We start from the raw sequence: 113616 nt of genomic DNA, 5'->3' as shown, positions 1-113616 counted from the left end.
TCTTAGACGGCCAGAAGAGCTTTTCACCGAGCGTCACCATAAATAAAGGCAGCAGAGTGAAGAGGATGATCATTAAAATGCCAACCCCGACAGCAACTCCCACAGCTGATTGGAAAATGGCAAACTTTGCAAAACCAAGGGCAGAAAACCCGATCAATACCGCAAACCCGCTGATAAACAATGTTTTTCCGCCTGTACGGTAAGCAATAAGGGTTGCCTCTTTTTTGTCATGCCCGTTTGCCAGTTCTTCACGGAAACGAGTCAGAAGAAGAATACAGTAATCTGTTCCAATCCCAAACAGGATGGCAACTAAAAAGGTTTGGGTAAATGTCGAAATAGGAAGATCAACATGATAAACTAAAATGCCCAGTATAGATTGACTGATTACATACGAGAAACCGACAATCACAATCGGGATAAAAGGCGTCACAACAGAGCGGAACACGATCAGCAGCAAGCCGATAATCAAACAGACTGTGATCACTTCCGTTTTCTTAAGCCCATCCTCTGAGCTGTGCGCAAAATCCTGATTGATAAGAGACGCTCCCGTAATATATGCCGTCAAATCATCGGGAACGATTTGATAAATATCATCAGCAATATTTTCCGCTTTCTTATCAGATCCGGTGATCGTTACGGGAATAAGAATGGTTTTCTTATCCTTTGAAATCAATTGATCTTTGATTTCTTTTTCACCTGTCAGCGGAGATGTTACCTCTTCAACACCATCAATCTTTTTGACGTTATCGATTATGCTGCGGAGCTGATCCTCTGTATCTTTATTTAGCGCACGATCTAATGTGAAGACAATGCTTATCGAATTATTGTTTTCTCCGGCTTTTTTCAGAATAGCATTTGCTTTTTCTGAAACGGAATCAGCCGGCAGCTGTGACTGCCCCTTTTGATTGGCCAGCTCCGTTAAGTTGGGAGAAAATAAACTCAATATAACAGTCAGCGCTAAGATAACCGCCGCAATGGCCCATTTGAATCTGACAATCGATTTCATTCCGAAAGATCCCCTCCTTTAAATTTGCTTTTTAGAATGGTAAATATGTCAATGAATGATTGTAAGTGCTCCTCATCTATATCGTGCATCAGCTCTTTGAGCGCGTGAAAGATAGCTGAATCCAATTCTTCGATAATGCTTTCACCATTTTCTGAAATTTTGATTCGTTTCGTGCGTTTATCACTTTTTACCGGACAGTCATCCCACTCAACCAATCCCTTTTCCAGCAGCTTCTTCAATCGGTTAGAAATCGCGCTCTTATGCACGTTTTGATACATGGCCAGGCTGCCGGGAGAAGATGGGCCCTTGACTTTTAAAATTTTTAACAGGTCGGCCTGTTCTCTGGAGATGTGTTTGAATACATCCTGATCGACTTCATGATGTACAAACTCTGTACCTTCAAGTAAAACTTCTACGAAAAGATTGATCGCTTGGCATAGCTTCTGTTCATTCAACGTCTTTCCTCCTGCACTTTAGTTTACACCCCTAAACTTTCGATTGATGCTACATAGTTTATTCCCCTAAACTATGTTCTGTCAATACATTTTATTCACAGAAAACTCCCTAAAGAATGTTTGTTCGTATACAATAGAAACGATAAACGCGAAAGGGGAAAATTCACATGTCTGATCTAGCATTACAATTGTATGAATATAACGTATGGGCTCATCAGCAAATATTTAATCGATTAAAAGAGCTTCCACAGGAGGTTTATCGTCAGGAGATCCAAAGTGTGTTCCCGTCAATATCCCATGTCTTGTCCCATGTTTATCTTTCTGATCTCGGCTGGGCGGAAGTGTTTTCCGGAAAAAGTATGAACCATGCTTTGGCATTAGCTGAACAGCTTACAGACCAGACAGCGGCGAAGGAACTAGCGGAAATGGAAGCCCTGTTTCTAAAGTTGTCCGAGCGATATACAGCTTTTTTCGAGCAAAAGGAACAGATCCATAAACCCCTTCAGATTGAAAATCCAGCCGGCGGAATCATGAAAACGACCGCTTCTGAACTGGTGCCGCATGTTGTAAATCACGGGACATATCACCGCGGCAACATAACAGCGATGCTGCATCAGATAGGGTACGCATCTGCTCCGACTGATTATGGGCTTTATCTGTATATGAAAAAATCATAAAATGGCGTAAACAAAAGCGGCTCCCACGATTGAGCCGCTTTTTTCGTATCTTGTGATGAATTGATAAACCTTAAAATTTCCTTCCATATTTCCTGTATAGTAAAAAAGATAGAAATTTTAGTGTTATAATAGTATCTAAAAACATGTTTAAACAATTTTCAATGGAGGAACACACAAAGTGACAGACGACATGACGCAAGATCCTAATATAAATCAGCAGAAACTGTCGAGAGGCCTGAAAAACAGGCACATCCAGCTTATTGCGATCGGCGGAGCCATTGGGACAGGCCTGTTTCTCGGCTCGGGAAAATCGATACACTTTGCAGGGCCGTCAATTTTATTTGCTTACATGATCACAGGGATCATTTGCTTTTTAATTATGAGATCGCTTGGAGAACTGCTGTTGTCTAATCTGAACTATCACTCTTTTGTTGATTTTGTTCAGGATTATTTAGGCGATATGGCCGCATTTATCACAGGCTGGACATACTGGTTCTGCTGGATTTCAATCGCGATGGCCGATTTAACTGCGGTCGGGCTATATACCCAGTATTGGCTTCCCGGTGTGCCGCAATGGGTTCCGGGCTTAATCGCTCTTATTATTTTACTGATTATGAACCTGGCTACCGTCAAGCTGTTTGGAGAATTGGAATTCTGGTTTGCATTAATTAAAGTCATTGCCATCTTGGCGCTGATTGTGATCGGTCTTTTTATGATTTTCAAAGGCTTTTCCACAAGTTCAGGTGTTTCCAGTTTCTCAAATCTCTGGAGCCACGGAGGTATGTTCCCGAATGGAATACACGGGTTTATCCTCTCGTTCCAGATGGTTGTGTTTGCCTTTGTCGGCATTGAACTCGTCGGACTTACTGCTGGTGAAACAGAAAACCCTGAAAAAGTCATCCCTAAGGCGATCAACAATATCCCTGTAAGGGTGCTGCTTTTCTATATTGGGGCGCTTCTTGTGATTATGAGCATCTATCCATGGGACGTCATCAATCCTAGCGAAAGCCCATTCGTACAGGTATTTGTTGCAGTCGGCATCGTCGGTGCTGCAAGCATTATCAACTTTGTTGTATTAACGTCAGCTGCCTCAGCCTGCAACAGCGCTGTATTCAGTACAAGCCGCATGGTCTATTCACTGGCGAAAGACAAAAATGCGCCGGAATCAATGGCGAAACTGACACCGCGCAAGGTACCGAGAAATGCATTGTTCTTTTCAGCTATCGTGATTTTAATCGGTGTCACATTGAACTACATCATGCCGGAAGGCGTATTCACCTTGATCACAAGTATTTCCACCGTATGTTTTATCTATATTTGGGGAATTACTGTTATCTGCCATATGAAATACCGTAAAACAAGACCTGAATTGGCGAAAGCAAACAAATTTAAGCTGCCGCTTTATCCATTTACGAATTACTTAATTTTGACGTTCCTGGCGTTTGTCCTTGTTGTACTGGCATTAGCACAGGATACTCGGGTTTCCTTATTTGTTACACCGGTTTGGTTTATTTTGCTGATTGTGATTTATAAAGTAAGAAAAGCGAAGCATCAATAAGATTCGCGGCTCCTGCCTCAGAAATGAGAGCAGGAGCTTTTTTGATGAAAATGACCTTTGCTTTCTAATTGAAAAATATGCTATATTGTTTGTAATAAATTGAGAAGGGATGATGGGTGGACAATGATTAACTAATCTTATTTTTAACGATTGAAATCGCATATTTCAAATCATAAAAAATAGGATTAGTCTGCCCATTTTCTATATACGTACGCGCTATTTCTGAAGAATAGCTTATTTAATCATGGCAAAGGCACGGCTAATCCTTCCAAAACATTTGGGAGGATTTTTTTGTTCTCCCTTAAAGCGAGGGATATAGATGAAAGAACAATTAAAACTAATAAACGTCAGCTATGAAGTGAAGGATCTTACCGTTTTTAAAAACGTAAATGCCAGTGTTCAGCAAGGCGATATCATTGGGATTATCGGCAAAAACGGGGCTGGAAAATCGACGCTGCTTCACCTGATCAACAAGGACTTAATTCCGTCACAGGGACAAATCCAATGGATGCATCACGGCTTAAAAACGGTGCTGGTTGAACAGGAAACTGAATCGTATTCCTTTGAGAATCAGACACCTGCCGAAGTGAAACTGCTGGAGAAATGGCACGTGCCAGCCCGTGATTTCAGCCAGTTAAGCGGCGGAGAAAAACTGAAAGCACGGCTGGCAAAAGGGCTATCAGAGGATGCAGACCTTTTCCTGCTGGATGAACCGACAAACCATCTTGATGACATAAGCCTGCAATTTCTCATTCAGCAGCTGAAAAATGTTAGCGGCTCTGTCATTCTCGTTTCGCACGATCGGTATTTCTTAGATGAAGCTGCCACGAAAATATGGTCAATCGAGGACCACACGCTGACTGAATACAAAGGGAATTACTCTGGTTACATGAAGTTCCGGAAAGAAAAAAGACTGACACAGCAGCGCGAATATGAAAAACAGCAGAAAATGATTGAACGGATTGAAGCACAAATGACAGAACTCACTTCATGGTCGGAAAAAGCCCACGCACAATCGACGAAAAAGGAAGGGTTTAAAGAATATCATCGTGTAAAAGCAAAGCGCACAGATGCCCAGATCAAATCGAAACAAAAGCGGCTTGAAAAAGAACTCGAAAAGACAAAGGCTGAGCCTGTCGACCCGGAATATACTGTTCGTTTTTCAATTGATACAACTCATAAAACAGGAAAACGGTTTTTAGAGGTTCAAAACCTGACGAAGTCATTTGGCGAAAAGACACTGTTTCAAAACGCCCGCTTTACGATTCAGCACGGAGAAAAGGTTGCCATTACAGGCCCAAACGGCTGCGGAAAAACAACCTTATTGAAAGTCATTCTTGGACAGGAAACGGCTGAGGGAAAGGTGTGGATATCACCATCAGCAAAAATCGGTTATTTAACACAGGAAGTATTTGATTTGCCTTTAGAACAAACACCGGAGGAGTTATTTTATCAAGACACGTTCGAGGCGAGAGGAAACGTGCAGAATATCATGACGCGATTGGGATTTACCGCTTCTCAATGGACAGAACCAATTCAACATATGAGTATGGGCGAGCGTGTAAAGTGCAAGCTGATGGCTTATATCTTAGAGGAAAAAGACGTGCTGATATTAGATGAACCGACCAATCACCTCGACCTGCCGTCACGCGAACAGCTGGAAGAAACACTGTCACAATACAGCGGCACACTGATTGTGGTTTCACACGACCGTTATTTTCTCGAGAAAACAACGAACAGCAAACTCGTTATTTCAAACAATGGCATCAAAAAGCAATTGAATGACGTTCCTTCAGAAAGAAATGACCGGGAGGAGCTTCGTTTAAAGCTTGAGACAGAAAGACAAGAAGTGCTGGGAAAGCTCAGTTTTATGACGCCAAATGATAAAGGGTACAAGGAGCTGGACCAGGCTTTCAATGAGCTTACGAAACGGATGAAAGAACTGGATCAATAGCGTTTTAGGGATACCAAGGGCTGTTCGCTCTTGGTATTTTTTAAGCTTTCGTCTCCAGCCCTCGCCGCAGGAAATGTCTAAAGAGCGCTCAAATGTTTGTTTATTCTCGTAAACCAGCTGAATGTCAGCCCTTCAAAAAGCGTAATAAAGGCTATCACACACTTCTCGGGCGGACATGTGATGCCCGATTCTTTAAAAACAAGTCCAATCCGGCTTTTCAAAGCATGCAGAAACATCAGGTACTGGGCTGAAATAAAATTGCAGGAGCCATAAACGACATTGCCAGCAAAAAGGCTACATAGGGCATTCCGGGACTCAAAAAACCAATGATAAACGCTGCTTCTTCTTCAACAATCTCGGACTAAACGCGTCCGCTAAGCAGGCCGCATTTTCACCTGCTAGACCAGCTGTCTCCGCATTTTGATATTTGTCATGATATACCCCATTTTCTGATAAAGGTGGACGGCTGTTTCATTGTGCGCAAACACATGGAGAGCAAGCCTTTCCGCTCCCATTTGCCTCGCCTTATCATCTAACGCGTGAAGCGCCAATTGAGCCAGCCCTTTACCGCGGAAAGCTTCATACAGGCCAAATGAATAAATAAACGCCTCTTTTTGCGGATGGTGCGGGTCAGCATACAGCCAGAGCCAGCCAATGTTTTCTCCAAGGTCATTCCTGATGTTCCAAAAATGATGATTGCTGCTGTTTCGTCCATTCGGAATCATGTTCTCATATGCCTGTTCCGATTTCTCAAACGCCTCTTTTTCCGTCCATGTTCCCGATTGTATGTTTTGTTTCGCATAATTTTGCACGGACGTCCCGCGAAATGCTTCGAACTCCTCCACAGTCATGTTTTCCAAAGTTAACGCCATCCTGTATTCCTCCTTTATGAAAAAAGTCCAGCTGGTGCCGGACGAATAACGTACACATGAAGATCTATTTCTATTATTCTATTCGATAAGAGAAGGAGGTCTCCTGCAAATTGGTTTGTTAAGTGAATAGCTTACGTGGACTCCCAAATGATTATAATGATAGAAACAATCAAACAGATCATTGCGGGTATCGTCATGAGAACCGATTGGCGCGCTCGAACAATGTGTGCATGAACCGCTCCCGCCATGAGAACGACAAACAGGACGCCTGCCCCAAATGCTGCATACCGATTCCAAATTCCCGCTGTCATTGCAAATGCCCCCGCTATTTCAAGAATACCAGTAACAGTCAGAAACCATAACGGATATTGATAATGCCGCCAATGCTCCACTTGAAAGGGCACGCGGAACACCTTTATGATGCCTCCCGCGAGCATAAAAGCTGCCAAACTGACTTTCATGATCATAGATATCATCTTGCGTCACTCCCTTTTGGAAGCATCCCGTATATTAAGAGATTGACAACCTGCGCTGCGAGACTTGCCGGATCTTTGATTCCGGTTAACAAATATGAATCGGTCAAATGTTCAATCATGCCTATCAAGCATTCCGCCACGGTTGCCATTTCCAATTCGGAACGAAAATAGCCAAGGCGCTGTTCTGCTTCTAAGTTGTCTTTCAAAACCATCGCCACATCTTGTTTCAATTGTTTCGCTTCTGGGTTGAGAAAAAAACCGATCCTTGTTAAATCCTTATCCTCCGCCAGAAACTGAAAAACAGCTTCCACAGCAGAGAGCACTTTGTTTGTTACATCGTTCGCATGTAATCCGGTTTCCAGGAGAAGTGATTCTGTCAGCTTTCTTAAGCGAGAGTGGAAACCGTTGATTAACTCCTCAAAGATGGCTTCTTTACTTTGAAAGTACAGATAAAAGGAAGGCTGCGTCAGTCCGGCTCTTTTCACAATGGCACTAACCTTCGTTTCATGAAATCCCCGAATCGAAAATTCATGTGCAGCAGCTTTGAGCAATCGTTTCCGGCTCTCCTCCCCTTTACGTCCTTTTCTGCTTTTCACATCGGTTCAGCCTCCACAAAAAGATACTCTTCAGTAACATTACTTATGAATATTATTTCATGCACTTGGATTTTATGTCAATGAATTTCATATTCAGCTGCTTCCTTCATAAAAACATAACGAACATGACTTGATGCCATGTTCGTTTAGCTGCACATTTTATGCCTCATATAATTGATAAACTCTTTTTAATTTCTGTTCCAGCTGTTCAAAATGCACGAAACGCGCTTCTCTCAGAAATTCAGTACCCTCAATAAATAAAAGAAGAACAGGTACGGTGAAGACCGAAAATCTGCCGGCAACCTCCTCCACACTGTCAGCATTTACGTGTCCTAGTTTGATATGCGGAAACTGCTCCAGCAATTCTCTGAGCTGCGGCAAAACTGCGTGGCATACTGTACAGCTTGGTCTTGATATATAGATAAAACTTAACTGGTGACGGTTTATAAAATTCTCTATTGCATTCATTGATAGTAATTCAGTAACCTCTTTCATCTCATTCCTCCTGCTGATTGGTATTTACCTGCCTGAAATATACGGGACCAGCCTTGAGAATGTCCATATATCTGCTTTATTTTTATACAACCTGTCCAAAATTGTAAGACAAATCTTTTCACCTGCTCTACGCCGCTTGAAACGCGAACCGCTGTAAGGCAACTTTATCGCTGTTTATTCTCATGCGGGCAGGGCAGCTTGGCAACATACAAAGTCATTCATCATGCTGAATGAACAATCAGGCTTTCGGATATATTAACGTTCAAATGGTCAAAGACGCTCTGCAGTTAGCCTCCGGCGTTATAATCCTTTACATTACTGGTCAGGTGGTAGGATGAGTTTTACTTGGGAAGCATTTGTCCTCATGGTATCCGGTGTGGTTTTGCTTAGAATTTCAGGAAGAAAATCAATTGCGCAAATGACATCGGCACAAACGGTTGTCATGATTTCGATCGGCACCATCATTGTTCAGCCGATCATCGAAAACGGCCTATTAAAAACACTAGTTGCAGCTATCATTTTTACGCTCTCACTCCTTTTTATGGAATGGATTCAGTTGAAGTCTAATTTGATTGAAAGGCTGTTAACCGGGAAAGCGACAATTATCATTGAAGATGGCCAATTACATGTAGACAATTTAAAGAGAATGAGACTGACGTTAGATCAGCTGGAAATGCGATTGAGGCTGCACGGCGTTTCTACTTTACAGGATGTCAAAAAGGCGACGTTAGAAGCAAACGGCCTATTAGGCTTAGAATTAATTGATGAAGCCAAGCCTTTAACAGTCAGGGATTTAAAAAAGATTATTCACCCCGACTTTATCAAAGAAGATGTTCAGCCCTCCCATTCAAAGAACCGAAATTTATTTGATGAAATCGATCATGAAAATATAAATCCCAGTCCTAAAAAGCTGCATTAAAAAAGACGCCTGTGATTGGACGTCTTTGCGTGCCTTTTTTCATCAATTGTCGGCCATTCAATTGAACAGCTGGTGCAGCGCCTTCCTATTCCAAAGAACACCACAGATCCAGAAGATATACGTAATTTGTTAATCACTAATTGGAATAAGAATGGATTCCAATTACGGATCTCCTTCCGCCTTATAACAAAAACCAAAGGCGAACACGGCAGAGGAGACATTTTAAAACTTGCCGGTCTTGTATGCGGTGTCGTGTTCAAACACCAAAGCGAGAAAACGTTATATGTAGCCGGAGATACGGTTTGGTATGATGCGATCCAAGAAGAGATCGATACACACCAGCCAGAAATCATTGTAGTGAATGGAGGAAACAATCAATTCTTTGAGGGCGGCTCTCTCGTCATGGGGAAAGAAGATATCTATGAGACGCATCAAGCTGCCCCTCATGCAAAAATAATCGTGAGCCATATGGAAGCGGTCAACCATTGGACATTATCCAGAGAAGAATTAAAAAGCTTTATTCATGAAAAAGGCATGTCATCTCATGTTTTAGTGCCGGAAGATGGCGAATCATATTCATTTTAAATGGATAAAAGAGTTCTTGTGGATAAGCATGATATTCTCCGTCAGCTTGGTGCTCAAGAAAAGGCCCTTCCTTAGAAGGGTCTTTATTAACCTGATTTTTTAAAAAAGATGAAGTATTTGGTTGATATCTCAAATCCTAGTTTTTTTGCTGAATGAATAGATGATTTGTTGCTGACATCACAATCCCAACTAGGGCTGACGCCGTTTTCGAGACAATCATTTATAAACTTACTTCCAGCTATATAAGCGAACCCCATCCCTCTATATTCTTCACGTGTATAGATATCCATTTCCGCACGATTGCCGCCTAGAAATATGGAAGTGCACTCACTGACAACAAGATTGTCATACAAAACCGCGAATCCAAATCCGTTTTTTAAAAAATTCGAGACTGAGCCCCAATATTCCTCATAATAAGCTTTTTGAAATGCAGTGCTGCTTGAAATGATATCTTCATTTATTCTTTTTAATGTAAATCCCTTTGGAAGCTGAAAAGCCTTTTTGGCAGAAATTTGTTGAAAAAACGCATATCGTATCATTTGATTCAACTCATCAGGCAGTACAGTTTTTATTACGCTGTCCCATGAGCGATTGGGAGAAAATAGAGTAAATCTTTTTTGGGATTTGGCTCTCTTTTTGTATAATTCAACGATACATTCATTAACATTTTGATTTCTTTCATCTCCTGCAACACAATAAATTCCTGAGCTGGTTCCTATCAGAAACGATTGATCATCTGCATAAACAACTCCCGGAATTGTTTGTTCTAATATTGAATAAACAAATGTCGGGCAACATGTTTCTTTATGATGTATCAATGTTTTGACTTTACTATATTGTTCTTTTTTTATCTCCTGCAAACTGTACCCTCCTATCACTTTCCCTCTTTTATTCTATCCGTAAAAGAATTCCCCTCTTTTTAACGACACTTCTGTAAAGAGCTCTCACCATGATTCAGTATGATACTTCAGCCTGATAAGGTTTGTTCTTAACGTTTCTAAAGGTATTTATTGCATGTTTGTTAAAGTACCGCGACTTTCTCGGAAACGATTTATTTCTGTTATATGTATTTTTAGACCTCTGTAACAAATTATTTATCCCCAATTTCATTTAGAATTTGATGCAAAACGAAAACTGTATTATATTGTAAATATCTCTGTTATAATCAATTACTTTACTTTTCTGCACGTAACAATACATTCTTTTAAAAAGGACGGGAGGAAATTTGCATGTCAAACCATTCACCAATGTTTCCCCAATTAAGTGACAATGGCATTCACTATTTTCAAACTTATGATGAAAGCCTTGGTCTTTGGCCAGTTCCCTACAAAGCATATTATGTATCCACTCGTTTCGGTCAAACGCATGTGATTGCAAGCGGACCAGAGAATGCGCCGCCACTCGTATTGCTTCACGGGGCACTATTTAGCTCCACGATGTGGTATCCCAACATTGCGGATTGGAGCAGCAAATACCGAACTTATGCAATCGATATCATAGGTGATAAGAATAAAAGTATTCCTGCAGATTTATGTGGTACAAGAACGGGTTACGCCGATTGGCTTCTTGATGTGTTTGATTATCTAGGGGTCGAAAAGCCTCACATGATCGGACTCTCACTTGGCGGACTTCATACTATGAATTTTATTTTACATGCGCCAGAGAGAGTAAAAAGTGCAACTCTTCTTAGCCCAGCGGAAACATTTTTACCATTTCATCACGATTTTTATAAATATGCGCTTAGTCTCACAGAACCAAATGGAGTTGAGAGTTTCTTAAAATGGATGATGATAGATCGCAATGTGTTACATCCACTTTTTGTGAAGCAGTTTCATGCAGGAGTTATGTGGCAGGATGGAGCAAGACAGCAAACCCCTAAAGCCGACGGATTTCCGTATGTTTTCACCGACGAAGAATTAAAATCAGTAAAAGTCCCGATTCTATTATTGCTAGGTGAACATGAAGTCATTTATGATCCGCATTCAGCCTTACAGCGCGCATCTTTATTAGTGCCTGGAATTGAAGCAGAAATCATCAAAAATGCGGGCCATGTTTTATCATTGGAACAGTCTGAAACCATAAATGAACGAGTTCTGAGCTTTTTAGAATAGCCAGTAAGATGAGGAGACACCCACCACTCTACATATTCATCTTATAATTTCTAAGAACCTATCTATCAACATTGAATGCATTTTTATTTACTTGCCAGTTCCTTAATGATCAAACTTAATTCATAAATTCCCTTTTGGAGATCTTCAAGGGATGCATAAGCGTATGACAAGCGAATATAATTGCCTTTTTCCTGAGCATAAATACTGCCAAGATTGAGAAGAATCCCTTTTGTTAAGGCTTTTTTATAAAGTAATTTCATAGATATCGAAGGCAATATTTTTAACCAGATAAAGAATCCCCCTTTAGGAATAGTCCAAACAGCTGCATTCTTCATATTGGTTTCTAAAGCGCTCGTAACAAATTGCCTTCTTATCTTTAATTGATGTCTCACCCGTTCTAAATGCCGCTGATATTGGCCAGATGTAAACCATTCCGCCGCTACTCTTTGAGACAACGAACTCGATCCGTAATCTGTCTGCATTTTAATGTCAGATAAACGTTCAATCACTGGCTCTGGCCCGACTATCCATCCAATCCTTAAGCCAGGGCTTAGCGTTTTCGATAAACTTCCTACATATAGCACATGGCCGTTTTTATCTATTGTTTTAATAGGATATGGCGGAATGTCATCTATCCACAGCTCACGATATATGTCATCTTCAATAATGGGAAGCTGCGTTTTTTCGCTTGCGGCAAGGATTTCTTTCCGCCGCTCTTCTGACATTAAGATACCAGTCGGATTTTGAAAACAAGGGTTTGTATATAATATGGCTCTTCCCCGTTCCCCCTTTGTCATATGAATATGGTTTGGCAAAAGCCCCTCTTTATCCATAGGAAGTCCAGTCAGATTCATTCCGGCTGATTGAAATACATGTAATGAATAAAGATAAGATGGCTGATCAAGAAAAACAGTTGAACCTCTTTGCAAAAGCCCCATTGATATAAGCTGTAAGGCTTGCAGTGCTCCTGAAACAATAAGAATGGATGAAGGTGAAGCATGAATCCCGATTGTTTTTAAATAATCACTCAATGCCTCTCTTAAAGGCAAGTATCCTTTTGGTTCCTCATATCCGAACGCCTCTATGTTTTGAGACACCTTGCCCATAATCTCTTTCATAGCAGACAAAGGAAAAATCTCATTTGAAAGTTCTCCTTTGCTTAGCTGTATAAGATCAGAATTTGATTCTGATTGATTGATCTCTTGAACTATTCTTCGGCTTGGCTGCTGGATTCCCGAAGTTACATGTTTCTCCCAATTGGGTGCAGAATTCTTAGCCAACAGTGTCCAAGTATTGTTGATGACAACTGTCCCTTTGCCCATTCTGCCTTCAATCAACCCATCTGCCATCAATTCCTCTAACGCTGTGATAACCGTGCTTCGATTTACATGAAAGTCTTTTGCAAGCGTTCGCTGGCTTGGAATCTTACTTCCAATCGGCCACTCTCCATTTCCTATTTTCTCTTTTATATAATCAATGATTTGTAAGTACTTAGGAAGCTTTCTAACCGTTTTTTCTTCTGTAAAGCTCATCAAAAGCAGTCTCCTTCAACTAAAGTGGTTGGGTCAAAAATTGTGTAACTGGTTGAAGCCATTTTATCAAATCTCTATTAGTATAAAACACACTAAATAACTGGTTGGTTTTTGTAAAGAAGGAGTGAAGATCATGAAAAAGAAAACTGTGCAATTCATCATATCTTACAGTCTTATGATCGGTTTGTGGGCATCAGCTTTTCCGGGAATTCGTGTAGGTCTGGAATATTACACACCCGAACACCTTGCTTTATTTCGTTTGTTAATCGGATCTATGGCATTGTTGCTTTTTGCTGTGCTGACTAAAATGCGCTTACCTGACATGAAAGATATCCCTGTCATCTTATTATTAGGGTTTTTAGGTTTTGCACTCTATCACATTTTGCTTAATATCGGTGAAAAAACAGTTAGTGCCGGGATTGCAAGCTTACTCGTAACCACAGCACCAATCTTTTCTGCGGTGTTGTCTCGCCTGTTTTTTGGTGAACATTTTGGTTTTTCTAAATGGATTGGCTCTATCATTAGTTTATTGGGTGTGTCATTTATTTCATTAGGAACAGGAGACCATGCGCTTTCAATGAAAGGAATTCTGTTCATTCTGCTGGCAGCTTTTGCAGAGAGTATTTATTTTGTTTTTCAAGCCCGTTATATAATAAAGTATGGTTTTATTCCATTTGTAACGTTCACGATTTGGGGTGCAGCCTTACCAATGCTTGTTTTTCTTCCAGGCCTATGTGGGGAGTTTTTAAACGCCTCAATGAACTCCACATTGTCTATCGTTTACTTAGGTTTATTCCCGACGGTCATCCCATACTTTGCGCTTGCATATGTAACTTCAATCGTCGGTGCTTCTGAAGCAACGATTTCACTTTATGTAACACCTGCTTTGACGATGGTGATTTCCTGGATGTGGATAGGGGAAATGCCTTCACTTATTTCACTGCTAGGCGGAATGGTGACTGTCAGCGGGGTATGTTTCACCTACATAAAAGGAAGCAAAATAAAGATGTTAAAGGAGATGAAAAAGTTCTAATTTCCTTTTCTGTCTTGATGTACGGTATCGGTCGGTACCCTGCTTCATGTCATGACATGCATGAATAAAAAAACATACCAATCGTATTTGGTATGTTTTTTTCTAAGATGAGCTCTTAACATTGTAAGTCCAAAAAAAGCATATCTTAATTATACTCTCATCGTTTGATCAATTGGTGATCAAAAACCTTTACTACGACATTATTTATTGCTTAATCAATACCGATAACTCACCTTCGAATACTTTTTCTTCTTTATGATTATAAGTAAATATCAATACAGTAAGTATTCCCGTTCCACTTTTCTTTGGTTTCTTATCTACCACCTCAACAACTGAATGCAATTCATCGTCTGGATACACGGGTTTTATGAATTTAATATGATTCATCTCTGTTCCAGCAATAATATCGTCGCCATAGAACCCCTCTTCAATCCAGAGCTTAAAAGAAATGGCTAACGTTTGTATGCCAGAAGCGATGATTCCATTAAATCTGCCTTTATTCGCTTTTTCCTCGTCTACATGCATATATTGAGGGTCAAATTCTTCCGCAAACCTCATTACATTTTCTTTTGTTACCCTAAAAGACTTTGTATGAAATACTTGTCCAATCGCAAATTCATCCAACTTCATAAATACACCTCTTATCAAAATATTCTTCATCAACTATCACATAAAAAATACTTTATCATATTTCATGTAGATCATCCTTTACATTCTCACCTATAAAACTTGTCAGATCAAATGTTCAGAGTGGGAAAGAACCATTTGAAATAGCGAACGTGACAGCCCAAAGATGATTTTGCACATAAAATAAAAAAACTGGTTTTTAATAGGATAACTTGTTTTTTACAAACAAATCATTCAGAAACACATTTCGTTTTCTTCTCTTTTGGTCCATATAAAATTGAAGCAGCTTTTATAGGTTGTCTTAAGCAACGTGATTGTTGTCTGCAGTTAATCTGCTGGACACATACTCCCAATTGCAGATAAGATTAAAAGATACCATCGAAGGGGTGTCATAGTGAGTGAATATGAAAAAAGATACCAGCTGGTATCTTTTTATATTGAAAAGCCAAAATGAGATCATTTTGGTTTCTCTGTATCGACTTAAAACGTGAAACTGGTCATAAAGTTTTATTTTACAGATTAGATACGATACACTCCGCATCCCCCGCGAGTTTGAATTCCCCAAACCCGTTAGGCAGCAACATATGATCTCCTTTTTTAAAGTCATATGTACGCTCGCCGGAGATTATCCGGCCTTCTCCTTCGATGACGCTGACAAGAAGGAATGATTTTTGCTGTTTTAAACTTGCTGATCCTGTTAACTCCCACTTTTCCACTGAAAAATAAGGGCACTCAATCAATACAGCTATGTGCAAATCATCTGTTTGTTTATATTGAACCGTTTGCTGCTCTGGCGCAAATGGTACGTCTATCACTTCTATGCTTTTTTCCAAATGGAGCTCGCGCAAATTGCCTTCTGTATCTTTCCGGCCATAATCATATAATCTGTAGGTTGTATCGGAATTCTGCTGCGTCTCCAAAATGAGAATGCCTGTCCCAATCGCATGAACGGTGCCGCTTGGCACATAGAAGAAATCCCCCGGTTTTACCTTTACGCGGCGCAGGAGCTTGTCCCATTTTCCATCTTCTATCATCGAGATCAGTTCTTCCTTTGTGTTTGCGTTGTGGCCATAAACGATTTCTGCATCTTCTTGGCAGTCTATGATATACCAGCATTCTGTTTTTCCGAGCTCTCCTTTTTCACGCGTTTTTGCATACTCATCTTTCGGATGCACCTGAACGGATAAGTCTTGATTGGCATCCAAAATTTTCGTGAGAAGAGGGAAGCGGTCCCCCTTCAGATGTCCGAATAAATGCCGATGATGATCCCATAATTCACTGAGCGTAAGCCCCTTGTATAACCCGTTTTGAACAATACTTTGTCCATTTTGATGTGCTGCAAAAGCCCAGCATTCCGCCGTTCGTTCTGATGGGATGTCATAGCCGAAAGCAGCCAAAGCGGTGCCGCCCCAAATCTTTTCTTTGAAAACAGGCTTGAAAAATAACGGTTCAGTCATCATGAAAAATTCCCCCGCTTTATATGATTTCATCCAGGAGTTTGTATGCTTCGTCTTTTGTCTGGACAGAGAGCAGCCTTTCCCTATAGCTGTCATCCATCAGTTTTCGAGATAGCATTTGCAGCAGTTTCAGATGCTGGTTCCCTCCGCTATCTTTCGGTACAGCGATCATAAAGATTAACTTTGCTTCTGATCCATCAAGACTGTTCCAGTCAATGCCTGATCGTTTGATTCCAAACACTACACTAGGCTTCTTGACGGCATCAGACTTCCCGTGCGGGATCGCGATATTCATGCCAATCGCCGTTGTCCCCTCTTGTTCGCGATTCATGATCGCTTGTTTAAAACCGCTCTCTGAATGCAGCATACCTGTGCGGGACAATTTTTGAATCATTTCATCAATAATGTCATCTCTGGTTTCGCCTGATAATGTTGGTTCAATAAGATCTATACTCATAATGTCTGTCAGCTTGTTAATATCCGTCTTCTCCATCTGTCTGCTTTCCGCTTCATTGTTTTGTTGCGGAACGTCATTCGATGCTGCAGCTTCATTCAGCCCGGCGGGTGAAGAAACCGGAATATCTTTTTTTAGTACATTAACTAAAAGAGCGGTGGTAAGAGATCCGGCAATCACTGCAATAAAAAACATCAATACATGATCAACGGCGCCTAGTACTGCCACTATAGGCCCGCCGTGCGCTACTCTGTCTCCGACATTGCCGATCATAGCGATCACAGAACCAATCATAGAACCTGCCATAATCCCCGGAATGACGCGAAGCGGATCTTGTGCCGCGAATGGAATGGCTCCTTCAGTGATGCCGAAGAGACCCATGGTAAATGATGCTTTTCCCATTTCTCTCTCCGACTCCTGAAATTTTCTTTTTCCAAAAAACGTTGCAATCCCAAGGCCAATCGGGGGTATACAAATGGCGACGGCAATCGGTCCCATAATTTCATAGTTTCCTTCTCCGATCATGGCCGATCCAAACAGGAATGCCACCTTGTTTACGGGGCCTCCCATATCAAATGAAATCATTGCGCCTAAAATCAATGCCAGCAGGATGGAGCTTGAACCTTTCATACCCGCCAGCCATACCGTTAAAGATTCGAAAATTTGGGCTACAGGTGCACCGATCAAAAACACAAACGCCAAACCTACAATTAGTGAAGCGAACACTGGAATAATAATAATCGGCATAATCGGCTGAATCGCTTTTGGAACCTTTAATTTTTTGATCCAAAGGGCAGCATACCCCGCCAAAAATCCGGCGATGATGCCGCCGAGAAAACCGGCGCCGCTTGCACTGCCGTAAAAACTTCCCGTCGCTGCAATATATCCGCCGATCATTCCTGGTACAAGCCCGGGCTTATCAGCAATGCTGTACGCGATATATCCGGCCAAAATCGGGATCATGAATGAGAATGAGGCACTTCCGATCAGTTCAATCGTTTTCCAAAAAGATTCATCCGGAATGACTAAGCCTTTCGGTGTTTTCTCACCTCCAAGCGTCAATGCAACCGCTATCAATAACCCGCCGACGACGATAAATGGAACCATAAAAGAAACACCGTTCATTAAATGACGATAAATCGGATTTTGTTTTTTCTCCTGTTGATTGCCGGCTTCCGAATTTGAAGCTGAACGGTAGACCGGCACATCGCCGCTAAGTGCTTTTTGAATTAATTCTTCCGGTTTGCGGATTCCATCCTGAACCCCGACAGACAACAGTTTTTTTCCTACAAACCGGTCTTTGTTTACCGAGCGGTCTGCCGCGATAATGATCGCGTCTGCTTCACGAATCTCCTCTCCGGTCAGCTCATTTTCCACTCCGATTCCGCCTTGGGTCTCGACTTTCATTTGGACGCCTAATCTGTCGGCAGCTTTTTGCAGATTTTCAGCCGCCATATATGTATGGGCAATTCCATTCGGACATGATGTAATCGCTAACAGTTTCATACGATTCCTCCTTTAAAGTATGAATCATAAGGCCTGTAACAACTGTATATTAAAATCATGCTTGTAAAAGCGCTGTTTTTTACCGTTAATTCCGGAAAAACCAGCATTTATCCATACGAAAAAAAGCAGGGCATCAAAGCCCCGCTTTTAATAATTCAAATAAGATAAAAATCTCATCACATTTGTTTCTTCAGTCAGCTTATGAATGAATGCCGGCTGCTCACTCAGGTATGACAGTTCATGGAACAATTGCTTTGTCATGTTTTGATCCTCGTGTTTGACAGCCAGCATAAAGACGAGCGACACTTTTTCAGCCCCCCAATCAAGCGGGTCTTTTAATGTGGCAATCGCAATGGCTGATTGTTTAATAAATTTAGAGTTTGCATGAGGAATCGCAATGCCAGCCCCAATGTTTGTCGCCGACATTTTTTCTCTCATCACAGCATGAATGGCATACTCCTTTTCCACATACCCTTTCTCGTATAAAGCCATTGCCATTTGTTCAATCAGCTTATAGCGATGAACTGACTCTTGCTGCAAAAAAACTAAGAAAGGAGTCGTATTGTTCAGCATCTTAAACGTTTTTTGTGTTTGGCGTTGGGATTCGTCAACCTGATCCATAAATGCACTTAGTTTCTTCTCATCAGAAGGCTCCAACAGCGGTGATACAACAATATGAGGAATCGGCACATGTTCCAGCGCTACCGTGGAAATGACAAGATCTATGTCCCCATTCTTTTTTGTGTAATCTGCTAAATCAGCTTTTGCAATACAGGCCTTCACAGCGATTTGATGAAATTTCCGTTCAATTTTTGTCCGCAGCAATTGTGACATTCCAATGCCCATGTGGCAGACGATGATTGCCTTTTTACGCTTCTCGCTGCTGTGGTGCAAACGTTCGGCCGCAGCTTGAAAATGCAATGTCAGATAAGCGGCCTCTTCCTCAGGAATAGAAAGAGCAAACGTTTGATTGATGTCTTCCAGAACGTCAATGATCATATGAAACAGATAGGGGTACATTTTTTTTATGTCATTTAGCATTGGATTTGATACAGAAAGATCGTAATTCAGCCGGTTTAGCACTGTGTTAAGATGGATGTTCAATCCGTTGATCAAATCCTGATCATTATGAAAATCAAGCATTTTCAGCTCTGACACACGATCGATTAAATGCCGCACAACCATGGGAAGCAAGGGATTTTCCAGAACCTTTTTTTCTTCTTCCCAAGACCGAAAACGAACTTTTCCGCCGAGTATATGGAGCGTTACATACACGGCTTCTTCTTTAGGGAAGCGGATGGCAAAAACCGCTTCCAGCCGTTTTAAACATGTCATTGCCCATTGATATTCTTTCTTCTTTTCTACTGCTGCCATTTCTGTTGGCGAAATCGAGATAGGCTGCTTCATTTTGATCCGGCGTATCATCAGCAATGTATGCAATAATAAATTCTCGAACGTTTCATCTGTGAAATAGATAGAATGGTGCTTTTGCAATGTTTTGAATTCATTCGACACACATTTCACTTCATGAGTTAAGAACTTGCTTTTGATAAACTGACTTGTAAACTCTGGATTATCAATCAAATCAGAGATTCTGGCTAAGGCTTTTCTTTTATTTCTTTCATTTCCCTCAATCTTTAAACCGAGCCGCTGCTTTGACACCAATTTGAGATCAAATCGCTTTAGCCACTCTTCAATTTCATGTAAATCCCTTTTGATGGAAGACTTATTCAGAAAATGCTGAGCGGCAATTTCTTTTGCTGAAACATGTTTTGGGTTCATTAATAATTGATAAGCGATTTGCAGAATTCTTTCTTCATCGGACTGGTGCTTTGAGCCAAAATGTTCAGTACCCAATTGTTGAGTTAACCGGGCCCTTTCATGTTCTTCTATATTTAAATAGACACCTAATCCTGGTTTGCGAATGAGCTGAGCAGGAGAATGTTCATGCAGATAACCTTCGATCGTTTTCAGATCATTCCTGATCGTTTTTTCAGAACACTTTACCCTGTCGGCGAAATCTTGCACGACTAAATAGTCATCAGGTTCAGATAACAACAGATACAAAATGTCTTTTTGTCTAGTATTCATGTATCTCATCTGTTTTTCTATCCTTCCTGTGTTTCACTCAAATGATGTACGATAGTATAAGTATACTACATAGGAAACCGCTTACATTATAAAGTAAAATAAACGCGTTAAAAGTTTCGTTTTTTACCGAAACTTCCGGAAAAATTGGATTTATGCGCAGAAAATTCACCTGTTTATCATGAAAAAGAAGATACTCACCATTAAAGAATGTTTAGGACAAGCTTCAATTGGGATGAATTTCATTAAGTAAACAAGTACTAATTTATGAACGAGCACCTAGTGTATTGCAAGACCTCCCATACAGGTTTACAAAAAAAGAGCAGCTCCTCAGCTGCCGCGACAAAGATATAAAATTATAAGGTTTTTTCTACGAAGAAGTGATGTTAGATGAGCTATCAGTTAAAGGCTATGAAAAGTATTTAATTAAGGTTTTTGTGACAAATTGTAAAGTAAGGGGATTAACTGCAGAACTCATTGTTCCTAAGACTACATGATGTGGATGAAAGCGTAACAATGTTATTGATCTGAAAATCGTCTGTCCTTTTCAGAAAAAGAGAAAAAAGGAGAATGACTATGAGTATTGAGATAAAGGCGGTAACTGAAGAGAATCGTGAATCTATTCTGTCTCTTCATGTTCACAAGAGCCAAATATCATATATAGAATCAACCAAGCAATGTCTAGAGGATGCAACTGAATGTCAGTATTATAAACCTGCTGGACTTTATTACGAAGGGAAGTTAGTCGGTTTTGCTATGTATGGATGGTTTCCTGAGATTGATGAAGAAAATAAAAACGGCAGAGTGTGGCTTGACCGATTTTTCATTGACGAGCGTTTTCAAGGCCAAGGATTAGGCAGCAAGATGCTTGAAGCTCTTATTCATCACCTTGCTGAGCTATATACATGTAACAGAATTTATTTAAGCATTTTTGAGAACAACATTCATGCTTTGCGCCTGTATCAAAAATTCGGCTTTACATTTAATGGTGAGCTCGATTTTAACGGCGAGAAGGTCATGGTAAAAGAGCTATAAGTACTTAAGCTGTTGAAAGGCTACATTGACGAGACTTCAGTTCATGTAACATGATGACGTTTCACGCAAATGAAAAAGCATACTATGTTCTTGGTATGCTTTTTAAATTCTTTCAGCACTTTCTCTTCATTTCAGTAAACGCAGCTTTCCGATCTTATTGCATTCTAATGCGAACCATACACTGCCTTCTTTGTCACAGCCAATTCCGTGAGGTTCGCCATTAGAGGTTTTGATTGTATATTCTTCAAAGGTTCTCTCTTTTGTCAATCTTCCTATTTTATTTGCTCCCCATTCAGTGAACCATAAATCCGATTCGACTCCCGCCGCAATAGCATGAGGCCGGGCATTTGGTGTAGGAATATCAAATTCCGTTATTTCGCCGGACATCGTGATCCTTCCTATTTTATTCCCCATTATTTCTGTAAACCAAAGGGCACCATCGTTTCCGCTTGCAAGACCTACTGGCGCTGCTCCCGGTGTTGGGATTGGGTATTCCGTTATTTCTCCTGATCGGGTTATCTTGCCGATCGCATTGTTTTGGTTTTCAGCGAACCAAAGTGAGTCATCGGGCCCCAACGTAATAAAAGAAGGATATGATTCTTTATTCGGCAGTTCGTATTCATGAATCACATCTTCTGCAGTCAATCTCCCTATGCGGTTTCCATTCATTTCAGTAAACCAAATATCACCGTTAAGACCTTCAGCAATTCCATATGGCGCTGAATTTGGATGAGGTAACGGGTACTCTGTAAATACGCCCGTTTCTGAAAGCCTTCCAATTTTATCAGCCCCATTTTCAGTAAACCAAATATCACCTATTGAAGATATGGTCAAACACAGCACTCGTGCATCAGGAGTTGGAACGATAAATTCCTTGATTGTTCCATTTTGATGAAGACAACTGATTTTATTTGCTTTATGCTGAGTAAACCATACATTTCCTTCACGAGAGACCGCTATCCCATAAGGACCAGAATCCGCTTGTAACATATCTATTTCTTTCAGCTCAATATTCAAATAAATCCCTCCATTTAAGCATACCCTTATACAAAAAAGCCTCCTATTCTCATTATACGAGACAGGAGGCAATGGAATTCCAGTACAGACTGCTGGTTACCTTATTTTCTGGGCATGTAGACAAAACAATTTAATATAAAATTTCTGAGATATCTCACTTTTGGGTTTGAAGTTCTGTTTTTCTCTAATGACTCGTATGTCTTCTAAAATTACTGCCCTTCACTTCAGCTACATCATATACGGTAACAAAGGCATTTTTATCAATTTCATTAATAATTTCCTTTAGTTTTGTTTCTTCAAGGCGGTTGATGACACATGTGATTTCTTTAAATTTCTCGTGGGAAAAACCGCCATAAGCTTCTTTATAGGTAGCACTTCGTCCTAACTGATCACGTATTGTCTCTACCATTAATTCAGGCTGGGTTGAAATAATTTGAAAGGTTTTAGAACCACTTAAGCCTTCCTCAACGATATGTATGACTTTGGACGCAATGTAGTAAGCAATGACTGACAGTAATGCCCCTTGTAAGCCAAATACAATGGATACAAAAATAAACACAAAAAGGTTTAAGAATAAAATGAGATCGCTCGTTCCAAATGGCAATTTTCGAGACAGCAGCACAGCGAGCATATCAATTCCATCCAATGCGCCGCCGTTACGTAACGCTAACCCCATTCCCAATCCAAGGATAATCCCGCCAACAACGGTTATTAACAGGGTATCCCCCTCTATGATGGCTGGAGTGTGGTGGAAAAACATTGTGCCAGCGGCAAGTGTTACGATTCCGATAATGGATAATAATGCAAAGTCTTTCCCGATTTGCTTATATCCTAACCAGACAAACGGGATATTTAAAGCTGCAATAAGGACCCCTAGCGGCAAATCAAACAGCTGTGAACCAACGATACTAAGGCCTGTCACCCCTCCATCAGATACACTGTTTGGAATCAATACGGTTTCCAGTCCATACGCCGCTATCATTCCTCCGATAATAACCATTATGACTTGCAGTACCCTTTTTATTTTAAAATGCTTATGTTTTTTGTTTGTATTCATCTCATTCCTCATTTCGAATATTTAGTCTTAATTTAAATATACCATAATAGGTTTATTTATACTAAAGACCATATTCAGAAGGTATCTATATGTTCCCCAACAGTAACCAAATGAATTCCTCTGATAAGTTCCAGAACTTTCTTCTCCATGTTCATAACTCGGCGGATTTCTTCCCTTGGGGAGAAAAGTATATGCCGAAAAGGAAGGCTTGAAAACACCGATACTATCATGATAGCGCAATGTTTGAATTGAGATGTTATTGAGACGGGCTGTTTCTCCAATTGTAAAATATTCCTTCATCCATTATCTCCTTTCTATCTGTCAGCTCCTTCAGAAAATCTTTCATCTACCTATTCACAAATACGGACTAAACCCTAAACGAACTAACTCGAGAAAATAGAAATCCCTAAAATCTGCTGAAAACAAGTTTTATACCAAACTGTCATGAATGAATACATGTATAACCGAAAGCCAATATTAGACTTTAGAAAAAAAGCCTAATCTCCCAAAAAGATTAAGCTTTTTCCCTTTACTATGCTTATACTCAGCCCTCAACACTGCTTTGTTTTATGAAAGCTTGTTGTCATTGCAACATCACTCTGAGTATTGTTAAAATGTTTGTCATCGTCGATCGTCGAAAGTGTATAAAACTCAGTTGAATGATTTCGCTCATCTCTCTATTGAATTCATTAATTCGTAGAAGTATTCTGGCTGATGTGTCTTATTGAGGTTATACCATGAATGTAATGTATCTGGCGCAAATACATCTAATGTTTTCAATACTTCCATCGCAAATTCCAGAGGAGCTACTCCTGAAGCAGTAATCAAATTCTCACCAGATACCGCAGGCCCCACCTCATAAAACGTTTCTCCTTTATAATGAGGACAGACCATTTTTAGATACTCTAAGTCATTGCTAGTATGCTTTCTGGAATCTAGGTATCCCATATTGGCGAGGCCCTCCGTTGCACCGCAAATTGCAGCAACAATAGTGCCCAGCTCTAAAGCTTCGCCAACTTTTTTCAAGATAGGCTGATGAATATCTTCTCCCCAAGTATTCGCTCCAGGTAAAATGAGAAGATCTTTCCTCTCAAGAGTGCACTCACCAACGGAAATATCTGGTTTTACGCTTAAACCTCCCATTGTAGTAATCATTTCTTGATTAACTCCTACTGTAACTACTTTTAAAGGTGCTGCATCTTTTTTGAAATATCTTCCTGAGTTTAGTTCAGCGATTAAATATCCATATTCCCAATCTGACATTGTATTACATACATAAAGATAAACTTTTTTCGTTTGCATCCCATCACACTCCGATCACAATTGATATAGCCTATTATATATTACTTCCCTGACAGAAGTTATCGTACTTGATGACATTAATTCCGACAGAACATCAATAAGGCTTATTCGCTAAAAACTTAAATAGATTTACCGTATAAGTAATCATCATTTTAGGGATTGTAAACACTGGGATGGGATTTTGGTTATTTTTCTCGGGTATGCAAAAATTAAAAGGACAGAGTATGGCTATGATAAGCTATGTCGATCCATTTGTATCTATATTAATTTCTGCCATTATCCTGCAAGAACAAATGACCATTGTTCAAATGCTAGGTGGCGCACTCCTTTTAGGCTCAACATTTGTTAGCGAGAATAAATCAATCACATTTTCCAAAACGATTACAGAAAATATCAGCTAAGTAACGTACAAAACAGTGGGGAGCATTTGTTACCTACTGTTTTGTTTCTTTTGTTTGCAACTTGACCTACTAACCTGACGATTACTGCTATTACCCTATTGTTCCTTGATTATTATATAGGGCGTATCCTGTCAGCATTTTATTAAGTCCTTCTGAGTAATACGGCATTCGTTCATTTGCCTGTTCAATGTCAACCCATTCAATTTGCAATATCTCGTTTGGCTTTTTAATCGCTTCGGTTCCTCCAACAATTCGTGCTTCAAATGTAAAAAGGATAGCGTGATGATTCCTCTTTACATATTTCGCTTCGTTAACAGCAATTAAATTCCCTATTTCTACTTCAAAACCTGTTTCTTCATGCACTTCACGTATAGCAGCTTCTATTAACGTCTCATCAGGTTCAACTCTTCCACCCGGAAGTGACCAGTGTCCTTCATGATTATCCACCATTAATATCTGATTACATTTACTTTTAATCAACGCATACACAACTTTTACTTCTTCCATGGGAATCTCCTTTATAGAACAAAATTCATTCTCGGTTGATTGTTGTTTTTTTACTATAAATGATAACTGGTGAGTTTTGATGAGCAGCTTTCTCTCATAGCTGTATTTTCTGCATAAAAAATAATACCAAAGGCAGTTAAACCCTCGGTATAATTGGGATGCGGCCGAGGAATTGAACCTTCACAGGTTATTCATTCACTAGACCTCAATAAAGAGAAACTGTGTTTTCTGTTGAAATACCCTTATAAATCAACGTTTGATTTACGTACTCTTGTCTTTATTTAAACTTTTGGAGAGATTCAAACTCGCTGCTGTAAGGAAGACTTATATTTAATCTTTTAATCGCTTTTCCATCAGTTCTGCCATTTGTTTCGAATTTGGATTTCCTTCATGTTGTAATTGATCAATGATATTCATATAATCCTTTTCATTTCGGTTCTGACTTAATTTATATGAAGCCTGAATTTCTCCCACCTTCATCTTAAATCCGACAATACCTTTCAGCTGACTTTCTAAGAGCTGAGGAGAAAGCTTATCCCATAAAACAGGATTCTTACGGTGCTTTTCGTATTTTTGCAGCAGCATTGTCAGGTCATGTTTTAGCTCTTCTTCGTTCAAAATGCTGGCTGTACCGTATACATGTACGGCTTGATAGTTCCATGTTGGGACGTTTTCCTTTTCATACCAAGAGGAAGAGATATAAGCGTGCGGTCCCTGAAACATAACAAGCACATCTTCACAGGTTTCAAATGTTCTCCATTGAGAATTCCCATAAGCAATATGCCCCGTTATATAGTAAGTATCTCCCTCTTTCATGAACTGCAATGGCAAATGAGTTGCAATTGGTTTCCCTTGTGCTGTTGTGACAATTGTGCCAAATGAGTTGTTTTGAACAAAGTCCCAAATGTCATCAGCATTTGTAACCTTATAGTATTTTGGAATATACATATAAACCCGCCTCTCATAAAAAGTTATACGAGTGTTTTGATCATGATAAAGTCTATTTGTTCTTCATCACCCATATAAAAAGAGTGGGCTCCAGTTTGAACAAACCCCATTTTCTCATAAAAAGCAATAGCATTTTCATTTTTTTCCCATACACCTAGCCAGATTTTCTTTTTATTAGATTCCAGCGCAATTTCCACAGCTTTATTGAACAGATATTTGCCAAGGCCATGTTTTTGGAATTTGTTCTTGATATAAATCCTCTCGATTTCTAGTGATTCATCACCCATTTCTTCAGACTGAGCCTCATTGGTATTGACCTTTAAATATCCAGCGACTTCATGATTAAAATAAACAAAAAAGAATTGTGAAGAGACAGTGGATAATTCCTTTTCCAATTGTTTAGAATGAAACGCACTTTCCAAATAAGCTTTCATATTTTCAGGTGAATTCTGGTCTTTGAATGTATCATTGAATGTTTCAATACTTATTATTTGGAGTATTTTTAAATCTTCATGGCTGCATTTTTTTAGTTTTACACTCATGCTCATATATGCTCCTTTTAAAATTAATAATCTCTCTTGTTCCCTTTTTTTACATATTCCCAGTCAACTTCTACATTTTTTCTCATTCTTTGAAGAAGGTGAAAAATGGTTTCCGCTTCTTTTTCAGAAAATCCTGCTAATGCGACACTATTCGAATGATCATTTTCTCTTTTTATAACGGGAAACACATCTTTCCCTTTTTCTGTTGGAAAGAGTTTTTTTATCTTTTTGTTATGTTCATCATCCATCTTTTCAATAAAACCGTTTATTTCGAGTTTTTTTATGGCACGAGCTGCGGTTGTTCGGTCTACTTTAATCATTTCAGCTAACTTTTCTTGAATGATTCCTGGGTTTTCACATATTCGGACAAGGTACAAATACTGCCCTTTTGTGAGGTTATATTCTTTAAATTCTATATTGCTTATCGAATCTAATGCCCTTGCAATCATTCCGATTTCGCGAAGAATTTCCTTCATCATGACCTCCTTAGTACATATCTTTGTTGCAAATACAACAAAAATGACCTATATTGAATATAACGTAGCTTTGTTGTATTTGCAATAAAAATAACGAAGAAGAGGTCGAGTAAAGTGAAATATACTTTTTATGTATTAGGAATTTTCATTTTAACTCTTGGTATTTCCTTCACTATCCAAGCAGACCTTGGAACTTCACCCTTTGATGCAGTTGTGGTAGGACTGTCTAAAAATGTGGGGCTTACAGTGGGAAGCTGGGAAATCATAATAGCGTTCATATTGATATGCTGTAATTCAATTTTAAATAGACAAAGACCGGAAGTTTTGGGAATGTTAACAGCATTTATAACGGGGATTGGGATTGATATGTGGCTTTTTTTATTGCACAATTTGATAACGCCTGACCTATGGTTCAGCAAAATGATTTGTTTTGGAATCGGCTTAGTCGTTATAGGATTAGGAACTGCAACCTATTTGCACACAAATTTTGCACCAATTCCAGTTGACCGATTAACATTCATCATAAAAGACTTAACTAGAACAAATATCTTTTTTTCGAGAACATTCATTTATGTCGTATTCTTGATAGCTGCAATTATTTTAAATGGGCCAATTGGCGTCGGGACTATATTAACCGTTTGTTTAGGAGGAATAATCCTTAATGCCTTTATGCCATTTACAGAACAAATATTAGACCGCATATTCACACACTCTAGTACATCACCAAATGATGACAAAGATAAAAAGCATTCAATATAGGCTGCTTAATGTAAAGAGAAAGTGGTTTTTATTTTCGCAGTTTCTAGGTGATTCCTCATGAAATCCATCCGTATACAGTGTGGCCATCATTTCAAAAAGCTGTCGAGATTTACTCGATTGAGCTAACATTCGTTATCTCTCCTTAAACAATTTTTTCGAACTTTCATATCTATTCCATGGTAATATTTAGATATAACTAATTGAAAGGATTGGACAATGATGGTATTTGAAGCTAAGTCTTTGTTTACTGAAGCTGAAAACCGAAAAAAGATTATAAAAAACTGAAAAATCAACTGATTAAGCTAAGAAAAGCATGTAAGGCTGTTGATGATGGTGAGGGATGAAATAATGAAGAAACTGAGAAATATTTTTTATTGTAATGTTGTCCTAATGCTGCTCGTCTTATTGCTCGTTGGATGTATGGGCGGTAAGGAAGAAAAATCAAATAATGATTCTGCATTACAATCTGAAAAAAAGAATAATGAGACTGAAGATAGCAACCAAATAACTAAGGATGAATCAGAGGCAACAACAGGATCAGAAGAATCCGGAACAAAGAATTCAAATGAAAATGCCTCAACAGAATCCTCAACGGATGAATCAAAAGAAACCTCTTTAGAAGGACAAAAAAACGAGGCGAACAGCGAAAAAGACAATGTATTAGCGGAATATTCTTCTGAGAAAATCGAATATGCCAGAGTTTGGTTGCAGCTTGGAGCAAATCAAGAGATAGATGAACTGAATGTTCGACATATTTCGGCTGGCGAACCAATCAATCCGAATGATGACACCAGTGCTGGCTATCCGGAAGATGTTATCCAGTTAGCAGGCTCTCGTTTAGTGGATGGATCTGTAACTTATAGCGGTAATGGCGATGGCACGATTAAAGTATACGATGTTCCTTTACGCTGGGATTCCTCAGATGATTTAAGTAAAGGCGTAATGCGGGAAGTGACTGAGGATATAATAAAAAATGCAAAAACAGTGTACGTTGATACAGGAGACAGTGAAAAAATCAAGCGCCTCATTGACATAATGGCTATTCATTAATCAGTAATCGTTTTATTCTAACGAAAATGCCAAACAAAATAAGGGACGGTTCTTTTATACATTGAACCGCCCCTCTGCATTTTATTCTGACACTAGAAATACCATGGTTGGTATCATGGTTGCCTTCATCCTTCAATGCTTCTTTCATGACAGTTTCATAGAAATCTCACTTAGCAAAATGCCTTCCTGGCGAATATACTAATCCTTTAATCCCTTTCCATCGAGAATTTTCTTCATATATTTTTCAACCCTTGACTCTCGAGTTTTGGATTGTTTGGCTTGAGAAAAATAAAGAATGTATGCTCTTTGCCGTCCCGGGGTCAATGCTTCAAAAGCAGTTTTCAAGGCAGGGATTTCATCGAATTTATGTTGAAGTTCCTCTGGAATGATGTATTCCGTATTCTTTTTAACATTCACTTCCAAACCGGCTTTTTCAACTTCAATGGCTTCATCAATATAGGCTTTCAAGATGGTTTCCAAATCGGCTATTTCCTGAACATTGGTGAACCGAATCTGGCGCGCCGCCTGTACATTCTCCGTTTGTTGGATAAGAATCCCATGAGGATCCTGTAACAAGGCGCCTTTGTGAAACAGAAGCGCACAATATTCTTTAAATCCATGTATTAAAACGACGTTTTTTTTATGAAACGTATAACAAGGATGCATCCACTTAAATTCTTCAGTCAGTTCACAGTCAAGAACGATATTTCTTAACCGCTCATATTCTTCCTTCCACTTTTCAGCTTTACTTAAAAATTCATCAACCTTAGGATTCGTTCTGCTATTTGTCATCAGGACCCCCCTCTTTTCCAAACCGTTTGCTTTTTCATCACGTTAGCTTCACCGGCTTGACCGTACTTTCCTCTAACAATTTTTTAGGCTCTTCACCCATTTAGATATCACGATCTTGATTTTTCTTCATCCCCTTCCCCTTAATTGGTATTTTTGACATCACGGTTTTTGTTTTATTCTCCTATCAGCAATTATATAGGTTCCGTCTTTATATGTATTCATAGATTAAGCTTAAGACGAAGTTTATGCAACAATAAAAAAAGACTCGGACAAGCTATTATAACAACGACAATAGATGTTTATGTTTCCCCAACAAACAAAGAGAAACTGCTGACCGTTTAAATGACTTACAGGTTAGGTGCACAAAAAAATACCAAGGCAGTCACCTTGGTATCATTGATGTTTACTTAGGAACAACCCTCAGTTAAGGTAAAAAATTAAGATGAAACAAGATAAAAGCAAACGCTTATACTTGATTTAATAATATTTTTCTATTCCTAGGAGAGTATTTTAGCTTTACCCTAAACTTAAAATTCTTTTTATTACATTAGGAATAACAAAAGACCGTTTGATTTCTTTATTTACTAGTATAATGTCTTTTTGTGTTTTCCCATTCTCTTCCCAAGTAACTTCTACTGTATAATCATTATTCGTATTTGGTGGATCTCCCATTATCGCTACTGCTACTTCTTTAGCATTCTTAGGTTCATCTGTTGCGTCACCTGATGCCTCAACAACACCATTTTCTTTAAACACAACCTCTTTTATTGAAAACTCAGAATCCCTTTTCCATGTAATATGAACCGCCCATAAGTCTTGTCTTGCAAGATCTATGTCTTTTTCAGGAGAATAGATAACACTCCATTTTCCATCTTTTGAATTCCCCTTCAATATAGGAGGTTGGTGGGTGCCAGCATAAATAAACCATGCTAAAAAAACAAGCAGTACAACAGAAAAAATAATTGCTAAAATAAACCTACTTTTTTTCATTTTAACTCCAATCTTTATAAGTAATAAATAGGATGTAAACTTATTATATTCTAATATGAATAATTAATAGTAAGATTAGGATATAAACTCATTAAAAAGATTGGACAATGAAGGGATTTGAAGCAGAATCTTTGTTTAAATGAAGCTTAAAATCGAGCAAAAGATTATAAAGAAGCTTTTATCACGATCATGTTGGTGTCACTGATCAATGGAAGGCCCCTTTCCTCGACATTAGGGATAAAGCTTTTCAATAAAGGCAACTATTATATTAAGATTTAACCTCTTTATTCCTATCAATGAATAGGGTTACTACAACACTAATTATGCTGACTAAAGTTCCTAAAACAGAAACAAGAATTGTCAAAAAGCCATTGGGAATAAGAAATCCAATTGGAATCATCCCCAGAAAAGTTAAAACGATAAAACATTGATATACTCCAGATATTATTCTTACAGCCATGTTGCCAAAAAAGGACATGGCTAATGGAGGGATGAATAAAAATACAACTATCCCAATGGATATCATTAAGATCTTAGGCTCTCCAAATGAAATGACATTATCTCCAGGGGAATCTTTAGCAGCCACTAGTATAACAACTATAGACATCATCAGTGTAAGTAAAACCAGAAAAAACCTTTTTAACATCGTTATAACTCCTTTTTTTATAAATGTACTTATAAACGGGTATTCGACATTTTTCCATTTCATAACCATTTTATATTATTCAATGAAAAAATAGGCAGTCAAAACGCAGCTATCAATAATATTTATCACTACTTACTATTAAGACATAAATTTACATATTGGTAAATAACCACATGATATTCATATGTGACATTGCAATGCTTTACGTTTTTCTTTGCAGCTTCCAAAGAATTCAAAAATTGTTCCTAGGCTCTTTCATATTCTAAAGAATCGATCAAGTTTCCTGCTACAATAAATTGACAACGTATAATTTGGACAGTTTCTTACACTCCAAAAATGTTGAGTGCACGATTTGCATCATTCATGGAGAAATACGTTTGTTTCATATAATATACATAAGACACTTTGAAAAAAGCCGGAACAGGACTTCTGACAAATGTGTGGGTTATTTGCTTGCAGCCAGTATCATTCGTCATAAATATCAAAGGAGGCAAAAACAGTATGAAAATCATTGTTACCAGTATATTCGTACAAGACCAAGACAAGGCACTCGAGTTTTATACAGAAAAGCTGGGGTTTGTAAAAAAGGAAGACGTTCCTATGGGGAAATTCAGGTGGATAACACTTGTTTCTCAAGATGATCAAGATGGAACCGAACTTTTACTCGAACCAAATGAACATCCTGCCGCTAAGGAGTATCAAAAGAAGATATTCGCCGAGGGCTTCCCAGCAACAATGTTTGGCGTTACAGATATTCAAAAACAGTACACACAATTAATGGAAAAAGGCGTGAAGTTCACTATGGAGCCGACAAAAATGGGAGAAGTCACAATAGCTGTCTTCGACGATACATGCGGCAACCTCATTCAGATTATACAAAAGTAGCTTCATGACGTTCTTATATTAACACCTAATAGTCAAAACGAGTAAAACAGATTTTACTTTGATATATAATGATCTATGAATCATTGACTCATTTATCTATATCATAAATTATAATGGTGGTGGCTTATTATGACTCTGAATGAAATAATGGATTATTGCCTGTCTTATCCAGACACCTATAAAGACTATCCTTTTGGTGAAGGATGGACTGTGATGCGTCACAAAGGTAATAAAAAGTTGTTTGCGCTTATCTTTCATCTAAATGGCCATCTATGCATCAATCTTAAATGCGAACCTGAACGCGCCAATTTTCTGCGCAGCATCTATAAGGAAGTGAAACCCGGTTATCATATGAATAAAGACCACTGGAATACCATTATTTTAGATGGTGCCCTCACGAAAGAAACTCTTGGTGATATGGTGCAACATAGTTTCGAATTGACAAAGCCGAAGAAGTCTCACAGCTAAAATGAAAAACTGATCTATGGTAATTAGTCGAGGTTTCAGGATATACACGGACCAATTGACCTTTCCTTTATTGGAAATCATACACGTTCCCTATTGTTTTTGCTTGATCTGATTTTTTCGAAAAAGTTATTGACAATAAAAATATTATCATGTTATTATTAAATATTTTGATTATCCACCTCCATATATGGTAAGCTTAAGAAGGTTACCATATACGGAGGTGGATGATATGTTTCAAATTGGCGATAACATTGTTTATCCAATGCACGGAGCAGGTATAATTGAAGCCATAGAAGAAAAAGAATTCTTAGAGGAAAAACAACAGTATTATGTCATAAAAATGTCAATCAGTAATATGAAAGTTATGATTCCAACGCGTAAAATATCGAGTTCAGGTATACGACCAGTTACTGATATACTTGCGTTAAAACACATTATACACATTTTTCAGCATGGAGAATCAGATAGGTTACTGCCGTGGAAACAAAGGTATAAAGTAAACACGAACAAAATAAAAACGGGTGAAATACAAGACGGCGCCGAAGTTGTACGTGATTTAATGCGTATGAAGAAAGAAAAAGCACTTAATGCAAGCGAAAAAAAAATGTTGGATCATGCATATGAATTTTTGATCAGTGAACTGGAAGTAATTAAAGGAATCACTGAAAATCAAATAAAAAGTTTCTGTTAAGGTTAATATTACACTCCGAAAACATTCTGAATTTTTCATCAATACCATGATTAAAGGTAAATCATTTCAAAGACATTCAACTTTTTCACCTTATTTTTAGTACATTAACCTCTTTTGTTATTCCTACAATCTAATCCATTTTTATTATTTAAATTTCTTCAACGGACATTTGAAGTTTATCAAATAGTCACTTGATTTTAGTACCTGATTCACACTGGCACGGACAAGGAGCCGTAAGGATGAAAGAGAGGTAGGGCTTTCATTGTTTTAGGTATATCTAAGTCAAGAAAAATCAATCAATCTCCCCTCTATCGTTAAGAATTTCTTATATCCACTGCGCCAGTCAATAGTTAAAGAAGCCTACTTCTAATAAGGATCAGTCTTATGAAAATTTGAAGTTGGTGGAATTCTTGCAGATGAACCAGCAGTTATTATAATTAATCAACAACACATAAAAATTATTAAATGAACGAAGAAAAGGATGATTCTTTACAAAAGGGATGGTCCTTTTTGTTCACCATTGGTAAAAAGAGAATATACATAAACTTCATCTGATGTGATGAATGAAAAAGAAGGAGAGTATCGGAATTATCATGGATGACTCCCGTTTAGTGCGGCGCTTTTAGCGGTTGATACACGACACATGTAGAGTTGGAATTTTAACATTTCGTAAAAGTTTGCTTCCTAATAAGCTGTAGGTGTCTTTGAAAGAAATAAATAACTTATATACATTACCGCATATTGTCAATCCGATATGTTCTACTTGTAAAGAAACCTTTGAAGCGTTAAATCTTTTTCTATTACCTGTACCATCTCCCTACTCGAACGTTGAGTAGGGTTTTTTATTGAGTTTGAGTATTATACAGAGAACGCAAAAAAACAGGCCCTATACTAAGAGCCTGTTTTTATAACGAGTTTAGATTAAGAAGCTTTTTGAACGTTAGCAGCTTGAGCTCCACGAGCACCTTGCTCAACGTCAAACGTTACTTTTTGACCTTCGTCTAATGATTTGAATCCATCACCTTGGATTGCAGAGAAGTGTACGAATACGTCGTCTCCATTTTCACGTTCGATAAATCCAAAACCTTTTTCTGCATTAAACCATTTAACTGTACCTTGTTCCATTTTTGTTGCCTCCTAGTGTGTTACCACACATTTTAATTACTATCCCTGCCCAAAGTATCATCAAGACGAAAAGTCAATCTTCATACTATCCTTTACACGAACAAAAATAATCTTTCTTTATCATAGCACGTAACGGAAATAATTGCAATTATAATATCGTTTTAAATGAATCACGAGTGTGTACATCATTATTGATTGTTAACAAAATTTCTTAAAAAAGCTCAGCTGTTGCTTGTTCAAGTGCAAGATATTTTTTTAAAAGCAGGGCTGTTCACTAGTAAAGCTTTGCCTCTACAGACGTCTTCTGTCACTCATTGTTTAGCCTCGTTTGCTAAGAATACTTGACCACAAATCATCTTCCTTTTCTTCATTACCACTTTCCAAAGCCTTTTAATCATTTTGACACTAACATTAATCCTATTTACGGCAGTATTTTCTTACTTGTAATGTTTTGTTTCTCAATAATGTTCACGGTCGAAATAAACCGATTCTTATATATTGGCAAAAAGAAATAATAGTATGTGATTGTATTCGAAAAGAAAAATAAATAATTTATATACATTCCCGCATATTGTCAATCCAGTATGTTATACTATAAACAAACCTTTGAAGCGTTAAATCTTTTGCTATTACCTTGTAACATCTCCCTACTCGAACGTTGAGTAGGGTTTTTTATTGAGTTCGAGTATTATACAGAGAACGTAAAAAAACAGGCCCTTTATTAAGAGCCTGTTTCTATAAACATTTAAGATTAAGCAGCTTTTTGAACGTTAGCAGCTTGAGCTCCACGAGCACCTTGCTCAACGTCAAACGTTACTTTTTGACCTTCGTCTAACGATTTGAATCCGTCACCTTGGATTGCAGAGAAGTGTACGAATACGTCGTCTCCATTTTCACGTTCGATAAATCCAAAACCTTTTTCTGCATTAAACCATTTAACTGTACCTTGTTCCATTTTTGTTGCCTCCTAGTGCGTTACCACACATTTTAATTACTATCCCTGCCCAAAGTATCATCAAGACGAAAAGTCAATATTCATACTATCCTTTACACGAACAAAAATAATTCTTCTTTATCATAACACGAAACGGAAATAAATGCAAATTAATGTTATTGTTTTATTCGCCATTATTTGTTAAACATACAGAATAAGAGGCCTTCAATAACTATGGTTTGAAAACACCGTGAAAATGAATCGCGAGTGTCTTCAACCCTTGCTTAATCGTACTTCGTTATTGATTGTTAAAGATTTCTTTAAAAAACTCAGCTGATTCTTGTTCAAGTGCTAAAAACAGCGCTGTTCACTGGTAAAGCTTTATTTCTGCAAATGTTTGCAAACGTTACTCATTGTATATCCCATTTGCCAATATGCTCATAAAAAAATAAAACTTGATCTCAAATTATCTTCCTTTTCTTCATTACCACTTTCCAAAGCCTTTTTAATTAAGCAACTAGGAAATTCAAGGTCTTCCAGCTTACTTTATTTTGACACTCAGAATTCAATCCATATTTACACTTGTAAGGTTTGTTCCTCAATCAAGGTTCACGGTCTAAATAAACCGATTCCCATGGGGGAGCAGGGATAGAGTTTGGTCCGATAAAGAGATGGGTATAATCTTTATACAACTTTTGTTTCCAGGCTGTCTCTGTTAATAAAGATTTAATTAAGCTGGAAATCAGTTTCACATTTCCATTCATTTTACAGAGGGATTGGAAAATCGATTCATTTAACAGCTTTTGAGCAGGATCCTTAGCTGACTGGGAATTTATAACAAAACCATGATACTTATCATATATGGTGTATGACAGCTGGGACTTCAAAGAGCAGAAAACGTTTTCTATACTGAGCTTAAGAACATTAGGGAAGGGGAAATTTTAATAAATGAATAAAGAAAACCTAAGGACTTTGAGAAAACTGGTTACCCCTTACGAAAAGTCCGATTTACAAAAAAGTATATGTCAAATCATTAACACATTGGTACCATTTTTCCTGTTATGGTGTTTGGCATATAAGAGCTTGTCGATTTCTTATTTCCTTACATTAGCGATTTCTGTCGTTGCGGCGGGTTTTTTAGTGAGAACCTTCATCATCTTTCATGATTGCTGCCACTATTCCTTTTTTAAGAGCAGAAAGGCGAATCGAATCCTTGGAACAATAACAGGAATTCTGACTCTGCATCCTTTTGATCATTGGGCACACGACCATTCTGTCCATCATGCGACTAGCAGCAACCTGGACAAACGGGGTACAGGCGATATTTGGGTACTGACTGTTGAGGAATATAAGGAAGCCTCAGCTAAGACAAAAATAATGTACCGTTTGTACAGAAATCCGTTTGTTATGTTTGTTATTGGGCCGATTTACGTCTTCGGGATTACCAATCGTTTTAATCGTAAAGGGGCAAAACGCAAAGAGCGGATGAATACATATGTAACAAACCTGGGGATCGTCGTTTTGGCAGCACTTTTATGTTGGGCTATCGGCTGGCAAAACTTCCTGCTGGTTCAAGCGCCAATTTTTATGGTATCGGGATCCCTCGGAATTTGGATGTTTTATATTCAGCATACGTTTGAGGATTCTTATTTTGAAGAAGATAAGCATTGGGAATATGTAAAAGCAGCAGTGGAAGGAAGCTCGTTTTATAAGCTTCCCAAAATCATGCAATGGCTAACAGGCAATATCGGTTTCCATCATGTTCATCATTTAAGCCCGAGAGTCCCAAACTATAAGCTTGAAGAAGTACATAACAGCACTGAACCATTGCAAAACGTTCCGACCATCACACTGGCAACAAGCCTTAAGTCGTTAAAGTTCCGCCTATGGGATGAAGAAGGCAAAAAATTTGTTGGTTTTAGCCACTTAAAAAAAGCTTCTAAAAGCCAAGCATCAGCGCGGCTAAGAACGGATTAAATAAACTCCCCATAATCGATGATAAGGGGCAGTGTATCTTGCAGAATAAAAGTGCAGACTCGCGCAAAGGTTTTGTGCAGGGGTCAGCACTTTTTTAATGCCAGATACTCGTATTTCCCGAAAAAAAATAATACCAAAGATGGTTAAACCCTTGGTATCATTGATGCGGCCGAGAGGATTGAACCTCCACTGGTTATTCACCCACTAGGCCGTCAACATAGTAAATCCATATCATTGATTATGAGCGCTTGTTTTCATTACACTTTCTAACTCCACTTTACATCATTTCTAACGGTTTGTATGAATTGTGGTTAATAATTGGTGAGCAAAAAAATCCCCTTACTTTCCCACTCTCCAAATCTCATTATAAAATGATTTCATATTCGTTAGCTCTCCTAAAACAATTAAAACTACAGAGACACTATCTTTCTCGGTAATTGAATTTACAAAAAATCTTTTTTATATCGAACGGCTAGATAGATTGCTGAAGCGAGGAATGCAATAGAATACTTAAATAAGAAGAAAACTTGCCACATATATTCTTTTGGGAAAAGCAAGTCGCAAAAAATTAGTGCATATAACGTATAGAGGCTACCTTTTAAAGCGATTTGGTTTGTTCTTTCGTCAGCCTTACCCATTTTTTTAAGAAATACGAATGTCAGAATCAATCCGACAACAAGCATTACAAACCCGCTGCCAATAAGAATATTCCAATTTCCCGGAGAATGTTCAGCCCAGGACTTTAAAGGGTGAAAAATTGCGTTAGTGATCGTATCTGAGATCGAAACCATTTTCATTTTTGATCATTTCCTTTCTCATAAGTAAAAATCTCGTTTACATCCACATTAAAAAATTCGGCAATTCGAAAAGCTAACAGCAGAGTCGGAACATAATTTCCTTTTTCCATTACAAAGATGGTTTGTTTGGAAACCCCGACTTTCTTTGCTAATTCTTGCTGAGACAATCTGGCAAGTACACGATATTCATAAACCTTATTTGAGATCGAATCACCAAAATCTTTCTTCATGACTATCACCTCTTGAGCCAAATTATAAACTCATATTATATAAAAGTAAAGTAAACTTATACAAAAATATAATATACCTTTACGTTTACCTAAATTACTTTGATTTAATATGAACCTGATCGCATAAAGAACCTGATGAAATTCATGATTTCGTTAGGTTCGATCTGGTGTAATTTATGTTTTTATAAGAACACGGTTTTGGTGGCGCATACGGAACAATGATTCTTGGTTATGACTCTGAAGGCGCTGAAGTTGTAGAGCAAACAATAGAATACAGAACGTTTTACAATTTTATACTAGGTCTTGTTGTTATTGAGTATATAAATGAATTTTCTTATTGTCTTGATACAAACAGAATGGTAGATGGAGAGTATCCAGTTATTCTTTGGGATAACCATGAAGGATATGGATATACAGCTGCAAGTAATTTTCTAGAATTTCTTCTCCAGCGACTAGAAAAGGGTAAAGAGGACTTAAATGAAGATGAGGATTGAGAAGATTAATCTTTACAATCCCTCAAAATAAAATTTTTTTTCGAAATTGATTGATTACAACATAAAAAAACCATACCAAGATGTTTTGGTATGGTTTCTAAGATAGACCCTCAACCTAGTAAGAACGTATCTTGGGTTACAAAAGCTTTTAATCAAAGCATCTGTTTATTTTATTTACACCTCATCATTTTTTATGAATTATGGGCACAAAGGAGGAACCTATTAGAGACCAACGGAACTCTACATTTCATCAAAGATATGTCACTCATTGCCCTGTCGTAAAAAAATAATTCTAACTTTAATATTGCTCCCATTCTTGCTGTGTATGCAGGTATCTCTCCGCATCAACTTTCTTCAATATCTGAACAATTATCTAGCTTGGTTTCAAGTGTTAGAATCCATCAACATTAGATTTTGAAACTTATTCTTTAATTTTCCGTATATCAATATAAAATGGTATCTAATGCAGGGAGGAATATTAGTTGGCTGAAAAGCAAAAAAGTGTTCCATTTTTGAAAAAATATTGGGTTTCTCAAATTGGTGTATTTTTGTTGTCACAGATAATTTTTATTACATTTGAAACAACAGGATGGTTACCTAATTATAGAGAGATTGATGGAACACTATTTGGGAGAATTACGGAATCCTCAATTTTTATAGACTGGTTTACTTTTTATGAAACACCACAATTAAATTTACTAACTGTCTTTTTTGGCGTCTTCTTTCTTGTGCCTGGAATAATAAGTGCATTAAAAAACGTATTTTCGCGTAATAGCTCTAAATAACCGTGATTTAAAATAAATATGGTTTATTAAAATGAATAAAGTTTGAGAAGAGTTGTACTTAAAGTAACGGGTGCGTTAGTTGAACAAGTCAATGTTATAAGAATGGAACTTCCGTATATTCGGAGTTCTATTTTTTATAAGTAAACCAACATTAAACCAGAACCTTTTAAAAAAGCTTAATCAAAAAGAGTAAGCTTTTTCTAATTATTTTAGTAACCTATGCCCCTACCCTATCTGCAGCCACTTTCACTTCTGTACTATGATCACTTTGCAAATAAGTTATTGAAAATACACTACTTAAAACCACTGCTGCAAATAGTTTTCTTGAATTTCTTCTTCAGCAACTTAAAAAAGGTAAAGAGGATTTTGACGAAGATAAGGGTTGGAAAGATTAATCTTCCCATTCCAAATAAAGTTGTTTTGGGGATTGAATAATTATAATATAAAAATCCATACCAAGATGTTTTGGTATGGTTTCTAATAGACCCTCAACATAGTAAATCCATAACATTGGTTATGAAAGCTTGTTTTCATTACACTCTTTATATTTATTTGCCATCATTTCTATACGTTTACATCAATTATGGTTTAAAAATGGTGAGCCAAAACAATGAATGACCTTGCTTTTTTTCATCTATATTAATTAATAATCCAATTTCTTCCTCACTGATGAAAGTTCACCTTCTTCCTCAATTCTAATGAATTCAAACTCATAAAGGAGATACTTTATCACCAACTTTAAATAATAATGGAATTAGTGCTAATAAAATAATTCCTACAACCAACGTAGATATTATTAACTCCTTCCATACAATCAAATTCTTTACAAACATTTGATAAATAACTAATGAGTTTATTGGAATGTTAAGCAATAAGCCCGTAAGGAGTCCAGGCGCGTACTTTTTCATTAAAACAGTTGCGATAAGATGTGGAAAAATAGCGTTGATAACCATAGAACCTAGAAAGCCAATGAAAATCCATTTTGCAATATCTGATTCTGGCATATATAAAAAACCAAATGCAGATAAATAAGCCAACATAGTTATAACAATGACAGCAAAATGAAATTCATTTGAGGTTACTGGCTTTTGAAACTTTGAAGATTGTTGAGACCATTCAGGTAACCAAATAGCTTCCTCAATATTATGCAGTGTAATAGCCAAACAAAAAAATACTGCGAAATAAACCATCTATCATTTCCTCCTCGGTGCCACGTCTCTTAAAGGAATCACCCAATATGTTTTAACAACATTATATTACATATGAGGGTGAACTATATGGTGTTAAAAGACAGCAGAAACCTGCCTAAGCAGTTGCTTCTTTTTTATATGTGCAATAACGTGTTGTTGGTGGCATGTATATCAAAATAGCCAAATGTAAAAATACTACTACTGAATAAACCATTCCTGTTAGGCACACTTTTAAAAAATTGAACTTAAACCTTGTGTCCTAAAAAATAATCAGTTTAACTGATTATATGTTACACTGATTAATAGGAGGTGCAAACTTAATTGGATAGATGGAATCAATCTTATGGTTTTTTACTCGGAAAAGTTCTTCAACGATTGGAAAGCAAATTTGCTGAAGGGCTTATCCCATATGAGATTAATGCTAGACAATACGGAGTTCTATTGTTTATCGAAGGAAACCCTTACTCATCACAAAAAGATATTTCTGAAAACCTGCAAATAGATCGGACTACTATGGTAGGTCATATCGACCATCTCGAAACTTTAGGATTTGTTGAGAGAACAAAAAACCCTAATGACAGAAGATCCTATAGCCTTAAAATTACGGAAAAGGGTAACGATGTATTGGATTCGCGTTGGGAGTTTTTAATGAAGACGGAATTAGAAGTATTAGCTCCTTTAAATCAACAAGAAAGACAATTATTTAAAGATTTTCTTATTAAAATTTGGAAGTCACTATAAAAAACAGGAGGTTACATAATATGAATGCTCTCGATTATTTTAATGCACGTCTCGAAGCAACGATAAGCCCTATGGATTATGTAAAAGCGAAGCAAATGAGTCCCGAGAAATACTTCTTAATCGATGTCAGAAACGGTCCAACTCATGTAAGGAGCGTCACAATTAAGGATGCTAATGTTATCCCTGAACAAGAACTGCAATCTCGTTTAAATGAAATACCACAGGATAAAGAAATTATTGTTTACTGTTGGGATGTCTGGTGCAATACAGCTGCCAAAGTTGCTAAGTTTTTATTAGAACATGGATATAAAGTCAAAGAATTGACCGGTGGTATTGCAGCATGGAAAGAAATGAACTTTCCTGTCACAAACTCAGATCAAGGCAATAACATACCTGATAATTGTGGGTGTTGACTTAGTGCAAGATAAAAGATACTGGATTGGGGTTGCTTCTAAAGATCATGTAATGAGAGCTGTCCAAGGTGGTTTTGCTCAACTTTGTCATGGCAAAGAGGCACCTTTAAAAAAGATGAATACTGGTGATTGGATTATTTATTACTCCCCCAAGATGAATTTTAAGGAAAGCACACCACATCAAAAATTTACTGCTTTAGGCAAAGTAGTAGATAATCATATTTTTCAGTTTGAAATGGGAAATGACTTCAAACCTTTCCGGAGAAAAATAAGTTTTATTCATTGCACAGAAACACCGATTCGCCCATTAATCCCAAAGCTTTCTTTCATTAAAGACGAACAGCGTTGGGGGTATTCTTTTCGATTTGGACATTTTGAGATAAGTGAAAAAGATTTTATGCTAATTGCAAAAAAAATGGCGATGCTTAAGGAGATTAGAATATTCTAATCTCCTTAAAACTTTCTTATATATCTTTGACTTGTCACTCTTTGCATCCCGATTCAACAAGTTTTAAAATTAACCATTTGTCACATGAAGAAAAGATTCAATCTCTATAGATTGAATTCCTAACATGCAATTGGTGCCATGTCATGAACTCTTAAAGGAGGTTTAATAAATCCAACAACAAAAAAAGATACCAATACGTTTTGGTATCTTCATCTAAATCGAGCCCCTCAACCTAATAAAAACATATCATGAGTTACAAAAGCTTTTATTCAAAGCATCTATTTATTTATACTTATTTTCATCATTTTTCATGAATTCCGGGCAAAAATTGGGCACCTATTAGAGACCAAGGAACTCTACATTTCATCAAGAAATATGTACTCATTGCCCTGCTGTAATAAATTTTAAGCCCTCGCTCTATGCCCCCCTGTATTCAGAATTCGATGTAACTTTGAAAGTTTGATTAAAATCTATCACAAACCCTTATTTTGACAACACATCATTTGTTTCAGCTTCCCTCGCGAATACCGGATCAATGCTCAGCTTTAAGATAGTCAACCAATTTCTCCGCACTGTTCTTAACATCTTCTTTTGAAAGGTGAAGTGTCCCATATTGTGTAAACGCAGGAAGAAAACGCATTCCTATATAGTTAGCAGTGACTTGAAACGGTCTGATAAGCTCGCTGATCGTGATATTATATTCTCCGCCTGCTTGATAATCAGATTCCTGTGCGCCTAAGGAGATAGCTAAGAGTAGTTCTTTCCCTTGCAATTTAGTTCCTCCAGTTCCAAAAGCCCAGCCATGTGTTAACACATCATCTTCCCATTGTTTGAGTAACGCGGGACTGCTGTACCAATACATTGGGAACTGAAAAACGATACGCTCATGATCTAAAAGGAGCTGCTGCTCTTTTTCTACATCAATGATAAAATTAGGGTATTCACCGTACAGGTCATGAACCGTAATGTCATTCTCTTGCTTTAAACGATTCATCCAGGTTTTGTTGACAACAGACGTTTCCAAATTAGGGTGTATAACGATAACTAATGTTTTCATTTGACTGATTATCCTTTCTTCGCCGATTAGGTATTATTGTTTTTACGATCATGAATTGATTCTAATTTTAAATAGCAACTTATTTACATTTATTTTAACATTTTTCATGAATTCACGGCACTGATTGGGCACCGATTACATTAAAGCTTAACCTTTTAAAAAGATTAAGCCTTTTTAATACCCTCATGCGCCTACCCTATCTGCAGCCACTTTGACTTCTTTACTAGGATTACTTTGCAAATAAGTTATTGAAAACACACTACTTAACATGACTGCTGCCAATAGAATCCGGCTGATTTTCATTAATATCTCCCCGTTTTAAATTTTTCGTCTTGCTTCAATACTCATACGATAATATTCATTAGAGAGCATTAAATTTCCTTGTTCATGAAAATAAGCAGCGACTTCAATCGAAAAATTTTCAACATCAGCAAACATTTTTCTCGAAGCCAGATATGAAAATGCATCCTTTATTAACTGAATCTCGCCATCTGAAAAAATAATCCCTCTAATATTTTGAATTTCGCCGAGTATTCCTTATCATCACTTTTATCGGCAATAAATCGCCCTTTCCCAAATTATGTCAAAGCAACATCATAATTTTGTTGTTTTGCTTCAACATATGCTAGAATGAATAAAGTCTTTGTTAGGAAACTATGTTTTGATTTTTCCGAAAATTTCTAACGCTAAGATTAAATGTCGTGAAGCCTTTTTATATTCTTTCAATTCATCATAACAAATTCCAATATTCATGTGTGACATTGCAATTAAATGCTCTATGTTACTTTCCTTGGCAATCTCGATGTATACCAATCACTTAACTTTTTTGTGACTATGTCGTATGGAAATTTATCTTTATCTAAGGAAATTACCCCATCCTTACATAAATTGTGCAAATACTTATATTAATTGCGTTGTGTCAGAACACCCTTTATTTTACAAACATGTAATGCAAAAAAGTACATTATATCTACTCCTTTGCGTATTTTTTGCGGTTATACCAATACTTTTGCGACTTGACACATTAACCTAACCAAACTTATTCACACAAAAAATAGAGAAGTAAACATGTGAGTTACTGCTCTCTACTTAGTTTATTCTCCGTTAATTTGTTTTACAATGTATTCAGCATCATTTCCTACGCCTTGAAGCAATGCTGAACCTCGCCTATACTGCCAAGGCAAACCTATAAAGTATAATCCCTCTACAGGTGAAACACCTCTATAATGTATGATTCGACCTTCTTTATCCAAAACACCTTTTATATTTATCCAATGAAGGGGATTACGAAAACCAGTAGCCCAAATAATATTGTTTACTTCTAATGAAGATGAATCTTTAAAAATGACTTCATTTTGCTTTCCGGCTATGACTCTTGTTTTTAAGATGATCTCCCTCTGTTTTATTGCTTGCTTTAATTCATACCCAAATATTGGATCACCTTTCTTTTGAATGAATTTTCCTAATATTGATGTATGACTTGCATGTAAAACTCCTAATTTATCAAACCACCAAAAGATGCTTCTTTTTCCAATCAATAAAGGAAAATAAACTGGTTTATTACCACACGCTAAATATGTAACTCTTTCTTTGGATAATTCAACAGCTATTTGAGCACCACTATTCCCCCCACCCACTACTAGTACATTTCCATGTACCAATTGTTTTGAATTCTTATATTGTGATGAGTGTAATTGATTAATATTACAGGCTAAATCCTTTGATATTGATGGAATATTAGGGGTATGAAAAGGACCTGTAGCAATTATAAGATTCTTTGTTTGATATTCTTCTCCATTTGTTTTTATTAAGAAATGATTCTTTAATTTCAGGACACTTATTACTTCTGTCCGTAATTGGATTGGAATTTCAAATCTTTCAACATATTTCTTTAGATAAGCAACAATTTCATTTTTTGAAGGAAAGCCATGCTTTTCTCCTTCAAGATGCATTCCAGGCAATGAGCTATACATTCGAGATGTAAATAAAACTAATGAGTCATACCGATCTTTCCAGCTTTCCCCCACCTCATTACTTTTATCCAAAATGATAAACTTTTGATCGGACTGCTTAAGATAATATCCTATTGAAATTCCTGCTTGACCAGCTCCGATTACTATAGTGTCATACATATTAATCCCCCCACCAATTTTACTTATACGAGAGATAGACTAACGCTAGCTAGAATGCCTCTTAATAATTAGTAGAGATAAATCTGACTAACGTTAGTTTATCTCCTCATTGTAAATCAGATGAAAAATTTTAATGGTGATGGTGGTCATGCGGCTGCTCAATTGTGGCCTGACAAATGATCGCATTATCATGATTATGTGCTTCGGTTTCCATTTGAATGGTTACGTGCGTAATGCCTTTATGCTCAAGCTCATGTTCAATTTTACGTAAAATATTTTCACTTTCTGAAATCGTCAGTTGATCGTCAACAACAGCGTGACAAGAAAGAGCGTTTAATCCACTTGTGATAGACCATATGTGTAGATCATGAATGCTTTGAATTCCTTCTGTCTCTTCAATTGTATGAATGATGTCAGTGACATCGATATTTTCTGGAGTTCCTTCCATTAATACGTGAATGGAATCTTTAGTCACATTGTAACCGCTTCTTAGAACAAGAATAGCCACCATGACACTAGCCAATGGGTCTGCCCAGCCCCACCCAAAGAAGATGATAAGTATGGCAGCTAGAATGGCACCTACAGAGCCGAGCATATCGCTTATTACATGTAAATAAGCACCCCTTATGTTCAGATTATTCTCTGTATCTCCGCCTCTCAACATAATCCATGCGACTAATATATTCACAACCAACCCGATAATACCAATCGTAAGCATGCCAGTTGTTGCTACTTCTGGTGGATTAGAGAAACGTTCGATTGCTTCATAAATGATATAAAGAGAAATAAGAATTAATGCAACACCGTTTATCACAGCTGCAAGAATCTCAAATCGCTTATAGCCGAATGTCTTATTATGAGTTGCCTTCTTTTCAGCTAATGTAAAAGCAATCAGGGCAACCATTAATGAGATTGAGTCACTTAGCATATGGCCTGCATCTGATAAAAGCGCCAAACTATTTGTTAAAAATCCACCTATAGCTTCTACAATCATATAACCAGTAATGATTATAAAAGAGATCAATAAAACCTTTTTACTGGATCCTTCAGTATGATTGTGGCTATGATTGTGACCCATAAAAATCTCCTCCTCAACTAAAGTTTCTTCGTACATATGTATTTATTATTTCAAATCCGTTATTGAGCATTCTGATGATACAAAGAACATTTATATATGAGTGTGTGTTCATATATAAATATATCTGTTTTACACTGAAAAGTCAAAATATTTTTTGCGAAATATCAACATAATCTCATTTTTATATATGTGCAAATAAAATCAATTGATGCTATTCGTAAACATACTTTTGCAGCTTGATACGGATCACGACGTTCCTCTTATAACAGAAAAAAAGAGGAGCAAACACATGGTTTACTCCTCTAACTTAGTTTCTTTACCTTTCGCTTCTTCATAGCCTGGTGTTTTCTTTGATAAGCCAAGACGATCATTTTCGCCAGTTCTTGACATACCTTCTAGATTACTTTAGGTAAGCGGGCAGTTCGTGGGCAGTAGACAATTTAAAAATAAGCACAAAAAAATACCAAAGGTCTACAACCCTTGGTATCATTAATGCGGCCGAGAGGACTTGAACCTCCACGGGTTATTCACCCACTAGGCCCTCAACCTAGCGCGTCTGCCATTCCGCCACGACCGCGTGATCATTAAATTGTTTGTGCTGGTTTAACAGGCTCTTAACCTAGTAAAACCAATTTGCGTGCACTTTGTAAATAAAGTGCGGGTGAAGGGACTCGAACCCCCACGTCGTAAGACACTAGATCCTAAGTCTAGCGCGTCTGCCAATTCCGCCACACCCGCAAAAAGACAAATGGTGAGCCATGAAGGACTCGAACCTTCGACCCTCTGATTAAAAGTCAGATGCTCTACCAACTGAGCTAATGGCTCTTACTATTTAATTTCAAAAAATAAAAATGGCTGGGCTAGCTGGATTCGAACCAACGCATGACGGAGTCAAAGTCCGTTGCCTTACCGCTTGGCTATAGCCCAACGAAAATGGAATGACCCGTACGGGATTCGAACCCGTGTTACCGCCGTGAAAGGGCGGTGTCTTAACCGCTTGACCAACGGGCCGATGGTTGAGAACTTATATCGCAATCTTATGGCGGAGAAGGAGGGATTTGAACCCTCGCGCCGCTTACGCGACCTACACCCTTAGCAGGGGCGCCTCTTCAGCCACTTGAGTACTTCTCCAAATATGGCTCCACAGGCAGGATTCGAACCTGCGACCGATCGGTTAACAGCCGATAGCTCTACCACTGAGCTACTGTGGAATAATGAGACAAGATTCATTATATCAGACTTGTCATTAAGAGTCAAGAGGTAAATGTTTTTTATTATCTCTCGTGACGACTTTTATAATGTAACATAGGCTTGCCAGTTTCGTCAACCTTTTTTACGAAAAAATTCTTTTTATTTTCCCGCGGCATTTTCCGCATCTGTATCTGTCAGGATTCATAGCGCGTCTCTTTATATACTGTTGGCCGCAAGCCGTACATATATACCTATATGTTTTTTTGCTTTCTATTTTTTTCTTTAGAGGCGTACAAAAGCGGGGCGCATTGACTTGCTGGAGAAGCGCTCTGAAATCTTTGTCCCTGTGCTTGTATCCTTTTCCTTCAAGGTGAAGATGATAATGGCAGAGCTCGTGCTTAATAATGCCGATCAGTTCCTCCCTCCCATGCTCAATCAAATATTTTCTGTTCAATTCGATGTTATGAGAGGTTAACAGGTATCTTCCGCCGGTCGTTTTGAGTCTGTCGTTGAAAACAGCCTGATGGCGAAACGGCTTTTTGAAATATGTGTTAGAAATATCCTCTGTAAGCTTTTGCAGCTCTTTGTTATCCATGGTGCACCTCACTAAAAAAACATTGAACGGGACAATTCACTGTTCGCATACAATAGGGTAATCACCGCCCCTCTTATATAAAAGCTGAGGAGGAATGAGCCTATGCCAAACTGGCTGAAAAAGCAGATGCAAAAAGCGTTCCTTGAAAAAGATAATTACCAAATTAAACTGCTGAATCAATGCTGGTATTTCTATAGGAAAAAACACTGCTCGTAAGCAGTGCTTTTATTTTACCATAGACAGTGACACTCTGCCTTTTTGTACATCGACACCGTCAACCCAAACCGTCACGATGTCACCGACGGATACGACATCAAGCGGATGCTTGACGAATTGATTGCTGAGTTTTGAAATGTGCACAAGCCCGTCCTGTTTGACTCCGATATCAACAAACGCTCCGAAGTCCACTACATTGCGCACGGTGCCCTGCAGCTCCATTCCTTCTTTCAGATCCTCCAGCTGAAGGACGTCTGTTTTCAGCAGAGGCTTAGGCACCTCATCACGCGGATCACGTTCAGGTCTTGTCAGCTGTTCACAAATGTCTTTCAGCGTAATGTCACCGATTCCCAGTTCCTTTGCTGTTTCAGAAAGCTCAAGTTTGTTGATTTTATCCTTCAATTCCGCCGTACCGATCTGCTCTGTTGAAAGACCGAACTTTTTCAAAAGCGTTTTTGTTTCTTTATAGCTTTCCGGGTGTATTCCTGTTCTGTCCAGAGGCTCTGTCCCTTCCTGCACTCTTAAAAAGCCGATACATTGTTCATAGGTTTTCGCGCCGAGCCTTGGAATATTCTTCAATTCTTTTCGATTCGAAAACTTTCCGAGCTCTTCCCGCTTTTTGACGATGTTGCCCGCTACAGACTTCGATAATCCCGCTACATACTGAAGCAGCGCGGCGGAAGCTGTGTTGACATTTACTCCTACCTGGTTTACGACTGTCTCGACGACAAAGCGCAGGGATTCATTTAATCGTTTTTGGCTGACGTCATGCTGATACTGCCCCACTCCTACAGATTTCGGGTCAATTTTGACGAGTTCCGCAAGCGGATCTTGAAGTCTCCGTGCGATGGATACTGCACTTCGTTCCTCGACCTGAAGCTGAGGAAATTCTTCTCTGGCAAGCTCAGAAGCCGAATAGACGCTTGCCCCCGCTTCATTGACAATCACATAATAAATATCACGCGGCGTGTCCTTCAGCACATCGACAATGAATTGCTCTGTCTCCCTGGAGGCCGTTCCGTTTCCAATCGCCACCATTTCCACTTGATACTCTTCAAGAATCGCTTTCACTTTCTCATGAGCTTCTTTCGTTTTTTTGACAGGTGCATGCGGGTAAATCACATCAATTTTTAAGACTTTCCCGGTTTCATCTGACACTGCCAGCTTACAGCCTGTTCGGAAAGCCGGATCTACACCGAGAACCGTCTTGCCTTTCATCGGCGGCTGAAGGAGAAGCTTTCTGAGGTTCTCAGAGAAAATATGAATCGCCTGTTCATCCGCTTTTTCCGACAGCTCTTTTCTGATTTCACGTTCAATGGCAGGCTGGATCAGTCTTTTGTAGCTGTCTTCAATCGTTTCCTGCAAGATTTCTTTTACAGACGTTGAACGGTTTTTGATGATTTGGTTTTCTAAGTAAGCCTTAATGTGATCTGCTGGCGGTTCGATAGACACCTTTAAAATGTCTTCTTTTTCGCCGCGGTTCATGGCAAGCACTCTGTGCGGAACGACCTTTGCGATTGGCTCTTCATACTCGTAGTACATTTCGTACACGTTTTTTTCATCTGTGTCTGCTGATTTTCCGGCAGCTGACTTGATCGTTCCTTTTTTAAAGGTTTCCTGGCGAATCCATTTTCTGAAATTCGGTTCGTCTGAGATTTGTTCCGCAATAATGTGTTTGGCGCCTTCAATGGCTTCTTCTCTGGTGAACACTTCTTTTTCTTCACTGATATATTGGTCTGCTGTTTCTGCAAGGCGGTCATCTTGCGGAAGGGTCATGATATAGTCAGCAAGCGGCTCAAGACCTTTGCTTTTGGCGACTGTCGCTTTCGTTTTGCGCTTTTGTTTATACGGACGGTAGAGGTCTTCTACTTCCTGAAGTTTTACGGATTGGTCAATTTTGCGTTTTAATTCATCTGTTAGTTTATCCTGCTCGGCGATTAGCCTGATCACTTCTTTTTTTCGCTGATTCAGGTTTTGTATGTATTGCCATCGTTCAGAAATGGTCTGAATCTGAACCTCGTCCATTGAACCCGTCTGCTCTTTTCGATATCTGGCGATGAACGGAACTGTGTTGCCGTCCTCAAGCAGGCGGATGACGCTTTCAACATGTTTTTGTGATAAACCTATTTCTTTCGCAATTTGCTGTTTCAAAAGGGCTGACGTTTCCATGTAACCATAGCCTCCAATTTTGTCGTTCTTACTCTAGTGTATCAAAAACAGAAAAAAACACATAAAAAAAGAAGCCGGCTTTCCCAGCTTCTTTTTTCTGCTCTTCTAGGACAGCTGCCCAAGAATATATGTCAGATCGTCTTTTCTTGATGTCGTATACATTTTCAGTGAATTAGATATCTCTTCTACCGATTGGCCTTTTTTTAAGTGGGAGCGGATATCGGGTACGTTGAGTCCATCTGTATGTATAATGAACTTAGAACCCTTTTCATAGGTAGCGGTGTGCGTTTTGTATTTTTGCGGCTTGCCTGATAAATAGCCTGAAATCGGCAGAGGATAAAAGCTTTCACCAGACGGGGAATGCAGGATAAAACGTACATTTCCGACGGAGCAGTACGTAAACTGCCTTTGTTCAAAGTTGATTTTTAAGATAGAAGCTGTCGCCCCTCTTTTGTTTCTCATCGCCTGATTACAGCGTTCGATAATGCTTTGTACGTCTTCGTTCGCATAGTTTTCCACTAAGTCTTTGATTGCTGAAGAAGATTCGTTGGCAAGCGATCCGCTTCCAAGTCCGTCGGCTACCGCACAAATTAATTCTTTATCATCAGCTTTCATAAAAAAGCTGTCGCCGCAAATGGATTTTCCTTCTTTATTCAATTGGTATACAAGGGTTTGAATATGCTGGTTTTCTTCAACCTGGATCATTACATTAACTCCATGGAGGGATCTTCAATCAAGGCCTCTCTGAGCTTCTTCACAGCTTTGCGCTGCAGACGCGAGACGTGCATTTGAGATATACCGAGAATGTCCCCAGTTTCTTTTTGGCTTTTGTTTTGAATGTACGTTAGGTCTATGATTTGTTTTTCACGGTCTGAAAGGACATGAAGCACGCTTTGCAGCATCATTTGCTGGTTCACCCGTTCATATCCATCCTCCTGTGATCCGACGATATCGAGAATGGTAACAGTGCTTCCGTCCGCATCTGCTTCAATGCTGTGATCGACAGATAAGGCTTGATAGCTTTTGCCCATCTCCATGGTTTCAAGAACCTCTTCCTCTGATACATCGAGGAATTCAGCAATCTCTTCCACTTTCGGCGACCTTTGTGTTTCTGTCGTCAGCTGATCGACAGCCATTTTGATTCTCGGCCCCAGTTCTTTGATTCGTCTCGGAACATGAACGCTCCACGTCTTATCTCTAAGGAAACGTTTAATCTCCCCGATAATTGTCGGGATCGCAAAAGCTTCAAACGATTTGCCCACCACGGGATCGTAGCGTTTTATTGCGCCGAGAAGCCCGATCATGCCGACCTGGCGGAGATCTTCGTGGAAGCTTTTGCCCTTTGAGTATTTCTTCGCAAGCATATCAACCAGATTTGTATACACCTGCACAAGCGTTTCTTGCGCCTGTTCATCTTGTTTTGTTTGGTAATCGCTTATGAGCCGATCGACTTCATCCTTAGTTAGTTTCGTAGTTTTTGATGGTTGTGTCATGATCAACTCGCTCCCCATTTAAATACTTTGTCATCGCTACGGTGACGCCGGAGTTGTTTTGCACTCTGACTTCATCCATGAGCGTTTCCATTAAATATAGACCGAGCCCTCCTTCTGATAATTGATCGACTGTGTGTGAAGGTGTGTACGGCCCAAGATCCTGCTGCTTTTCATCAAAATCAAAGCTGTCGCCTTCATCCGCCACAATGACCTCTAAACGATCCTCGAACACACCGAATCGGATTGACACTTCCCCGTTTTTGTCTTCTTTATATGCGTGCTGAACCGCATTTGTACACGCTTCGCTCACTGCGATTTTCAAATCTTCAATTTCATCATACGTATAGCCCATTCTGCTTGCGACGCCTGACAGAGTCAGCCGTATAATTCCTACGTATTCAGGCTGAGCCGGCACTTTCATTTCGATGTAATCAGCTTTGTTCTTCATTGCACTCCACCTTCTGACTTTGCAGAAATATCAATGATGTCCTTTAGACCTGTAATTTCAAACAGACGAATCAGGCGGTCAGACAGATTTTCAAGCTTGAGCGAACCGCCTTGTTTTTTCACTGTTTTAAATACACCTACAAAGACGCCAAGCCCGGTACTGTCCATGTAGCTGACATCCTTCAGGCAAATCCTTAAATCAGCACCTTGTTCTGCCAGAGGAACGAGTTTTTCTCTGAGAACCGGAGCTGAATACACATCAATTTCTCCTGCAATGTTTACTTGTATATCATTCACATTCTGTCGCACATCAACATTTATATTCATTCATATCACCTCAAAGTATCCTTTAAATCATAGTTGTTGTATACCCTCGGCTGGCAATCGCTAAACCTTTCTTCTTAAAACAATTAACGTAAAATCATCGTGAAGCTGAAAATCCTGCAATTTGAGGAGGCTGTCATATATGTTTTTGACCATTTCCTGCGCAGAGCAACACATATGTTCCTCAATGAGCTTCTGTATATCGAGACGCTCCAAGAAACCGTTTTCCGTCCTGCATTCTGTAACGCCGTCAGAAAATAAAACAATCATATCTCCTTTTTCGAGATATTGGTCAAATTGCCTGTAGTCATAATCCTGCGAGATCCCGAGAACCAGCCCTTTAGCTTCTAAATCGTAAAATGCATTGTCTTTTTGAGAATAGTAGAATCCCGGTTCATGTCCCGCTGAAGCGTATGTAAATCGATGATTGTCCGTATTGTAATTTGCATAAAACATCGTAATAAACATACTGGCATCAACGTTTTGTTCAACAACGCGATTCAAGTTTTTCAGCACCTGTGAAGGGTGAATGCCCGTTTCCGGCAAAGAATCCATCGCGTATTTAATCATAGACATACATAAAGCTGCCGGAATTCCTTTGCCGATGACGTCAGCAATGGCAATATTAATGGACTCTTTGTCTTTAACAAAATGGTAATAATCACCGCTCATCTGTTTGGCGGGCACACTGATCGCGCCAATGTCCAGCGCTTCTTCCTCCGGAATTTTTGTTCCCAGAAGCGTCTGCTGTACATTAGCTGCGATTTCAATTTCTGATTTAATTTCCTGCTGTATCCCCCTGAGGGTTTGATGCTCTTGATAAGCCATTCCATATCCAATCATGACTTCTATTAAAAAATCCAGCGAATGAAAAACATCTTCCGGGAGACTCGGATACAGCTCCTTCAGCACTTTTCGGTGAATACTGATGATTTCTTCCGGAGGAATTTGATGCTCGATTGTTTTTCGGCTGAATTTTTGGGCTTGATATAAAGATGTTTCTGTTAATTCGGCTATATATCGGCTAAGCAGCTGATGGTACCGCTGCTCAATAACCTCCCTAAAATCCACTTTCTAACCTCCTACCGAAGCCATTTTATGGCTTGTATCTCTGTTCCTTCCCCCGTTACGGAATTTAAGCTAAATTCATCCATCAGCCTTTTCACGCCGGGAAGTCCCGCTCCCAGTCCGCCTGACGTTGAAAACCCGTCTTCCATGACTTTTCGGATATCAGGAATCCCCGGCCCTTTGTCTTCCGCTATAATTTTCAGGCCCTTTTTTCCTCTGTCTGCGACCTGTTCAATTCCAATCTGGCCTTTGCCGGCATATAAATAAATGTTCCTGGCTAATTCTGATATAGCCGTTGTGATCCTTGCCTGGTCTACAGTGCCGAAACCCAGCTCTTTTGCAACGTTTCGTCCCAGCTGTCTGGCGGCCACGATATCCCATTCTGTCATGATCTTTACACAGGATTGGTCGTTCATTCGCTATTCCCCCAATTCCCGCTTCAATGTCTCAAGCCCTTGCTCTAAGTCGAGCGCCGTTTCGATTTCCTCAAGCGCGATTCCAAGTTCAATCAGCGTCACCGCAACGGCGGGCTGAATGCCTGTTAAGACAACTTTTGCGCCCATTAACTTAGACATTGTGATGACATCGCCCAGCACTTTGGCGATAAATGAATCAATCATGTCCACAGATGTCAGGTCAATGACGACCCCGTTGGCACCTGTTTCGTATATTTTATTTAATAAATCTTCTTGAAAAGTTAATGCTGTCTGGTCATCAAGTTCCCATTGAATGGACACTAATAAGCAATTATACAGTTTCAAGATCGGGATTTTTGGATGTCTCACAATGTTATTCCCCCAATGAAACGATTTTTCGATCCGTCATTTCCAATGCTGTTTGAATTCCTTTTTGCAGGGTATTCTTAGTAATAACTTGGGATAAATCAATCCCAAGGTTAACGATCGTCTGGGCGATTTCCGGACGGATTCCGGCGAGCAGGCATTTCGCTCCGACAAGCCTTACCGCTTCAGACGCCTGAATAATATGATGGGCAACCATCGTATCGACGACAGGCACACCGGTAATATCGATCAGCACGACTTGGGAACGGTGTTTGACAACGCCGTTAAGCAGATTCTCCATAATTCGTTTTGCGCGTTCCGTATCGATCGTTCCGACCAGCGGCATGACCGTTATATTTTCAAAAACCGGGATCAGCGGCGCAGAAAGCTCCTGCAGTGCGATTTTTTGCAGGGATACTGTTTTTTCCCATGAGATAGAGTACTGATTAAAAATTTCTGTATTAATCGGACTGAAGAAGCGGTCAATCTGCCAGATTAATTCCGTACTCTCTTGATCTGGCAATCTCTTATCGTTCATCTTCGTGTAGAGACGCTTCCAGAATTCAGCAAGCGCCGTAGCCAGAAACTTCATAGAAAGTCCGATTTGGACGGCTCTCAGCGCCAGTTCGCTGATTTGGCTTTCAGCAGCGCTTTCATCATTAACAAATGAAAGCAGAATGTCGATATATTCTTTAGATATATTTTCATAAACTTGGTCAGTCAGCTGATATGATTCTTGTTCACTTAATTCTTTTAGTGTGTCAGTCCACAATTGAAGCAGTTCATTTTGATTCTCGGCTATGAACTGATAGACAGTCTGATTCGACATCAAATTCGCTTACCTCCCGATAAAAAACAACATATTTTTTCTCGTTATTCCACTATTATATCGTTAATGTTTTTTGAAAACAAAAAAAGTTGCTCTATTTGAGCAACTAGGTAAATATTACTAAAAATCAATGAGTGCCAAACTGATCTGTAAGGCTTCATCAACCTTATCCATCATTTCATCATCCAGATGAGTAATCTTATCCGTTAACCTTTGCTTGTCAATCGTCCGAATTTGCTCCAGCAAAATAACGGAATCTCTTTCAAAACCGTAGCGTTTTGCATCAATTTCGACGTGGGTTGGTAATTTCGCTTTCTGTATTTGGGCTGTTATGGCTGCAACAATAGCAGTTGGGCTGAAGCGATTTCCGATGTCATTTTGGATCACTAAAACCGGGCGCACCCCGCCTTGCTCTGAGCCAACAACAGGAGATAAATCAGCAAAATAAACATCGCCGCGTTTCACAATCAAATGATTATCCTCCGCTGACTAAGCGCTCAACTGTCGTTTCAGCCTCGCACTCCGCAAAGTGAGCCTCGGAAGAAATGTTCAGGTTGATTTTCGCCATTTCCATATAGCCGCGTCTCATCAAATCACGGTTGTGACGAGTTGTTCGTTCGCTGACATAGGCTCTCACTGCTTGTGATATCAGTTCGTTTCTGCTTCGTTTCTCCCGCATCGCTACACCATCCAATTCAGCTACTAGGTTTTCGGGCAAGCTGATTTTCATTTCGGTTCTTGCGCTGGATTCAGACAAAAAACATACACCTCCACCAAACTTACGGATACGACTCTTTTATCCATCCAGTGATAATGATACCATTATTCACTCTTCAAGCAAAGCTGTTTTAAAAATTCTATCGTGATATGAGCTATTCGCTTGCATTCCCCTGCAATAAAGGGTTTCTTACTTCCATTATACTCCCATTTTCCAAAAACATACGGGGAACGCGGGAACTTATTGTACAAGCCACCTCGTAGTTAATGGTTTCGAGCCTGCCTGCGACCTCATCCATGGAAATATATTCATCCCCCTGGCAGCCGATCAATGTGACTTTTGAGCCCGGCGGATATTCCTGATCCAGCTCCACCATAAATTGGTCCATGCAGATTCGGCCGGCGATTTTCAGCCGTTTTCCTTTCACGAGTATCTCTGTTCCCTTCAATTGGCGGAGCCAGCCGTCCGCATAGCCAACGGGCACCGTTCCGATCCATGTGTCTTTTTCCGCTGTGTATTCCGCCCCGTAGCTGACACTTTCCCCTTTATGTACCTTTTTGACATGCGACAGGGTCGAATGCAGGGTGAATGCGGGACGCAGTTTAAACGGGATTTCATCGGTAATTTCCGCTGACGGACGCAGGCCGTACATGCCGATGCCAAATCTGACCGCGTTAAAAAAGCCTTTTTTCAGACGCAGGCCGGCGGCGCTGTTGGCGCAGTGAACCATCAGTTTCTTTAAAGGCAGAGGAGCAATCAATTCTTTAAAGCGTTCAAACTGCATCAGAAAGTAGTCTCTTTGTTTTTCATCAGCAGTCGCAAAATGAGTGAAGACCCCTTTGCATTTTAAGCCTGGGTTGCGCTCCAGAATTTTCATCACGTGATGAATCTCTTCTTCTGTTTTCACACCGAGCCTGTTCATTCCCGTATCAACTTTCAGATGAAAATGAAGGGAAGCTTTCTTGAGGTGGCGCGCGGCTTCCTGAAGCCATTCAACAGAATAACCCGTTAACGTCACGTCGTATTCCGCCGCGATTTTCACATACTCCGGAGGAACCGCGCCGAGCACCAATATAGGCGCTTTCAGGCCCCGCTGGCGAAGAGAAATCGCTTCATCCAAGATCGCCACGGCTAAGCATGAAGCACCTGACTCAAGAGCCGCCTTCGCTACTTCTGCATCCCCATGTCCGTAGGCATTTGCTTTCACAACCGCCATCAGGTGGACATGTTCACCGATGTGTTTTTTCATATTACTGACATTTTCTTTAATCGCGGACAGGTCAATTTCCGCCCACGTGTCTCTGTAAAAAGGTTTTGTGCTCATTTATGACACTTCCTAGCGTTTATTCAATATCATTTACATATCATACTAAAATTATAGGGCAAAGTGAAATTCTGCCTGACGAAAAAAAGGCCAAATTTGATTCGGCCTTTAGGAGATTATTTGGATGATTGTCCCTTCATGCTTTTGGCGACTGTCACCATCTCCTCTTGTGAAAGATCTTTTGATGAAAGAAGATAATCCACACCTTCGTAAGTCCATGTTAGCGAAGCATCTGACAAAGCGCCGATTGTGTAGCCAAGATTAACCGGTTCCGCATTCAGCGTGACTGAGGAGGACGCTTTTGCAACCTGGGCTTTTTCCTGAATTAAGGTGAACGATTTTTCTCCGCCGTAAGTCATGATGACACGCTTGCCATCTTCCGTTGAAATATCTTTTTCCTCAAGCAGTTTTACGCCTAGCGGCAGTTCAAGCGGCGTTTTGACGGCAAAAGAGTCGGAAGGTTTCGCGCTAGTGGCGACATCCATTTGAGAAAGGGTCATATTTTTCTTTTCATCAAAGGACTCTTTGTCGAATTGCTTATTGAATTGGAAGCTGCTGAACTCTACTTTCACCATCACTTTTCGGTCGGTATCCATGACTTTGACAGATAGCGGGCTCATGTCCTTCTTGTTAAATGTGATTTCTTGTGTCGGAAGCATTTTGTTATGCTGATAGTTCGTTTTTGTTTCAAATACGTATTCTGATTCTTTTGAAGTGAAGACTGCATCCGAATCGTTTTGAATATCCTTTACAAGCGATTCAAACAAATAGACTTGGCTGCTGTTGTTTGGCCAGTCGCTTTGAAACCTGAAGCTCTTATTTAAAGACGGTGTGAGAACAAATACTCCGTTTTCATTTCGTAAAATGACTTGGTTTTGGTCCTTTTTCGGATTTTCCAGATAGACCCGGTACAGAGACGGTTTTTTGTGCCAGATTTCCACATTGTATACTTGCGGGTCACTCCCTGTCTCAATGGTCATTTTTGCTTTTGCTTTGTACGAGGTATATTCTTTCGCCTTCTCGTCCAGCCCGGTAACGACATCTTCCTGTGATTTTTGTCCGCAGGCAGAAAGAATAAGGACAGCCAGCAGTCCCGTTAAAAGCAAAACAAAGCTTTTTCTCACCTTTTTCAACCCCTTTTTCTCAATTGATGTAAAAGGAAGAAATCGCTTGTTTGACTTTAACGGTACGCTCGGTACACGGTTAAACAGAACAGAGGCGTACCATAAAAGCCTCAAACAACTCGTCTCCCTTAATGCATTATCAAATATATGAGAGGGGTGTCCCTAATATGCAGACTAGCTTGACAACGTTTCAATGACAACCTGTGCAGCCGCATATTCCTTCGTATGAGTGATTGACACATGAACAGCGGCTTGGCTCAGCTTTACGCAAACAATAAAAGGCTTGCCATTCGAATCTTTTGTCACTTCAATGTCTTGAAAACTTAAATTCTTGCCTATTCCTGTGCCGAATGCTTTCGAAAAAGCTTCTTTTGCCGCAAATCTTCCTGCGAGAAATTCAATTTTTCTTTTCTCAGAAAGCTCATGATACTGAGCAAGTTCGCCGCCTGTTAAAATACGCTCGGCAAATCGTTTCTGGCGGTCGGCCATTGCAGCGATCCGCTTAAGCTCCACGATGTCTAATCCTATACCGTAAATCATGTTTTACACCCTCCTTTGCGCTTGTACTATTTGAATGGTTTGTCTCATAAACGTGTTACTATAGAAATACCAAAATGATGAAATGGGGCTCGGCATGTTTATACGGACTGAAAACTTTCAAACCTTTATCAGGCTTTATCCCGTTGTCACCTTTATATTGGCTGCTCAGGCCGTTCTCTGGCTGTTCTTTTCACTTCCTGTTCCTTCAGTCGTGTTGTGGAGAGACGCTGTCACAGGCTATAACCTTGGCGTCGCTAACGGTGAATGGTGGCGGCTGGTCACGCCGATTTTTCTTCACGCAGGGTTTACCCATCTGCTGTTTAATTCCATGTCCATCTTTTTATTTGCGCCGGCTCTGGAACGAATGCTCGGAAAAGCGCGTTTCCTTCTTGTGTATGCAGGTTCCGGAATGATCGGAAACATCGGCACGTATTTTACAGAACCGCTTGATTATGTGCATGTCGGAGCTTCCGGCGCGATCTTCGGGCTGTTCGGCGTTTATCTGTTTATGGTTCTTTATCGTAAAGAGCTGATCGGGCAGGACAACTCCAAAATGATTATCACATTGCTTGCCTTTGCCGTTCTCATGTCGTTTATCAACTCCAATATTAACATGATGGCCCACCTGTTTGGACTTTGCGGCGGGTTTCTCCTGTCTTTTTTATGTGTGCAAAAAAAAGAGCGGCGGTATTAACCGTCCGCTTTTTCATATGAGTACCAGTTTAAAATGATATCTGCATCCTCTTCTCCCACATCTCTCACCGTTAATTCTTCCATATGGCTTGACGATTTTACGGAGGTGGAAATGGTATACAGCTTCCCCTTCTTTTGAAAATAAGATTGGCTCGCTTTGCATACTTGCATTCGCTTTCTCAACACAATTGCAGTCGTTCTGCCGATAAATCTCGATGTCAGCTGGAGACGGTCTCCGCTGATTACCCAGGCCGCATCTTTATAAGCAAGATACCCGAAAAACAATTCAATCGGCAGCAGGACAATCGAGAGATAACCCCATGGCTGAAAGAAAATACACAGCGGAATGATGAAAAAGATGGAGAAAATGGTTGAGCGGAATAAGTACCGCTTCAATGCGCGCCGCGGCAGATGGCGGCGATTTTCTTCCAGCGTGTATTCCGGCGTAAAAGTACGCAGCATGCCGGGAAGCTTTTTTTTGTGAATCATCGGAAACAGAATGGTCGAAGCGCCCTCTGCTTTTTCCGGGTCTCCTCCTCCGCCCGCGCTGACGATTGACACCGTCGCAAAACCGAAAAGCTGGCGGATGATGTTTTCTTTTATTTTGATGGCTTGTATTTTGCGAAGCGGTATGGTGACTTGGTGTTTTTCAATAATACCCCTTGAAATCACCAATTCCTGCTCTTTTTTAACGATTTGAAAGTTAGCATATTTAAACATCATGCCGGCTATGCTGAGAATCCAGGTGATAAACAAACCAATAAATATAAGCACGGCGTATATGCCTATGTTGGCGTGCTGCAGAAAGGAGAATTTTTTGAAGAGCCAATCCATCGGCAGCACCTCATCCAGCTGAGAAATGAGCGCAAATACAGCAGAAATAATCACGCCGATTCCTCCGGAAGTTGAGGCGGCCATAAGTAATTCTTTTGCATTCATGCTGTATTTCACCTGCGGCCCTGCATCCGGGAGCGCCTCTTTATCTCCTGACAGGCCTTCATCGGTATCGATTGGATTTCTTTCTGCTTTTTTCTTAAATACGGCTTCTTTGATTCTCTCAGCTTCTTCAACTGAAATAGCCGACAATACCGCTTCCGCCTCTTTGCCGCCGCCAGCCGTTTCAATTTGCAGTTTGACAAGCTTGAAAATTTGCTGGATCACATCCGCACTCGTATTCATCGTTTGAATCCGGTCAATCGATATATACCTCTTTTTCGTCACAAACAAGCCTTCCTCGATTCTGAATTCATCATCTTCGATTCGATAGGAAAACTTTCTCCATTTGATGATGCTTGCTGCCACGAGCCAGATGAACAAAACGCCGAGCGCGATGGCTCCATAAAAACGGACAGTGTGATTAGAGTTGACGATATACACAAAAAAGAATGGCAGAATAATATTTTTTATCGTTTGAATAATGGTATGGGATAAATTCAAAATGACTGCCGCCGGGTGAAGGCGTTTCGGTTCAGACATCATCGTCAGTCACCCTTGCCAGGCGCGAAATGGAGTCTCTCAGCTGATCCGCTTCCTCCATCTCTAAAGCAGGAATTGAATGCACAGTTGCTGCCGTGGAGATTTTCACTGTTGCCAGATTGTATTTTCTTAATAACGGCCCTTGCGAGGTGTCTACGTGCTGAACCCTGACCATCGGCACGATCACGCGTGTCACAACAAAGATACCTGATTGAATATCTATTTCGTTTTCATGAACTTCATAACGCCACACTTTGTGCCGGATCTTTGGAATCAGATAAATCGTCACAACCGAACCCAGCAGCCAAACTGCGCCGAGCACGCCGCTAATCCAGTACGGCCAATGGAAAAAATAACTTAACACTGCAACTGCTATGACAATAAGCAAGCAGACAGCGGATATGATTATCTCTTGAAGTCGCCAAACCTTTAATCCGTCTGGACTGATTTGGTTTTTGGGCTGCTTTCTCAAAATACCTACCTCCCGTTTTTCTCATCGTTACTTATACGCGCTTATGCAGAAAAAGTTTCATCTTTAAGCATACATAGAAAAAACGGTGCCGTCAGCTGAAAGTTTGCTTAATGGCCATGAATTTTTGAACATAAAAAAAGCCCAAAACAACTCATGTTTTAGGCTCTTAAATTCTTTACAGAATTAGTATGATTTTTTCTGGCGTCTGTCACCTGAAGAACGGCGATCGTTTGAACGCTTTTTATCATAGGAAGAACGGTTGCTGCTTTTCCCTTTACCGCCGCGGTAACCGCCGCCTTGTCCGTCTCTGCGTTTAGAAGTGCGTTGGTTTTTGTAGCGTTTGCCGATCATCGGCGCTTCGTCTGTTAAGCGAACTGGTGTGCTATCCGGCTCTTTTGTAGCCATTTTGATAGCCGCTGCAACCACTGTCACTGCATCATGATCTTCAAGCAGCTCGGCTGCCGCTGTCATGTAGAAGTTCAAGTTGTTTTCGCTGATTGTCGTACGAAGACGATCAACTGTAACCTGCTGCTGGCCTTCTAACGCTTCATCAAGTGTCGGCTCTTTCATGCGGTCCATTTTGCGTTTCGTTGTTTGTTCAATTGCGCGAAGCATGCTTTTCTCACGCGGTGTGATAAACGTCATCGCCATACCTGTTTTACCTGCGCGGCCTGTTCTTCCGATACGGTGAACATAGCTTTCAGGATCTTGAGGCACGTCGAAGTTGTACACGTGTGTAACACCTGAGATATCGAGTCCGCGAGCTGCAACATCAGTTGCAACAAGTACTTCGATTGCACCTTCTTTAAATTTGCGAAGCGCAACCATACGTTTCGCCTGCGTTAAATCACCATGAATTCCTTCAGCTGCATATCCGCGAAGGTTCAGGGCTTCTGCCAGTTCATCAACACGGCGTTTTGTACGTCCGAATACAATCGCAAGCTCAGGAGACTGAATGTCAAGAAGACGAGTCAGTGTGTCGAACTTTTTACGCTCCTGCACTTCCAAATAGAACTGCTGAATGTTAGAAACAGTCATTTCTTTTGCTTTTACTTTTACGTGTTCAGGCTCAGTCATAAAACGCTCTGCAATGCGTTTGATCGGCGCTGGCATTGTAGCTGAGAACAGAAGCGTCTGATGCTCGCTCGGCACATTTGAAAGAATAGATTCGATGTCGTCGATGAACCCCATATTCAGCATTTCATCCGCTTCATCCATTACAACTGTATTTACATTGTTTAAACGAATCGTGCGGCGGTTAATGTGGTCAAGAAGACGTCCCGGTGTTCCGACAATGATATGCGGATTTTTCTTTAACGCCCGGATTTGTCGTCCAATATCCTGCCCACCGTAAATAGGAAGAACTTTCGCACGTTTATCTTGTCCGATTTTATATAATTCTTCAGATACTTGAATGGCTAATTCACGGGTTGGTGCGATTACGATTGCTTGAATATTAGGAGACTCGGGGTTAATTTTCTCAACAAGGGGTATACCAAACGCAGCTGTTTTACCTGTACCTGTTTGCGCTTGTCCAATGACATCTTTATTTGAAAGTCCGAGCGGAATCGTTTGTGCCTGAATCGGCGTTGCTTCTTCAAATCCCATACGGTTAATTGCCTTCATGAGATCAGAACTTAATTGAAAATCTTGAAACGTTATAGTCAAATTATTCAAACTCCTTCTAATTGCTGTTTCAGTAATGTCGTGATTTACCACTTAAAAACTGCCCTCCATGGAAAAAGGACAGGATCCTTACGTATACAAAGCCCGAATTACTTTAAGTTTTATCTTACCATTACACTACTTGTTTTTCAATAACGCGGTAAGCAGATCAGCATTTTGAATGCGCTCGCTGACCTGCTAACCAAATATGCCGGACGATGCCCAATCCCGCTCCTTGTGTCCGCGGAAAACCTAAGGTCAGCGGATGGCGGTCCGTACACATATTTTCGTATCGCGAAATAAACCTGTCATTATTGTACCATAGCCACAGCCGGTCATACATAAATTATTTCGGGCCGGCATACATTAGTGTCTGCACATCATTTTTATTTTATGATTGCAATCTGCTTTTTTTCGCAAGATTTTTTAAGAAAACGGGCTCTCCATTAAATCTTTAACGATTTCTTCAAGCTTCATACCTCTTGACGCTTTGAATAAAACCAAATCTCCTTTTGAGGCTTTATTCTTCAGGGCCTGAGTGAGATCTTTTTTGTCGCTGAAGTGGCTGATGCGTTCTTCTCTAAAATGTTCCATCGCACCTTCGGCGATAAATGCCCCCAGTTTTCCATACGTAAAGACGTGGTCAATTTTGTCCGGGCTGATCACAGCGCCGCATTCTTTATGGAACGTTTCTTCAAGATCTCCGAGTTCAAGCATGTCTCCGAGCACGACTATTTTCTTCCCGTATCCTTCAAGGCTTTCTGTCAGTTGGATTGCAGCCTTCATCGATGTCGGGCTCGCGTTATAAGCGTCATTAATAATAGAAATGCCGCTGTCTGTTTTCATCAATTCAAGTCTCATGCCGGTGACCTTCAGGCCGCTTAATCCTTTTGCCGCATCCTCCGGCGTGATGCCGAAATAAGCCCCTGCGGCGATTGCCGCCATGGCGTTCATCACATTATGTTTGCCCAGAATAGGGATAAAAAACGTTTTTTCTATGCCTTTGATCGTAAAATAGGTTCCCGCTTCACTCTGGCTGACATCCTGCAGCTGATAATCGTTTTGCGCCCCAGTACCATACGTTTTTGTTTGGCAGCTGTAGTCTTTTTGCAAGAGCGGTTCGTCTCCGATATAAATCAGCACACCGTCTTCTTTCAGGCCGTTGATAATTTCCAGTTTCGCTTCCGCAATGCCTTCTCTTGAACCAAGATCCTGCATGTGGGATTCGCCGATATTCGTTATCACTGCCGCATCCGGATTTGCCAGGCGGCTCAGGAGGTCAATTTCTCCTTTTGCGCTCATTCCCATTTCCAGTACGGCAATTTCTGTATCTTCTGGCATCGCTAACACTGTAAGCGGCAGCCCGATATGGTTGTTGAAGTTTCCTCCTGTTTTATGGACGCGGTACCGCGTTTGCAGGACAGTGTGAATCATGTCTTTGGTCGTCGTTTTGCCGTTGCTTCCTGTTACTCCGATGACACGTGTGCCGAGCTCCTGTAAATAAGCTTTTGCAAGCTGCTGGAGCGCAGACAATGTATCTTCCACCAGAATCACAGCTTGATTCTCGGGCGGATTTGGTTCAGAGCGGTTCCACAGAACGGCAGACACGCCAGCTTCAAAAGCCTGCGGCACAAAAGTGTGGCCGTTAAAATGCTCCCCTTTCAGCGGGATGAAAAGCTGATTGCTTTCCAGCTTTCTTGTATCTGTAGCAACTCCATGAATGACTGTATTTTCATATTGCGGGTTTGTCAGTGTGCCTTTGACCATTTCGGCAATTTTCTTTACGGTTCGCTTAATCAAGTAAGGTCCCTCTCTTTCTTTTGGTGATATACGGGAAAAGACACTGCCCTTTTACCGGCAGTGTCCGTCTTCATTTAGAATGTATGTTTAATCAATTGTTTTTCAGCGTGGCGTTCTTTAGCCAGCTCTACAAGCTGTTCAATGAGATCAGCGTATTCAACTCCGGCTTCTTTCCAGAGAAGCGGGAACATGCTGAACGGTGTAAAACCAGGCATCGTGTTTACTTCATTGATCAGCACTTCGCCGTCAGCTGTCAGGAAAAAGTCCGCTCTGACAAGTCCTGAACCGTCAATTGATTTAAACGCTCTGATCGCCATGTCACTGATTTTCGCGTATTCCTCATCTGTTACAGTCGCAGGAATAATCAGGTCAGTGTCTCCATCCTCGTATTTTGCTTTGTAATCGTAGAAATCTGTCTTAGGTGCGATTTCTCCAACTGCAGAGCATTTAGGATCATCATTTCCGAGAACGCCGATTTCAATTTCGCGGCCGTTGATGCCTTCTTCGACTACGACTTTCCGGTCATATTGGAACGCCAGCTCAAACGCTTTTTGCAGTTCTTCACGGTTTCGGCATTTGCTGATTCCGACGCTTGAGCCAAGGTTGGCCGGCTTCACGAAGCAAGGGTAGCCCAGTTCTTGTTCTACTTGCTCGCAGCTTTCTTCCGGAGAACGAGTCCAGTCTTTTTTAAGGAAGGCTGTGTATTTCGCCTGTGCAAGGCCGGCTTGCGCAAACAAATGCTTCATGACAACTTTATCCATGCCAGCTGAGGAAGCGAGCACGCCGTTGCCGACATAAGGAATATTTAAAAGTTCAAGCATTCCCTGGATCGTTCCGTCCTCTCCGTTCGGGCCGTGCAGGAGCGGGAAGACGACATCAATTGCTTCATTTTGCTGTGACACTTCCTGCGGAAACATCTCCTGGTTGAGAGCAGATGGAGAAAAAGCAGTTCCGCCCTGCTCAAGCTGAAGCATTTTTACGTTGGAAACAGGCTCTGTTAAACGTGTGCCTCTTATCCATTCGCCTTTTTCAGTTATATAAATTGGATGTATATCAAACTTCTCAGTATTTAGCGCTTTTGTTACAGCCAGAGCTGTCTGAAGCGAAACATTATGTTCGGCTGACTTACCGCCGTACACTAATCCTAGACTTGTTTTCAATGGATACTCCCCCCACTACAATTCATCTTTACTATCTTATCACTTTCACAAGAAAATGATCTAATTATTTTTGGGCATGCTGAAGCTGAATGCATTTGTATGTAATTCCTTTTTATTTTATATTAAAATGGCATTGAAAAGGAGATGTGACAGATGAAAAAAATCACAACAAAAGAACAATTTAATGAATTGATTCAATCTGATAAAGAAATCATTGTAAAGTTTTATGCTGATTGGTGCCCCGACTGCACACGCATGAATATGTTCATCGGCGATATTTTGGAAACGTACAATCAAAACGATTGGTACGAACTGAATAAGGACGAGCTTCCTGAACTGGCTGAAACATATCAGGTAATGGGTATTCCAAGCCTGCTCATTTTCAAAAATGGAGAAAAAACAGGCCATCTTCACAGCGCCAATGCCAAAACGCCTGAAGAAGTGACTGAATTCTTATCAGAACATATAAGCTAATTCGATAAGCAGCCCTATTTTATGTCGTCGGGCTCTACGTGAACATGAACATGAGTGACATCGTGTTCATGTTTTATTTTGTTTTCTACCTCATCTGCGACTCCATGGCCTTCCTCTACTGTCAGCTTCGGATCCACTGTAATGACCATCTCTATATGTACTGTGCTGCCCAAGTATCGCGCTTTCACGTCCTTAAGACGATGCACATTTTCTATCCGGCCGACAGTCTGTTTATAAGGTTCAAGATCTTTCAAGTGAAACCCGTCCGTTAATGAATGCGAAGCGTCTTTGAAGATATCCCAGGCTGTCTTGCAAATGATGATTCCGATAATAAAAGCCGTAACCGGATCTATCCAGGCCAGCTGCAGCTGGGACGAAAAAACACCGATAAACGCTCCGGCACTGACAAATGCGTCTGACCTGCTGTCCTTCGCCGCCGCCATAAGTGCAGAGCTTTTAATGGATGCTGCGAGCCTTTTGTTATATAAATAGATGCCGTACATGAACACTGCGCTGCCTAAAGCCGTCCACGCCGCGATAAGGCTTGGCGTTTCTGATGTGCCGCCCGCAATCGCTTTTCCTCCGCCAATTAACACTTCAATTCCAACAACCATCATAATAAAAGACGCAATAAGGGACGAAATTGTTTCAGCCCGATAATGGCCATATGGGTGGTCACTGTCAGCCGGCCTTTGGGAAATACGCAGTCCGATCAACACCGCGATCGACGCCACAATATCTGTCCCATTGTTTAACCCGTCTGCTCTCAGCGCTTCAGAATGATACAGTATTCCGATTGTCAGCTTCACAGCAGCAAGAATGATATATGCCAAAATATTGAGGAGTGCTCCTTTTTCTCCCTTTTTAAGATTATCTGTCCTCCCCATTGAATACCAGCCTCCATTCTATTACATAGTATGGTTAAAAACATGAAAAATAGCAGCAGCGGTTCTCAACGGGGAGGGAAATTTCGACAGCAAATTATTGCCCGGGAAACTTTTTGTCGATATGTTGAAGGTTTGCTTACTTACGAAAGAATAGGACTGTTTTCACCTTTACAGGCTGTGGCGGACATTGTATACTGGGGTTAATTGATAATGATTATCAATATCGTTTGATTGGAGGTTGGTGACACAATGACACCTCAGTCTGCAGAAATCAGAAAAAAGCATCTCATTCATCTGTTAATACAGAATGGTATATACAAAAAGTCAAAGCGTCATTTGTATGAATTGTCACTGATGGAGCTGGAAAGTGAATACAAAACATTGTCAGGAGGCGCCAGAGCATGCCAAAGCGTAAAATAAAAACCTACCAACAGCTGATCCAGGAAAACAAAGAGGCGATCATGGGCAATCCAAAGCTGATGAACGTCATTTACGACAGAATTGACCGCAAGCATCAGAAGAATCTTCAGGAACAAAACAATACATAAAAAAGAGCCGGCAAAGGCTCTTTTTTATTTAATGAAAGGCTTCTGCGGCCAGCTTTTGAATGACCGCATCGTCCATCGGCGGGTTATGGAGACCGGCGCGCACATCCCGGTAATAGCGCTGAAGCGGATTGGTGCGTTCGAGGCTTTTGGCCCCTGCAATTCTCATCGCTTTGTCTACAACAGAAAGCGCGGCGTTTGTGACGATATGTTTTGCCGCACCGAGCTCACTCTTCAAGTAAGGGCGGCGCTCCGGATCGTCATACAATTCAGCCGCATGAAAAAGAAAGTGTCTGGCATTCAGCAATTCAAGCTCCATTTCGCCTGTTCTTTGCTGAACGGCCGGAACATCCTTGATCGGCCCCTTCAAACTATTTGGAGAATACTCGGAGGCAAAGCGCACCGCATAGTCTCTAGCAGCTTGAGCCACGCCGAGATATACGGCCGGAATATGGAGCAGCCAGCCATTTTGCTTAGCTCCCCGCGGCCCTTGAAGCAGCTCCACCAGTTTATTGTCCTCGAGCGTTACCTCGTTTAATACAAGATCATGGCTGCCCGTAGCCCGCATCGCCATCATATCCCATGTTTCTTCAATTGATACACCAGGATCATTTTTATGAACCAACACCACACCAGTAGTTTGTTTTTCTTCAATCCATGCCGTCACTAAAAAATAATCAAGCGCTTGCGACATTGTCGTAAACGTTTTCCTTCCATTCACCACCCATTTGCCGTCCTTTTTGACGGCGGCAGTCCCGGGGCGTCCTCCCCTGGTCGGGCTCCCGGTTTTCGCTTCTGTCGCTGCTCTATTAATCACGGCGCCGTTTTGAACTTCCTTTGCGATGAACGCAAACACATCTTCATCCCAGCTGTTTCCTTCTCCGAGCTCTCCCATCACGCTTAAATGCCAGCCGATGCTCAGAGCTGCAGGAGCATCTCCCCGTGCAAGCCGCTCTTGAAAAAGCAGCATGTCGTAAACAGACATTCCTGCTCCCCCATGGGATTTTGGCACGGTTATCGCAGTATATCCCGAATCACGCAGTTTTTGTATTTTTTCGGCAGGAAATCGTCCCTGTTCATCATCCTCAGCGGCTGTTTGCTGAAATTCATCCGCTAGCTGTCCTATTTTCTCTATCCATTGCCGCTGTTTTTCGTTCCGTACAAATAATGACATCCGGCAGCCCCCCATTTTTTCAATTCCGATAAATTTAATATGTATTATAGATTTCCAGCCATGATTCCGCAACTGTTAACAATTTGTCCACGATAGAAAAACACGCCGTTCCCGAGGGAACAGCGTGTTTAAACCGGATTTGTATCCCGGTCTTGTTTCATACCGAGATAAATGAGCATATAAGTCAGGTAACCCATTGTCATGACCAATCCGCCGAAGAAAAAGCTTGAGAAAATCGGCTCTTCAAAGGCAGTAACTGCCGCAAGCACAATCCAGCTTGCATACAGATAAATGATAAAATAACGGATACCCGTCTTCATTTTATATATCATGTACAGCCCCACGAGAGAAAACAATCCCAGCGCGAGCCTGAAATATACAAGATGTTCAAACTGAAACATGAATGACACAAATGAGAATCCAAGCAGCAATACAATCGGTAAAGCGGTAATAAAGTTCCTCAATTCGAGACACCTCCGTCAGTACCTTTAGTATAAACCAAAACATCGAATGATATTGATTTACGTGAGCTTTTTCACAAAAATGTCATTCCTTGCCTTTAGATTCGAACATCCCGTTTGCAGAAACTCCACCAGGCAACGGCAATGAAGAAAACAGCATGAATCACAATAATCCCTACAGAGAACAATGGCGTCATGCCTGAAAACAGAGCCGTTTGTCCGCTTTTGTACTGAGTGAAGTCCGTGTTTGCAAAAAGCAAAAAGCTTCCCCATTTGTTTTCAAACAGCTTCATGATTTGCACAAGTGAACTTGCTCCATATAAAACGACAAAAGAAACAACAACTGAAATGGCACTGTTGCGGAACAGTGATGAACAAAGCAAACCGAATAATCCCATCAGCACCGCTTCTAGCCAGTTTGTGCCAATTAGCTCCAATGTGTTGATGAACAATGTTTTTGATTCAGATGTCACGGACGTGCCAAAAAAGACAAGACCGAATAATAAAGCCAGAATGTAGTATGCCAGATAAAGATAGAAGCTGACCATTACAACTGTCATTAGTTTTGACCAAAAGACCTTTTGCCGCTTGACCGGGCGAATAAGCAGAAATTTGATTGTCTTTTTATCAAATTCATTAGAAATAATCGTCGCTGCAATGACAATGGTTAACGCCTGCAGCAAGATATTCAGGGTCGGTGTATAGGAAAAGTAGCCGATGAAGTTTTCGTCAGTTCCGGCACTGATGACGATCCGTTTAATGATCAGCGCCATGAAAAATTGAAAAACGGCCATCAATATAAGCGAAATAAATGTGACTTTTCGATTAAAGAGTTTCATATGTTCATTCCATATTAATTTAGACAAGCTCTTCTCCCTCCTCTTGATGAGCGGTTGTCGCTTTTATAAATTCGTCTTCCAGTGACTGCGTATAAGGCATAATTGAAAATACGTTCAATCCTTGTCCGACTAGTGAGCGGTTCAGCTCTGGTATATTTTCTTTCGCTATATCCACCACGATGGAGCCGTCTTTACGTTCAGCTGTGTATCCATTGCCCGTCAGCCAATCGAGCGCTTTTTGCGCCGGCTGCACTTCAATAACGGCTTTCTCCGTTTTCTGACCGGCTCCATTCAGGCTCACTTCTGCTTTGATCTCGCCTTTTTGTATGATGATCACACGGTCACACAGGTCTTCAACTTCACGCAATAAATGAGTGGCGAATAAAACCGCTGTTCCTTCCTCTTCGGCGAGCTCCTTAATATGGTCGCGAAAATCCTTCATACCGGCAGGATCAAGACCGTTTGTCGGCTCATCTAAAATGAGAAGCTTCGGCCGGTGAAGAATCGCCTGAGCAATGCCGAGACGCTGGCGCATGCCGAGTGAGTAGGTTTTCACCTTATCATCAATCGCTGACGTCAGCCCGACTCGTTCCACCACTTCGTCCAGTCTTTCATCATCTATTTTTTTGTGCATATTTGCAAAGTGTTTGAGGTTCTCCCAGCCTGACAGATACGGGTAAAACTCAGGGTTTTCCACGATCGCGCCGACAGCTTCCATCGCTTGTTCGAACTCAGTGTCATGCTTAAATCCGTTGATGGCCACGCTTCCGCTGTTTTGTTTTAACAGTCCGACGATGATGCGGATGAGTGTCGTTTTTCCGGAACCGTTCGGACCGAGAAGACCGATAATCTCTCCCTGCCTGACGTCCATGCTGATCTGTTTTAAAATCTGTTTAGACCCTATTTTTTTATCAAGGCCTTCAATATGTAAAATCGGCTCAGCCATAAAGCCTTCCTCCTTTTTCCGACAAAAATAAACAGTGCCTAAAAATAGGCACTGTTTGTATTATAGCATTTGTTGCTTCCAAATGTTTGGTTAAACCGATAGAGTCGGTGCTTGCTCCGGCTGTTTGTTCTTTTCTGTTTCTGTAATGATGACGGCACAGGCCGCGTCTCCTGTTGTGTTGACCACTGTGCGAAGCATATCAAGCAAGCGGTCTATTCCGAGGATCAATCCGATCCCCTCAACAGGCAGGCCGACTGATTGAAGCACCATGGCGAGCATAATCAAACCGACTCCCGGAACACCCGCAGTTCCCACACTTGCTAATACAGCCGTCAATATTACCATCAGCAATTGCGTAAATGTAAGATCATGTCCGAATACCTGTGCAATGAAGATGGTGGCCACCCCTTGCATAATGGCTGTCCCGTCCATGTTAATCGTCGCCCCGAGCGGCTGAACGAAGCTGCTGATCGGCTCAGGCACTTTTAGTTTTTTCTGGGCTACATCCATTGATACCGGAAGCGTTGCATTGCTGCTTGAGGTACTGAACGCAACGACCATAACTTCTGAGAAATCTTTAAAGAACGTAATCGGATTTCTTTTTGCTAAAAGAGCCACTGTTGAACCGTATGTGACGATTGCATGTATGACAAGAGACAGCGTAACAACAATCATGTACAGCCCCATCGCTTTTATTGCACTGAATCCCTGGCTGCCGATAGCTGTCGCAATGAGACCAAACGTGCCGTATGGCGCAAACTTCATGACTAGGTTGACCAGATACATCATCAGTTCATTGCCCTGCTCCACGACTTTCAAAAGCATATCCGCTTTTTTGCCTAGCATCGTAATCCCGAGTCCGACAAAAATGGAAAACACGATAATCTGGAGCATGTTTCCTTCGGTCATCGCTTGAACGGGATTGGCCGGAATCATGTTCAGAAGTGTGTCAGCAATACTCGGCGCTTCTTCTGCCTCAAATTTAGCGGATGAGACATCATAAGTGCCGAACTCACCCGGCTTAATGACAAGCGCCAGTATAAGCCCGATCGTAATCGCCACCGCTGTCGTGATGAGAAAATAAGAAATGGCTTTCACACCGATTCTGCCAAGCTTTTTAGGATCGCCAAGCCCGGCAACTCCTAATGTAAGAGAGAAAAAAACAATCGGCACGACAAGCATTTTAATGAGGTTTAAAAAGATGGTGCCAAGAGGACCGAATACAAACTTATTCAAATTTTCAAATAATTCAGGCGATGTTACGTTAAGAATAATCCCTGTGACGGCACCCAGAACCAATGCAATGATGATCTTTGTTGCCAGTTTCATCCGCATTCCTCCTTTTTTTGAAAAAAAGCCCGCGAGAGACTCCCGCGGGCTTTGGCTGTATCATAAAACCACAGGATTCTCTCTTCACGCTGATGAGGTTAGCTGCCGGGTTCGGACGAAGAGATGTCCGTTTTTCAGATGAAAAATAAACCCCAAACGATCGGGTCCCCCACTCCTTTTAAAAAGGATTAAGCGTGTGGCTTACTATTGTATGTTGTAGTTTTATTTATACAGAAAATATCCAATTTTGTAAACTATTTTTTGTTACTTTTCTCTCGGGGTCTTTTAGGCCCTTTCTCCTTGTTGGTCACATCAAGAATATCAAGGAGAAATACAAAGATCGGAATCCCGATAATTAAGCCCCAAATGCCGAGAAAGTGCTCAGAAAAAATCAGGACTGTAAATGTGAAAAAGATCGGCAGCTCTGTTTTCGCTGACATCAGCTTCGGATTGAGGAAATATGTCTCAATCGCATGAATGGCGAAAATGACAAGCACAATGTAGAGCACATACATTCCGCCGCCTGTGCTGTATGCAATAATGCTAAGCGGGATCAGGGAGATGACAACGCCAGCTACCGGGATCAATCCGAGAAAGAAAACCATGATGGACAGCCCCAACAGCTGAGGGAAGTGCATAATCCAGAGTGCAATAAAAGTCAGTATGCAGTTCACGAGCGCGATGATAAATTGTGCCTCGAGCACCTTGCCGAACGTTCTCGCGAATTTACCTCCGAAAAAAGCAATCTCATTATAAAAAACAGCAAGCTTGCTCGTTTTAAACTGCTCCATAAATTCAGACAGCCGTTTTTTCTCGAATAAGAAGAACATGCTGAGAATGAGCGCCATCACGATCTGCAAGCCGAATGTGCTGATATCGGCCAGATACGTATAAAGTACATTGAAACCCTCTTTGACATACGAACTGATATTAATATCTCCGAAAACACTTGTGATCTCATCAAAGAAAGGAATGCTGCTTGGATGATACGCAATATGTTTAATCTGCTTGATCAGCTGCTGAATCTGTGCGGCAACGACCGGATAAAACACAAACCCTCCGACTGTAAGCAGCACGGCCAGCAAAATGTAGAGAAACGTAATGACAACCCGCTGGCTCACGTGGAAGAACCGGCTTAAAAACTGCCGGACGACAAGCTCCAAACGATCCATAAGAAATGTAAAAATGAAGGTCAGCAATATTAAGTTGATCATGCTCTTAAATAGATATAACACACCAGTTAACACGACAAAGATGGAAAAACGCCTTACTCCCGGGTGCTGAAAAAATTTTACTAAAGCGGCCATTTATACACTCCTGTTAGGACAAACGTCCTTCATTCAATATAGTATCCATTTGTAAATTATATAACAAAAAAATGCTGAGGTCTCTGTCCTCACCTTAATTATTCTTAAACAATTAAAAAAACGGCCCCATGAATGGGCCGTTCTTTTTTTCAGACTGCTGTTTTCATTTTTTTCATGCCTTCCACAGCCTCCACGCTTTTTGCTTCATCGAATTCTTTTTCGCTTTTTGCAACGATGATTGTGGCGATTCCGTTTCCGATCAGGTTCACAATCGCTCTTCCTTCACTCATGAAACGGTCGACACCAAGCAGAAGCGCAAGACCCTCAAGCGGAATGACCTGAAGTGCTGACAGCGTTGACGCAAGAACGATAAATCCGCTTCCTGTCACACCGGCTGCCCCCTTCGAAGTCAGCATCAGAACGAGGATAATCGTAATTTGCTGGCCGATGCTGAGATCCACTCCAAACACTTGAGCCAGAAAGACAGTCGCCATTGATAAATAAATGGATGTTCCGTCAAGGTTAAACGAATAGCCGGTCGGAATAACAAGCCCGACGACTGATTTTGAACAGCCGTAGCGTTCCATTTTATCCATCATTCTCGGAAGAACCGATTCTGAAGAGCTTGTGCCGAGCACGATGAGAAGCTCATCTTTGATGAAGCGCAGATAATTCCACAGGCTGAATCCGTATAGCTTGCAGATGATATTTAGAACAACAAACACGAACAGGAACATTGTGATATACACGGACAGCATTAAGCTGGCAAGCGGTTTGATGGAATCGAGTCCGAAGTGCCCGATCGTATACGCCATCGCTCCGAATGCGCCGATTGGAGCGGCACGCATAACGTAGCCGATAATTTTGAAAAAGACATGTGAAACTTTATCAAAGAAATCAATGACGCTTTTCCCTTTTTCACCTAATGCCGCTAGACCGACTCCGAAAAGAATGGAAAAGAATAAGACCTGCAAAATGTCCCCTTTTGCGAAGGCATCAACCATATTGGACGGTACGATGTGTGTGACAAATTCAACCCAGTCGATCCCCTGACCGCCATTTTGGGTGTATTGTGAGACATCTCCCTTTTCAAGCTTGCTGTAATCGAGGCCCGCACCCGGCTTCATAATATTGACGACAAATAAACCGATAATGAGTGCAAGGGTCGTAACAACCTCGAAATAAATAAATGCTTTTCCCCCTACTTTTCCAACCTTCTTCATATCGCCCATTTTTGCAATCCCGAGAACGATTGTGAAGAAAATGATTGGAGCGATCACCATTTTCACAGCGTTGATAAAGGTATCGCCAAGCGGTTTCATTTCTTTGCCGACATCCGGCCAAACCAATCCGACAATGACCCCGATGATGACCGCGGTTATGACTTGAACTGTTAAATTTTTAAACAGTCTCATATTCTTCCTCCCCCTGTCCTAGTCGCCTTTGTGTCTTTCTTACTAGAATGATAGCGTTTTCATTAGGGGTGGGGAAGTTTATGTTCATAACGGACATTTTGGTCTTTTTGGTCTCGGGTTTACACTTTAAATATGTAGCGGTTGACGGGGCGTCCGACTCCTCCGTACTGAACATCAAGCTGAATCGTTCCGTTCTTTTCGAGATAATCAAGATAGCGTCTCGCTGTCACTCTGGCAATGCCGAGAGCCTTGGCAACCTCTTCAGCAGAAAGAGGCGACGTCTGCTGCTTCAAAAAAGCAATGAGCTCATTCATCGTAAAATGATTCAATCCCTTCGGCAGATCCTGTACGGCCTGCTGCGGGATATTGAGGATGGCATCAAGCTGATCCTGGGAAAGCGTGTCGTTTTCCTCTATTTTTTGTTTATACCGCTTATATTTTTCAAGCGCCTGTCTCATGCGTTCGAGCTTAAACGGTTTTAAAATATAGTCAACTGCCCCATTTTGCAGCATAAGAGCAATTGTTTCCTTGTCTTTTGCAGCGGATACGACGATGGCATCAACCTCAAGCTTTTGCTTTCTGATCTCCTGCAAGGTTTTGATCCCGTCTTTTTTCGGCATGTACACATCCAGAATCACGAGTTCGGGCTGATTTTCTTTGATCAGCTTGATGCCTTCGTCCCCGTTCCCCGCTTGCGCGCAGACGGTAAAGCCATTAACGGTTGTTATGAAATCCTTATTGACTTCCTGAACCATCGGATCGTCTTCAATGAGCAGAACCTTGATTTCTTTACGAGCCATGCTGCGCTTCCTCCCCCTTCATCGGAAAAACGATTGAAAAAGACGTTCCCTGTCCCGGGTGTGAATCAACCTCTATCGCACCCGATCCTTTGTCTGTTATTTGCTTGACTAAATAGAGGCCATAGCCTGTGCCGCCTGTTTTATTCACTGTAAATCCTTTTTCGTAAAGGTACGGCATATGTGTGTGTTGAATCCCGCATCCGTTGTCTTCTATTAATATCGCAAGGATATCCTCCGTTTGTTCAATGCTGATGTCAATTCGTTTGTCATCAGACTGAACGGTTTCAAACGAGCCGAAGGCATTTTCAATCAGGTTGCCGAGAAGCACAACGATATCATGCTGGTCGACATGCTCGGGAAATTGCTGCAGGCTGCTGTTTTCATCAATATGCACAGCAATGCCGAGCTCTTTTCCCCTTCTGATTTTACTTAACAAAAGCCCCGCCGCGGCGTCATTTTGAATGGAGCGATGCAGAAACTCAGTGACGTTTTCCTGCTCGGTTGAAGTCTGAAACGCCAGCTGCAGCGCTTTTTCAGATTTCCCGAGCTGGATCAGGCCTGCGATGGTATGGAGCTTATTCATATGCTCATGATTTTGGACGCGGAGCGCTTCGACAAAGTTTTTGACACCCGTCAATTCCTCTGCCATCTTGGCCGCTTCCGTTCTGTCCTGAAAAATCGCGACGGCGCCGATGACTTTTTTCTTCATGACGATCGGAATCCTGCTGCTCATGATGACCTTTCCGCTCACACGAATTTCTTCATTATAAACCGCCTTGTTCCGTTCCACGATTTCGGGCAGGCGCGAATCCTTGAGTACATCCCAAATCACCTTTCCGACCAGATCGCCCTGCACCTCAAAAATCTGTTTGGCTTTTTCATTAAATATTGTGATGATATGCCGGTTGTCAATGGCGATCACGCCTTCGTTCATAGAGTGAAAGGTAGCGGTTCGCTCTTCATACATTCTGACAATCTCATGAGGCTCGAGCTGAAACATTTGCTTCTTGATATGGCGGGCCAGCAGGAACGAACCCGCCAGGCCGAACCCGAGTGTCAGCACGACGATGAAGGCGATATCCCTTCTTAAATGAAACAATATATCAGCCATCCCCGGCAGTGTTTTTCCAACGAGTACTACTCCGACCTGGTTCAAATCCTGATCCTTTACCGGATAAAAGGCCCGGACAGCCGTCCCGATCTCGCCCGCTGCTTCTGAGAAATAAATGTGCTCCGCAAACGCCGCTTCTTCATCTGCACCCTTTGACTTTTTTCCGATGTTTGTGGTGACAGGATGAGTATAGCGAATGTGATCCATGTCCATGACGACAATGTAGTCTGCTTCATTGATCATCCGGATCTCCTCAACCGCATGCCGGACGGCTTCTGTTTGTTCTTTTCGCGATAACGCCTCTTTCACCTCGGTCATCTCCGACACCGTCCGAGCCGTATTCATCAGCCGTTTTTTCAGCTCCCTTTCCTCTGTATGCTGAATATTGCCTATGAGCACAATGCCGCCGATCAAAAAGGAGAAAATGACGAGTATGTAGGAAAGGATCGTGATTTTCCAGCGGATTGAGAGCTTTTTTTTGTTCATCAGCTTCTCCTTTCAGGTCTTTACGAATCACATCTGCCCCATTATTCTTAACATAAGGGAGGGGGCTTTTCATGAAGAGTTTGCTTGCATGTCTCGGTCTGATGATCGCCGGAATTGCAACCGCTTTATTTATCGGATTCCATGACCGTTCAAACGGCGAAGAGATTGTGTATGATGACGATCAGGAAGGCTTACAGGATCAAATCGTATTCAAATTCAGCCACGTTGTTGCTGAAAACACGCCAAAAGGGCTGGCCGCCAACAAATTCGCCGAGCTCGTAAACGAGAAATCAGGCGGGAAAATGAAAATTGAAGTGTTCCCGAATGGAAGCCTGTATTCGGACATTGAAGAAATCGAAGCATTACAAAATGGCGACGTGCAATTTATCGCCCCCTCCACATCGAAGCTCGGTATGCTCTCTCCTGAATGGGGAGTTCTTGATCTTCCGTATGCATTTACAGACTATGATGCGGTTAAAAAAGGGCTGCACGGAACAATTGGAACACAGCTGTTTGATTCTTTAAAGAAAAACCAATTAAAGGGCCTGGCGTACTGGACAAACGGCTTTAAGCAAATCACCACGAATCAAGGCCCGGTCAAAACCCCGGATGATTTAAAGGGACAAGACCTGCGCATTATGCAAAGTAATGTAATAGAGGACCAGTTCAAGCTGCTTGGAGCAGCACCCCACCAGGAATCTTTCAATTCTACTTTTCAGCTGTTAGAAAACAATATAGTAGACGGCGAGGAAAATACAATCTCAAACATCTATTCTAAAAAATTTTATAATGTTCAAGACTATTTGACAATAAGCAGCCACGGTTACCTCGGCTACGCTGTGATGACAGATGAGCATTTCTGGAACGCGCAAACCCCGGAAACAAGACGCATTTTGACTGAAGCGATGAAGGAAACAACGGAGTGGAATGAAACGTATGCCGAAGAAATGAACAAGGAGCAGCTGGAAGAAATCAAAAAACATTCTTCTATTAAAATCTACGAGCTGTCAGATAAAGAGAAAAAAGAATGGATGAAGCGCCTTGATCCTGTTTACCGGAAGTACGAGCCAATCTTCGGCCGGAAGCTGATTCAGGAGCTTCTGGAGCTGCGCAAGGATTCGTAGCCCCCATCCCAATACGCTGCTTTTCGTTTATCTTTGTTCCCATCGGAAATATAGAAAGAGAGACACGAAAAAAGGAGATGGGAACATGTTTAAACATACGAAAATGCTGCAGCATCCTGCTAAGCCAGATCGTCCAGATCCATTATTCGCTAAAAAAATGCAAGAAATTTTAGGCGGGCAATTCGGAGAAATTTCTGTTGCCATGCAGTACTTATTTCAAGGCTGGAATACAAGAGGAAATGAAAAATACAAGGATTTGCTGATGGATACGGCAACTGAAGAAATTGGGCACGTTGAAATGATCGCTACCATGATCGCCAGACTTCTTGAGGATGCCCCGCTGGATGAACAGGAAAAAGCGGCTGATGATCCAGTCATCGGTTCCATCATGGGAGGCATGAATCCTCACCATGCCATTGTATCAGGACTAGGCGCCATGCCCGAAAGCAGTACAGGCGTACCATGGAGCGGAGGCTACATCGTAGCGAGCGGAAACCTGCTGGCAGACTTCCGCGCCAATCTGAATGCGGAATCACAAGGCCGTCTACAGGTTGCACGCCTGTTTGAAATGACGGATGACAAAGGCGTCAAGGACATGCTCAGCTTCCTGCTGGCGCGTGACACAATGCACCAAAACCAATGGCTGGCCGCCATTAAAGAATTAGAAGCACAGGAAGGTCCGGTTGTGCCGGGTACATTCCCGAAAGCACTTGAGAAACAGGAATTCTCTCATCAGCTTATCAATTTCTCTGAAGGTGAAGAAAGCGCCGAGCAAAACTGGCTGAAGGAGAAAGCCCCGGACGGAGAAGCGTTTGAATATGTGAGCGAAGCAAAAGCTTTTGGAGAAAAGCCGGAATTGAAGCCAGCTCCTCCTTTTGTTCATAATACGCTTCCTGGGCGTGAGTAAGAGGCTATCATAAAAAAGATAGATCACTCCAGCTGTGATCTATCTTTTTTTGTGCGTTTTCTGCCGCTCAAGCATCTCCAGACGATTGCCAAATGGATCTGAAATATAGAATCTGTCCGCTCCCAGAAGTTTATTGTCCTCAACTATTCCAATTCCATTGCATTTCAAATGTTCTTTTAAACCTTCTATATTCATAACCTCAAAGGCAGGGTGTGCTTTTTTAGCGGGAACAAAAGGTTCTTCTATCCCGATATGCAATTGTTTGTTCCCAAAAGTGAACCAGACCCCGCCCCGGGCTTTTAAATCATCAGGTTTTTCAATTTCCCGAAAGCCTAATATACCGCCGTAAAATTGTCTTGCAATAGTTTCACAGCCTTTAGGAGCCGCAAGCTGAATATGATCAATTTCAGTAAAATGAAAAGTCATCCGAATCAATCCCCCTGATTTCACATTTGAATGCCATTTTCTTCATTCTAATTCAATCAAAATAACAGGAGAATATCTTTATTGTTATTTTGATCGATAAAATCAGCTTATCATCTTTTTTAGGACGACTTCCCATAACTACGCTTTTGTCACGGTCCATCCAGGCTCGTATTTAATTTCCCGGTTCTCTAATAAGCAAGCGGCCCCCTCTGCATCAACCTGAGTAAGCGCCACTTCTATTGAAGATAACGTAGCCTTTTGCCCGATTTCTTCATAGATAACGTCATGTTCGTTCTCCATAAAATGATCATAGGCAGCTCTGTTCTCCCAAACGCTGGTGATTTCTGCGGTGAACAGCCCATCCGCTGTTTTCCGCCATCCGCCGGCCTGTTTGATGAAGCCACTTACATGTGATAGTGCTCCCCACTGTGACTGCGCCTTCGAAAATGCTTCAGCGTTTGCCGCGTCCACCCCACATACAATCTTTTTGATCAGCATTTTGATTCCTCTGTTATGACCGTTTCCGCATGAATGTGCTCGACGCAGAGATTCACGGTCCTGACGTAAGAGCGTGTGCGGTGTATGGTGCCTTTTGGGACAAGCAGGCTGTCATTCGTTTTTAACACCGCGGTTTCTTGATCCTCAAAATCAATAAGCAGCTCTCCCTCAAGAACGATAAATAATTCATCTGTGTCAGGGTGATGGTGCCAGTCGTATTCTCCTGTAAACACAGCGAGCCGTACACAATGGTCATTGACCTCTGAAATGGAGAAATTAGCGTGCTTTTCTTTGACTTCATTTGCAATGGCGAGCAGGTTTTGCATCTCAGGCATAAGTGAAAACTCCTTTTTCACCTATTCTACCGCAGCAGCGTCATTGGAAGGTATATTTTTTTCCATTTCATCATAAAAAGCGATCCAGCTGCTGCGCCGGATCGCTTTTTATCTACAGGTTGTCTGCCTTTTATGCTTTACTTAGTTAGTCGTTGTCGCGGGCGTTTCCGCCTTTTGAGCCGATTTCTTGATAGAATTCCTTATCATGATTTTTGCTTGTCGCTTCTCCGCCTTTACGGCCGATTTCTTGATAGAATTCTTTATCATGATTTTCGCTAGTGGCTTCTCCGCCTTTTTCACCGATTTCTTGATAGAACTCTTTGTCATGGTTCTTGCTAGTGGCTTCTCCGCCTTTTTCGCCGATTTCCTGATAGAATTCTTTGTCATGGTTTTTGCTAGTGGCTTCTCCGCCTTTTTGACCAATCTCTTGATAGAATTCTTTATCATGGTTTTTGCTAGTCGTTTCTCCGCCTTTTCTACCTGCTTCTTCTCTGCTCATTTTGTTATCTTGTGCCATTTTGAATTCCTCCTTTAATTGGTGTTGGTTGTTGTATTCCCGCTGTCATTTCTTTTAAACAAACAAAACACATTGAGTGTGTTTTAACTGAAAAAAGCAGACGGAATGCAGTGCCCGTCTGCTTTTCTTCTATTCATGATTCTGTTCTGTTTCTATGAGCCGCTCAAGGACGCGCCGCTTTTTATAGAGCATCATGCCTGTTTCGGTAATGTCATTTAAGGTCGAGCGATTAGCCGCCGCGCCAAAGACCATTCCCGCGACCGGCACCATTTGAAAAAGCTTTTTCCAGCCAAAGGTGTCACGGTAGCCTAAAACCACTTCCCTCCAGCCTTGGATTTGGGAAGCGACATTCTTATATGTACGGTCCTGATCATAATCTTTTAATTCTTTCAGAATGGATTTTTTACCGACAACATCTGCTGAAGTAAGCTGCAAACATTTTACGATAAAGACCCGCTCTTTTTTCTCCTTTGGATCATAGCCATAGGCCACTGCGATATCCTGCAGTGTTTTTAATGATAAACCGAGCACAGCCGGAATGTCTGCCGCCAGTGTAAATACGCCGCCCACACCCGTGGTCGCTCCCTGAACGGTTGCAGCGTTGATTCGGTTTTTGCCCATTGCTTCAGCAACATCATCCATAACAGCCAGAGGCGCTTTCTGTACGTCCTTCAGTGATTCAAAGGTTTGCTCGGGCAGTTTCTTTTGAAACGTTTTGATAATCTGTTTTTCCGATGTCAGGTACTGTCCTCCAGTTTGAACAAAGCTGCCCACCTCATCCAAAAGCTTGCCGATCTTTTTCTGGATGAATTCCGGCGTCAGCTTGTCCAGCAGCTGAAACGGGAGACGGCTGAGCTTTTCCCAAAACCAGACTTTTTGCTGATCTTTTTCCCATTTTTCTATTTCTTTTAATTGCTGATGTAAGTCTTCTTTAAGTTCTGCTGTCACCCAACTCGCACTTCCCTTCCGTTTTTCTACTATATAGTATACCTTCATTTTTCTCTAAAACGTTTTTATTTTTCACCTGCGGGTACCCTTTTTATAAAAGCAGAAGGAGTGATGGAAATGCCTTGGTCTATGAAGGATTACCCCGCTTCACTGAAAAATCTCGAGAAGCCTGTGAAGAAAAAGGCGATTGACATTGCGAATGCCATGATTGATGAAGGCTATGAGGACGGACGCGCCATTCCGATTGCGACGAGCAAAGCAAAGGAATGGGCGGAAAACGCCTCAAAAAAGGAAATTGACGACTTTCTCACACATGATGATGAAACAGAACGCGATAAGGAGGCAAACGATGACGCCAGACCGGAGCTAATGAATAAAGCGGAGCATGTCATCAAGCATAAAAGTGGCTGGGCCGTCAAAGCTGAGGATGCCAAACGTGTATCTGAAATCAAGGAGACGAAAAAGGAAGCGATTGAACGGGCGAAGGAAATTGCGGAACATAAAGGCACAGACGTCATTGTTCATTTGGCTGACGGCAGTGTGCAGAGAAAGATAAAAACAGAATCATAAGCAAATATGCTTTTGTACGTTTCGGGACTGGCTGGAACGGTTATTGATATATAAATCATTAAGGAGAGGTGAATATGATGCTTAGCTTTTTGGTTTCATTAGTTATTGCTATCTTAATTGGACTAATCGGAAGCGCCATCGTCGGCAACCGCATGCCGGGAGGAATCTTCGGTTCGATGATTGCAGGGCTGATCGGCGCATGGATCGGGCATGGCTTACTCGGAACTTGGGGACCAAGCCTTGCAGGATTTGCCATTATTCCGGCAATTATCGGGGCAGCGATCTTCGTATTCTTACTGAGCCTCGTATTCCGCGGACTGCGCAAGGAAGCCTAGATATTAGATGATTCAGGAGGCATCGTTTCATACAGAAACGATGTCTTTTTATGTATGGACCTTATCAGATGCCCTACATATCATGTTACATAACAGGGAAAAATTTGAGTGTCATTTTTGACCATCATTGGTTGACAAGAAATCAGGATGGTCATATGATGTAGATAAAATAATTTGGTTTAAGGAAACTCTTTGTTGTATGGCAAAAACAATTAGAATTCAGGTGAGTACATGATGAATAAGGACATCACAGCACAATCTCCCCGTTCCAAAGCAGTCCAAGATGCGCTTGACGGGAAAAGCAGAGGATTCAGAGGACTGCTGCCTTTTTTAGGCCCGGCGTTTATTGCAGCCATTGCCTATATCGATCCCGGTAACTTCGCAACAAATATATCAGCTGGTTCTAAATATGGATATATGCTGCTATGGGTGATTTTATTTTCTAATATCATGGCGCTCTTGATCCAGTCACTCTCCGCCAAACTCGGTATCGCGACCGGCAAAAACCTGCCTGAGGTCGCTCGTGAGGAATTTCCTAAGCCCGTCTCTATCGGCTTATGGATTCAAGGCGAACTCGTCATTATTGCGACTGATCTGGCGGAATTTATCGGAGCGGCATTGGGACTGTATTTGCTGTTTGGCATCCCGATGCTCGAAGCGTCTATTATTGCGGCGATCGGCTCTTTCGCGATTTTGGAGCTTCAGCGCCGCGGTTATCGATCACTTGAAGCCGGTATTGCCGGCATGCTGTTTGTAGTGGTCATCGCCTTTGCGCTGCAGACCTTTTTTGCAAAGCCGGATGCCGTCTCAGTGATGAAAGGACTTTTCGTTCCGACATTTCATGGCACCGACAGCGTGCTTCTTGCAGCAGGTATTCTCGGCGCAACCGTTATGCCGCATGCCATTTATTTACACTCTGCCCTCACACAGCGGCGGGTGGTCGGCAAAACAGATGCTGAACGGAAGAAAATCTTCAGATTCGAATTTATTGATATTTTAATAGCGATGCTGATTGCAGGGGCTATTAATGCGAGTATGCTGATTGTGGCTGCCGCATTATTCTTCAAAAACGGGCTGTTTGTCGAGGACCTTGATGTCGCGTTTCAGCAGTTCGGTCATCTTGTCAGTCCTGTTTCAGCCGCGTTATTCGGAATCGGCCTGCTGGTAGCGGGCCTGTCCAGCTCGTCTGTCGGAACACTTTCAGGCGATGTGATTATGCAGGGATTTATCAACTACCGCATCCCGCTGTATGTACGGCGGTTCATCACCATCATTCCGCCGATCTTGATCATTGCATCAGGAGTCAATCCGACGTCGGCTCTTGTACTGAGCCAGGTGGTTCTTTCCTTCGGCATTGCCTTTGCTTTAATCCCGCTTATCATGTTCACAAGCAACAAGCGGATTATGGGTTCGCTGATCAATGCCAAATGGGTAACAGTGGTTTCTTGGCTGATCGCTGTGCTGATTGTTGCTTTGAATGTGTTTTTGATCGTCGATACGTTCCGTTAGAAAAAAACCGGCTGAAAGAGCCGGTTTTTTATTTTGGCTTAAAAGCTCATTGATATCATTTTTTACAGAAATTTGTTATGATAGTAGAAAAATCGGAGTTTTGATAATGTCAGTATTTATTCTGTTTTATTTATGGATTGTCCCTATTGTTATCGGAATTTTATGTTCTGTTATCGCTTATAAATCAACAGGTAAAAAAATGCGAATCGCACCCGGCATCGCCATGGTGGTGCTCAGTATCATTTCCTTGATTACCGCTTTTACGGCCGGAGACGCTAATTTTCACGTGTTTATCGGCGGAATGTTTTTATTCGGCACTTTATTAGTTGGATCTGCTTTTCCTTTCTTTTTCGGCCTTTCGAAAAAAGGGAAATAAGCTTATAAAGACATTCATTTTGTAAGATTTGATAAGATTAAACAGATGAAACAGACAAGGACAAATGCGCTGATCTTTCTGCTTTGAAAGAAGATGCATTTGTCCTTGTGTCTGTTTTGGGCACGGCGAAAATCATGACAGGCTGCATAGATCATTCCTGCTGATCCCAACAAATATACGAGTCATTTTAAAGGTTCAAACAACCGATTTTATGACTCAACCCCGTAAAATCAAAAAACAGGAGCCTTCACGGGCCCCTGTTTTTTTAGAATAAACGTTTTAAGCTTTTCTTCAATGACGGCATTTCAATTTTTTGGTTTTCGAAGAAGTTTTTCAGCATATATTTGCTGAAGCCTTTTGCCTGTCCGTAGGTGATTTTGCCGGGCAGCGGCGGTTCGTTTCCGATCATGACGTCGACAACGACCGGCTGATTGGAGTGAAGCGCCTCATGGAAAGCCGGTGCAAGTTCTTCCGCTCTCGTCACCTTGATGCCTTTTGCTCCGCAGCTTTCTGCAAATGCGGCATAGTCGACATTCTGAAGTTTTGTGACATAGTCGATGTTCCCTTTGACCTGCTGTTCATATTCAATCATGCCGAGATTTTCATTGTTTAAAATGACAACAGTAATCGGGAGCTTATATTTGACTGCGGTCGGGAGATCCTGCATGACCATGGAAAAGCCCCCGTCACCGCAGACTGCGATAGCTTGGCGCTCCGGTTCAGATAAGCTCGCCGCTATAGCTCCCGGCAGGCCGCAGCCCATTGTCGCAAGCCAGCTGGAAACGATGAAATCCTGGTTCGCGTTCATTTTGAAATGCCGCGCCATCCAGACGGTGACAGTGCCGACATCTACAGACAGCACCGCGTCTTCCGCGGCTGCCTCCTGAAGACGTGCGATGACCTGCTGAGGTTTAAGCGGTGTTGCCGCCTCAGTTTCATCTTTTTCGATTTCGTTCCACCAATGCTGCATATGTTCAGTGCAGGCATTCAGGAATCTTCGGTCTTCCTTCCGTTCAATATACTCCGTCAATTCGCGCAGACCGAGAGCCGAGTCACAGACAAGCCCCGCTGTTACCGGATAGCGTTTGCCGATTTTCGCCGGGTCTGAATCAAGCTGGATTGCCGGTGTGTCTTCCGGCAAGTAATCACGATACGGGAACGAGGTGCCGAGCATAATTAACAAATCGCATTCTTCCATTGCCTCATAGGCCGGCTTTGTCCCAATCTGTCCAAGGTTGCCGAGAAAGTGCGGGTGCTTATCGGGAACAACGCCTTTTGCGGGGAGCGTGACGACGATCGGCGCCGCTGCTTTATCCGCAAATTCCAGCAGCTCCCGCTTCGCCTTTTTCATTCCCTGTCCCGCCAAAATGATCGGCTTCTTCGCATTGTTAATGTATTGCGCGCATGTCACAAGCTGTTCTTTCTTCGGTTCAAGATTTCCTTCAATATATACCGGTGATGTGTAAACGGGTTCCCGTTTGATTTTCTCCGCAAACAAGTCATCTGACACGCTTAATACCGCAACGCCTTTTTTGCTGTAGGCGGTGCGGATCGCCTGATTCAACAGATCCGGCAGTGATTCCGCACTATGTACCTCCCTGTTGAACACTGCCACGTCTTCAAACATTTGCTCAAGCTTAATCTCCTGAAAGTAGTCCCGTCCGACTTCGCCTGAAGAAACCTGACCTGCAATCGCAAGCACAGGAGCGCCGTCCGCTTTTGCATCGTATAAACCGTTCAATAAGTGCACCGCACCCGGCCCTGCAATTGACAGGCAGACACCGATCTTGCCGGTGAGTTTTGCCTCAGCCGCGGCTGCCAGCGCTGCCACCTCTTCATGGCGGGTTTGGATGAATTCCAATTGATTTCTGTCGTGTCTCAGTTCCTCAATAAATTCGTTAATGCTGTCTCCGGGGATGCCGTAAACATGATCAACTCCCCATTGTTCAAGCAGTTCTGTCATTGCTTGTCCTGCTGTTTTGTGTGCCATGCCGTATCCTCCTTTTTCCTTTTTTCAATACCACAGGGGGAGCCGTTTAAAACCCGGAGGCAACTATCGCTTGCTGTATTTCCTTCTGACCAGGTCTAAGGCCGCCAAAAAGCTATTGTCCTTGACGGTTATCCGGATGCCCGCAGCGCCGTTTAGAAAATCTCTGATTTGCATTTTCCGGTTTGGCACTATCAAAAGCGGCAATCGCTCTGGCGAAAACCACTTCAGCCCGGCCGTTTCCATGCCGTTTTCTATCGCTTGTCCGCCTGTTATGTTCCCTGCATACACATGCTGTTCTTCTTGAAACTTAGGTCTTTGATAGACACCCAATTTCCCGGAAAGCTCTATCAGATATCCCGTTTCTTCCATTACCTCCCGGACCGCCGCTGCCTCCGGGGTCTCTCCTGATTCAACCCGTCCGCCCGGCAAATCCCATAAAGGAACGTCTTTTCGTTTGACCAGCAGAATCTGCCGTTTTGTGTTTGTCACTATGACAAATGCCCCTTCCGTATACATCGCCCATTTCCCCTTTATTAAAAAAGACCAAGGAGATGTCCCTTGGTCTTAGCTGCTTACTTTTTAAAATGATACGGCAATGTGGCAACGATTATGTCCTTCTTCCAGAACAGCCGGACTCTGAGCAGGAAGGCTGACTGGTTGTGCAGAATGGTGTGCCAGCGTTTTTTTGTGATAAATTGCGGGAACAGCACCATGACAGAAAACTGTTTCTTCTTAGCTTTTGCTTCAACAGTTTCCAAAAACTTATCAAACGGATGGACCAGGCTTCTGTACGAAGAGTGAAGCGTGACGAGACGCACTCCATTATTCAGCTCTTCCCAGCGTTTTTCCACTTTCTTTTCCTGTTCTCTGTCAAACGACACGTGAACGGCAATGACCTGATCTGACAGTGATTTCGCATATTGAATGGATTTTTGCACGACGGTTGTGACGCCGGCTACAGGCACAATCACGACCGTACCTTTGATTTCTTCCGGCTGTTTGTTTACGATGCGAAGCTGTTCACCGACAGCCGTATAGTGATTTTTAATCGCAAAAAACAAAAAAACGACGATAGGCATAAAGATTAAAACAGGCCATACGACATTAAACTTCGTGACAAACAGGATGGACAGAACCATAAACGATATCAATGCACCGCAGGCGTTGATCAGCATTTTTCCAATCCAGCCTTTTGGTTTTTGTTTGATCCATTTGATGCACATCCCTGTTTGTGAAAGGGTAAATGGAATAAACACACCGACCGCGTATAGCGGGATTAAGTGCTCCGTCTGCCCTCCAAATAACAGAATCAGCACAATTGAGGCAACGCCTAAAAAGATAATCCCGTTTGAGAAGCCTAAGCGGTCGCCTCTTACTGTAAACATGCGCGGCATGTATTGGTCTCTCGCCAAATTGAAGGCAAGCTGCGGGAAGGCTGAAAAGCCCGTATTCGCCGCAAGGACCAAAATTAACGATGTCACACCCTGAATGACATAGTAGAACACATTTCTGCCGAAGGTATCCGACGCGATTTGTGAAATGACCGTTTCATTTGGTTTCGGAGCCGTCCCGTAACCGTATGCAAGTACCGTAATGCCGGCAAACAGAACCGCGAGCAAGATCCCCATCATAGCCAACGTTCTCGCCGCGTTTCGCGCAGGCGGGTTTTTGAAGGCTGGAATCGCGTTGGAGATCGCTTCAACTCCGGTGAGCGCGGAGCAGCCGGATGAAAAAGCCTTAAGCAGCAAAAACAGCGTAATGCCGGCTACCGGTGTGCCGATCGGTGTATGATGGACAGGCTGATCAATTTGTCCTGTCATAAGCTTAAAAAGACCGACGGCAATCAGGATGAAAAGCGCCGCCACAAACAGATAGACCGGGTAGGCAAGAATCGATGCTGATTCTGACAGCCCCCGCAGATTTAAAATCATAATCACTAAAACAAGTAAAACAGCAATGGGTATATGATAATCATGCAGTGCCGGGAACGCCGACGTGATGGCGTCCGTCCCTGCGGAAATACTTACTGCTACAGTTAATATATAATCGACAAGCAATGAACCGCCTGCAATCAGCCCGGGCTTTTCGCCGAGGTTTTCTTTTGATACAACATACGCCCCGCCGCCCTGCGGATAAGCGTAAATAATTTGCCTGTATGAGAGAATCAGCGCGAGCAGCAAAATGAGTACGCCGACCGCTATCGGAATGGAATACCAAAATGCCGCAGCGCTTACCGCCGCCAATATGATAAGAATTTGTTCCGTTCCGTAAGCGACAGATGATAAAGCATCTGAGGAAAGCATGGCAAGCGCCTTTAATTTCGTCAGTTTTTGTTCTCCTGCTGCTTGTGATTTTAACGGTTTCCCAATCAAAAAACGTTTGATTGAATGATACATCGATGTCTTCCCCTTTTAATTTCATTTTTCATTAAAACCATAAAACATCCGCATCTGCTCTCACATTTTGTAATAATCCTTTCTGCTATGATGATTCTGTGTGCGATTTACATTCTGAAAATTGAACAGCAAAAAACACAGAGGCAAACGGATGCCCCTGTGCCTTAACATCGAACACAGGTTTCATTCATCTCCTCTCATGAACGCTTACGAGGTTAGCTGACGGATTCGGGCATATGAGAGTTTGCCCTACCTAAAAAGGATTCACCCCAAGCGGCAAAATGCCGCCAAAATGGGTCCCCCGCTCTGTTTACAGATTAAGCGATTTGTTTTCTAAAAGAGATCATACTCCCGTTTACGTATGTTGTAAAGAGGCTTATTGGCCGGGAGAAAAAAATAAAATGACAGGTTCCACATATGGAAAACTTAAACCAAAAACAAAAAACAGAGGCTGATATCAGCCTCTGTCTTATTCTCTGTCTGTCTTTCTCTTTCTTCGTCTAACGGTTACCCAAATGAAGGCTGCCGCAATTACCATCATGAGAGCCAGCACGCCGATATACAGCAGTTTTTGCCCATGATCTTGTGCTGTTTTTTCTGTTTCAGAATTGCTTGTTTCCGATTTGAGCTGCTGGTGGTTTGTAAACACCTGCTGGCTGTTTGTTTCATTGATGACGGTCGCCGTGTCATCATTGCTGTTCAAAAAGCTGATGATTTCTTTTGTGACGGCCGCGCCATTTCCTTTCAGCGGCGCAAAAACAGCCATCGTATAATTTGAATCCCATAAAGACGCTTGGGTAAATGCCACTTGTTTCGTCGTCTCGTTCAGCATTTTAAAGCCCGACACGTCAAACGAGCCGTTTTTCGCTTGAGGCACGAGCAGATCAGAAGATTTCTCTTTCAAAAGAGAGAACTGGCTGATGCCGCCGATGAAAATTAAGTTCCGGCCTTTTGCGTCCTCCGCTTTAACTTCAGATGCTTTCCTTACTGTGAAAGATTGCTGGGCTTCGCTTCCAAAGGAATCAGTAACGAGAGAAAGCTCCTTAAGCATGGATTTGCTCACGCTGTCAGGTAGCACAATCAGTGTTGCCTGTTTCTGATTTCCGGCGTATGGAAGCGGCCATTCTTGAAAATCGGCTGACGGAGATGTGCCTTTGATCGTGTAAGACAATGTGCTGCTTTTATCAATGAAGACCCATTTCTCTTCGTCCGTTGTGTTGCAAGGGTTGTTTTCCTTTAAGCCCGTGGTGATAAACTGTATATCAATGTAGCGGTTTTTCTGCAGCAGCTCAGGGTCTACTTTCAGCGTGACATGATAGTATCCGTTTTTATCTTCTTTTCCTAATTCATCAAGGCGGACTGAATGCGGCTGACCGTTGATGAGGACCTTCAGCTCTGCTGCTTGAGAGGCTGAACCGCTTTCTGCCGCGGCTGCTTGAATCGTTTCCGATTTCTTTAGTTTAAGCGACAGCTTGGCTGATTGATTTTGATCTATCACCGCAGAAGCCGGATAAAAATAATGTGCTGAAGATGTTTTGTCAGCTCCGATTGTCATATCTTCTGCCCCGAATTTCTCAAGGGTCAGCTTATTGCTTTCCTGCTTTTCAGCCTTCTGAAGCTTGCCAATTGAAAGTGTTTCCCCGCTTAGCTGGCCGGTGTAAGTCTGATCGGTGATGACGCTGATTTTTTCTGAGAGCACATCATCAGATGCCGCTTGTGCAAACAGAACCGGCTGCTGCTTGCCCTGTGCTTTCAGCACGCGCTCCGCAAGCTGAAGTTTTTCTCCTTTTGCCTGTAAGCCAGCTTGTTTGATCAGCTTCTTCACCTTGCCGTTCCAATGCTTATCCACTCCGATGAAAATGGTCGGCTTGTCGATTTGCTTCACTTCAGATTCCTTCACAAATGAAATGCTGACACTGCTGTCGGCAGTTTTCAGGTAACCTTCTGTTTTGACAGCCGCTTCAATTTCTGCCGAACTCGGGTTATCCGGAATGACAATAGCAGTCTCTTCCGCTGTATTTCCCGATTGGGCAAATGGGTATGGGTAATGTTCAAGTGACATTCCCTTCGCTTCGCTGCTGTCCGCCATTGTCAGGCGGCTGTCCGGATAAATTTTGATCCAGTTGCCGGACGTATCCTGTCTGACGCAGACGCCCTCTTTCAAGACGCCGTAAAATTTCAGTGATACGCTGTGATAGCCTGGGGCGGACTGGCTTTTGTTCAAGTTCAGCTTCAGTGTTTTCCGTTTTGGATCGCCGTTTAGCTTTAACGTTTTTACCGGTTCATTGTCAATTACAGCCGTTAACGATGAAGGAGAAATTAAAAGATCTGATGCCTCATATTCAATCACCAATTGCTGGCTGCCGGAAGAGGCGCCTGCCGGAATCTGATATGTCAGTTCCGCGCTGTCTTTTGATCCGTACAATGTCATAAGATCGTTTGTCAGCACCTGCTGTTTGGCTTGTTCACGGCTGCTTTTGCCCAGAAGCGAGCCATCGACCTGCATCTCTTGGGCGAAGGCCGCTTGTCCGGTCATTGCCAGGAGCAAAAAGCTTGTAAGAAAAATAAGTAGTTGTTTCAAAAAGGTCACCCGCTTTTATGTTGATTGTATCGTTCTGTTTTGTACCATTTGACCTCTTGCTTGAATAAACGGTGCTTGATTTCTACGAATAAAGAATAGATCACGAGCACAATCCATGCCTGCGAGTACGTAAAGTACATAAGAAATACGATAAAGAAGTTTTGCCTGTTCATTTCTGTTTTTTCGATGCTTAACGTAATCATGACCTCCGTCATAAATAAGAAAAACGCCAAAATCCAAAGGATCATAGCCAAAAACCCGACCGACAAATGCAAATCATAAAACAGATTGACCACAAATATCGTGTTTGACATGATGACGCCAAAGAAAAACAGGAAATACGTAAAGAAAAAGTAAAACAAGTCAAAGATAATCCGTTTTCGTTTCAGTTTGAAAAACTGCGCCAAAAACTTCAGGACGACATATTGGTTGCCGCGCGCCCATCTCGTCCGCTGGCGCCACCACACCTTCCACGTTTCCGGCTCCTGCTCCCAAGTAATAGCTGCCGGGAAAAAGCGGATGTGATAGCCGAGGTTATACACCCGGATGGTCAGCTCGGTATCTTCAGCCAGCGCTTTATCATCCCAGCCCCCGAGCTTTTCAATAATGCTTCTGCGGATCGCGAAATTGGTTCCGGGAATGGTAGCGATTTTGAACCACTTCCATCTGCCTCCCTGGGCCATCCACTGAAAACAGATCGTTTCAATATTGATAAACTTCGTCAGCAGCGTTTTTGCCGCATTGATGACGCGGAATTTCCCTACCACTGCGCCTGCCTTCTCGTCATTCATCAGACCGAGAACAAGATAATACACGGCCATTTTTTCAGGCGTGTTGTCGGCGTCATATACACAAATGACATCGCCGTTCGATTCAGCAAAACCGGAGTTGAGCGCCGAGGATTTTCCTTTTCCGGCGTTAGGCGGTTTTGTGATCACCATTTTGATAAAATCGTATTTCTCGGAAAATTCATTGACGATATCACCCGTCCGGTCTGAAGAATTATCGTTTACCACAATAACCTCCAGCCGGTCCTTCGGATAATAAAGATTCACCATTGCCTTCAGCGTCTGCCGAATGACAACTTCTTCATTATGGGCCGGGATGAGCACACTGACCTTCGGCAATTCCTTCATATTTTCTCTCCACTTCGGAATGTTCCGCTCGAAGGTCATGTAGTGGCGGAACCCGCCTTGCATGAGAAACATGTGATAGAGAAGCATCACCCATATTAAACTTAGCGAGATAAAGAACAGCGTATTACCCAAGGCTTCTTCTCTCCTTAAACATTCGTTTTTTCAATGTGGCTCTCAAGTAAAACGTATAGCTGACAAACATCACGACAAACAAGAGCACAACGGCGGAGAGAATCCATAACGCCTTTTCCAGCGGGGTTTGCCGATGGTGGTCGAAAAACTCGCCAATGGCACTTACATTGTTTTTTACGTGAACCGTTCCGTCACCGCTTGTATGGATTTCCACTTTGTCCGTTTTGACGGTTTGCTGCGTTTTCTTCAAATCAAGCCATTCACTGTCCGGAATGCGTTCCATCTGGTCAACGAGCTCCGGCAAATATTTCATCCCAAGATACGGGTGATAAAACCCTCCGGCCACTCCGCCTTCAAAATCAATCATTTGAGAAATGTGTTCCTCCATATCGCCGAGCGGGTTTTGCTTTGATGTATCGACAAAACCGATTGTTTCCGGATACAGCGTCATCCCATGCAGCATAGCTGGTTTGGTCAAAAAAGGGGATGCGCCGGAAGTTTTCCATGTTGTATCGCTGAGCTGCACCTGCCCGAAAATGCTTGAGAAATACTGTGAAGCCATTTGATAGCCGTACTCAGACATCGTATAGTGCGGGGCTTCAAATGCCAGCGGATAAAGCCCTGCCGAGGTTAAATCCTCAATGGCGTGCGTCAGCTTTTGCCTTGTATATGTTTCTTCCTTTTCCTGAAACGGCTTCAAATAGCTCTTGTAGGCCTGTTCGTTCGGAAAAGCCTGTTCCTTTTCCAAAATGGACGGAGTGTCATCGGCATTTTCGGAAGTGATCGGCTGGTCCGCCTTGGCATCCCAAAATTCGAAGCCCTCTCCGGTTTCACTGTGGCGATAGGCGTGTGTGTAGCCGTGAACAATGATACTGCCGCCCATGCTTTGCAGTTTTTTCAATACCTTCACCATCTTCGGTTTATCAGACAAATACACTTTATCGCCTGTTTCCGGATTCAGATACACCGGAATGACTGACATAATAAAAGGCACATGTCTCTTGTACAGATATGTACCAGCTTGAAGCAGCAATGTTTCATCAGACATCGGGCTGATATCCTCCAGCCGCAAATATAAAAGCGCGGTTCCGGCCTCCTCTCCAAATGCTTCTCGAAGCTCTTTCGCCACAATCAGATTGTCATTTAACAGATTGGTTAAGCCGATGTACACATTTGATTTATCCGTTTTCCATATAAACGGACTCGTTTTGCCGTCATCAGATTTAAAGGTATACAGCCCCTTTCCTTTCAGGCCTGATACGCTCAGCACGTTAAGCCCGCTCTCTAAGGAGACATCGTTTTTTTCCGTGCTGCTGTGAATCTGATAGACATGTTCTTTGCGGGTTAAGGAAAGACCGGAAAATTGGCTGATTTGTCCGGCGTTATAGCCGATGGCGACGACAGGTTTTTTTATGCCGCTGATAAGAGACACCAGTTTTTTGCTGAGCTTTCTTTTCGTTTGCCCGTAATAGAGGACATGTTCTTTGCCTTTCACATCAGATGCTGTAACATCCGAATCTTTTCTGACCGTGACATGAGTTGCAAAATGGCCGGCCAATAAATCGAGCATTTTGACTTGAGGCGACTCTTTGCCATCCAAGGTTGAATAGATGATGAGAATGCCGGAATCCTCCCCCTTTGCTTGGGCAGAAATAGGCATAGAAGCAATAGCTGTCAGCATCAGAACGGACACGCAGAGTAGCGTTATTCTTTTAAAGTTCATTCATCATCATCTCGTTTTCCAGTTCTTCCAAAAATTGATCAGCTGTCCTTATATCTCTTCGATAAGGTAAATAACAGACATGGAACGTAAGCGACACATACTTTCCGTTTGTCAGCTGATACGTGTCCAGCTGTTTTTTCAGCTTTGTCAGGACGGCCGGCATATGTTCAGCCGGCGTGTGTGTCAGCACAATGCCGAAGCGCTCGTCAGAGGGGCGGAATTTTTTATCCGTTTCCCGGACGCTTGACCTGATTTGCCGGCTGACGAATTGAAAGAGAAGGTCGGTCTCTTTCTCCCCGTACAGAGACTTAAATTCCTTGAAATAATGCATATGAAGCAGCAAAAAGACAAAGGAATTGCCGTAGCGTTCCGCCCGTTTGATTTCCTCTGACAGTTCCAGTTTCATTCTTTGCTTATTATCAAAGCCCGTCACTCTATCGACAGCCACGAAGCTTTTGATTTCAGATTGAAGACGTTTGACTGAACGGCGCAGCTCTGCTGCGATATCATGGATTCTTCCTGATATAAAGGAAAACAGCAAAAGCGCAATTCCCCACACGATAAGCATGCGCAGCCCGTCTTCAGCCGAAAACATCACAGCCTGTCCAGTCTGAAAAAACATCATGAGCGTGCCGAGAACAAAGAGAACGATTAAGGTGACCGCCAGCGCGTAAATCGGACCGAACCAAATGCCGGCCCCGATCACGACAAATGTGATGCAAATGATCAGAAAGCCCTCCGAGTGCTCGGCGGACACATAAAAAATAAACAGAGACAGGGCTGCGATGAGCCCTGAAAGATAAGCATATAATTTTTGTGATTCATTGAATGATCGTTTCATTAAAAAGCTTCCTTTCGGCTAACAGCGGCAGCAGATTGTCGAACGAGTGCGTGTCGGAGCCGCTCATGTAACCCCCATAATACGGTTTCGCCGGATCAAGAATTTCAAAGTCATTCATTCTATCATAAATCGCTTTGATGACCGAGCTGTCTTCATGCTGTTTTGTTAAAAATAAAGCAGCTAATGCGTATACGGACGGCGACTCATATTGGACGGCAGGCTCCTTCGTATCTGCCGAATATCGTCCGTACAGCTTTCCGTTTGCCTGAAATTCCTTTTTGACCCACTCTGCTATCACAGCGGCTGTTTCATTCCTTTCCGGCAAATGCCATGCGGCGTACAGCTGGTCGATGACGTTTACTTCACTGTCATATTTGTACTGCTTCGACTCTGCGCTGTACGTCTTTGGCAGGAAACCATTCTTTAAAGGGGCTAGATAGAGAACATCGGCATTTCGCTGTTCTGTTTCTTCGTCTATGATTCCATACTTTTTCAAAACAGCTAGTGCATCGGGCATGACATACGAAAGCGTCACGTCCTTTGAAGCTGCATGAGAGGCTGAATCGTAAAAGTCTGTAAACATCCCGTTGTACATGTTGTATGTCTTTAAAGCCGTGCCGATCTCACGGGCTGTTTTTTCATATTGGCTGCTCCCCCAAAGAGCAGCTGCCTGATCGAGAGACACCATGATTCTCATATCATCAATCAGCGCGTTTGTCCCGCTCGCTTGACCGTTTTGTATCTTCCATGTCACCAACTGATGATTCAGTAGAAAAGAATCCGTCAGATGCTGATATTGCTCCTGAAAATGCGAGACGTCTTGTCTGCTGACCAAAAACTCCATCCACAGGCCAATCGATTCTGATAAATAGGAGGGCTGATCTGAGAAATCTGTTTTGATAAGCCCTTGGTCATTCATAAGATTGTGATAGATGAAATACTCCGCCGGCTGAAGCGGGCGGGTATTCATGTCTGCCTCAGACTGATATAGGGTTTTATTCCCAGCTTCAGCACACCCTGCGGAAAGTCCGATAGATAAGCAAAATAAGATAGCAGCGACCAACACATGCCGCACAGGCAAGTCCCCCTTTGTGTCCGAAGCGAATCAGACGCACCAATATATGACGAAATTATTACTGCCATGTTACAAATTATATTAACTATAGAAGAAAAAAACGAAGATTGCTAGCTTTTTTTCCCCTTTTTGAACTTTCAAAAAACAGGACCTAAGTCCAATAAAAAACCTGTGCGAATCGCACAGGTTTCTTTTTATTGATCCAAACCGAGTTTCTTCAGCTGTTCCGCCAGCGCATTGTTAATCGGTTCGTCCTTATTTTGTTTTTTCATATAAGAAGAGACGTCCCGCTTTGTAGCGCGCCCTTTGTCTTTGTTTTTCCGTTTTTCAAATACAGAAAGCTTCTCACGGTGCCCGCAAACGCACGCGAAGGTCTGGCCTTCTCCTTGGCCGCGAAGCTCCATTCTTTTATGGCAGTTCGGGCAGCGCGCGTTTGTTTTTCTGGCGATCGTTTTTCTGCTTCCGCATTCCCGGTCCTGGCACACGAGCATGGTGCCGCGCTTGCCGTTTACCTTCAGCATCATTTTGCCGCACTCCGGACATGCCGTTCCCGTGATGTTATCATGTCTGAAGGTTTGGCTGCTGTTTTTGATTTCTGTTACTGTTTGCTTAGCATAAGCCTTCATGTCTTTAATAAAGACAGCGGATTTTAATTTTCCGGCCGCAATGGCGGACAGCTTTTGTTCCCACTCTGCCGTTAAGGCAGGTGATTTCAAATCCTCTGGAACGAGCTGCAGGAGCTGTTTTCCTTTTGAGGTGATAAAAATGTCTTTGTCTTTTTTCTCAATTAAAAAGCTGTTAAACAGTTTTTCGATAATATCGGCACGCGTTGCAACCGTGCCGAGACCGCCTGTTTCGCCGAGCGTTTTGACAAGGTCTTTTTCTTCTCCCTGCATAAAGGCGCTTGGGTTCTCCATCGCTGACAGCAGCGTCCCTTCATTAAAACGGGCCGGCGGTTTGGTTTGGCCGCTTGTTTCAGTTAATGTGCGGACAGTGAGCGAGACGCCTTTTTGCAGAGCCGGCAGCGTCTGATCTCTGTCGTCCTCCTGCTCGTCATCCTCGTCAGCCATATCATAAACAGCTTTCCAGCCTTGTGACTGTACGGTTTTTCCCTTCGCCGTAAAGGTTTCTCCGCCGATTTCTGCCATGACCTTTGTTTCTTCATATTCGAAAGCCGGCATCAGCACAGCTAAGAAACGTTTGGCAATCAGGTCATACAGCTTGCGTTCTTTATCGCTGAGACTGCTGAGAACGAGCGGCTCTTCAGTCGGGATAATCGCATGGTGGTCTGACACCTTAGCATCATTGACGTAGCCTTTGTGCGATTTGATGCCGCGCTTTTTAATTTGAGTGACATATTGGGCATACGGTTTCACTTCCATGCCCTCCAGCCGGTCTTTTAAGGTTGGGACAATGTCACTGGATAAAAACCGTGAGTCTGTCCGCGGATATGTGACAAGCTTGTGCTGCTCATACAGCTTCTGCAGAACTGAGAGCGTTTCTTTTGCGGAAAACCCGAAGCGTTTGTGGGCGTCCCGCTGGAGTTCCGTCAAGTCGTAAAGCGCAGGAGCAAAGCTTTTTTTCGCTGTTTTTTTCAGTTCAGCGATCACCGCCTGTTTTCCATCAAGTTCTTTTAGCAAACGGCTTGTCACGCCTTGATCGAATGTTCTCGTCTGCTTCGATTTTTTGTCCTGCCACGTCAGCGTCATTCCATCGACTGCTGCGCGAATGCCGTAATACGGAACAGGCTTAAAGGCTTGGATGTCCGCCTCGCGCTTGGCAATCATGGCTAGCGTCGGCGTCTGCACACGTCCGCATGAAAGCTGGGCATTGAATTTTGTGGTGAGCGCACGGGTCGCGTTAATGCCGACAATCCAATCCGCTTCTGCTCTGGCAACGGCTGAGTGGTACAGATTTTCATACTCTTTGCCGCTGCGCAGCTTTTGAAAACCTTCCTTGATCGCTTTATCCGTCACAGATGAAATCCACAGCCGCTTGATCGGTTTGCGGACGTTCGCTTTTTCAATGATCCAGCGTGCGACGAGCTCACCTTCCCGGCCGGCATCAGTGGCGATGACGATCTGATTGACATCTTTGCGGGTAAGCTGCGCTTTCACTGCATTGAACTGCTTTCCGGTTTTTTTGATAACAACAAGCTTTAGCGGTTCGGGGATAATCGGCAGATCCTCAAGCCGCCATGATTGAAATTCTTTTCCGTAGCCTTCCGGATCAGCAAGTGTCACCAAATGGCCTAAAGCCCATGTGACAATATATTGATCTCCTTCGAGATAACCGTTCCCTTTTTTATGGCACTTCAGCACCCGGGCCAAATCGCGGCCGACTGAAGGTTTTTCAGCTAATACAACTGTTTTTGACATGCTTGATCACTTCTCTTTCTTTCACGCTCATCCTTTTATTATAACAGACTTGAACAAGCACTCTCTAACCGCGCCCGTTTTTCGTGTCAATTTCTGAGAAAATGACGTGAGTGACGGTTTGGGCGTAAGGCGTTGTTTTGTTGATGAAAGCTTCTACTGCTTCAAGGCTCTCCGCGTTGATTTTCAGTATATAGCAGGCCGCTCCTGCAATCCGATAGCAAAATTCAATATTCGGCAGCGTTTGAATGTAGCTTTTGAATCGATCGTAATCCCCGTTTTTGACGGTTGCTTCGACAATACAGGAAACTGGAAGGCCAATTTTTTTCTGATCAACCTCCAGCGTATATTGCTTAATGATGCCAAACGATTCCAGCTGTCTCACCCGTTCGGTGACCGATGGCGGGGACAGCTTAATTTTCCTTCCTAACTCTCTCATGGACAAACGGCTGTCTTTTTTCAATTCCGCAATGATATTCAAATCAATTTGGTCAAGTTTCATATCAAAATCCTTCTTTTATTTTTGTTCACATTATCTCGGGAATTTGTGTAAATGACAAGGTAAAGATTTAGATTTCATTGACTTTCGAACAGATGAAAAGTAATATATATTTAACATTATGCAATATATAAATTACATAGAGGTGCAAACATGACGAATCGCGTTAAACTCGCACGGGTGGAAAAGGGGTGGACCCAATCTCAATTGGCACAATATGTTCAAGTGACCAGGCAAACTATCGGATTGATTGAAAAAGGCAGGTATAATCCAACGCTGCAGCTATGCATCGCGATTGCGAAGGCGCTGGATAAGACACTGGATGAATTATTTTGGGAAGGGGACTGCCAATGAAGCATTTATTTTTTGTTTTTAAAGATGAATATGTCGAAAAGAAAATGAAACAGTTTTATGGGGAAGCAGGATTTATGCTTGCTGCCTTAATGCTGATAGATCTCATTATTAGAGGTTTTGTTCTTCAACGAGATCCTATGGAGTACATGGTAAGCGGTGTGGGATTTGCTGTTTTCGCAGGATATATCCTCATTCGCTATTTACTATCAGGTCTTGAGCACCCTGAGATTGCGACTGAAGTGACCTACCGAAAAAAAAGAAAAGAAATATTGGCAGCGAGCCTTACAACAGGTGTAATGTTTTTTATTATTAGTATACTGTTTACAGGCTGTCCACATACTCTTCATGAGTGGCTGGACGCATTGACGTTCGCAATTCTGTTTTTCTTCTTTTATTTTATCATCAACTTTTTAAGTCTCCGAAGATCTTTTCTAAAAAACAAAGAGCTGGATGATGAGTAAGCCAAATATGAATGTTTTCCGAACATTTTCTGAATCTTGTCATATATGCCCGCCGGATTGTTTATAGTATAGATGAAAACGTGTCCACAAGGAGGGCGATTTATGCTGCAAACGCCGATCGGAAGACTTCGCACGATGGGTTTTATTGAAGGAATGTCACTCTTAATCCTGCTTTTCGTCGCCATGCCGCTCAAATATTGGGCAGGCCTTTCGCTTGCGGTAACAATTGTCGGTTCTGTTCACGGCGGATTGTTTATTTTGTATTTGCTTGTGTTGGCCTATGTGACATTCTCTGTGAAATGGTCGCTGAAATGGTCAGCCGCCGGTTTCGTCGCCGCATTCGTCCCATTCGGAAACTTTTTGTACGACCGCGGATTAAGAAACTTTAAATAAACGATAAAGCGGCATGTTGTGCGCCGCACTGTTAAGAAGAACAGCTTGGATCTGCTTCAGGCTGTTTTCTTTTTTAACCCAATCATCATGAAAAAATATACAGTAGTGAAGGGAGATGGAATGATGACGAAGAGGATTCCCTACGACCAAATAGCACCTGATGGGTTACATATCATGATGAATATGGAGGCATACACGAAAACATCCGGTATTAACCGGACAACAAGAGAGCTAATGAAAATAAGAGCATCACAATTAAACGGCTGCGCCTACTGCATTAACATTCATACGAAGGATGCCCGAAAAATGGGAGAAACCGAACAGCGCATTTACGGATTAAACGCTTGGGAAGAGTGCAGTTTTTATACACCTGAAGAAAAAGCAGCATTATTGCTGACGGAGCATGTCACTTTTATTTCTAACAAGCGTGTGCCTGATGATGTTTATCAAGAGGTGCGTGAATTTTATAATGAAAAAGAATATGTTGATTTAATCCTCATCATTAATCAGATTAACAGCTGGAACCGAATTGCCATCTCTATGGGCAACATCGCCGAATAAATAAAAAGCTGACCTTTTACAGGGTCAGCTTTTCGCTATTAAAACCATTTTGTCAGCCACGCGATATAATATGCACCAGGGATAAACATAAGCTGGGCAAGAAGTGTGCCCGCCACCCTTGACGTCACCATTGTCACAGAGGTCCATTTCAAATAAATATAGCTTCGTTTTCCTTTTGCCACATCATCGGCAAGAACAGACACTTTCGGGTCAACAAAAATGGCCAGCAGCATCGTCGCAATCCCGTTGATTAAGCCTGAGGCCATAACCGCCGTCGTGCTTCGCTCGGGTGCTAGCAGCCCTGCGTACAATGCGGAGAGCACGCCAATTGTATAAATGGACGTGATCAGCATGTTGATGACAAACAGCCGTTTTGGAATCAAGCGCATGTGAAATCCCTTCAAATACGAAGCAGACGGCAGACGCAAATAGGAGCAGGCATTTTTAAATCCATTCTTAGAAAATCCTTTACGAAAGACTTGTAAAACGGAGCCGCCCCCGCCCGCCAAGTGGATGATCGCACGTGAAAACAGGGCGACAAACGACGGGAGCAGGATAATGCCCACAATAGTCCCAACCGTCGAGCCAAAGATCAAGAACCGGAACTGCTCGCCCACGAGCGCCAGCGCGTTTTTTCCGGCATCGTCAATTAAGCGCCCCGTGAAGGGCTGCTGCACCATGTTTGACATTCTTGACACGATTACCATGACATTAAACAAGGAAAGCGCGGACGCGATAAACCCTACCCGGGCCCCTGAAAGCCTTGTGGCATAGGCAAGGGTCTCTATTGAGTGAATCAATAACAAAAAACAGAAAATAAAAACGACTTGTGTTGTAATGACATGCACGGTATTCTTTCCTCCAGTTTCATCCTAGTGATAAGACTAAAGGAAACAACCAGAAGTTTCATGTGTGATTTGTTTTTTTCACAATAAAAAACCGCCGGCTTACGCCGAGCGGTTTGTCTTATTCTTTTCTATACGCAAATAAAGATTATATGATCCGCCGATTCGGGCGGGTTCGATTCATGTAGCATTGTTCCGAAGAATCATTCTGGAAAGTAAACACCATGGAAATTTCTTGAACACAAGACAACGAAAGCCCTACCTCTCAATCGTCACTGCGGCTCCGAAGCCGCGCCGGTGTGAATTGTAAAACAAAAAAGTCTTTTTTCCATCTCATCGTTAGGGGCGATTTGTTATGAAGGAAAAGAATAAGGGCAGCTGGTTTGCTGCTTGTGAAGCGGTAAAAGCTTCTCTCTCAAAACAGAAAAAAGAAGTTTACTTTCTTTTTTATTTGCTTATTTTTCTTGCTTAGCTATTCATGATAACATATCGCCCCTGCAAATACAAACTTTTATTATAATTCGAGTGAGACTGGTGTTTTCTCTCCCGCATTCATTAGTCTGATATCTTCCGGTTCGATTTCAAGAATCACCAGGTTCGGGTCATCCTTGCCGTCGAACCAGCGCTCCAATTTAGAACTCCAGATTTTGTCTTTCAATTCTGATGAATTGTTTATTTTTGCTTTTCCTGTGACTTCGACATACGCATCGCCAAAGCCTTCACAATCATAACCTAATAAAATGTGCACATTAGGGTTATTCTCAATTTCTTCAGCTTTATGAGTTTCTTTGCTTGTCGGTGTATAAATCGTCAGCCCGTCATGGAAGAAAGTCATGTAGCGGGAATGCGGTTTGCCCTTTTGAACCGTTGCGAGCGAACCTACTTTATGGTGATCTAGAACATCAAGCACTTTTTGTTTAATATCTTGCTGATTCATCTTGAATCACTCCTTTTTAACGTCTCCGCTGTTACTTTTCCACATCCGGGAACGATTTAAACAAGAAAATGCGCTCTTTATTTTTCTGCTTCCCATTCACGCTTTAACAGGCTGTAATAGACGAGATCGTGGAACTTGCCTTTAATGAATATGCCTTCCCTTGCTGTTCTTTCCTCTTGAAAGCCGAGGCGCTCCGGGATCGCTCTGCTTTTGTGATTTCCTGCAGCCGCGCAGATGGCAACCCGATTCAATTCCAGGTCCTGAAAAGCATATGTGATGAGTGCCCGGCAGGCGGCAGTGATAATGCCTTTTCCTTCGTATTCCCCGTCAATCCAATAGCCAATTTCCGCTTTTTTATTCACTTGGTCAAGGTTATGCAGGCCAATCATGCCGCACAAGCTGCCGTCATACAGAATCCCCGCTTCGATTCCGTTCAGGTCAGCATACTGACGCCGCCAATCGGGAATGAGGGTTTCCCTGTACGTTTCGGCATCACTTGGATTTTCAGCCCAGAATAGCCATTGGCTGATTCTCTGTTGATTCTCATGAATGATCGCTGCCAGCCGATCCGCATCCTTTGGCTCCAATAACCGGATGGTAATGTGCTCGTTTACACTGCAGGTGAACATCTCCCTCGCCTCTTTCCTTTTTTACCCATTATAACGGTGTTTCCGTTTTTTTCAATATAAAAAAAAGGATGGGCTTTTTAAGCCTCATCCTTAAATTCTAGGGTCGGTAAAGATGTCATGTTTGTCTGTGCTAGTCGAAGACATTTCCGTTACGACAGCGCCTTCCTCCCCGGCCTGGAACCAATGCTTCGTGTTCGGCGGAATTGTATATTGCCCGCCGGATTCAAGCTCGATCTCATGCCAGACTGTATAGTATTCTTTATCCTCTTGAGGAGGAAGAACCTTTGGAAGCTGCGTGTTTTCTCCTTCAACATATAGATACACTTTTCCGTAGCGGCAGCGGAAGGTCTCCTGCTTGCCTTCCTGCCCGTCAACCGGCGGATGGCGATGCTCCGGGCAAGTCTGCCCCGGAAACAGCACCAGTTCCTTTGAACAATAACGGTCTGTATTCACATAGACAAAGAGCTGGAGCCCGGCTTTTCGTTCTTTTCCCAAGCCGTAGTCCATGAGCTGAATTTGTTCTACTTCATCATCCGTTAAGACAATACCGGCTTTTTGATAGTAGCTGTTTACTTCTTCTTTCGTGATGCTCATTTCCTCACTCCCTTTTACGTCGTCACAAAGCCTCCGCCGTTTACATGCAGCGTTTGTCCTGTCATATAGGATGATTCATCTGATGCCAGCAGCACATAGCAGCCGACATGCTCAACAGGCTGACCCGGACGGCCCATCGGCGTATTTTGCCCAAATTGAGCGACTGTATCTTCTGAGAATGTAGACGGAATTAACGGCGTCCAGATTGGTCCCGGCGCTACCGCATTTACACGGATGCCGTCTTTGACAAGCGCCTGCGCCATTGTTCTTGTAAAGGCGTTGATCGCCCCTTTTGTCGCTGTATAATCAATCAGTGTCGGGTTCCCTACGTACGGGTTGATGGATGTCGTATTGATGATCGCGCTGCCTGGTTTCATATAATCAATTGCTTTTTTAGTCAAATAAAATTGTGAATAAAAGTTTGTTTTGAATGTGCGATGAAGCTGTTCGCTTGAAATATCTTTGATGCTTTCCTTCGGATGCTGCTCACCGGCATTGTTCACAAGGATATCCAGACGGCCGAGTTCATTGACTGTTTTTTCAACCGCTTCATTACAGAACTCCTCTTCGCCTACATCTCCGGAGATTAAGAGACATTTCACGCCTTCTTGTTCCACACGTTTTTTTGTATCTTCAGCATCTCCCTGCTCATCCTTGTATACAATGGCGATGTCAGCGCCTTCCTTTGCGTAAGCGACAGATACCGCACGTCCGATTCCGCTGTCACCGCCTGTAATGAGTGCGACTTTTCCTTTTAATTTATCCGCACCTTTATAATGTTCGTACTCATATACCGGACTTGGATTCATTTCGCTTTCGATTCCCGGCTGGCGATTTTGGGTTTGTGCCGGCAGTTCTTTCGGATAGTTTGCCATGATGATTCTCCTCCTTTGTTTTTCATGTCTATTTGTTTTGTACCTCGTGCATACTCTGGGTAAACATGGATGAGCACCTTCGGAATGCTTTATCAGAAAAATGTTTCACATGAAACGCAAGGAGGAAAATGATGTGAAAAGGAGGTTGCTGAATGATTAACATGCTTTCTAAAAAATTCAGCAGACCGAAGGGGATGTTCGGCATACTTGCCGGATACATCATGGCTGCTGAAAATAAAACACTGAATCAGTGGACAATAGATCAGCTTGGCTTAACACGCGGAGACCGCATTCTAGAAGTCGGTTTTGGACCGGGATACTGCATAAAGCAGATGCTGAAACGCGAAAAGAGCGTTCATATTCATGGGATTGATGTATCAGAGGCTATGCTGAAGCTAGCTGCACACAGATTAAAAACAGACCGTGTTCGCCTGATACAGGGCAGCATTGAAACGTTCCCCCTCCCCGCCGCGTATTACGATAAAGTCATTTCCGTTAACAACTACACGATTTGGAAAGACCAGCAAGAAGGCATCAAACAGATTTTTCAAGCATTAAAATCCGGCGGCAAAGCAGCTATTACGATGCAGCCCCGGGAAGCAGATGCCGGTCCCGAGAAAACTGAATCGTTCGGTAAACAGATGCTTGCTGACCTGAAAGCGGCAGGCTTCAAAGACATTGATATCCAATATAAAGACATTAAACCTGAGCTTTCAGTCTGTGCAACCGCAAAAAAGCCCGTCACATAAATGACGGGCTTTTTCTGTTATGAATGTACGGCTTGCTTGCGCAAGACGTCTTTTTTCACTTTGCCGAGATTATTTTTCGGAAGTTCCTTTACGAATTCGATTTCAGGAATTTTGTAAGCGGACAAGCGTTCTTTACAAAATGCAATGACATCCGCTTCAGTTATTTCCTGAGTGCCGTTAGTGACGATAAAGGCTTTTGGTTTTTCTCCGTACAGCTGATCCGGTATCCCGACCACTGCTGTTTCAAGGATGCCCGGGATCTGCTGGATGACTTCTTCCACCTGATCAGGATAGACATTGTCGCCTCCGTAAATAATGACATCCTTGTAGCGTCCGGTGATGAAGATAAAGCCGTCCTCATCCAAGTAGCCGGAATCTCCGGTTCTGAACCAGCCGTTTTGCAGCACTTTTGCTGTCGCTTCAGGGTTTTCCTCATAGCCTTTAAATAAGAATGGGCTGTGGACAACAATTTCTCCGATTTCACCTTGCGGCAGCTCTTCTCTCGTCTCAGGATTTTCTACCTTGACTTGAACATCAGCAACAGGTTTACCGGCAGAGGCCGCTTTATCCATTCCCATTTCAGGAACCCATGTGCTGATCCCCCAAGCTTCTGTGCTTCCGTAACCGTGAGCGAGCTGGATTCCGATATCTAGATACCGCTGAATCAGGCTGCTAGGCACTTTTGTTCCGCCTGTCATTAAAATGATGAGCGAGGACAGATCGGTTTGATGTTCTTCCCACGCCTCAAGCAAATAAGTGTAAAACACAGGAAGGGCCATAATCGTTTGAATTTTTTCTTCTTCAATAACCTTCAGCATACGAACGGGATCTTGATCCTTTGTAAAAATAAACGTGGTTCCCGCAAACGTTCCTAGCATGATACAAATAAGCGCACTCGTATGATAAATCGGGTGGCACGCAAGAAAACGCAGATTTTTCATTCGTGCGCTTGAGCTATTTGACTTTGATACGTAATTGTATATACCGCCATGGGTGATCATGCATCTTTTCGGATTTCCTGTTGTCCCTGACGTAAACATCAGAAGCGCTGTATCATCCGGAGAAACCGTTTCTGCTTCCGGCAAATGATCAGGGCCTGCAAAAAGCGCCTCAAACACTGGAGACGTCTCATACGCTGTTCCTGTTTCCATGATCAAACGCACAGAAGACAGCTCAGGCAGCACTTCATCCATTATCTCTTTAAATTCCGTTCCGTAAAACAATGCTTTCGGTTCACTTGCTTTTAAAATGCCTGTCATCTCGTATGGTTTCAGCTGCCAGCTGACGGGCACTACAACGGCCCCGATTTCAAGTGCGGCAAACATAATGGTTGATGCGGGGTGGCCATTTTTGCAAAGCAAAGCCACACGGTCGCCTTTTTGAATTCCTTTTTGAAGCAGAGCATTCGCCAGCTGATTGATCCGTTTGTGATATGCTGCATATGTCAGTGTGTGGGCTCCGCTTTTTACAGCTTCTATATCTTCGCTATCCGGCATGTCATGCAGAATCAGATGCTGTAATGTTTCCATATTGTCATCTCCTATATTCTCTTGAATCTTCAATAATTTGTTAGATTGTCTTCCTTACCTCACCCATTTTAACCCAAAAAAGATAACTTGTAAAACTATTTCATTTTGGAATTATTCCATTACAGAATGATAAAATAGTCCCGCATTTTTTTATTTTGTGCTGCATCCATACAAAAACACACGCCTTTTTTTGGCGTGTGAAATGGGTGATTACGGGATGTTTTTTTCTTTCATCCATGTGAAAAAGATGCGGTTTAATCGCTGATACAGTTCTCGTTCCCCTTCCTCCTGAAAGCCCGCCATGCTTTCTCCGCTTTCAATAATGGCAGAGCTGATCGCACTCAAAATCTCTGATCCTTCAGCTGATAATGCGGCCGGCGCCATCATGACGAGAATTCTTGTCATATCGAGGGTATTTCCGTCCATGCCATTGACTTCAAAAGATGTGCTGAGGTCATACATTTTGAAAAAAGGCAGGACGATATGATCATTTTTGAGATGATACAGCGCCATGTTTGTACCCGGTATGCCCAATCCCCCTTGTTTTTCGCGTTCTGCAAGGCAATCCGCCGCTTTTTTCGGATCTCGGATGAGGCCATCCTTTTTCAGCTGTTGAAAAAGCTCAAACAGCAGCATGCCGTGATCCGGCTTTGTTTTCATTTTAGTGAGTGAAAAGTGGCGCAAGACGTCTTGAATCACCGCCATGTATCGCCCCACGCTCTCCGCCGCTGTCAGCATGTCAGGGATGTCGGCTTGCCGCGTCTCTTCCTTCGGGCTTCTTTTTTTCTCAAGAATGAGCGGGATTTTCCGCTTGATATACTGCTTCACCTGGTTTGCGTCTTCCTCATTTAAAAGCGGGCTGACCATAATATAATCGATGTTTTGATAAGGGATCGGCACAGTGGACACAATCATATCATAGGCATGAGTGTCGCGGTCCTTCAGCTCGATCAGTGATAACATATCAAACGATTCAATTTCAGGCAGCTCTTTCTTCAATCTCGAAGCAAGCATTTTCGAAGAACCGATTCCGCTTGAGCAGACAACAAGCGCTTTCACTTTTGCTTCTTCTTTTTTGATTTCAAGCGCTGAACCGAAGTGAAGAACGATAAAGGCGATTTCATCATCAGAAAAGGACATGTCCGGGAAGAATTTTTCTACGCCCTCTTCTATCGCCATATACAGCAGAAAATAATCGCGCTTGATCTGTTCCTTCATTGGATTATAGATGTCGATGTTTTCTTTCATGCGGCTGATGGCCGGCTCCAAATGGGCAATCAATCCTTCATATAAAGAGTAGTTTTTCGTCAGATCCATTCTGATTTTTTCTGAAATAAAAGCGATCAGCCGTTTTGTTTGCAAGGCTGTTTCAAGCTCTATTTCCTGCGCTCTGTATTCTGTTTTGTATTTGCGGTTGGCGCTTCGCAGGTGGATCGTAATATAGCCTACCTCCGCTTCCGGGATCGTCACGCCGAAAGCACGTTCAAGTTCGCCCGCTATTTCCAGAGCGGAGCTGTATTCTTTTGCACTCTTGAGTTCATCAAGCTCGCTCTCTTCCATGCTGATCGTTTCGCCCAGTTTAATGCGTTCGATCGCAAACGTCAGATGAACGACAAGCGCTATATAGGAGCTGTCAGATAGAGAAAATGCGATTTTTTCTTTCAGCTGGAATAAAATCCGCTCCATTTTTAACAGCTCGCCTTTGCTGACAACCCCGAACATCTTCTCGGAGGAATCGGCTTTTCCTTTAATGTTTAATTCAACCGCTTCCAAAAACATTTGGATGTCGAGGCGGTTCACAATCAGATTGCCGACAATTTTTCGTTTCGCGTTCTCCGGCCCCATCAGCTGGATGCCAAAGCCTCTTTTTCGGATCAGTGTCAACCCGAACGGAGAAATCCATTTCTCCAGCTCATCTAAATCGTAGCTGACCGTAGCATTGGTGACTTGCAGATCATGAGCGAGCGTGTACAGTTTCACTGGTTCTTGGGACTCCAATAGCGAACAGAGTATCAGCAGTTTTCGTTCATCGGCGCTGTATTCATGCTGTTCATGTGACAGCTCGGTGAGCAGCTTTTGTTTATCTTCGGGATTTCCTACCGCCTTCAAACCTTTGCCGGGCTGTTTATCGAGCTTGAGCCCCATAGTCTCCATCAGCGGCTTGATTGATTTCAGCTCCCTGTGAATGGTTCTGGTGCTCACTTCCATCAGCTCAGCCAGCTCCGTTACGGTTACATACCGGTTCAGTAATAATAAATGCTTTAAAAGCTTTTGTTCTCTTGCAGTCATATACATAAAAAGGCCTCCAGACATTCGTGATGTGCGGATGAAGTCGCATGGAGATATAGGAAGAGGAAAAAAAGAGGTTTTCTTTATTAATATAAAACGCTTTCAAACAGGATTCAATCACTTATAAATGGGAATTTGGCACTAAGCGGTGTGACAATATTGAAAAAGCATCAGCCGTTATGCTGATGCTTTTTCTTTATGGTATATCGCGGCCTTGTACGGCTGTATAAATACGGAACCACTGATCCTGATCAAGCTTATACGCCAAGGCGTTTACCGCGGCGGAAATACGCTCTCGTTTTCCGCTTCCGACAATCGGCATGATGCCGGCCGGATGCGTGAACAGCCATGCGTACATCACCTCGTCCAATGAGGCGGCACCGATTTCAGCCTGAACAGTTTCAAGCGCCGTGCGAATGCGCCGATCTTTTTCCGTGTTTCCGGCAAATACTTTACCGCCTGCAAGCGGCGACCAGGCCATCGGAGAAATCCGTTTTTCCTGACACAGGTTCAATGTGCCGTCCTGAATATTTTCTAATTCATATGCGGAAAGCTCAATCTGATTGGTGACAAGCTTTTCAGGCAGATACGATTCCAGCATCCGATATTGATGGCCTTTAAAGTTCGACACACCGAAATATCTGACTTTGCCGGAGCTTTTCAGCGCATGAAACGCCTCAGCCACTCCTTCCGGGTCCATGAGCGGGTCCGGTCTGTGAATCAGCAGCACATCGATATAATCCGTTCTGAGATTCAAAAGCGACTGTTCAACAGACGCGAGAATGTGTGTTTTGCTTGTATTATAATGGTGCGATCTGTGGGCAGGGCGTTCAGGTGATTCAAGAACGATGCCGCATTTTGTGACCAGCTCTATATTTTCCCTTAATCCGGGTGAAAGGGCAAGAGCATTTCCAAACCCTTTTTCGCACGTGTAGCCCCCGTAAATATCCGCATGATCAAAGGTGGTGATGCCTTGATCGACACACCACTCAATGAGACTGAGCAGCTCAGCGTCTGAATAGTTCCATTCATTCAGACGCCAAAGCCCGTGTATCACTCTTGAAAATTGAAGATCCTCCGCCAAATGAATACGCTGCATGCAAAATCCCTCTTTTCTTTATAAACCGGGTTTTTGCCCCTTACTAGATCATTCGGCCTCAGACGCCCTTTTCCCTTTCACTCCCGTTAAAAAGGTTTTATTTCGATTGAAATTGCTTTTTTGCTTTTTCGACTACGTAGTGGCTGCCGCCGTGATCTTGAACATTTTGAATCATCATCGCGACAAGCAGGTCTTTGTTTTTATAGTCATAGCCGACGAACCAGCCATTTTCGGTGCCGTCTTTATCATCCTTTGATTTTTTCAGCTCGGCTGTTCCCGTTTTTCCAGCCACAGTAATTCCTTTTACGACAGGCTGATACGCTGACCCGCGCTCATCTTCGACTACGCCTTTCAATCCTTTTGTAATATCAGCGGCTCCTTCTTTCGTGAGCACTTGTTTGTGCCAGACATCAGCGGTTTGTGAGTCTTTCTTGATAAGCGTCGGTTTCACGAGGTCTCCATTATCGACAAATGGCGTGTAAGCTGCCGCTAAGTGAAGCGGAGACATTTGCATTTGTCCCTGTCCGTAGCCTGTATCCGCAAGCAAAATGTCTGAGTCAAGCTTGTCGTTTGCGATTGACGATTGCTGGACTGGGAATTCAAATGGAATATCCTCTGCAAATCCAAATGTTTTCATGCCTTTTGTAAAGGTGTCCGCTCCCATATCAAGCGCGTTTTGCGCAAAGTAAATATTGTCTGAGGTGATCAGGGCATGTTCTAAATCCACTTGCTCTAAGCTGTCAGACACTCGTGTAACAGAATAGCCGCCCCAGCTTGAAT

At 42.0% G+C, this 113616-nt stretch carries 119 protein-coding genes, 7 tRNA genes, 10 pseudogenes and 2 riboswitches (2 of these 138 running past the window's edge); of the genes and pseudogenes, 37 read left to right on the top strand and 99 right to left on the bottom strand.

Features of this window, described 5'->3' with window-relative positions; genetic code table 11:
• Together P3L57_RS03045 and P3L57_RS03040 are read right to left on the bottom strand one after the other, a co-directional pair.
• Positions 1-1006, bottom strand: partial view of an MMPL family transporter gene (locus P3L57_RS03045; RefSeq protein ID WP_069487556.1) — the start only. The gene continues 1652 nt to the left of window position 1, outside the view; 1006 of the gene's 2658 nt are visible here — the first part of the coding sequence; the start codon lies at positions 1004-1006; the stop codon falls past the left edge of the window.
• The gene (locus P3L57_RS03040; RefSeq protein ID WP_069487555.1) at positions 1003-1461 is read right to left on the bottom strand and encodes a MarR family transcriptional regulator; all 459 of its coding nucleotides are present in this window, start codon (positions 1459-1461) and stop codon (positions 1003-1005) included. The genes P3L57_RS03045 and P3L57_RS03040 overlap by 4 nt, the downstream gene beginning before the upstream one ends.
• Before the next feature lie 167 nt (positions 1462-1628).
• Here P3L57_RS03040 and P3L57_RS03035 point away from each other — a divergent pair, with 167 nt between their 5' ends.
• The 3 genes from P3L57_RS03035 to abc-f all read left to right on the top strand — a co-directional run bounded on the left by P3L57_RS03035 (position 1629) and on the right by abc-f (position 5650).
• Entirely contained in the window at positions 1629-2138 is a 510-nt protein-coding gene (locus P3L57_RS03035; RefSeq protein ID WP_069487554.1) for a DinB family protein, read from the top strand.
• A 178-nt stretch (positions 2139-2316) separates the two neighbouring features.
• Entirely contained in the window at positions 2317-3696 is a 1380-nt protein-coding gene (locus P3L57_RS03030; protein ID WP_059291871.1) for an amino acid permease, read from the top strand.
• Between the two features lie 319 nt (positions 3697-4015).
• The gene (abc-f, locus tag P3L57_RS03025) at positions 4016-5650 is read left to right on the top strand and encodes a ribosomal protection-like ABC-F family protein (RefSeq protein ID WP_069487553.1); all 1635 of its coding nucleotides are present in this window, start codon (positions 4016-4018) and stop codon (positions 5648-5650) included.
• Between the two features lie 51 nt (positions 5651-5701).
• Here abc-f and P3L57_RS20625 read toward each other — a convergent pair.
• The 5 genes and pseudogenes from P3L57_RS20625 to P3L57_RS03005 form a co-directional block, all read right to left on the bottom strand.
• Positions 5702-6008: pseudogene (locus tag P3L57_RS20625) on the bottom strand (TetR/AcrR family transcriptional regulator); the annotation flags it as partial.
• 40 nt (positions 6009-6048) lie between these two features.
• The gene (locus P3L57_RS03020) at positions 6049-6522 is read right to left on the bottom strand and encodes a GNAT family N-acetyltransferase (RefSeq protein WP_069487552.1); all 474 of its coding nucleotides are present in this window, start codon (positions 6520-6522) and stop codon (positions 6049-6051) included.
• 131 nt (positions 6523-6653) lie between these two features.
• A complete protein-coding gene (locus P3L57_RS03015) occupies positions 6654-6998 on the bottom strand; it encodes a DoxX family protein (protein ID WP_024120363.1) in 345 nt (114 codons plus the stop codon).
• Positions 6995-7594 carry a TetR/AcrR family transcriptional regulator gene (locus tag P3L57_RS03010; protein WP_059334581.1) on the bottom strand — a complete coding sequence of 200 codons (600 nt, stop codon included), beginning with the start codon at positions 7592-7594 and terminating at the stop codon, positions 6995-6997. The genes P3L57_RS03015 and P3L57_RS03010 overlap by 4 nt, the downstream gene beginning before the upstream one ends.
• Positions 7595-7753: 159 nt before the next feature.
• Entirely contained in the window at positions 7754-8089 is a 336-nt protein-coding gene (locus tag P3L57_RS03005; RefSeq protein ID WP_069487551.1) for a thioredoxin family protein, read from the bottom strand.
• Between the two features lie 334 nt (positions 8090-8423).
• On the opposite strand from P3L57_RS03005, the gene P3L57_RS03000 reads away from it, so the two are divergent.
• Together P3L57_RS03000 and P3L57_RS02995 are read left to right on the top strand one after the other, a co-directional pair.
• Entirely contained in the window at positions 8424-9008 is a 585-nt protein-coding gene (locus P3L57_RS03000) for a DUF421 domain-containing protein (protein WP_069487550.1), read from the top strand.
• A 183-nt stretch (positions 9009-9191) separates the two neighbouring features.
• A pseudogene (locus P3L57_RS02995) lies at positions 9192-9593 on the top strand (MBL fold metallo-hydrolase); the annotation flags it as partial.
• Between the two features lie 86 nt (positions 9594-9679).
• Here the strand turns inward: P3L57_RS02995 and P3L57_RS02990 are convergent.
• Positions 9680-10453: a GNAT family N-acetyltransferase gene (locus tag P3L57_RS02990; protein ID WP_069487549.1), complete on the bottom strand. Its 774-nt coding sequence runs from the start codon at positions 10451-10453 to the stop codon at positions 9680-9682.
• Between the two features lie 369 nt (positions 10454-10822).
• On the opposite strand from P3L57_RS02990, the gene P3L57_RS02985 reads away from it, so the two are divergent.
• A complete protein-coding gene (locus tag P3L57_RS02985) occupies positions 10823-11704 on the top strand; it encodes a carboxylesterase (protein WP_069487548.1) in 882 nt (293 codons plus the stop codon).
• Positions 11705-11787: 83 nt separating this feature from the next.
• Here the strand turns inward: P3L57_RS02985 and pdxR are convergent, their stop codons facing one another.
• Positions 11788-13236, bottom strand: a complete 1449-nt coding sequence (gene pdxR, locus P3L57_RS02980; RefSeq protein ID WP_069487547.1) for a MocR-like pyridoxine biosynthesis transcription factor PdxR — start codon at positions 13234-13236, stop codon at positions 11788-11790.
• 133 nt (positions 13237-13369) lie between these two features.
• On the opposite strand from pdxR, the gene P3L57_RS02975 reads away from it, so the two are divergent.
• Positions 13370-14269, top strand: a complete 900-nt coding sequence (locus P3L57_RS02975) for a DMT family transporter (RefSeq protein WP_059291881.1) — start codon at positions 13370-13372, stop codon at positions 14267-14269.
• Between the two features lie 204 nt (positions 14270-14473).
• Here P3L57_RS02975 and P3L57_RS02970 read toward each other — a convergent pair whose 3' ends face one another.
• The 4 genes from P3L57_RS02970 to manR form a co-directional block, all read right to left on the bottom strand.
• Complete coding sequence (locus P3L57_RS02970) at positions 14474-14899, bottom strand: MaoC family dehydratase (protein WP_044161648.1); 426 nt, start codon at positions 14897-14899, stop codon at positions 14474-14476.
• Between the two features lie 509 nt (positions 14900-15408).
• Positions 15409-16356, bottom strand: coding sequence for a mannose-6-phosphate isomerase, class I (gene manA / locus P3L57_RS02965; RefSeq protein ID WP_059334565.1), 948 nt, complete (start codon positions 16354-16356; stop codon positions 15409-15411).
• Between the two features lie 16 nt (positions 16357-16372).
• The gene (locus tag P3L57_RS02960; protein ID WP_069487546.1) at positions 16373-18313 is read right to left on the bottom strand and encodes a PTS fructose transporter subunit IIABC; all 1941 of its coding nucleotides are present in this window, start codon (positions 18311-18313) and stop codon (positions 16373-16375) included.
• A gap of 147 nt (positions 18314-18460) precedes the next feature.
• Positions 18461-20413 carry a mannose transport/utilization transcriptional regulator ManR gene (manR, locus tag P3L57_RS02955; RefSeq protein WP_069487545.1) on the bottom strand — a complete coding sequence of 651 codons (1953 nt, stop codon included), beginning with the start codon at positions 20411-20413 and terminating at the stop codon, positions 18461-18463.
• Between the two features lie 564 nt (positions 20414-20977).
• Here manR and P3L57_RS02950 point away from each other — a divergent pair.
• Positions 20978-21436, top strand: a complete 459-nt coding sequence (locus P3L57_RS02950) for a spermine/spermidine acetyltransferase (RefSeq protein WP_044161656.1) — start codon at positions 20978-20980, stop codon at positions 21434-21436.
• Between the two features lie 126 nt (positions 21437-21562).
• On the opposite strand, the gene P3L57_RS02945 is transcribed toward P3L57_RS02950, so the two are convergent.
• The 4 genes and pseudogenes from P3L57_RS02945 to P3L57_RS02930 all read right to left on the bottom strand — a co-directional run bounded on the left by P3L57_RS02945 (position 21563) and on the right by P3L57_RS02930 (position 24812).
• The gene (locus P3L57_RS02945) at positions 21563-22453 is read right to left on the bottom strand and encodes a Vgb family protein (protein WP_069487544.1); all 891 of its coding nucleotides are present in this window, start codon (positions 22451-22453) and stop codon (positions 21563-21565) included.
• A gap of 184 nt (positions 22454-22637) precedes the next feature.
• Complete coding sequence (locus tag P3L57_RS02940; protein ID WP_044161659.1) at positions 22638-23510, bottom strand: YitT family protein; 873 nt, start codon at positions 23508-23510, stop codon at positions 22638-22640.
• A 195-nt stretch (positions 23511-23705) separates the two neighbouring features.
• Positions 23706-23810, bottom strand: a pseudogene (locus P3L57_RS02935) (MerR family transcriptional regulator); the annotation flags it as partial.
• 369 nt (positions 23811-24179) lie between these two features.
• Complete coding sequence (locus P3L57_RS02930; RefSeq protein WP_069487542.1) at positions 24180-24812, bottom strand: type 1 glutamine amidotransferase family protein; 633 nt, start codon at positions 24810-24812, stop codon at positions 24180-24182.
• Between the two features lie 143 nt (positions 24813-24955).
• Here P3L57_RS02930 and P3L57_RS02925 point away from each other — a divergent pair.
• A pseudogene (locus tag P3L57_RS02925) lies at positions 24956-25213 on the top strand (EamA family transporter); the annotation flags it as partial.
• Positions 25214-25303: 90 nt separating this feature from the next.
• Here P3L57_RS02925 and P3L57_RS02920 read toward each other — a convergent pair.
• The 4 genes from P3L57_RS02920 to P3L57_RS02905 all read right to left on the bottom strand — a co-directional run bounded on the left by P3L57_RS02920 (position 25304) and on the right by P3L57_RS02905 (position 27686).
• Entirely contained in the window at positions 25304-25720 is a 417-nt protein-coding gene (locus P3L57_RS02920; protein ID WP_044161664.1) for an NUDIX hydrolase, read from the bottom strand.
• Positions 25721-26050: 330 nt separating this feature from the next.
• Complete coding sequence (locus P3L57_RS02915) at positions 26051-26668, bottom strand: FMN-binding negative transcriptional regulator (RefSeq protein ID WP_059291888.1); 618 nt, start codon at positions 26666-26668, stop codon at positions 26051-26053.
• Positions 26669-26691: 23 nt separating this feature from the next.
• A complete protein-coding gene (gene paiA, locus P3L57_RS02910; protein WP_069487541.1) occupies positions 26692-27210 on the bottom strand; it encodes a spermidine/spermine N(1)-acetyltransferase in 519 nt (172 codons plus the stop codon).
• A 23-nt stretch (positions 27211-27233) separates the two neighbouring features.
• Complete coding sequence (locus tag P3L57_RS02905) at positions 27234-27686, bottom strand: MarR family winged helix-turn-helix transcriptional regulator (protein ID WP_044161669.1); 453 nt, start codon at positions 27684-27686, stop codon at positions 27234-27236.
• Between the two features lie 114 nt (positions 27687-27800).
• Between P3L57_RS02905 and P3L57_RS02900 the strand changes: the two genes are divergently transcribed.
• The 3 genes and pseudogenes from P3L57_RS02900 to P3L57_RS02895 all read left to right on the top strand — a co-directional run bounded on the left by P3L57_RS02900 (position 27801) and on the right by P3L57_RS02895 (position 29495).
• Entirely contained in the window at positions 27801-28445 is a 645-nt protein-coding gene (locus P3L57_RS02900) for a YczE/YyaS/YitT family protein (RefSeq protein WP_069487540.1), read from the top strand.
• A gap of 216 nt (positions 28446-28661) precedes the next feature.
• Positions 28662-28777, top strand: a pseudogene (locus P3L57_RS20695) (hypothetical protein); the annotation flags it as partial.
• A gap of 16 nt (positions 28778-28793) precedes the next feature.
• Entirely contained in the window at positions 28794-29495 is a 702-nt protein-coding gene (locus tag P3L57_RS02895) for a hypothetical protein (RefSeq protein WP_069487539.1), read from the top strand.
• A 198-nt stretch (positions 29496-29693) separates the two neighbouring features.
• Here the strand turns inward: P3L57_RS02895 and P3L57_RS02890 are convergent, their stop codons facing one another.
• The 4 genes and pseudogenes from P3L57_RS02890 to P3L57_RS02875 all read right to left on the bottom strand — a co-directional run.
• Positions 29694-30287: a YdeI/OmpD-associated family protein gene (locus P3L57_RS02890; protein WP_069487538.1), complete on the bottom strand. Its 594-nt coding sequence runs from the start codon at positions 30285-30287 to the stop codon at positions 29694-29696.
• 516 nt (positions 30288-30803) lie between these two features.
• On the bottom strand, positions 30804-31277 hold the full coding sequence (locus P3L57_RS02885; RefSeq protein ID WP_059291891.1) for a hypothetical protein: 474 nt from the start codon (positions 31275-31277) through the stop codon (positions 30804-30806).
• 268 nt (positions 31278-31545) lie between these two features.
• Entirely contained in the window at positions 31546-31923 is a 378-nt protein-coding gene (locus P3L57_RS02880; RefSeq protein WP_069487537.1) for a hypothetical protein, read from the bottom strand.
• Between the two features lie 175 nt (positions 31924-32098).
• A pseudogene (locus tag P3L57_RS02875) lies at positions 32099-32336 on the bottom strand (tetratricopeptide repeat protein); the annotation flags it as partial.
• 88 nt (positions 32337-32424) lie between these two features.
• Between P3L57_RS02875 and P3L57_RS02870 the strand changes: the two are divergent.
• The 3 genes from P3L57_RS02870 (at position 32425) to P3L57_RS02860 (ending at position 33967) form a co-directional block, all read left to right on the top strand.
• Positions 32425-32808: a VOC family protein gene (locus P3L57_RS02870; RefSeq protein WP_044161679.1), complete on the top strand. Its 384-nt coding sequence runs from the start codon at positions 32425-32427 to the stop codon at positions 32806-32808.
• Between the two features lie 129 nt (positions 32809-32937).
• Positions 32938-33276, top strand: a complete 339-nt coding sequence (locus tag P3L57_RS02865; RefSeq protein ID WP_044161681.1) for an MmcQ/YjbR family DNA-binding protein — start codon at positions 32938-32940, stop codon at positions 33274-33276.
• 229 nt (positions 33277-33505) lie between these two features.
• Positions 33506-33967, top strand: coding sequence for a CarD family transcriptional regulator (locus P3L57_RS02860; protein WP_044161682.1), 462 nt, complete (start codon positions 33506-33508; stop codon positions 33965-33967).
• Positions 33968-34888: 921 nt separating this feature from the next.
• On the opposite strand, the gene cspC (P3L57_RS02855) is transcribed toward P3L57_RS02860, so the two are convergent.
• From cspC (P3L57_RS02855) to P3L57_RS20690, 3 genes are all read right to left on the bottom strand, one after another.
• The gene (gene cspC / locus P3L57_RS02855) at positions 34889-35092 is read right to left on the bottom strand and encodes a cold shock protein CspC (protein WP_010333137.1); all 204 of its coding nucleotides are present in this window, start codon (positions 35090-35092) and stop codon (positions 34889-34891) included.
• Positions 35093-35843: 751 nt separating this feature from the next.
• Positions 35844-36047 (bottom strand): cold shock protein CspC, encoded by a 204-nt coding sequence (cspC, locus tag P3L57_RS02850; RefSeq protein ID WP_010333136.1) that lies wholly within the window; start codon positions 36045-36047, stop codon positions 35844-35846.
• Between the two features lie 581 nt (positions 36048-36628).
• Positions 36629-36790, bottom strand: coding sequence for a molecular chaperone TorD family protein (locus P3L57_RS20690; protein ID WP_083244565.1), 162 nt, complete (start codon positions 36788-36790; stop codon positions 36629-36631).
• A 184-nt stretch (positions 36791-36974) separates the two neighbouring features.
• Here P3L57_RS20690 and desA point away from each other — a divergent pair, with 184 nt between their 5' ends.
• The gene (gene desA, locus P3L57_RS02845) at positions 36975-38003 is read left to right on the top strand and encodes a Delta(5) desaturase DesA (protein WP_044161685.1); all 1029 of its coding nucleotides are present in this window, start codon (positions 36975-36977) and stop codon (positions 38001-38003) included.
• A gap of 443 nt (positions 38004-38446) precedes the next feature.
• Here the strand turns inward: desA and P3L57_RS02840 are convergent, their stop codons facing one another.
• Positions 38447-38800 carry a DUF2178 domain-containing protein gene (locus P3L57_RS02840; protein ID WP_069487536.1) on the bottom strand — a complete coding sequence of 118 codons (354 nt, stop codon included), beginning with the start codon at positions 38798-38800 and terminating at the stop codon, positions 38447-38449.
• Entirely contained in the window at positions 38797-39030 is a 234-nt protein-coding gene (locus P3L57_RS02835; RefSeq protein ID WP_003240464.1) for a helix-turn-helix transcriptional regulator, read from the bottom strand. Before P3L57_RS02835 ends, P3L57_RS02840 begins: the two co-directional genes overlap by 4 nt.
• A gap of 188 nt (positions 39031-39218) precedes the next feature.
• Between P3L57_RS02835 and P3L57_RS02830 the strand changes: the two are divergent.
• Together P3L57_RS02830 and P3L57_RS02825 are read left to right on the top strand one after the other, a co-directional pair.
• Positions 39219-39524: pseudogene (locus P3L57_RS02830) on the top strand (SMI1/KNR4 family protein); the annotation flags it as partial.
• Positions 39525-40006: 482 nt separating this feature from the next.
• Positions 40007-40309: a YfzA family protein gene (locus tag P3L57_RS02825; protein ID WP_083244555.1), complete on the top strand. Its 303-nt coding sequence runs from the start codon at positions 40007-40009 to the stop codon at positions 40307-40309.
• A 217-nt stretch (positions 40310-40526) separates the two neighbouring features.
• Here the strand turns inward: P3L57_RS02825 and P3L57_RS02820 are convergent, their stop codons facing one another.
• Together P3L57_RS02820 and P3L57_RS02815 are read right to left on the bottom strand one after the other, a co-directional pair.
• Complete coding sequence (locus P3L57_RS02820) at positions 40527-40616, bottom strand: phosphatase (protein WP_082687808.1); 90 nt, start codon at positions 40614-40616, stop codon at positions 40527-40529.
• Positions 40617-41019: 403 nt separating this feature from the next.
• A complete protein-coding gene (locus tag P3L57_RS02815; RefSeq protein ID WP_069487535.1) occupies positions 41020-41499 on the bottom strand; it encodes an HXXEE domain-containing protein in 480 nt (159 codons plus the stop codon).
• A 321-nt stretch (positions 41500-41820) separates the two neighbouring features.
• On the opposite strand from P3L57_RS02815, the gene P3L57_RS02810 reads away from it, so the two are divergent.
• From P3L57_RS02810 to P3L57_RS02800, 3 genes are read left to right on the top strand one after another with little or no spacing between them, the layout of a single operon-like run.
• The gene (locus P3L57_RS02810) at positions 41821-42240 is read left to right on the top strand and encodes a MarR family winged helix-turn-helix transcriptional regulator (protein ID WP_044161692.1); all 420 of its coding nucleotides are present in this window, start codon (positions 41821-41823) and stop codon (positions 42238-42240) included.
• 20 nt (positions 42241-42260) lie between these two features.
• Positions 42261-42653: a rhodanese-like domain-containing protein gene (locus P3L57_RS02805; protein WP_059291896.1), complete on the top strand. Its 393-nt coding sequence runs from the start codon at positions 42261-42263 to the stop codon at positions 42651-42653.
• A gap of 4 nt (positions 42654-42657) precedes the next feature.
• The gene (locus P3L57_RS02800; protein WP_083244554.1) at positions 42658-43101 is read left to right on the top strand and encodes an EVE domain-containing protein; all 444 of its coding nucleotides are present in this window, start codon (positions 42658-42660) and stop codon (positions 43099-43101) included.
• A 532-nt stretch (positions 43102-43633) separates the two neighbouring features.
• Here P3L57_RS02800 and P3L57_RS02795 read toward each other — a convergent pair.
• The 14 genes and pseudogenes from P3L57_RS02795 to P3L57_RS02730 all read right to left on the bottom strand — a co-directional run bounded on the left by P3L57_RS02795 (position 43634) and on the right by P3L57_RS02730 (position 49154).
• Positions 43634-44158, bottom strand: a complete 525-nt coding sequence (locus P3L57_RS02795; protein ID WP_059334541.1) for an NAD(P)H-dependent oxidoreductase — start codon at positions 44156-44158, stop codon at positions 43634-43636.
• Between the two features lie 183 nt (positions 44159-44341).
• Positions 44342-44461 carry a phosphatase gene (locus tag P3L57_RS02790; protein ID WP_069487534.1) on the bottom strand — a complete coding sequence of 40 codons (120 nt, stop codon included), beginning with the start codon at positions 44459-44461 and terminating at the stop codon, positions 44342-44344.
• Positions 44418-44962: pseudogene (locus P3L57_RS02785) on the bottom strand (tetratricopeptide repeat protein); the annotation flags it as partial. The pseudogene P3L57_RS02785 and the gene P3L57_RS02790, both read right to left, overlap by 44 nt.
• 290 nt (positions 44963-45252) lie before the next feature.
• Positions 45253-46290, bottom strand: coding sequence for a flavin-containing monooxygenase (locus tag P3L57_RS02780; protein ID WP_069487533.1), 1038 nt, complete (start codon positions 46288-46290; stop codon positions 45253-45255).
• A gap of 130 nt (positions 46291-46420) precedes the next feature.
• Positions 46421-47368 (bottom strand): cation diffusion facilitator family transporter, encoded by a 948-nt coding sequence (locus P3L57_RS02775; protein WP_069487532.1) that lies wholly within the window; start codon positions 47366-47368, stop codon positions 46421-46423.
• A gap of 294 nt (positions 47369-47662) precedes the next feature.
• Positions 47663-47758, bottom strand: a pseudogene (locus P3L57_RS02770) (lipoprotein); the annotation flags it as partial.
• A 103-nt stretch (positions 47759-47861) separates the two neighbouring features.
• Positions 47862-47945: transfer RNA gene (locus P3L57_RS02765), tRNA-Leu, on the bottom strand.
• A 79-nt stretch (positions 47946-48024) separates the two neighbouring features.
• Positions 48025-48106, bottom strand: a tRNA-Leu gene (locus P3L57_RS02760).
• A gap of 11 nt (positions 48107-48117) precedes the next feature.
• Positions 48118-48193 (bottom strand) — tRNA-Lys (locus P3L57_RS02755).
• A gap of 27 nt (positions 48194-48220) precedes the next feature.
• Positions 48221-48295, bottom strand: a tRNA-Gln gene (locus tag P3L57_RS02750).
• 12 nt (positions 48296-48307) lie between these two features.
• A tRNA-Glu gene (locus P3L57_RS02745) sits at positions 48308-48379 on the bottom strand.
• A gap of 29 nt (positions 48380-48408) precedes the next feature.
• A tRNA-Ser gene (locus P3L57_RS02740) sits at positions 48409-48499 on the bottom strand.
• Between the two features lie 5 nt (positions 48500-48504).
• Positions 48505-48579: transfer RNA gene (locus tag P3L57_RS02735), tRNA-Asn, on the bottom strand.
• Between the two features lie 122 nt (positions 48580-48701).
• Positions 48702-49154 (bottom strand): SprT family protein, encoded by a 453-nt coding sequence (locus P3L57_RS02730; RefSeq protein ID WP_059334538.1) that lies wholly within the window; start codon positions 49152-49154, stop codon positions 48702-48704.
• Between the two features lie 102 nt (positions 49155-49256).
• Between P3L57_RS02730 and cmpA the strand changes: the two genes are divergently transcribed.
• Entirely contained in the window at positions 49257-49370 is a 114-nt protein-coding gene (gene cmpA / locus P3L57_RS02725) for a cortex morphogenetic protein CmpA (protein WP_003225207.1), read from the top strand.
• A gap of 9 nt (positions 49371-49379) precedes the next feature.
• Here the strand turns inward: cmpA and P3L57_RS02720 are convergent, their stop codons facing one another.
• The 14 genes from P3L57_RS02720 to acpS form a co-directional block, all read right to left on the bottom strand.
• On the bottom strand, positions 49380-51539 hold the full coding sequence (locus tag P3L57_RS02720) for a Tex family protein (RefSeq protein WP_069487531.1): 2160 nt from the start codon (positions 51537-51539) through the stop codon (positions 49380-49382).
• Between the two features lie 105 nt (positions 51540-51644).
• Positions 51645-52244 (bottom strand): phosphoserine phosphatase RsbX, encoded by a 600-nt coding sequence (gene rsbX, locus P3L57_RS02715; protein ID WP_044161719.1) that lies wholly within the window; start codon positions 52242-52244, stop codon positions 51645-51647.
• Complete coding sequence (sigB, locus tag P3L57_RS02710; RefSeq protein ID WP_024120303.1) at positions 52244-53032, bottom strand: RNA polymerase sigma factor SigB; 789 nt, start codon at positions 53030-53032, stop codon at positions 52244-52246. The genes rsbX and sigB overlap by 1 nt, the downstream gene beginning before the upstream one ends.
• Complete coding sequence (gene rsbW, locus P3L57_RS02705) at positions 52998-53480, bottom strand: anti-sigma B factor RsbW (protein WP_024120302.1); 483 nt, start codon at positions 53478-53480, stop codon at positions 52998-53000. The genes sigB and rsbW overlap by 35 nt, the downstream gene beginning before the upstream one ends.
• Positions 53477-53806, bottom strand: a complete 330-nt coding sequence (gene rsbV / locus P3L57_RS02700) for an anti-sigma factor antagonist RsbV (protein WP_024120301.1) — start codon at positions 53804-53806, stop codon at positions 53477-53479. Before rsbV ends, rsbW begins: the two co-directional genes overlap by 4 nt.
• A gap of 60 nt (positions 53807-53866) precedes the next feature.
• Positions 53867-54874 (bottom strand): phosphoserine phosphatase RsbU, encoded by a 1008-nt coding sequence (gene rsbU, locus P3L57_RS02695; protein ID WP_044161721.1) that lies wholly within the window; start codon positions 54872-54874, stop codon positions 53867-53869.
• 11 nt (positions 54875-54885) lie between these two features.
• Positions 54886-55287, bottom strand: coding sequence for a serine/threonine-protein kinase RsbT (gene rsbT / locus P3L57_RS02690; protein WP_024714447.1), 402 nt, complete (start codon positions 55285-55287; stop codon positions 54886-54888).
• A 3-nt stretch (positions 55288-55290) separates the two neighbouring features.
• On the bottom strand, positions 55291-55656 hold the full coding sequence (gene rsbS, locus P3L57_RS02685; RefSeq protein WP_003225190.1) for an RsbT antagonist protein RsbS: 366 nt from the start codon (positions 55654-55656) through the stop codon (positions 55291-55293).
• A gap of 4 nt (positions 55657-55660) precedes the next feature.
• Positions 55661-56485: an RsbT co-antagonist protein RsbRA gene (gene rsbRA, locus P3L57_RS02680; protein ID WP_082687807.1), complete on the bottom strand. Its 825-nt coding sequence runs from the start codon at positions 56483-56485 to the stop codon at positions 55661-55663.
• Between the two features lie 117 nt (positions 56486-56602).
• Positions 56603-56953 (bottom strand): type II toxin-antitoxin system endoribonuclease NdoA, encoded by a 351-nt coding sequence (gene ndoA, locus P3L57_RS02675; protein WP_003156187.1) that lies wholly within the window; start codon positions 56951-56953, stop codon positions 56603-56605.
• A 4-nt stretch (positions 56954-56957) separates the two neighbouring features.
• The gene (endB, locus tag P3L57_RS02670) at positions 56958-57239 is read right to left on the bottom strand and encodes a type II toxin-antitoxin system antitoxin EndoAI (RefSeq protein ID WP_003225183.1); all 282 of its coding nucleotides are present in this window, start codon (positions 57237-57239) and stop codon (positions 56958-56960) included.
• Between the two features lie 115 nt (positions 57240-57354).
• Complete coding sequence (gene alr, locus P3L57_RS02665) at positions 57355-58524, bottom strand: alanine racemase (RefSeq protein WP_044161733.1); 1170 nt, start codon at positions 58522-58524, stop codon at positions 57355-57357.
• A gap of 116 nt (positions 58525-58640) precedes the next feature.
• Complete coding sequence (locus tag P3L57_RS02660; protein WP_082687822.1) at positions 58641-59657, bottom strand: LolA family protein; 1017 nt, start codon at positions 59655-59657, stop codon at positions 58641-58643.
• A gap of 165 nt (positions 59658-59822) precedes the next feature.
• On the bottom strand, positions 59823-60188 hold the full coding sequence (gene acpS, locus P3L57_RS02655) for a holo-ACP synthase (protein ID WP_069487530.1): 366 nt from the start codon (positions 60186-60188) through the stop codon (positions 59823-59825).
• A gap of 94 nt (positions 60189-60282) precedes the next feature.
• Between acpS and P3L57_RS02650 the strand changes: the two genes are divergently transcribed.
• Entirely contained in the window at positions 60283-60882 is a 600-nt protein-coding gene (locus P3L57_RS02650; RefSeq protein WP_024120294.1) for a rhomboid family intramembrane serine protease, read from the top strand.
• On the opposite strand, the gene P3L57_RS02645 is transcribed toward P3L57_RS02650, so the two are convergent.
• The 5 genes from P3L57_RS02645 to P3L57_RS02625 all read right to left on the bottom strand — a co-directional run bounded on the left by P3L57_RS02645 (position 60879) and on the right by P3L57_RS02625 (position 67454).
• The gene (locus P3L57_RS02645) at positions 60879-62360 is read right to left on the bottom strand and encodes a PH domain-containing protein (protein ID WP_069487529.1); all 1482 of its coding nucleotides are present in this window, start codon (positions 62358-62360) and stop codon (positions 60879-60881) included. The genes P3L57_RS02650 and P3L57_RS02645 overlap by 4 nt on opposite strands.
• Positions 62350-62829: a PH domain-containing protein gene (locus tag P3L57_RS02640; protein WP_069487528.1), complete on the bottom strand. Its 480-nt coding sequence runs from the start codon at positions 62827-62829 to the stop codon at positions 62350-62352. The genes P3L57_RS02645 and P3L57_RS02640 overlap by 11 nt, the downstream gene beginning before the upstream one ends.
• Positions 62830-63012: 183 nt before the next feature.
• Positions 63013-64497: a degradosome RNA helicase CshA gene (gene cshA, locus P3L57_RS02635; RefSeq protein WP_024120291.1), complete on the bottom strand. Its 1485-nt coding sequence runs from the start codon at positions 64495-64497 to the stop codon at positions 63013-63015.
• Between the two features lie 423 nt (positions 64498-64920).
• Positions 64921-66294 (bottom strand): UDP-N-acetylmuramoyl-tripeptide--D-alanyl-D-alanine ligase, encoded by a 1374-nt coding sequence (locus tag P3L57_RS02630; RefSeq protein ID WP_044161744.1) that lies wholly within the window; start codon positions 66292-66294, stop codon positions 64921-64923.
• A 74-nt stretch (positions 66295-66368) separates the two neighbouring features.
• A complete protein-coding gene (locus tag P3L57_RS02625) occupies positions 66369-67454 on the bottom strand; it encodes a D-alanine--D-alanine ligase (RefSeq protein ID WP_059334530.1) in 1086 nt (361 codons plus the stop codon).
• A 153-nt stretch (positions 67455-67607) separates the two neighbouring features.
• Between P3L57_RS02625 and P3L57_RS02620 the strand changes: the two genes are divergently transcribed.
• Positions 67608-67928, top strand: a complete 321-nt coding sequence (locus tag P3L57_RS02620; protein ID WP_010333104.1) for a thioredoxin family protein — start codon at positions 67608-67610, stop codon at positions 67926-67928.
• A gap of 14 nt (positions 67929-67942) precedes the next feature.
• Here P3L57_RS02620 and P3L57_RS02615 read toward each other — a convergent pair whose 3' ends face one another.
• Complete coding sequence (locus P3L57_RS02615; protein ID WP_069487527.1) at positions 67943-68815, bottom strand: cation diffusion facilitator family transporter; 873 nt, start codon at positions 68813-68815, stop codon at positions 67943-67945.
• A gap of 249 nt (positions 68816-69064) precedes the next feature.
• Between P3L57_RS02615 and P3L57_RS02610 the strand changes: the two are divergent.
• Together P3L57_RS02610 and fbpB are read left to right on the top strand one after the other, a co-directional pair.
• Positions 69065-69230, top strand: a pseudogene (locus tag P3L57_RS02610) (Fur-regulated basic protein FbpA).
• Positions 69217-69363, top strand: a complete 147-nt coding sequence (gene fbpB / locus P3L57_RS02605) for a Fur-regulated basic protein FbpB (RefSeq protein ID WP_010333101.1) — start codon at positions 69217-69219, stop codon at positions 69361-69363. Before P3L57_RS02610 ends, fbpB begins: the two are co-directional and overlap by 14 nt.
• Before the next feature lie 28 nt (positions 69364-69391).
• Here the strand turns inward: fbpB and P3L57_RS02600 are convergent, their stop codons facing one another.
• From P3L57_RS02600 to dctS, 9 genes are all read right to left on the bottom strand, one after another.
• Positions 69392-70534: an acyl-CoA dehydrogenase family protein gene (locus P3L57_RS02600; protein ID WP_059291913.1), complete on the bottom strand. Its 1143-nt coding sequence runs from the start codon at positions 70532-70534 to the stop codon at positions 69392-69394.
• Between the two features lie 128 nt (positions 70535-70662).
• Complete coding sequence (locus tag P3L57_RS02595; RefSeq protein ID WP_044161748.1) at positions 70663-70998, bottom strand: hypothetical protein; 336 nt, start codon at positions 70996-70998, stop codon at positions 70663-70665.
• Positions 70999-71093: 95 nt separating this feature from the next.
• On the bottom strand, positions 71094-71861 hold the full coding sequence (locus P3L57_RS02590; RefSeq protein ID WP_059334527.1) for an ABC transporter permease: 768 nt from the start codon (positions 71859-71861) through the stop codon (positions 71094-71096).
• On the bottom strand, positions 71854-72780 hold the full coding sequence (locus P3L57_RS02585; RefSeq protein ID WP_069487526.1) for an ABC transporter ATP-binding protein: 927 nt from the start codon (positions 72778-72780) through the stop codon (positions 71854-71856). The genes P3L57_RS02590 and P3L57_RS02585 overlap by 8 nt, the downstream gene beginning before the upstream one ends.
• 90 nt (positions 72781-72870) lie before the next feature.
• Positions 72871-74109 (bottom strand): dicarboxylate/amino acid:cation symporter, encoded by a 1239-nt coding sequence (locus P3L57_RS02580; RefSeq protein WP_059334525.1) that lies wholly within the window; start codon positions 74107-74109, stop codon positions 72871-72873.
• Positions 74110-74182: 73 nt separating this feature from the next.
• A riboswitch (cyclic di-AMP (ydaO/yuaA leader) is annotated at positions 74183-74314 on the bottom strand.
• A gap of 49 nt (positions 74315-74363) precedes the next feature.
• Positions 74364-75416: an AI-2E family transporter gene (locus P3L57_RS02575; RefSeq protein WP_069487525.1), complete on the bottom strand. Its 1053-nt coding sequence runs from the start codon at positions 75414-75416 to the stop codon at positions 74364-74366.
• 149 nt (positions 75417-75565) lie between these two features.
• The gene (gene dctP, locus P3L57_RS02570) at positions 75566-76831 is read right to left on the bottom strand and encodes a C4-dicarboxylate transporter DctP (RefSeq protein WP_059291916.1); all 1266 of its coding nucleotides are present in this window, start codon (positions 76829-76831) and stop codon (positions 75566-75568) included.
• 119 nt (positions 76832-76950) lie between these two features.
• Entirely contained in the window at positions 76951-77631 is a 681-nt protein-coding gene (locus tag P3L57_RS02565) for a two-component system response regulator DctR (protein WP_059291917.1), read from the bottom strand.
• A complete protein-coding gene (gene dctS / locus P3L57_RS02560) occupies positions 77621-79228 on the bottom strand; it encodes a two-component system sensor histidine kinase DctS (RefSeq protein ID WP_059334522.1) in 1608 nt (535 codons plus the stop codon). The genes P3L57_RS02565 and dctS overlap by 11 nt, the downstream gene beginning before the upstream one ends.
• A 71-nt stretch (positions 79229-79299) precedes the next feature.
• Here dctS and P3L57_RS02555 point away from each other — a divergent pair, with 71 nt between their 5' ends.
• Together P3L57_RS02555 and P3L57_RS02550 are read left to right on the top strand one after the other, a co-directional pair.
• Entirely contained in the window at positions 79300-80352 is a 1053-nt protein-coding gene (locus P3L57_RS02555; RefSeq protein ID WP_044161763.1) for a TRAP transporter substrate-binding protein, read from the top strand.
• A gap of 85 nt (positions 80353-80437) precedes the next feature.
• Positions 80438-81259 carry a manganese catalase gene (locus tag P3L57_RS02550; RefSeq protein ID WP_059334521.1) on the top strand — a complete coding sequence of 274 codons (822 nt, stop codon included), beginning with the start codon at positions 80438-80440 and terminating at the stop codon, positions 81257-81259.
• 39 nt (positions 81260-81298) lie between these two features.
• Here the strand turns inward: P3L57_RS02550 and P3L57_RS02545 are convergent, their stop codons facing one another.
• The 5 genes from P3L57_RS02545 to P3L57_RS02525 form a co-directional block, all read right to left on the bottom strand.
• A complete protein-coding gene (locus tag P3L57_RS02545; protein WP_059291921.1) occupies positions 81299-81685 on the bottom strand; it encodes a VOC family protein in 387 nt (128 codons plus the stop codon).
• Between the two features lie 138 nt (positions 81686-81823).
• Complete coding sequence (locus P3L57_RS02540) at positions 81824-82183, bottom strand: YdbC family protein (RefSeq protein WP_069487524.1); 360 nt, start codon at positions 82181-82183, stop codon at positions 81824-81826.
• A complete protein-coding gene (locus P3L57_RS02535; protein ID WP_044161767.1) occupies positions 82177-82518 on the bottom strand; it encodes a cupin domain-containing protein in 342 nt (113 codons plus the stop codon). Before P3L57_RS02535 ends, P3L57_RS02540 begins: the two co-directional genes overlap by 7 nt.
• Positions 82519-82663: 145 nt before the next feature.
• Positions 82664-83035 carry a glucose starvation-inducible protein GsiB gene (gene gsiB, locus P3L57_RS02530; RefSeq protein ID WP_010333086.1) on the bottom strand — a complete coding sequence of 124 codons (372 nt, stop codon included), beginning with the start codon at positions 83033-83035 and terminating at the stop codon, positions 82664-82666.
• Between the two features lie 129 nt (positions 83036-83164).
• The gene (locus tag P3L57_RS02525) at positions 83165-83983 is read right to left on the bottom strand and encodes an EcsC family protein (protein WP_095532970.1); all 819 of its coding nucleotides are present in this window, start codon (positions 83981-83983) and stop codon (positions 83165-83167) included.
• A 117-nt stretch (positions 83984-84100) separates the two neighbouring features.
• Here P3L57_RS02525 and P3L57_RS02520 point away from each other — a divergent pair, with 117 nt between their 5' ends.
• The 4 genes from P3L57_RS02520 to P3L57_RS02505 all read left to right on the top strand — a co-directional run bounded on the left by P3L57_RS02520 (position 84101) and on the right by P3L57_RS02505 (position 86773).
• Positions 84101-84553: a DUF2188 domain-containing protein gene (locus P3L57_RS02520; RefSeq protein WP_044161772.1), complete on the top strand. Its 453-nt coding sequence runs from the start codon at positions 84101-84103 to the stop codon at positions 84551-84553.
• A 77-nt stretch (positions 84554-84630) separates the two neighbouring features.
• Positions 84631-84888 carry a GlsB/YeaQ/YmgE family stress response membrane protein gene (locus tag P3L57_RS02515; RefSeq protein WP_010333083.1) on the top strand — a complete coding sequence of 86 codons (258 nt, stop codon included), beginning with the start codon at positions 84631-84633 and terminating at the stop codon, positions 84886-84888.
• A gap of 231 nt (positions 84889-85119) precedes the next feature.
• Positions 85120-86397 carry an Nramp family divalent metal transporter gene (locus tag P3L57_RS02510; protein WP_049809886.1) on the top strand — a complete coding sequence of 426 codons (1278 nt, stop codon included), beginning with the start codon at positions 85120-85122 and terminating at the stop codon, positions 86395-86397.
• A 106-nt stretch (positions 86398-86503) separates the two neighbouring features.
• The gene (locus tag P3L57_RS02505; protein ID WP_069487522.1) at positions 86504-86773 is read left to right on the top strand and encodes a hypothetical protein; all 270 of its coding nucleotides are present in this window, start codon (positions 86504-86506) and stop codon (positions 86771-86773) included.
• Between the two features lie 265 nt (positions 86774-87038).
• Here P3L57_RS02505 and P3L57_RS02500 read toward each other — a convergent pair whose 3' ends face one another.
• The 10 genes from P3L57_RS02500 to lrpC form a co-directional block, all read right to left on the bottom strand.
• Positions 87039-88763, bottom strand: coding sequence for a pyruvate oxidase (locus tag P3L57_RS02500; RefSeq protein ID WP_069487521.1), 1725 nt, complete (start codon positions 88761-88763; stop codon positions 87039-87041).
• Between the two features lie 63 nt (positions 88764-88826).
• Positions 88827-89279, bottom strand: a complete 453-nt coding sequence (locus tag P3L57_RS02495; protein ID WP_069487520.1) for an NUDIX hydrolase — start codon at positions 89277-89279, stop codon at positions 88827-88829.
• A 56-nt stretch (positions 89280-89335) separates the two neighbouring features.
• Positions 89336-91159: a potassium transporter KimA gene (gene kimA / locus P3L57_RS02490; protein WP_024120267.1), complete on the bottom strand. Its 1824-nt coding sequence runs from the start codon at positions 91157-91159 to the stop codon at positions 89336-89338.
• Between the two features lie 189 nt (positions 91160-91348).
• Positions 91349-91493: riboswitch (cyclic di-AMP (ydaO/yuaA leader) on the bottom strand.
• A 135-nt stretch (positions 91494-91628) separates the two neighbouring features.
• Positions 91629-93740, bottom strand: coding sequence for a cellulose biosynthesis cyclic di-GMP-binding regulatory protein BcsB (locus tag P3L57_RS02485; RefSeq protein WP_069487519.1), 2112 nt, complete (start codon positions 93738-93740; stop codon positions 91629-91631).
• Positions 93741-93745: 5 nt separating this feature from the next.
• A complete protein-coding gene (locus P3L57_RS02480; RefSeq protein ID WP_044161787.1) occupies positions 93746-95008 on the bottom strand; it encodes a glycosyltransferase family 2 protein in 1263 nt (420 codons plus the stop codon).
• The gene (locus P3L57_RS02475; RefSeq protein ID WP_069487518.1) at positions 95001-96731 is read right to left on the bottom strand and encodes a DUF2334 domain-containing protein; all 1731 of its coding nucleotides are present in this window, start codon (positions 96729-96731) and stop codon (positions 95001-95003) included. The genes P3L57_RS02480 and P3L57_RS02475 overlap by 8 nt, the downstream gene beginning before the upstream one ends.
• Positions 96721-97572, bottom strand: a complete 852-nt coding sequence (locus tag P3L57_RS02470) for a diguanylate cyclase domain-containing protein (protein WP_069487517.1) — start codon at positions 97570-97572, stop codon at positions 96721-96723. The genes P3L57_RS02475 and P3L57_RS02470 overlap by 11 nt, the downstream gene beginning before the upstream one ends.
• On the bottom strand, positions 97553-98647 hold the full coding sequence (locus tag P3L57_RS02465) for a lipoprotein YdaJ (RefSeq protein ID WP_069487516.1): 1095 nt from the start codon (positions 98645-98647) through the stop codon (positions 97553-97555). Before P3L57_RS02465 ends, P3L57_RS02470 begins: the two co-directional genes overlap by 20 nt.
• Before the next feature lie 194 nt (positions 98648-98841).
• On the bottom strand, positions 98842-101025 hold the full coding sequence (locus P3L57_RS02460) for a DNA topoisomerase III (RefSeq protein ID WP_069487515.1): 2184 nt from the start codon (positions 101023-101025) through the stop codon (positions 98842-98844).
• Positions 101026-101089: 64 nt separating this feature from the next.
• Complete coding sequence (gene lrpC, locus P3L57_RS02455; protein WP_044161797.1) at positions 101090-101524, bottom strand: transcriptional regulator LrpC; 435 nt, start codon at positions 101522-101524, stop codon at positions 101090-101092.
• Positions 101525-101674: 150 nt separating this feature from the next.
• Between lrpC and P3L57_RS02450 the strand changes: the two genes are divergently transcribed.
• The 4 genes from P3L57_RS02450 (at position 101675) to P3L57_RS02435 (ending at position 103290) form a co-directional block, all read left to right on the top strand.
• A complete protein-coding gene (locus P3L57_RS02450) occupies positions 101675-101875 on the top strand; it encodes a helix-turn-helix transcriptional regulator (protein WP_044161799.1) in 201 nt (66 codons plus the stop codon).
• The gene (locus P3L57_RS02445) at positions 101872-102336 is read left to right on the top strand and encodes a DUF6773 family protein (RefSeq protein ID WP_069487514.1); all 465 of its coding nucleotides are present in this window, start codon (positions 101872-101874) and stop codon (positions 102334-102336) included. The genes P3L57_RS02450 and P3L57_RS02445 overlap by 4 nt, the downstream gene beginning before the upstream one ends.
• A gap of 102 nt (positions 102337-102438) precedes the next feature.
• Positions 102439-102729 carry a DUF3817 domain-containing protein gene (locus P3L57_RS02440; protein WP_010333070.1) on the top strand — a complete coding sequence of 97 codons (291 nt, stop codon included), beginning with the start codon at positions 102439-102441 and terminating at the stop codon, positions 102727-102729.
• Between the two features lie 123 nt (positions 102730-102852).
• Positions 102853-103290: a carboxymuconolactone decarboxylase family protein gene (locus tag P3L57_RS02435; RefSeq protein ID WP_044162200.1), complete on the top strand. Its 438-nt coding sequence runs from the start codon at positions 102853-102855 to the stop codon at positions 103288-103290.
• A gap of 38 nt (positions 103291-103328) precedes the next feature.
• Here P3L57_RS02435 and amj read toward each other — a convergent pair whose 3' ends face one another.
• The 5 genes from amj to P3L57_RS02410 form a co-directional block, all read right to left on the bottom strand.
• Complete coding sequence (amj, locus tag P3L57_RS02430; protein WP_044161803.1) at positions 103329-104138, bottom strand: lipid II flippase Amj; 810 nt, start codon at positions 104136-104138, stop codon at positions 103329-103331.
• Between the two features lie 511 nt (positions 104139-104649).
• Positions 104650-105072 carry a pyridoxamine 5'-phosphate oxidase family protein gene (locus P3L57_RS02425; protein WP_024120258.1) on the bottom strand — a complete coding sequence of 141 codons (423 nt, stop codon included), beginning with the start codon at positions 105070-105072 and terminating at the stop codon, positions 104650-104652.
• Between the two features lie 77 nt (positions 105073-105149).
• On the bottom strand, positions 105150-105701 hold the full coding sequence (locus P3L57_RS02420) for a GNAT family N-acetyltransferase (RefSeq protein ID WP_059334509.1): 552 nt from the start codon (positions 105699-105701) through the stop codon (positions 105150-105152).
• A 90-nt stretch (positions 105702-105791) separates the two neighbouring features.
• Positions 105792-106295 (bottom strand): D-lyxose ketol-isomerase, encoded by a 504-nt coding sequence (gene lyxE / locus P3L57_RS02415; RefSeq protein ID WP_069487513.1) that lies wholly within the window; start codon positions 106293-106295, stop codon positions 105792-105794.
• A 14-nt stretch (positions 106296-106309) separates the two neighbouring features.
• Positions 106310-107170 carry an SDR family oxidoreductase gene (locus tag P3L57_RS02410; RefSeq protein WP_044161809.1) on the bottom strand — a complete coding sequence of 287 codons (861 nt, stop codon included), beginning with the start codon at positions 107168-107170 and terminating at the stop codon, positions 106310-106312.
• A 152-nt stretch (positions 107171-107322) separates the two neighbouring features.
• On the opposite strand from P3L57_RS02410, the gene P3L57_RS02405 reads away from it, so the two are divergent.
• Positions 107323-107919: a class I SAM-dependent methyltransferase gene (locus tag P3L57_RS02405; protein ID WP_059291937.1), complete on the top strand. Its 597-nt coding sequence runs from the start codon at positions 107323-107325 to the stop codon at positions 107917-107919.
• Positions 107920-107936: 17 nt separating this feature from the next.
• On the opposite strand, the gene P3L57_RS02400 is transcribed toward P3L57_RS02405, so the two are convergent.
• From P3L57_RS02400 to P3L57_RS02385, 4 genes are all read right to left on the bottom strand, one after another.
• Positions 107937-109448, bottom strand: coding sequence for a class I adenylate-forming enzyme family protein (locus P3L57_RS02400; RefSeq protein ID WP_044161813.1), 1512 nt, complete (start codon positions 109446-109448; stop codon positions 107937-107939).
• A gap of 210 nt (positions 109449-109658) precedes the next feature.
• Entirely contained in the window at positions 109659-111743 is a 2085-nt protein-coding gene (locus P3L57_RS02395) for a BglG family transcription antiterminator (protein ID WP_069487512.1), read from the bottom strand.
• A gap of 190 nt (positions 111744-111933) precedes the next feature.
• Positions 111934-112836: an aldo/keto reductase gene (locus P3L57_RS02390; protein ID WP_044161818.1), complete on the bottom strand. Its 903-nt coding sequence runs from the start codon at positions 112834-112836 to the stop codon at positions 111934-111936.
• Positions 112837-112933: 97 nt separating this feature from the next.
• A protein-coding gene (locus P3L57_RS02385; protein ID WP_069487511.1) for a penicillin-binding transpeptidase domain-containing protein crosses the window boundary here: on the bottom strand, positions 112934-113616 show its 3' end. 1324 nt of this gene lie beyond the right edge of the window; only the last 683 of its 2007 coding nucleotides appear in the window; its start codon lies off the right edge, out of view; its stop codon occupies positions 112934-112936.

Origin of the sequence: Bacillus sp. B28 (assembly GCF_029536185.1) — a bacterium.
Lineage (GTDB): Bacteria > Bacillota > Bacilli > Bacillales > Bacillaceae > Bacillus > Bacillus halotolerans.
Note: the sequence above shows the minus strand (reverse complement) of the source record. Positions and strands in the feature narration are given on the sequence as shown.

What these genes read in the sequence shown, in the direction of transcription:
- P3L57_RS03035 (WP_069487554.1), top strand. Translation starts at nt 1,629, where the DNA reads ATGTCTGATCTAGCATTACAATTGTATGAATATAACGTATGGGCTCAT.
- abc-f (WP_069487553.1), top strand. Translation starts at nt 4,016, where the DNA reads ATGAAAGAACAATTAAAACTAATAAACGTCAGCTATGAAGTGAAGGAT.
- P3L57_RS03020 (WP_069487552.1), bottom strand. Translation starts at nt 6,522, where the DNA reads ATGGCGTTAACTTTGGAAAACATGACTGTGGAGGAGTTCGAAGCATTT.
- P3L57_RS03015 (WP_024120363.1), bottom strand. Translation starts at nt 6,998, where the DNA reads ATGATATCTATGATCATGAAAGTCAGTTTGGCAGCTTTTATGCTCGCG.
- P3L57_RS03005 (WP_069487551.1), bottom strand. Translation starts at nt 8,089, where the DNA reads ATGAAAGAGGTTACTGAATTACTATCAATGAATGCAATAGAGAATTTT.
- P3L57_RS03000 (WP_069487550.1), top strand. Translation starts at nt 8,424, where the DNA reads ATGAGTTTTACTTGGGAAGCATTTGTCCTCATGGTATCCGGTGTGGTT.
- P3L57_RS02985 (WP_069487548.1), top strand. Translation starts at nt 10,823, where the DNA reads ATGTCAAACCATTCACCAATGTTTCCCCAATTAAGTGACAATGGCATT.
- pdxR (WP_069487547.1), bottom strand. Translation starts at nt 13,236, where the DNA reads ATGAGCTTTACAGAAGAAAAAACGGTTAGAAAGCTTCCTAAGTACTTA.
- P3L57_RS02975 (WP_059291881.1), top strand. Translation starts at nt 13,370, where the DNA reads ATGAAAAAGAAAACTGTGCAATTCATCATATCTTACAGTCTTATGATC.
- P3L57_RS02970 (WP_044161648.1), bottom strand. Translation starts at nt 14,899, where the DNA reads ATGAAGTTGGATGAATTTGCGATTGGACAAGTATTTCATACAAAGTCT.
- manA (WP_059334565.1), bottom strand. Translation starts at nt 16,356, where the DNA reads ATGATGACTGAACCGTTATTTTTCAAGCCTGTTTTCAAAGAAAAGATT.
- P3L57_RS02960 (WP_069487546.1), bottom strand. Translation starts at nt 18,313, where the DNA reads ATGAAACTGTTAGCGATTACATCATGTCCGAATGGAATTGCCCATACA.
- manR (WP_069487545.1), bottom strand. Translation starts at nt 20,413, where the DNA reads ATGAGATACATGAATACTAGACAAAAAGACATTTTGTATCTGTTGTTA.
- P3L57_RS02950 (WP_044161656.1), top strand. Translation starts at nt 20,978, where the DNA reads ATGAGTATTGAGATAAAGGCGGTAACTGAAGAGAATCGTGAATCTATT.
- P3L57_RS02940 (WP_044161659.1), bottom strand. Translation starts at nt 23,510, where the DNA reads ATGAATACAAACAAAAAACATAAGCATTTTAAAATAAAAAGGGTACTG.
- P3L57_RS02930 (WP_069487542.1), bottom strand. Translation starts at nt 24,812, where the DNA reads ATGCAAACGAAAAAAGTTTATCTTTATGTATGTAATACAATGTCAGAT.
- P3L57_RS02920 (WP_044161664.1), bottom strand. Translation starts at nt 25,720, where the DNA reads ATGGAAGAAGTAAAAGTTGTGTATGCGTTGATTAAAAGTAAATGTAAT.
- P3L57_RS02915 (WP_059291888.1), bottom strand. Translation starts at nt 26,668, where the DNA reads ATGTATATTCCAAAATACTATAAGGTTACAAATGCTGATGACATTTGG.
- paiA (WP_069487541.1), bottom strand. Translation starts at nt 27,210, where the DNA reads ATGAGTGTAAAACTAAAAAAATGCAGCCATGAAGATTTAAAAATACTC.
- P3L57_RS02905 (WP_044161669.1), bottom strand. Translation starts at nt 27,686, where the DNA reads ATGAAGGAAATTCTTCGCGAAATCGGAATGATTGCAAGGGCATTAGAT.
- P3L57_RS02895 (WP_069487539.1), top strand. Translation starts at nt 28,794, where the DNA reads ATGAAGAAACTGAGAAATATTTTTTATTGTAATGTTGTCCTAATGCTG.
- P3L57_RS02890 (WP_069487538.1), bottom strand. Translation starts at nt 30,287, where the DNA reads ATGACAAATAGCAGAACGAATCCTAAGGTTGATGAATTTTTAAGTAAA.
- P3L57_RS02885 (WP_059291891.1), bottom strand. Translation starts at nt 31,277, where the DNA reads ATGAAAAAAAGTAGGTTTATTTTAGCAATTATTTTTTCTGTTGTACTG.
- P3L57_RS02880 (WP_069487537.1), bottom strand. Translation starts at nt 31,923, where the DNA reads ATGTTAAAAAGGTTTTTTCTGGTTTTACTTACACTGATGATGTCTATA.
- P3L57_RS02870 (WP_044161679.1), top strand. Translation starts at nt 32,425, where the DNA reads ATGAAAATCATTGTTACCAGTATATTCGTACAAGACCAAGACAAGGCA.
- P3L57_RS02865 (WP_044161681.1), top strand. Translation starts at nt 32,938, where the DNA reads ATGACTCTGAATGAAATAATGGATTATTGCCTGTCTTATCCAGACACC.
- P3L57_RS02860 (WP_044161682.1), top strand. Translation starts at nt 33,506, where the DNA reads ATGTTTCAAATTGGCGATAACATTGTTTATCCAATGCACGGAGCAGGT.
- cspC (WP_010333137.1), bottom strand. Translation starts at nt 35,092, where the DNA reads ATGGAACAAGGTACAGTTAAATGGTTTAATGCAGAAAAAGGTTTTGGA.
- cspC (WP_010333136.1), bottom strand. Translation starts at nt 36,047, where the DNA reads ATGGAACAAGGTACAGTTAAATGGTTTAATGCAGAAAAAGGTTTTGGA.
- P3L57_RS20690 (WP_083244565.1), bottom strand. Translation starts at nt 36,790, where the DNA reads ATGAATGGAAATGTGAAACTGATTTCCAGCTTAATTAAATCTTTATTA.
- desA (WP_044161685.1), top strand. Translation starts at nt 36,975, where the DNA reads ATGAATAAAGAAAACCTAAGGACTTTGAGAAAACTGGTTACCCCTTAC.
- P3L57_RS02840 (WP_069487536.1), bottom strand. Translation starts at nt 38,800, where the DNA reads ATGAAAATGGTTTCGATCTCAGATACGATCACTAACGCAATTTTTCAC.
- P3L57_RS02835 (WP_003240464.1), bottom strand. Translation starts at nt 39,030, where the DNA reads ATGAAGAAAGATTTTGGTGATTCGATCTCAAATAAGGTTTATGAATAT.
- P3L57_RS02815 (WP_069487535.1), bottom strand. Translation starts at nt 41,499, where the DNA reads ATGGTTTATTTCGCAGTATTTTTTTGTTTGGCTATTACACTGCATAAT.
- P3L57_RS02805 (WP_059291896.1), top strand. Translation starts at nt 42,261, where the DNA reads ATGAATGCTCTCGATTATTTTAATGCACGTCTCGAAGCAACGATAAGC.
- P3L57_RS02795 (WP_059334541.1), bottom strand. Translation starts at nt 44,158, where the DNA reads ATGAAAACATTAGTTATCGTTATACACCCTAATTTGGAAACGTCTGTT.
- P3L57_RS02790 (WP_069487534.1), bottom strand. Translation starts at nt 44,461, where the DNA reads ATGAAAATCAGCCGGATTCTATTGGCAGCAGTCATGTTAAGTAGTGTG.
- P3L57_RS02780 (WP_069487533.1), bottom strand. Translation starts at nt 46,290, where the DNA reads ATGTATGACACTATAGTAATCGGAGCTGGTCAAGCAGGAATTTCAATA.
- P3L57_RS02775 (WP_069487532.1), bottom strand. Translation starts at nt 47,368, where the DNA reads ATGGGTCACAATCATAGCCACAATCATACTGAAGGATCCAGTAAAAAG.
- P3L57_RS02730 (WP_059334538.1), bottom strand. Translation starts at nt 49,154, where the DNA reads ATGGATAACAAAGAGCTGCAAAAGCTTACAGAGGATATTTCTAACACA.
- cmpA (WP_003225207.1), top strand. Translation starts at nt 49,257, where the DNA reads ATGCCAAACTGGCTGAAAAAGCAGATGCAAAAAGCGTTCCTTGAAAAA.
- P3L57_RS02720 (WP_069487531.1), bottom strand. Translation starts at nt 51,539, where the DNA reads ATGGAAACGTCAGCCCTTTTGAAACAGCAAATTGCGAAAGAAATAGGT.
- rsbX (WP_044161719.1), bottom strand. Translation starts at nt 52,244, where the DNA reads ATGATCCAGGTTGAAGAAAACCAGCATATTCAAACCCTTGTATACCAA.
- sigB (WP_024120303.1), bottom strand. Translation starts at nt 53,032, where the DNA reads ATGACACAACCATCAAAAACTACGAAACTAACTAAGGATGAAGTCGAT.
- rsbW (WP_024120302.1), bottom strand. Translation starts at nt 53,480, where the DNA reads ATGAAGAACAAAGCTGATTACATCGAAATGAAAGTGCCGGCTCAGCCT.
- rsbV (WP_024120301.1), bottom strand. Translation starts at nt 53,806, where the DNA reads ATGAATATAAATGTTGATGTGCGACAGAATGTGAATGATATACAAGTA.
- rsbT (WP_024714447.1), bottom strand. Translation starts at nt 55,287, where the DNA reads ATGAACGACCAATCCTGTGTAAAGATCATGACAGAATGGGATATCGTG.
- alr (WP_044161733.1), bottom strand. Translation starts at nt 58,524, where the DNA reads ATGAGCACAAAACCTTTTTACAGAGACACGTGGGCGGAAATTGACCTG.
- acpS (WP_069487530.1), bottom strand. Translation starts at nt 60,188, where the DNA reads ATGATTTACGGTATAGGATTAGACATCGTGGAGCTTAAGCGGATCGCT.
- P3L57_RS02650 (WP_024120294.1), top strand. Translation starts at nt 60,283, where the DNA reads ATGTTTATACGGACTGAAAACTTTCAAACCTTTATCAGGCTTTATCCC.
- P3L57_RS02645 (WP_069487529.1), bottom strand. Translation starts at nt 62,360, where the DNA reads ATGATGTCTGAACCGAAACGCCTTCACCCGGCGGCAGTCATTTTGAAT.
- P3L57_RS02620 (WP_010333104.1), top strand. Translation starts at nt 67,608, where the DNA reads ATGAAAAAAATCACAACAAAAGAACAATTTAATGAATTGATTCAATCT.
- P3L57_RS02615 (WP_069487527.1), bottom strand. Translation starts at nt 68,815, where the DNA reads ATGGGGAGGACAGATAATCTTAAAAAGGGAGAAAAAGGAGCACTCCTC.
- fbpB (WP_010333101.1), top strand. Translation starts at nt 69,217, where the DNA reads ATGCCAAAGCGTAAAATAAAAACCTACCAACAGCTGATCCAGGAAAAC.
- P3L57_RS02600 (WP_059291913.1), bottom strand. Translation starts at nt 70,534, where the DNA reads ATGTCATTATTTGTACGGAACGAAAAACAGCGGCAATGGATAGAGAAA.
- P3L57_RS02585 (WP_069487526.1), bottom strand. Translation starts at nt 72,780, where the DNA reads ATGGCTGAGCCGATTTTACATATTGAAGGCCTTGATAAAAAAATAGGG.
- P3L57_RS02580 (WP_059334525.1), bottom strand. Translation starts at nt 74,109, where the DNA reads ATGAAACTGGCAACAAAGATCATCATTGCATTGGTTCTGGGTGCCGTC.
- P3L57_RS02575 (WP_069487525.1), bottom strand. Translation starts at nt 75,416, where the DNA reads ATGGCCGCTTTAGTAAAATTTTTTCAGCACCCGGGAGTAAGGCGTTTT.
- dctP (WP_059291916.1), bottom strand. Translation starts at nt 76,831, where the DNA reads ATGAGACTGTTTAAAAATTTAACAGTTCAAGTCATAACCGCGGTCATC.
- P3L57_RS02565 (WP_059291917.1), bottom strand. Translation starts at nt 77,631, where the DNA reads ATGGCTCGTAAAGAAATCAAGGTTCTGCTCATTGAAGACGATCCGATG.
- dctS (WP_059334522.1), bottom strand. Translation starts at nt 79,228, where the DNA reads ATGAACAAAAAAAAGCTCTCAATCCGCTGGAAAATCACGATCCTTTCC.
- P3L57_RS02555 (WP_044161763.1), top strand. Translation starts at nt 79,300, where the DNA reads ATGAAGAGTTTGCTTGCATGTCTCGGTCTGATGATCGCCGGAATTGCA.
- P3L57_RS02550 (WP_059334521.1), top strand. Translation starts at nt 80,438, where the DNA reads ATGTTTAAACATACGAAAATGCTGCAGCATCCTGCTAAGCCAGATCGT.
- P3L57_RS02545 (WP_059291921.1), bottom strand. Translation starts at nt 81,685, where the DNA reads ATGACTTTTCATTTTACTGAAATTGATCATATTCAGCTTGCGGCTCCT.
- P3L57_RS02540 (WP_069487524.1), bottom strand. Translation starts at nt 82,183, where the DNA reads ATGCTGATCAAAAAGATTGTATGTGGGGTGGACGCGGCAAACGCTGAA.
- P3L57_RS02535 (WP_044161767.1), bottom strand. Translation starts at nt 82,518, where the DNA reads ATGCCTGAGATGCAAAACCTGCTCGCCATTGCAAATGAAGTCAAAGAA.
- gsiB (WP_010333086.1), bottom strand. Translation starts at nt 83,035, where the DNA reads ATGGCACAAGATAACAAAATGAGCAGAGAAGAAGCAGGTAGAAAAGGC.
- P3L57_RS02520 (WP_044161772.1), top strand. Translation starts at nt 84,101, where the DNA reads ATGCCTTGGTCTATGAAGGATTACCCCGCTTCACTGAAAAATCTCGAG.
- P3L57_RS02515 (WP_010333083.1), top strand. Translation starts at nt 84,631, where the DNA reads ATGCTTAGCTTTTTGGTTTCATTAGTTATTGCTATCTTAATTGGACTA.
- P3L57_RS02510 (WP_049809886.1), top strand. Translation starts at nt 85,120, where the DNA reads ATGATGAATAAGGACATCACAGCACAATCTCCCCGTTCCAAAGCAGTC.
- P3L57_RS02505 (WP_069487522.1), top strand. Translation starts at nt 86,504, where the DNA reads ATGTCAGTATTTATTCTGTTTTATTTATGGATTGTCCCTATTGTTATC.
- P3L57_RS02500 (WP_069487521.1), bottom strand. Translation starts at nt 88,763, where the DNA reads ATGGCACACAAAACAGCAGGACAAGCAATGACAGAACTGCTTGAACAA.
- P3L57_RS02495 (WP_069487520.1), bottom strand. Translation starts at nt 89,279, where the DNA reads ATGTATACGGAAGGGGCATTTGTCATAGTGACAAACACAAAACGGCAG.
- kimA (WP_024120267.1), bottom strand. Translation starts at nt 91,159, where the DNA reads ATGTATCATTCAATCAAACGTTTTTTGATTGGGAAACCGTTAAAATCA.
- P3L57_RS02475 (WP_069487518.1), bottom strand. Translation starts at nt 96,731, where the DNA reads ATGAACTTTAAAAGAATAACGCTACTCTGCGTGTCCGTTCTGATGCTG.
- P3L57_RS02470 (WP_069487517.1), bottom strand. Translation starts at nt 97,572, where the DNA reads ATGAAACGATCATTCAATGAATCACAAAAATTATATGCTTATCTTTCA.
- P3L57_RS02460 (WP_069487515.1), bottom strand. Translation starts at nt 101,025, where the DNA reads ATGTCAAAAACAGTTGTATTAGCTGAAAAACCTTCAGTCGGCCGCGAT.
- lrpC (WP_044161797.1), bottom strand. Translation starts at nt 101,524, where the DNA reads ATGAAACTTGACCAAATTGATTTGAATATCATTGCGGAATTGAAAAAA.
- P3L57_RS02450 (WP_044161799.1), top strand. Translation starts at nt 101,675, where the DNA reads ATGACGAATCGCGTTAAACTCGCACGGGTGGAAAAGGGGTGGACCCAA.
- P3L57_RS02445 (WP_069487514.1), top strand. Translation starts at nt 101,872, where the DNA reads ATGAAGCATTTATTTTTTGTTTTTAAAGATGAATATGTCGAAAAGAAA.
- P3L57_RS02440 (WP_010333070.1), top strand. Translation starts at nt 102,439, where the DNA reads ATGCTGCAAACGCCGATCGGAAGACTTCGCACGATGGGTTTTATTGAA.
- P3L57_RS02435 (WP_044162200.1), top strand. Translation starts at nt 102,853, where the DNA reads ATGACGAAGAGGATTCCCTACGACCAAATAGCACCTGATGGGTTACAT.
- P3L57_RS02425 (WP_024120258.1), bottom strand. Translation starts at nt 105,072, where the DNA reads ATGAATCAGCAAGATATTAAACAAAAAGTGCTTGATGTTCTAGATCAC.
- P3L57_RS02420 (WP_059334509.1), bottom strand. Translation starts at nt 105,701, where the DNA reads ATGTTCACCTGCAGTGTAAACGAGCACATTACCATCCGGTTATTGGAG.
- lyxE (WP_069487513.1), bottom strand. Translation starts at nt 106,295, where the DNA reads ATGAGCATCACGAAAGAAGAAGTAAACAGCTACTATCAAAAAGCCGGT.
- P3L57_RS02410 (WP_044161809.1), bottom strand. Translation starts at nt 107,170, where the DNA reads ATGGCAAACTATCCGAAAGAACTGCCGGCACAAACCCAAAATCGCCAG.
- P3L57_RS02405 (WP_059291937.1), top strand. Translation starts at nt 107,323, where the DNA reads ATGATTAACATGCTTTCTAAAAAATTCAGCAGACCGAAGGGGATGTTC.
- P3L57_RS02400 (WP_044161813.1), bottom strand. Translation starts at nt 109,448, where the DNA reads ATGGAAACATTACAGCATCTGATTCTGCATGACATGCCGGATAGCGAA.
- P3L57_RS02395 (WP_069487512.1), bottom strand. Translation starts at nt 111,743, where the DNA reads ATGTATATGACTGCAAGAGAACAAAAGCTTTTAAAGCATTTATTATTA.
- P3L57_RS02390 (WP_044161818.1), bottom strand. Translation starts at nt 112,836, where the DNA reads ATGCAGCGTATTCATTTGGCGGAGGATCTTCAATTTTCAAGAGTGATA.